The organism is Amycolatopsis keratiniphila subsp. keratiniphila (assembly GCF_001620365.2).
Lineage (GTDB): Bacteria > Actinomycetota > Actinomycetes > Mycobacteriales > Pseudonocardiaceae > Amycolatopsis > Amycolatopsis keratiniphila.
In genome coordinates, this window is sequence record NZ_LQMT02000042.1 from 279,342 (window position 1) to 363,108 (window position 83,767).

Annotated in this window: 79 protein-coding genes and 1 pseudogene (1 of these 80 running past the window's edge); 46 read left to right on the forward strand and 34 right to left on the reverse strand. The window is 69.5% G+C overall.

The features are described 5' to 3' along the window. Positions 1-3: the start of a pyridoxamine 5'-phosphate oxidase family protein gene (locus tag AVR91_RS39475; RefSeq protein WP_063823237.1), read on the reverse strand. The gene continues 369 nt to the left of window position 1, outside the view; only the first 3 of its 372 coding nucleotides appear in the window; its start codon is at positions 1-3; its stop codon lies off the left edge, out of view. Between the two features lie 455 nt (positions 4-458). Next, entirely contained in the window at positions 459-1,100 is a 642-nt protein-coding gene (trhA, locus tag AVR91_RS39480; RefSeq protein WP_037342457.1) for a PAQR family membrane homeostasis protein TrhA, read from the reverse strand. A gap of 131 nt (positions 1,101-1,231) precedes the next feature. Here trhA and AVR91_RS39485 point away from each other — a divergent pair, with 131 nt between their 5' ends. Next, positions 1,232-2,008, forward strand: a complete 777-nt coding sequence (locus AVR91_RS39485; RefSeq protein ID WP_037306485.1) for an isoprenyl transferase — start codon at positions 1,232-1,234, stop codon at positions 2,006-2,008. A 60-nt stretch (positions 2,009-2,068) separates the two neighbouring features. On the opposite strand, the gene AVR91_RS39490 is transcribed toward AVR91_RS39485, so the two are convergent. Then, the gene (locus AVR91_RS39490) at positions 2,069-2,317 is read right to left on the reverse strand and encodes a hypothetical protein (RefSeq protein WP_016337182.1); all 249 of its coding nucleotides are present in this window, start codon (positions 2,315-2,317) and stop codon (positions 2,069-2,071) included. Between the two features lie 730 nt (positions 2,318-3,047). Here AVR91_RS39490 and AVR91_RS39495 point away from each other — a divergent pair. Further along, complete coding sequence (locus AVR91_RS39495; RefSeq protein WP_016337181.1) at positions 3,048-4,334, forward strand: PhoH family protein; 1,287 nt, start codon at positions 3,048-3,050, stop codon at positions 4,332-4,334. A 61-nt stretch (positions 4,335-4,395) separates the two neighbouring features. Here the strand turns inward: AVR91_RS39495 and AVR91_RS39500 are convergent, their stop codons facing one another. Genes AVR91_RS39500 through guaB1 form a run of 3 tightly spaced genes read right to left on the reverse strand, consistent with a single transcriptional unit; the run spans position 4,396 to position 8,506 of the window. Beyond that, the gene (locus AVR91_RS39500; protein WP_063277610.1) at positions 4,396-5,994 is read right to left on the reverse strand and encodes an alkaline phosphatase family protein; all 1,599 of its coding nucleotides are present in this window, start codon (positions 5,992-5,994) and stop codon (positions 4,396-4,398) included. Beyond that, a complete protein-coding gene (locus AVR91_RS39505; RefSeq protein ID WP_063277609.1) occupies positions 5,991-7,034 on the reverse strand; it encodes a glycosyltransferase family 2 protein in 1,044 nt (347 codons plus the stop codon). Before AVR91_RS39505 ends, AVR91_RS39500 begins: the two co-directional genes overlap by 4 nt. Before the next feature lie 32 nt (positions 7,035-7,066). Then, positions 7,067-8,506, reverse strand: a complete 1,440-nt coding sequence (guaB1, locus tag AVR91_RS39510; protein WP_063277608.1) for a GMP reductase — start codon at positions 8,504-8,506, stop codon at positions 7,067-7,069. A gap of 35 nt (positions 8,507-8,541) precedes the next feature. Here guaB1 and AVR91_RS39515 point away from each other — a divergent pair, with 35 nt between their 5' ends. Then, positions 8,542-9,012, forward strand: a complete 471-nt coding sequence (locus tag AVR91_RS39515) for a DUF309 domain-containing protein (RefSeq protein WP_063277607.1) — start codon at positions 8,542-8,544, stop codon at positions 9,010-9,012. On the opposite strand, the gene AVR91_RS39520 is transcribed toward AVR91_RS39515, so the two are convergent. Then, positions 8,998-9,402 (reverse strand): winged helix-turn-helix transcriptional regulator, encoded by a 405-nt coding sequence (locus AVR91_RS39520; RefSeq protein ID WP_063277606.1) that lies wholly within the window; start codon positions 9,400-9,402, stop codon positions 8,998-9,000. The two genes, AVR91_RS39515 and AVR91_RS39520, sit on opposite strands and share 15 nt — an antisense overlap. Before the next feature lie 9 nt (positions 9,403-9,411). Here AVR91_RS39520 and AVR91_RS39525 point away from each other — a divergent pair, with 9 nt between their 5' ends. Continuing rightward, positions 9,412-9,768: a YybH family protein gene (locus tag AVR91_RS39525; RefSeq protein WP_228709459.1), complete on the forward strand. Its 357-nt coding sequence runs from the start codon at positions 9,412-9,414 to the stop codon at positions 9,766-9,768. A 73-nt stretch (positions 9,769-9,841) separates the two neighbouring features. Further along, positions 9,842-11,071 (forward strand): NADH:flavin oxidoreductase/NADH oxidase family protein, encoded by a 1,230-nt coding sequence (locus AVR91_RS39530; protein WP_063277604.1) that lies wholly within the window; start codon positions 9,842-9,844, stop codon positions 11,069-11,071. On the opposite strand, the gene AVR91_RS39535 is transcribed toward AVR91_RS39530, so the two are convergent. Further along, positions 11,015-11,716, reverse strand: coding sequence for a Pr6Pr family membrane protein (locus tag AVR91_RS39535; RefSeq protein WP_063277603.1), 702 nt, complete (start codon positions 11,714-11,716; stop codon positions 11,015-11,017). The two genes, AVR91_RS39530 and AVR91_RS39535, sit on opposite strands and share 57 nt — an antisense overlap. 117 nt (positions 11,717-11,833) lie before the next feature. On the opposite strand from AVR91_RS39535, the gene AVR91_RS39540 reads away from it, so the two are divergent. From AVR91_RS39540 to AVR91_RS39550, 3 genes are all read left to right on the forward strand, one after another. After that, complete coding sequence (locus AVR91_RS39540) at positions 11,834-12,643, forward strand: NBR1-Ig-like domain-containing protein (protein ID WP_063277602.1); 810 nt, start codon at positions 11,834-11,836, stop codon at positions 12,641-12,643. A gap of 180 nt (positions 12,644-12,823) precedes the next feature. Next, positions 12,824-13,165 (forward strand): hypothetical protein, encoded by a 342-nt coding sequence (locus AVR91_RS39545; RefSeq protein WP_063277601.1) that lies wholly within the window; start codon positions 12,824-12,826, stop codon positions 13,163-13,165. Next, positions 13,162-13,539, forward strand: coding sequence for a hypothetical protein (locus AVR91_RS39550; RefSeq protein WP_037340871.1), 378 nt, complete (start codon positions 13,162-13,164; stop codon positions 13,537-13,539). Before AVR91_RS39545 ends, AVR91_RS39550 begins: the two co-directional genes overlap by 4 nt. 71 nt (positions 13,540-13,610) lie before the next feature. Here AVR91_RS39550 and AVR91_RS39555 read toward each other — a convergent pair whose 3' ends face one another. Both AVR91_RS39555 and AVR91_RS39560 read right to left on the reverse strand, forming a co-directional pair. Further along, positions 13,611-15,122 (reverse strand): ATP-dependent DNA ligase, encoded by a 1,512-nt coding sequence (locus AVR91_RS39555; protein ID WP_063277600.1) that lies wholly within the window; start codon positions 15,120-15,122, stop codon positions 13,611-13,613. 37 nt (positions 15,123-15,159) lie between these two features. Beyond that, positions 15,160-16,002, reverse strand: coding sequence for a helix-turn-helix transcriptional regulator (locus tag AVR91_RS39560; RefSeq protein WP_063277599.1), 843 nt, complete (start codon positions 16,000-16,002; stop codon positions 15,160-15,162). Between the two features lie 556 nt (positions 16,003-16,558). Between AVR91_RS39560 and AVR91_RS39565 the strand changes: the two are divergent. Continuing rightward, positions 16,559-17,389, forward strand: a pseudogene (locus tag AVR91_RS39565) (DMT family transporter); the annotation flags it as partial. Here AVR91_RS39565 and AVR91_RS44570 read toward each other — a convergent pair. Next, a complete protein-coding gene (locus AVR91_RS44570) occupies positions 17,387-17,887 on the reverse strand; it encodes an SRPBCC family protein (RefSeq protein ID WP_394329981.1) in 501 nt (166 codons plus the stop codon). The pseudogene AVR91_RS39565 and the gene AVR91_RS44570 sit on opposite strands and share 3 nt — an antisense overlap. On the opposite strand from AVR91_RS44570, the gene AVR91_RS39570 reads away from it, so the two are divergent. Beyond that, a complete protein-coding gene (locus AVR91_RS39570) occupies positions 17,886-18,467 on the forward strand; it encodes a TetR/AcrR family transcriptional regulator (protein ID WP_063277597.1) in 582 nt (193 codons plus the stop codon). The genes AVR91_RS44570 and AVR91_RS39570 overlap by 2 nt on opposite strands. Here the strand turns inward: AVR91_RS39570 and AVR91_RS39575 are convergent. Further along, entirely contained in the window at positions 18,464-19,861 is a 1,398-nt protein-coding gene (locus tag AVR91_RS39575) for a class II fumarate hydratase (protein ID WP_034305372.1), read from the reverse strand. The genes AVR91_RS39570 and AVR91_RS39575 overlap by 4 nt on opposite strands. Positions 19,862-19,974: 113 nt before the next feature. On the opposite strand from AVR91_RS39575, the gene AVR91_RS39580 reads away from it, so the two are divergent. Further along, positions 19,975-20,964: an NAD(P)/FAD-dependent oxidoreductase gene (locus AVR91_RS39580; RefSeq protein WP_063277596.1), complete on the forward strand. Its 990-nt coding sequence runs from the start codon at positions 19,975-19,977 to the stop codon at positions 20,962-20,964. A gap of 63 nt (positions 20,965-21,027) precedes the next feature. Here the strand turns inward: AVR91_RS39580 and AVR91_RS39585 are convergent, their stop codons facing one another. The 6 genes from AVR91_RS39585 to AVR91_RS39610 form a co-directional block, all read right to left on the reverse strand. Continuing rightward, entirely contained in the window at positions 21,028-21,798 is a 771-nt protein-coding gene (locus AVR91_RS39585) for a S1 family peptidase (protein WP_063277595.1), read from the reverse strand. 9 nt (positions 21,799-21,807) lie between these two features. Beyond that, complete coding sequence (gene glpX, locus AVR91_RS39590) at positions 21,808-22,878, reverse strand: class II fructose-bisphosphatase (RefSeq protein ID WP_037340889.1); 1,071 nt, start codon at positions 22,876-22,878, stop codon at positions 21,808-21,810. An 84-nt stretch (positions 22,879-22,962) separates the two neighbouring features. After that, positions 22,963-23,184 (reverse strand): exodeoxyribonuclease VII small subunit, encoded by a 222-nt coding sequence (locus tag AVR91_RS39595; protein ID WP_037340891.1) that lies wholly within the window; start codon positions 23,182-23,184, stop codon positions 22,963-22,965. Further along, complete coding sequence (locus AVR91_RS39600) at positions 23,181-23,582, reverse strand: hypothetical protein (protein WP_063277594.1); 402 nt, start codon at positions 23,580-23,582, stop codon at positions 23,181-23,183. Before AVR91_RS39600 ends, AVR91_RS39595 begins: the two co-directional genes overlap by 4 nt. Beyond that, positions 23,579-24,841 (reverse strand): exodeoxyribonuclease VII large subunit, encoded by a 1,263-nt coding sequence (xseA, locus tag AVR91_RS39605; protein WP_063277593.1) that lies wholly within the window; start codon positions 24,839-24,841, stop codon positions 23,579-23,581. The genes AVR91_RS39600 and xseA overlap by 4 nt, the downstream gene beginning before the upstream one ends. Beyond that, positions 24,838-25,494 carry a lipid droplet-associated protein gene (locus AVR91_RS39610; RefSeq protein ID WP_063277592.1) on the reverse strand — a complete coding sequence of 219 codons (657 nt, stop codon included), beginning with the start codon at positions 25,492-25,494 and terminating at the stop codon, positions 24,838-24,840. The genes xseA and AVR91_RS39610 overlap by 4 nt, the downstream gene beginning before the upstream one ends. 151 nt (positions 25,495-25,645) lie before the next feature. On the opposite strand from AVR91_RS39610, the gene AVR91_RS39615 reads away from it, so the two are divergent. Continuing rightward, complete coding sequence (locus AVR91_RS39615) at positions 25,646-26,659, forward strand: 4-hydroxy-3-methylbut-2-enyl diphosphate reductase (RefSeq protein ID WP_063277591.1); 1,014 nt, start codon at positions 25,646-25,648, stop codon at positions 26,657-26,659. Between the two features lie 90 nt (positions 26,660-26,749). Here AVR91_RS39615 and AVR91_RS39620 read toward each other — a convergent pair whose 3' ends face one another. Together AVR91_RS39620 and rmuC are read right to left on the reverse strand one after the other, a co-directional pair. Beyond that, positions 26,750-27,637, reverse strand: a complete 888-nt coding sequence (locus AVR91_RS39620; protein ID WP_063277590.1) for a DUF6542 domain-containing protein — start codon at positions 27,635-27,637, stop codon at positions 26,750-26,752. Between the two features lie 408 nt (positions 27,638-28,045). Continuing rightward, complete coding sequence (rmuC, locus tag AVR91_RS39625; RefSeq protein ID WP_016337155.1) at positions 28,046-28,960, reverse strand: DNA recombination protein RmuC; 915 nt, start codon at positions 28,958-28,960, stop codon at positions 28,046-28,048. A gap of 179 nt (positions 28,961-29,139) precedes the next feature. Between rmuC and AVR91_RS39630 the strand changes: the two genes are divergently transcribed. Further along, positions 29,140-30,291: an exonuclease SbcCD subunit D gene (locus AVR91_RS39630; RefSeq protein WP_063277589.1), complete on the forward strand. Its 1,152-nt coding sequence runs from the start codon at positions 29,140-29,142 to the stop codon at positions 30,289-30,291. Beyond that, on the forward strand, positions 30,288-33,239 hold the full coding sequence (locus AVR91_RS39635) for an AAA family ATPase (protein WP_063277588.1): 2,952 nt from the start codon (positions 30,288-30,290) through the stop codon (positions 33,237-33,239). The genes AVR91_RS39630 and AVR91_RS39635 overlap by 4 nt, the downstream gene beginning before the upstream one ends. 73 nt (positions 33,240-33,312) lie before the next feature. Here the strand turns inward: AVR91_RS39635 and AVR91_RS39640 are convergent, their stop codons facing one another. Next, positions 33,313-33,813, reverse strand: a complete 501-nt coding sequence (locus AVR91_RS39640; RefSeq protein WP_016337152.1) for a methylated-DNA--[protein]-cysteine S-methyltransferase — start codon at positions 33,811-33,813, stop codon at positions 33,313-33,315. A 10-nt stretch (positions 33,814-33,823) separates the two neighbouring features. Next, positions 33,824-35,269 (reverse strand): DNA-3-methyladenine glycosylase 2 family protein, encoded by a 1,446-nt coding sequence (locus AVR91_RS39645; protein WP_063277587.1) that lies wholly within the window; start codon positions 35,267-35,269, stop codon positions 33,824-33,826. Positions 35,270-35,374: 105 nt separating this feature from the next. Here AVR91_RS39645 and ychF point away from each other — a divergent pair, with 105 nt between their 5' ends. The 3 genes from ychF to AVR91_RS39660 all read left to right on the forward strand — a co-directional run bounded on the left by ychF (position 35,375) and on the right by AVR91_RS39660 (position 38,411). Further along, positions 35,375-36,457, forward strand: a complete 1,083-nt coding sequence (gene ychF / locus AVR91_RS39650) for a redox-regulated ATPase YchF (protein ID WP_016337150.1) — start codon at positions 35,375-35,377, stop codon at positions 36,455-36,457. A 231-nt stretch (positions 36,458-36,688) separates the two neighbouring features. Then, positions 36,689-37,672: a hypothetical protein gene (locus tag AVR91_RS42555; RefSeq protein ID WP_063277586.1), complete on the forward strand. Its 984-nt coding sequence runs from the start codon at positions 36,689-36,691 to the stop codon at positions 37,670-37,672. 31 nt (positions 37,673-37,703) lie between these two features. Next, positions 37,704-38,411 (forward strand): hypothetical protein, encoded by a 708-nt coding sequence (locus AVR91_RS39660; protein ID WP_063277585.1) that lies wholly within the window; start codon positions 37,704-37,706, stop codon positions 38,409-38,411. 176 nt (positions 38,412-38,587) lie between these two features. Here AVR91_RS39660 and AVR91_RS39665 read toward each other — a convergent pair whose 3' ends face one another. Next, complete coding sequence (locus tag AVR91_RS39665) at positions 38,588-39,064, reverse strand: hypothetical protein (protein WP_063277584.1); 477 nt, start codon at positions 39,062-39,064, stop codon at positions 38,588-38,590. 107 nt (positions 39,065-39,171) lie between these two features. Here AVR91_RS39665 and AVR91_RS39670 point away from each other — a divergent pair, with 107 nt between their 5' ends. Beyond that, on the forward strand, positions 39,172-40,233 hold the full coding sequence (locus tag AVR91_RS39670) for an ankyrin repeat domain-containing protein (RefSeq protein WP_063277583.1): 1,062 nt from the start codon (positions 39,172-39,174) through the stop codon (positions 40,231-40,233). 39 nt (positions 40,234-40,272) lie between these two features. Here AVR91_RS39670 and AVR91_RS39675 read toward each other — a convergent pair whose 3' ends face one another. Next, entirely contained in the window at positions 40,273-41,634 is a 1,362-nt protein-coding gene (locus AVR91_RS39675; RefSeq protein WP_063277582.1) for a M20/M25/M40 family metallo-hydrolase, read from the reverse strand. 208 nt (positions 41,635-41,842) lie between these two features. On the opposite strand from AVR91_RS39675, the gene AVR91_RS39680 reads away from it, so the two are divergent. From AVR91_RS39680 to AVR91_RS39690, 3 genes are read left to right on the forward strand one after another with little or no spacing between them, the layout of a single operon-like run. Next, positions 41,843-42,046: a hypothetical protein gene (locus AVR91_RS39680; protein ID WP_016337139.1), complete on the forward strand. Its 204-nt coding sequence runs from the start codon at positions 41,843-41,845 to the stop codon at positions 42,044-42,046. Continuing rightward, on the forward strand, positions 42,043-42,423 hold the full coding sequence (locus AVR91_RS39685; protein WP_063277581.1) for a type II toxin-antitoxin system death-on-curing family toxin: 381 nt from the start codon (positions 42,043-42,045) through the stop codon (positions 42,421-42,423). Before AVR91_RS39680 ends, AVR91_RS39685 begins: the two co-directional genes overlap by 4 nt. A 17-nt stretch (positions 42,424-42,440) precedes the next feature. Then, positions 42,441-42,779, forward strand: a complete 339-nt coding sequence (locus AVR91_RS39690; RefSeq protein ID WP_063277672.1) for a winged helix-turn-helix transcriptional regulator — start codon at positions 42,441-42,443, stop codon at positions 42,777-42,779. 377 nt (positions 42,780-43,156) lie between these two features. Here AVR91_RS39690 and AVR91_RS39695 read toward each other — a convergent pair whose 3' ends face one another. Beyond that, entirely contained in the window at positions 43,157-43,447 is a 291-nt protein-coding gene (locus AVR91_RS39695) for a 4a-hydroxytetrahydrobiopterin dehydratase (RefSeq protein ID WP_063277580.1), read from the reverse strand. A 74-nt stretch (positions 43,448-43,521) separates the two neighbouring features. On the opposite strand from AVR91_RS39695, the gene AVR91_RS39700 reads away from it, so the two are divergent. The 4 genes from AVR91_RS39700 (at position 43,522) to AVR91_RS39715 (ending at position 48,400) form a co-directional block, all read left to right on the forward strand. Next, on the forward strand, positions 43,522-44,574 hold the full coding sequence (locus tag AVR91_RS39700) for a thiamine ABC transporter substrate-binding protein (protein ID WP_063277579.1): 1,053 nt from the start codon (positions 43,522-43,524) through the stop codon (positions 44,572-44,574). Between the two features lie 47 nt (positions 44,575-44,621). Next, positions 44,622-46,199: an ABC transporter permease gene (locus tag AVR91_RS39705; protein ID WP_063277671.1), complete on the forward strand. Its 1,578-nt coding sequence runs from the start codon at positions 44,622-44,624 to the stop codon at positions 46,197-46,199. After that, on the forward strand, positions 46,199-47,215 hold the full coding sequence (locus tag AVR91_RS39710) for an ABC transporter ATP-binding protein (RefSeq protein WP_063277578.1): 1,017 nt from the start codon (positions 46,199-46,201) through the stop codon (positions 47,213-47,215). Before AVR91_RS39705 ends, AVR91_RS39710 begins: the two co-directional genes overlap by 1 nt. Before the next feature lie 81 nt (positions 47,216-47,296). Beyond that, entirely contained in the window at positions 47,297-48,400 is a 1,104-nt protein-coding gene (locus tag AVR91_RS39715) for a serine hydrolase domain-containing protein (protein WP_063277577.1), read from the forward strand. Positions 48,401-48,467: 67 nt separating this feature from the next. On the opposite strand, the gene AVR91_RS39720 is transcribed toward AVR91_RS39715, so the two are convergent. The 3 genes from AVR91_RS39720 to AVR91_RS39730 are packed head-to-tail and all read right to left on the reverse strand — an operon-like array spanning position 48,468 to position 51,420. After that, a complete protein-coding gene (locus AVR91_RS39720; RefSeq protein WP_063277576.1) occupies positions 48,468-49,346 on the reverse strand; it encodes an ABC transporter permease in 879 nt (292 codons plus the stop codon). Further along, complete coding sequence (locus AVR91_RS39725; protein ID WP_063277575.1) at positions 49,343-50,338, reverse strand: ABC transporter ATP-binding protein; 996 nt, start codon at positions 50,336-50,338, stop codon at positions 49,343-49,345. Before AVR91_RS39725 ends, AVR91_RS39720 begins: the two co-directional genes overlap by 4 nt. Continuing rightward, positions 50,335-51,420, reverse strand: coding sequence for a LolA family protein (locus tag AVR91_RS39730; RefSeq protein WP_016337129.1), 1,086 nt, complete (start codon positions 51,418-51,420; stop codon positions 50,335-50,337). The genes AVR91_RS39725 and AVR91_RS39730 overlap by 4 nt, the downstream gene beginning before the upstream one ends. A gap of 144 nt (positions 51,421-51,564) precedes the next feature. On the opposite strand from AVR91_RS39730, the gene AVR91_RS39735 reads away from it, so the two are divergent. From AVR91_RS39735 to AVR91_RS39745, 3 genes are read left to right on the forward strand one after another with little or no spacing between them, the layout of a single operon-like run. Then, positions 51,565-52,293, forward strand: a complete 729-nt coding sequence (locus AVR91_RS39735) for a response regulator transcription factor (protein ID WP_063277574.1) — start codon at positions 51,565-51,567, stop codon at positions 52,291-52,293. Further along, entirely contained in the window at positions 52,290-53,618 is a 1,329-nt protein-coding gene (locus AVR91_RS39740) for an ATP-binding protein (protein WP_063277573.1), read from the forward strand. The genes AVR91_RS39735 and AVR91_RS39740 overlap by 4 nt, the downstream gene beginning before the upstream one ends. A gap of 9 nt (positions 53,619-53,627) precedes the next feature. After that, a complete protein-coding gene (locus AVR91_RS39745) occupies positions 53,628-54,017 on the forward strand; it encodes a (deoxy)nucleoside triphosphate pyrophosphohydrolase (protein ID WP_063277572.1) in 390 nt (129 codons plus the stop codon). Between the two features lie 48 nt (positions 54,018-54,065). On the opposite strand, the gene trpS is transcribed toward AVR91_RS39745, so the two are convergent. Then, positions 54,066-55,031: a tryptophan--tRNA ligase gene (gene trpS / locus AVR91_RS39750; RefSeq protein WP_063277571.1), complete on the reverse strand. Its 966-nt coding sequence runs from the start codon at positions 55,029-55,031 to the stop codon at positions 54,066-54,068. A 278-nt stretch (positions 55,032-55,309) separates the two neighbouring features. Between trpS and AVR91_RS39755 the strand changes: the two genes are divergently transcribed. Continuing rightward, positions 55,310-55,609 (forward strand): YciI family protein, encoded by a 300-nt coding sequence (locus AVR91_RS39755; protein ID WP_016337123.1) that lies wholly within the window; start codon positions 55,310-55,312, stop codon positions 55,607-55,609. Positions 55,610-55,616: 7 nt separating this feature from the next. Here the strand turns inward: AVR91_RS39755 and AVR91_RS43465 are convergent, their stop codons facing one another. Then, positions 55,617-55,775: a hypothetical protein gene (locus AVR91_RS43465; protein WP_170064585.1), complete on the reverse strand. Its 159-nt coding sequence runs from the start codon at positions 55,773-55,775 to the stop codon at positions 55,617-55,619. A 195-nt stretch (positions 55,776-55,970) separates the two neighbouring features. Between AVR91_RS43465 and typA the strand changes: the two genes are divergently transcribed. From typA to AVR91_RS39785, 5 genes are all read left to right on the forward strand, one after another. After that, a complete protein-coding gene (typA, locus tag AVR91_RS39760; RefSeq protein ID WP_016337122.1) occupies positions 55,971-57,893 on the forward strand; it encodes a translational GTPase TypA in 1,923 nt (640 codons plus the stop codon). Positions 57,894-58,702: 809 nt separating this feature from the next. Continuing rightward, positions 58,703-60,412 carry an ABC transporter family substrate-binding protein gene (locus AVR91_RS39770; RefSeq protein WP_063277570.1) on the forward strand — a complete coding sequence of 570 codons (1,710 nt, stop codon included), beginning with the start codon at positions 58,703-58,705 and terminating at the stop codon, positions 60,410-60,412. 287 nt (positions 60,413-60,699) lie between these two features. Then, entirely contained in the window at positions 60,700-62,505 is a 1,806-nt protein-coding gene (locus AVR91_RS39775; RefSeq protein WP_063277569.1) for an ABC transporter family substrate-binding protein, read from the forward strand. A 183-nt stretch (positions 62,506-62,688) separates the two neighbouring features. Then, a complete protein-coding gene (locus AVR91_RS39780) occupies positions 62,689-63,705 on the forward strand; it encodes an ABC transporter permease (RefSeq protein WP_063277670.1) in 1,017 nt (338 codons plus the stop codon). Beyond that, entirely contained in the window at positions 63,698-64,630 is a 933-nt protein-coding gene (locus AVR91_RS39785) for an ABC transporter permease (RefSeq protein ID WP_143254252.1), read from the forward strand. Before AVR91_RS39780 ends, AVR91_RS39785 begins: the two co-directional genes overlap by 8 nt. Positions 64,631-64,952: 322 nt before the next feature. Here AVR91_RS39785 and AVR91_RS39790 read toward each other — a convergent pair whose 3' ends face one another. Beyond that, positions 64,953-66,734 (reverse strand): ABC transporter ATP-binding protein, encoded by a 1,782-nt coding sequence (locus tag AVR91_RS39790; protein WP_063277768.1) that lies wholly within the window; start codon positions 66,732-66,734, stop codon positions 64,953-64,955. 197 nt (positions 66,735-66,931) lie between these two features. On the opposite strand from AVR91_RS39790, the gene mshB reads away from it, so the two are divergent. The 3 genes from mshB to AVR91_RS39805 are packed head-to-tail and all read left to right on the forward strand — an operon-like array spanning position 66,932 to position 68,977. Further along, a complete protein-coding gene (gene mshB, locus AVR91_RS39795) occupies positions 66,932-67,774 on the forward strand; it encodes an N-acetyl-1-D-myo-inositol-2-amino-2-deoxy-alpha-D-glucopyranoside deacetylase (protein WP_063277767.1) in 843 nt (280 codons plus the stop codon). Beyond that, on the forward strand, positions 67,771-68,178 hold the full coding sequence (locus tag AVR91_RS39800) for a hypothetical protein (RefSeq protein ID WP_063277766.1): 408 nt from the start codon (positions 67,771-67,773) through the stop codon (positions 68,176-68,178). Before mshB ends, AVR91_RS39800 begins: the two co-directional genes overlap by 4 nt. Further along, the gene (locus tag AVR91_RS39805; RefSeq protein WP_063277765.1) at positions 68,171-68,977 is read left to right on the forward strand and encodes a hypothetical protein; all 807 of its coding nucleotides are present in this window, start codon (positions 68,171-68,173) and stop codon (positions 68,975-68,977) included. The genes AVR91_RS39800 and AVR91_RS39805 overlap by 8 nt, the downstream gene beginning before the upstream one ends. Here the strand turns inward: AVR91_RS39805 and AVR91_RS39810 are convergent. Then, complete coding sequence (locus AVR91_RS39810; RefSeq protein ID WP_063277764.1) at positions 68,961-69,722, reverse strand: site-2 protease family protein; 762 nt, start codon at positions 69,720-69,722, stop codon at positions 68,961-68,963. The two genes, AVR91_RS39805 and AVR91_RS39810, sit on opposite strands and share 17 nt — an antisense overlap. A gap of 171 nt (positions 69,723-69,893) precedes the next feature. On the opposite strand from AVR91_RS39810, the gene AVR91_RS39815 reads away from it, so the two are divergent. Together AVR91_RS39815 and AVR91_RS39820 are read left to right on the forward strand one after the other, a co-directional pair. Next, positions 69,894-70,277: a WhiB family transcriptional regulator gene (locus tag AVR91_RS39815; protein WP_007028952.1), complete on the forward strand. Its 384-nt coding sequence runs from the start codon at positions 69,894-69,896 to the stop codon at positions 70,275-70,277. 132 nt (positions 70,278-70,409) lie between these two features. Then, complete coding sequence (locus AVR91_RS39820) at positions 70,410-73,676, forward strand: glycosyltransferase family 2 protein (RefSeq protein ID WP_063277763.1); 3,267 nt, start codon at positions 70,410-70,412, stop codon at positions 73,674-73,676. Positions 73,677-73,940: 264 nt separating this feature from the next. On the opposite strand, the gene AVR91_RS39825 is transcribed toward AVR91_RS39820, so the two are convergent. Beyond that, positions 73,941-74,372, reverse strand: a complete 432-nt coding sequence (locus AVR91_RS39825) for a metallopeptidase family protein (protein ID WP_016337110.1) — start codon at positions 74,370-74,372, stop codon at positions 73,941-73,943. 117 nt (positions 74,373-74,489) lie between these two features. Between AVR91_RS39825 and AVR91_RS39830 the strand changes: the two genes are divergently transcribed. The 6 genes from AVR91_RS39830 to AVR91_RS39855 all read left to right on the forward strand — a co-directional run bounded on the left by AVR91_RS39830 (position 74,490) and on the right by AVR91_RS39855 (position 79,609). Beyond that, positions 74,490-74,843 (forward strand): DUF3499 domain-containing protein, encoded by a 354-nt coding sequence (locus AVR91_RS39830; RefSeq protein ID WP_073848429.1) that lies wholly within the window; start codon positions 74,490-74,492, stop codon positions 74,841-74,843. Positions 74,844-74,915: 72 nt separating this feature from the next. After that, positions 74,916-76,271: a phosphomannomutase/phosphoglucomutase gene (locus AVR91_RS39835; protein WP_063277762.1), complete on the forward strand. Its 1,356-nt coding sequence runs from the start codon at positions 74,916-74,918 to the stop codon at positions 76,269-76,271. A 52-nt stretch (positions 76,272-76,323) separates the two neighbouring features. Further along, positions 76,324-76,545 carry a Trm112 family protein gene (locus AVR91_RS39840; protein WP_063277761.1) on the forward strand — a complete coding sequence of 74 codons (222 nt, stop codon included), beginning with the start codon at positions 76,324-76,326 and terminating at the stop codon, positions 76,543-76,545. Next, on the forward strand, positions 76,529-77,620 hold the full coding sequence (locus tag AVR91_RS39845; RefSeq protein ID WP_063277769.1) for a hypothetical protein: 1,092 nt from the start codon (positions 76,529-76,531) through the stop codon (positions 77,618-77,620). Before AVR91_RS39840 ends, AVR91_RS39845 begins: the two co-directional genes overlap by 17 nt. A gap of 66 nt (positions 77,621-77,686) precedes the next feature. Beyond that, positions 77,687-78,910, forward strand: coding sequence for a mannose-6-phosphate isomerase, class I (manA, locus tag AVR91_RS39850; RefSeq protein ID WP_063277760.1), 1,224 nt, complete (start codon positions 77,687-77,689; stop codon positions 78,908-78,910). 189 nt (positions 78,911-79,099) lie between these two features. After that, a complete protein-coding gene (locus tag AVR91_RS39855; protein WP_063277759.1) occupies positions 79,100-79,609 on the forward strand; it encodes a hypothetical protein in 510 nt (169 codons plus the stop codon). A 52-nt stretch (positions 79,610-79,661) separates the two neighbouring features. On the opposite strand, the gene AVR91_RS39860 is transcribed toward AVR91_RS39855, so the two are convergent. Next, the gene (locus tag AVR91_RS39860) at positions 79,662-82,661 is read right to left on the reverse strand and encodes an AfsR/SARP family transcriptional regulator (RefSeq protein ID WP_063277758.1); all 3,000 of its coding nucleotides are present in this window, start codon (positions 82,659-82,661) and stop codon (positions 79,662-79,664) included. A 143-nt stretch (positions 82,662-82,804) separates the two neighbouring features. Between AVR91_RS39860 and AVR91_RS39865 the strand changes: the two genes are divergently transcribed. Then, positions 82,805-83,719: a cation diffusion facilitator family transporter gene (locus tag AVR91_RS39865; RefSeq protein ID WP_063277757.1), complete on the forward strand. Its 915-nt coding sequence runs from the start codon at positions 82,805-82,807 to the stop codon at positions 83,717-83,719. Positions 83,720-83,767 lie beyond the last annotated feature (48 nt).

The window sequence follows — 83,767 nt, forward strand, 5'->3', positions numbered from 1 at the left end:
CATGCGGCGATCATGGCTGGGGTTCCTGGGCGCCGGAAGAAGGCACTTTCTTGTGCCAGAGGGAACACGCGTGTGTCCGTCCTGGTCACCGGGCGATCGGCTCGCTCCGGTGATCGAGTTTCCGCCGCGCAACCGATGTACTCGGCCGATCGACCTCGTGGGGAGGACGTATGCCGAGGACTGGCAACTGGTCGTGAGTGGCGATTCGGGTTCTAACCCGAATCGCCACTCACGACCGCCTGTACCGATCGGTGGCTTCGCGTGATCAGCCGGACGGCACGTGTGATCAGACGGACGACACGCTCGCGGCAAAGCTTTCGCCGTGAGTCGTCCGTCCAGACACGCGTGTCGTCCGTCGGATCACGTGTGTCGTCCGTCCAATCACGCAAGACCGCTAGTAGGTACCCAGGGCAGGTTCAGGTTCGAACCCGAATCACCACTCACGACCCCACGCGAGGCTAGGCGTACATGGCCAGCCAGATCGCGATGTAGTGCGAAACGGCGGCGAGAACCGTGCAGGCGTGGAAGTACTCGTGGTACCCGAAGGTGTCCGGGAAGTGGTTCGGCCACTTGACCGCGTAGAACACCGCGCCCAGTGTGTAGAACAGCCCGCCGACGCAGAGCAGGACGAGCGCCGCGACGCCGGCGTGCGTGGCCAGTTCGGGCAGGACGAAGACGGCGACCCAGCCCAGCGCGATGTAGATCGGCACGCCCAGCCAGCGTGGCGCGTTCGGCCACAGCATCTTCAGGGTGACCCCGCCGATCGCGCCGCCCCACACGATCGCGAGCACGATGTACCCGGTCGGCTGGGACATGGCCAGAAGGGTGAACGGCGTGTAGGTGCCGGCGATGAACAGGAAGATCATCGAATGGTCGGCGCGCTTCATCCATTCGTATGCTCGTGGGCTCCACAAGCGACGGTGGTACAGCGCGCTGACGCCGAAGACGCCGAGCACGGTCAGGCCGTAGACCGAAGTGGACAAAGCGGCGATACCCGACACAGTGGACGCCGCGAGACTGATGAGGGTCGCGGCTCCGGCGACAGCGCCGAAGAAGGACCAGAAATGGATGTGCCCACGCAATCGAGGACGCGTGTCCACCACGGGCGTGGGGCCGGACGGCTGGGGTTCGGTCGCAACGCTCACTCACTCAGGTTACGGCACCGTAGGTTTTTCGCCAGTGTCCGTGGCGCGTCCCACTGGGGCCCGCGGGGTGACTAGTCTCCACTGGCGTGAGTCTTCGGTCCTTCTTGTCAGACGTCGTGTACAGCGCCTACGGCAGGCGCCTGATCCAGCAGGCCAAGGGGCGCCATCCACGCCACATCGCCATCATGCTGGACGGCAACCGCCGCTGGGCGCGCGAAGCGGGCTTCACGGACGTCGCCGACGGGCACCGGGCCGGGGCCAAGAAGATCGCCGACTTCCTGAGCTGGTGCAACGAGGCCGACGTCGAGGTCGTCACGATGTGGCTGCTTTCGACGGACAACCTCGGCCGCGCGGCCGAGGAGCTCAGCCCGCTGCTGAAGATCATCACCGACGTCACCGACGAACTCGCCGCGCCGCACACGCCCTGGCGGCTCCGCATCGTGGGAGCCCTCGACTTACTGCCGCCGGAGGTCGCGAAGGCCCTCAGCGCGGCCGCGGAGCGCACTGAGGGGCGCTCCGGGATGGAGGTCAACGTCGCGGTCGGTTACGGAGGGCGTCAGGAGATCGCCGACGCGGTCCGCAAACTCCTGCTCCAGCACGCCGACGAAGGCACCTCGATCCGCGAACTCGCGAAGATCCTGGACGTCGACCATATTTCCGAACACATGTACACCTCGGGCCAGCCCGATCCGGATCTGATTATCCGTACCTCGGGTGAGCAGCGGCTTTCCGGATTCCTGCTCTGGCAATCGGCGCATTCTGAATTCTGGTTCACCGAAGCTTATTGGCCCGCATTCCGCCGCGTCGATTTTCTCCGCGCCATGCGCGATTACGCGTGGCGGCACCGGCGCTTCGGTTCCTGACCGGTGACATGACGAAGGCCCCGGCGTGCACTCCGGGGCCTTCGACGTCTTCACTGAGGATCAGTGGTGGTGGTGCTCCAGCGAGTGGAGGATCAGGGCCGGGGTGGTGGCGATGCCCGTGTAGGCACCCGCGACCAGCGAAGCGGCACCGTAGCCCAGCGCGCCGCCGCCCTCGATGAAGGTGTTGTAGGCGTCGCCGAACGTCGGGTCCGGGGTGCCGGAGGTGTCCCCAGTGGCGGCGAACGCGGTCCCGCCGACCATCATGATGCCCGCGGCGACGGCGGAAACGAAACCAGCCTTCTTCAGCACTTCGCACACTCCTTGGTAGAGATATTCAGGGATCGGGGGCACCGAAATCCGGTGGGGGTGTCCCGCAGTGAGAAAATTACTCGCTATTCAGGAGTTGTGACCGTTGCGTAAGCCCATTGTGTGAGGCCGAAAAGGCGCGTTTCACTCGGTCCGGTTCTCTGTCTCGGTCACAAAATGCGGCCCGCTACCAAGCGTGGTAGAACCCTCGATCCCATCAGGTGAACGCCCTGCGTCGCGTTAATCCATCCGGGTCGCATCGACGAGCGTCCCTGAATGGAGATCATCACTACATACCGTGACGGTGACCAGGTGTTGATGTCACGCGACTGACAGTGAGATGACGGTTTGGCGAATCACCGTGGTGGCTGCCTGCGCGATCGGCCGGACGCAGGTACCTTCCGGAAGTGAGGGTTCGCGTCCCATGCGGACTCTCGCGGGAGGCCCTGGTCGTGGCGGTTGTCGACAGGGCGGCACAGCCGCCCAGTGGATGCACGAGGGGGCCGGCACCCGGCCCTCGCGGCCGTGCCGACTGACGTCGGAAGACGTTGGAAGGAGCGGTTAGCCAGGGAGGTGCCCGGCCCAGCGAGTGCGGGCGTGGTGCCACGCCCACGAGGGAGATGCCGTCGTGACTGCGCAGCGTTCACCCCGCAAGGCCTCTGGCCGTTCTTCGACCGGTGCCTCTGGCCCGGAGAAAGCCTCGATCTCGCCCGAATCCCAGCGGTCCACTTACGTGCTCGACACGTCGGTCCTGCTCTCTGACCCCTGGTCGGTGACCCGTTTCGCCGAACACGCGGTCGTGCTCCCGCTGGTCGTCATCAGTGAACTGGAGGCGAAACGTCACCATCCCGAACTGGGGTGGTTCGCGCGCGAAGCGCTCCGCATGCTCGACGACCTGCGTCGTCAGCACGGCAGGCTCGACGCGCCGATCCCGATCGGTGAGCACGGCGGCACCCTGCAGGTGGAGTTGAACCACTCCGATCCCACGGTGCTCCCGGTCGGCTTCCGCACCGACTCCAACGACCACCGCATCCTCGCCTGTGCGCTCAATCTGGCGGCGGAACGCGCGTCGGTCACGCTGGTGACCAAGGACATCCCCTTGCGCGTCAAGGCGGGAGCCGTCGGCCTCGAAGCCGACGAGTACCGCGCGCAGGAGGTGACGCCCTCGGGCTGGACGGGCATGGCGGACGTGGACGTCCCGCAGACCCTCGTCGACGCGCTGTTCAGCGGGTCTTCGGTGGATCCGGCGGAATTCGGGATGCCCGAGGTCGGTGAACTGCCCTGTCACACCGGGTTGAGGTTGCTCGCGGGCAGTTCGAGCGCGCTGGGCCGGGTCACCGCCGACAAGCGGATCCGGCTCGTGCGCGGTGACAAGGAGGCGTTCGGGCTGCACGGCCGGTCGGCCGAACAGCGGGTGGCGCTGGATCTCCTGCTGGACTCCGACGTCGGCATCGTCTCGCTGGGCGGACGGGCCGGGACGGGTAAGTCGGCGCTCGCGCTCTGCGCGGGGCTGGAGTCGGTGATGGAACGCCGCCAGCACCGCAAGGTGGTCGTGTTCCGGCCGGTGTACGCGGTCGGCGGCCAGGAACTGGGCTACCTGCCCGGTTCCGAGAGCGAGAAGATGCAGCCTTGGGCGCAGGCGGTGTTCGACACCCTCGGCGGGTTGGTCAGCCAGGACGTCCTCGACGAGGTCTTCGACCGCGGCATGCTCGAGGTGCTGCCGCTGACTCACATCCGCGGCCGGTCGCTGCACGACACGTTCGTCATCGTCGACGAGGCGCAGTCCTTGGAGCGCAACGTGCTCCTGACCGTGCTTTCGCGGCTGGGCACGGCCTCGCGGGTCGTGCTCACGCATGACGTCGCGCAGCGCGACAACCTGCGGGTCGGGCGGCACGACGGCGTTTCCGCGGTGATCGAGAAGCTCAAGGGGCATCCGCTGTTCGCGCATGTCACGTTGACCCGCTCCGAGCGTTCGCCGATCGCGGCGCTCGTCACCGAAATGCTGGAGGACCACGGTTAGGCGCATGTCATGAAAGGGTCGTTCAGGACATTTTCTGTCCTGAACGACCCTTTCATGACACTCACGACACCGGTTTCGCCCAGGGGAGCGGCCGTCCGTCCACGTCATCGGTGAGTTCGACGCCGAGCATGGCCGAAAGGGACGAACCCAGATCGACGACGTCCAGATCCGGCAGCTTCGCACCCGGCTCGAAACCGGGGCCGCTCGCGAGCAGGAGTCCGTCCGGCCGGTGGTCCCCGGTGCGCCAATGCTCGTCCGGGCCGTAGACGACGCCGGTCTTGGGCGACCAGACCGTCTCGATCGGCCCCGTGCGGGCCCAGTCGATCAGCAGATCCGGCAGTGTGTCGTCGGCTTCCCGGTCGTAGTGGTCGCTCGTGCGGGAAACCTCGCGCACGACGGGCTTCCCCGACGCGACGTTCACCAGCGAAAGCAGGTCTTCGGTCAGTTGCTCGCACACGGCTTCGTATTCCGCGCCGGGCCGGACGACGCCGTGCGGTTCGCGGCCGGCCAGGTTGATCCGCACCCCGCCGAAGACGAAGTTGTTGGGAGACAGGAAGAATCGCTGCTTCGACCGCTGTTCGGCGGTCGCCCAGTTCGGCACCGCGGGCAGCGGGGACGCCGCCAGCCGCTTGCGCAGCAAGGGCATCGCGGCCGAAGCGAGCTTCGTCCTCAAAGGACCGGGGAGCGCGGAGTAGGCGCGTTTGGCCGTCGTCATCGCGCCGCCGCCCCGCAGCCCTTCGGTCTCCACCGTGTCGAGGAGCCGCAGGATTTCGTGCAGCAGATGGCTTCCCTCGTACCGCGATCCCATACCGTGACTCAGCAGCACGAAGACCGTGGTGTCCGGTCCGGCCAACGCGAGATGCTCGCCGATCGCCTCGTCGAGGCCGCGGTAGACCGCGCGGATCGGATCCAGTTCCGCGGCGAGCGCCACGTCGTGGTCGCGGTGCCCCGGGTCGTGCAGATGCCACTGCTGGTGGCCGATGCTGTGGGATTCCCCGTACACCGAAAGGAAAAGATCCCAATCGCCCTCGGCGAGCAGCTTCGTCGACACCTGGGTCTTCTGCCCGATCCCGGCGACGAGCCCGTGGGTCAGCGCGCGTTCCTCGTCGGGTGTCCGATGTGGACCTTCGCGGTGGAGGTAGTCGTCCGGTGCCCAGTCGCGGACCAGGTCGGGCTCGGCGGTGAGGATGGGGGTGAGCCCGAACTCGGCCTCGATCTCCTTCGCCAGCTCCGGTGGTGAGGTGTGGAAGCCGAAATGCCGGTCGTGGCAGGCGTATTCGCTCACCATGGCCCCGTTGATCGGTTTGTCCGCACGGGAATGCGGGACGTCGAGTACGGCGACCCGTTTCCCCGCGTCGGAAAGCGTCTCCCAGAACGGGGTCCCGCGGATCTCCAGCGGGCTGGTCAGCCGCCGTTCGTAGGTTTTGGTGTCGACCTCTTCCCAGCAGTGGAACCCGGTCCGCGCGGCGGTGCGCGCGGTGAAGAAGCTGCTCCACAGCGAGCCGACGAACAGGCCGTAGGGATTGTGCGTGGTCGCCGAAGCGCTGGTTTCGAGCAGGCGCGCCAACGTCGGCACCTCACCCGTGGCGGCGAGTTCCCTGATCGTGGTGGGATCGCACGCGTCGAGTGCGACCACGAGGATCTTGGCGGGCTCGGTCATACTCGGTGCTCCGGTCCTGAATGCTTGCGGCGGATGGCGGCGAAGTCGTCGTCGTAGGTCGGCCCGTGGGAAAGCCGGTCCCCGGAAGTCGTCGTGTAGTAGCAGGAAATCGCCGGGACGACCAGGGGCGCGCGGTCGGCGGTCAGCGCCAGCAACAGGTCCCAGTCGCCCATTTCGACCAGCGATTCGTCGAACCTGGCTTCCGGCAGGCCCGCCCGGTGCGCGACGGCGCCGATGTCGGCGAGGTTCTCCTGTACCAGGGTTTCCCGGTCGTAGCGGCGCAGGAACAACGTCGGCAGCCCGCCGATGTCGTCGATGACGAAGCCGCCGTAGGCCGCGGTGATCTCCGGATGCTCGCCGAACGCCCAGCCCAAGGCCTTGAGCCACAAGGGATGCATGGTGTTGTCGTCGTCGAGGTAGGCGACGACGTCGCCGGTGACCTCGGCCAGCCCGGCGTTGCGGGCGGCACAGACGCCGCCGTGCTCGACCCGGATCGAACGGATCCGCGGGTCCTCGAAACCGGCGATCACCTTCGGCGTGGAATCCGAACTGGCGTCGTCGACGATCACCAGTTCCCAGTTCTGGTATCGCTGCGCCAGCACCGAAGCGACGGCACGCGGCAGCAGCGCGGCCCGGTCGTGGGTGGGCAGGACGATCGAGATCTTCGGTGCGGCAAGGAGTTCGTGCTGATCGATCCAGTGCGTGAACGTGCGGACGTCACGCGCGGCCTCGAGGTTTTCGGTACGGAGGTGCAGGCCTTCGAACGCGGTGTCGTGGCCGCCGAGCCAGCCGTCGAGCGCTCCCTGCCGCGCGTCGAGGGCGGCCTGCCGGTCTTCGACGGTGGAGATGCGCGCCTCGCCGTCCCGCAGTGCCTTGCCGTGATCTTCGAGCCAGGCGGTGCGATGCTCCAGCGTCGCGCGCAATCGTTCGATCTCCGCCGCCTGCTCCGCGAGCGCGGACCGCAGCTCGGCGATTTCCCCGTTTTCCGCGTGGCGGCGGTCGTCCTTCGCCGCCGCCACGATCCGTCTCAGGCGTCTCACCCGGTGCACCCTAGTGCTTCCGGTGCGCGGAATCACCAGCCAGACGGCAGCGGACGCCCTTCCGCGAAGCCGGCGGCGGACTGGATCCCGAGCAGCGCGCGCTCGTGGAACTCCTCCAGCGTCCGGGCACCCGCGTACGTGCAGGCCGAACGGACACCGGAGCCGATCGAGTCGAGCAGGTCCTCGACGCCGGGGCGAGCCGGGTCCAAGGCCATCCGCGACGCCGAAATGCCCTCTTCGAACAGGCCCTTCTTGGCGCGCTCGAAGACGTTGTCCGTACGCGTGCGGGCGCCGACGGCGCGCTTCGACGCCATGCCGAACGACTCCTTGTACGGCTTGCCCTGCTCGTCGTAGCGCAGGTCGCCCGGGGATTCGTGGGTGCCGGCGAACCACGAGCCGACCATCGCCGCCGACGCGCCGGCGGCCAGCGCGAGCGCGACGTCGCGCGGATGCCGCACGCCGCCGTCCGCCCAGACGTGTTTGCCCAGTTCACGGGCCGCGGCCGCGCATTCGGCGACGGCGGAGAACTGCGGGCGCCCGACGCCGGTCATCATCCGGGTCGTGCACATGGCGCCGGGGCCGACGCCGACCTTGACGACGTCCGCTCCCGCGTGGATCAGGTCCCGCGTGCCCTCCGCGGTGACCACGTTCCCGGCGACCACCGGCACCTGAGGGTTCACCGACCGGACGGCCTTCAGTGCGGAGATCATCTTCTCCTGGTGGCCGTGCGCGGTGTCGACCACCAGCACGTCGACGCCCGCCGCGAGGACGGCCTCGGCCTTCGCCGCGACGTCGCCGTTCACGCCGATCGCGGCGGCGACGCGCAGGTTGCCGCCGTCGTCGACGGCCGGCGTGTAGATCTCGGCGCGCAGGGCCGCGATCTCGGTCAGGACGCCCGCGAGCCTGCCGTTCTCGTCGATGCCGAGCGCGAGGCGGCCGCCGTGGTCGTGCAGTCGCTCGAACACCTCGCGCGGCGGAGTGTCCAGCGGGACCGTGACGACCGCGGGCTCCGCGACGTCGGCCAGCCGCGCGAAGCGGTCTACGCCGGCGCAGGCCGCTTCGTCCACGACGCCGACGGGCTTGCCGTCCTCGTCCACCACGACGACGGCGCCGTGGGCACGTTTGCCGACGAGGTTCAGCGCGTCGGCCACCGCGTCGCCGCCGGTCAGCACGAGCGGGGTGTCCCACACGGTGTGACGGCTCTTGACCCAGGTGACGATGTCGGCGACCGCGGCCACGTCGACGTCCTGCGGCAGGACGACGAGCCCGCCGCGCCTGGCGACCGTTTCGGCCATCCGGCGGCCCGCGACGGCGGTCATGTTGGCGACCACGATCGGGATCGTCGCGCCGGTGCCGTCCACAGTGGACAGGTCGACGTCGAAACGGGACTCCACGTCCGACCGGTTCGGCAAAAGGAACACGTCGTCGTAGGTCAGGTCGTGAGCGGGCCCATGCCCGTCGAGAAAGCGCACGAGGCCCCAGGATACCCGCGTGGGACAATGACGGCATGACGGACCGGGACCGTGACGAAGCCGGACGAGCCCGCAACGCGCGCCCGCGGGACGGTCTCGGCAGGCCGCTCCCGTACGGCGCCGACGGTGTCGAGCGGCAGCCCGAGGGCATCGAACGCAGCCCGGAGGACACCATCTCCGAGGCGCAGCGCCTGCTCGACGCGGGCCGCCCGTTCCACGCGCACGAGGTTTTCGAGGACGCGTGGAAGTCCACCGACGGGCCGGAGCGGGAGCTGTGGCGCGGCCTCGCGCAGCTCGCCGTCGGCCTGACCCACGCGGCCAGGGGGAACGGCAACGGCGCGGCTTCGCTGCTGGAGCGTGGTGCGGACAACATCGAGCCGTTCCGCGAGGACGGGCCGCACGGGATCGACATCCCGGGGCTACAGGCCTGGGCGAGGGCGATGGCCGAAGAAGTGAAGGTGCGGGCGCGGGTGGAGCCGGTCGCGCCTCGCCTATTGGGCCAGTAGAGCCGAGCCGGAGCGGTACAGCTCGATCAGCAGCGGTCGCAGCTCCAGTCCCGCCGGGGTGAGCCGGTAGCTGGTCCGGCTCGGGAAGCCCGGCAGTTCTTCGCGGACTGCGAGGCGTCGCGCGGTCAGGTCGCCGAGGCGTTCTGTCAGCACCTTCGCCGACAGTTCGGGCAACGCCGCGCGTAGGTCGCTGAAGGACCGTGCCCCGCCCATGAGTTCTCGCAGCACCAGCGTGGTCCAGCGGCCCGAGATCGCGGCGAGCGCGACCTCGACCGGGCAGTCCGGCTCCGGCCGCCGGGTGCGGCCGCGGGCGTCCGGGACGAGCTCGCCGTCGAAGGTTTCCGTTTGGTGACCTGCTTCGCGGTCCGTTTCGCTGTCCGCATGACGCATTCCCCCAGTGTGCCTTTGACCACTGACCCGGCCGAACATCCCTTTGTCTTCCAGGCCGCCTTCAACACCGGATCCGCCGAAATCCTCGACACGGTCTACGAACCGGACGCCGTGTTCGTCCGCCGGGACGGCGTGCGGGTGACCGGCGCGGACCGCCGGGCCGCGAACGGCGGGATCATGGCGCTCGGGCAGCCGATCGAGGTGACGCCGCGCCAGGTGCACGTCGCCGGTGACCTGGCGCTGCTGATCGTCGACTGGAGCATCGAAGGACACCTCGCCGCGACGGCGACCGACGTCGCGAGGCGTGGCGAAGACGGGTTCTGGCGCTACGTGATCGACAACCCCTTCGGCATCGCCACGCCTTGAGTACTCGACATACCGCGAGTATGTTACTTCGAGTAGGGATACTCCTCAGTAGGTAACGGCGGGAGAGAGCGCGATGAGCGAGCCCAAGGAACTGCTGGCCGAACCGCTGAAACTGCGATGCGGCGCGACCCTGTCGAACCGGCTGGCCAAGGCCGCGCTCAGCGAGCAGCTCGGCGACCGCCGCAACCGGCCGACCGCCGAACTGGCCGAGCTGTACCGGACATGGTCCCGCGGCGGCGCCGGGACGCTGATCACCGGCAACGTCATGGTCGATCCCACCGCGCTCGGTGAACCGCGCAACGTCGCGGTGCCCCGTGAACCGGACGCGACCGAGTTCAAGCCGTGGGCGCGGTCGGCCGACGGGACCGAGGCGCGGTTGTGGGTCCAGCTCAACCATCCGGGCAGGCAGAGCCCGCGCTTCCTCTCCCGTCAGCCGGTCGCGCCGTCGGCCGTACCGTTCGCCGACCGCGGCATCCGCTCGGTCTTCGCGACGCCGCGCGCGCTCACCGTCGGCGAGATCGAAGCGATCATCGATCGGTTCGGGGTGGCCGCGCGGACCGTCGTCGACGCCGGGTTCGCCGGTGTCCAGATCCACGGCGCGCACGGCTACCTCGTGTCACAGTTCCTTTCGCCGCTGACCAACCAGCGCACCGACGGCTGGGGCGGCGACGCGCTCCGGCGCCGCCGCTTCCTGCTCGAAGTCGTCGCGCGCGTGCGCGCCGAGGTCGGCGACGCCGTACCGATCGCGGTCAAGCTCAACAGCGCGGACTTCCAGCGCGGCGGTTTCAGCGAGGAGGACTCGCTCGAAGTCGTCCGCGAGCTGGGCGAGGCGGGCATCGACCTGCTGGAAGTCTCCGGTGGGACCTACGAGAAGGCCGCCATGATGGGCTCGGCCAAGGCGAGCACCCTCAGCCGCGAGGCCTACTTCCTCGACTACGCCGCGAAGGCGCGGCAGGTCACCGACGTCGCGCTGATGGTCACCGGCGGTTTCACCAGCCCGGCGGGCATGGCGGAGGCGCTGCGTTCCGGGGCGCTGGACGTCATCGGCCTCGGCAGGCCGCTGATCGTCGATCCGGCGCTGCCCGGGCGGCTGCTGGGTGGCGAGGAGGTCCGTGCCCAGCGCACGGCGCCGAAGACCGGCATCCGGCTGGCCGACAGCCTGCTCGAGATCCAGTGGCACACCCAGCAGATGCACCGGGTGGCCGCCGGGAAACCGGTGGACCGGCGGCTCGGGGCGGTGCGGACGCTAGTACGTGCCGGCGTCGCGGATCCGCTCAACGCTTTCCGCCGGGTCCGGGGCTAAGTAGTCGTCGGGTTCATCCCGGCGGCTGAAGGTGCGGTCGAAACCGACCGCGGCCGCCGCGAGACCGATGAACAGCACACCGATCAGCACGCAGTTGAACGCGACACCGCCGTAGCCGTTGATGCCCGGGTCGACGAACGGGTACGGGTAGAACCCGATGATCGCGCCGCGCACCAGCGTGACGGCGAGCCAGGCCAGCGGGTACAGCAGCGACCACCACAGGACCCGCCACGACAGCTGGCCACGCGGGCCGAACAGCAGCCAGCCCGCGACGCACATCAAGGGCGACACCTTGTGCAGCATCGTGTCGGCGAACACCGCCCAGCCGTGCAGTTCGTAGAGATCGGCGAGCGCGACCTGGAAGACGACACCGGTCACGGTGATGCCGACGAGCCCGGTGAGCCGCAGTACGCCGAACAACGTCGACCGGCCCGCGACACCGAGCGCGAGCAGCAGGCTGCCGATGCCGACCAGGATGTTCGAGTCGATGGTGAAGAACGCGAGCAGGTTGGCCACCCGGCCGGCCGGGGTGTGGAAGGTGCCGCCGGTGGTGCCCGCGGAGACCGGGATCTGCGCGGCGAGACCGGCGATCACCACCAGCGCCGTCAGGCCGAACCAGGCACGCGCGATCTTGGAAGCCTGCATTCGCCCACTTTATGGGTGATCGGGTGGCGACGTCCCGTCACCACCGCACGCCGCCACTCGATCGGGGGCGGGACGCCGCCGGGTCTTCCCGCCCACCGGGTCATATCGTGGGAACCGATGGACGTCGAGCGGAGGCCCGGACGCCGCGGCCGGGTCGCGCGGGGTCCGGCGGAGGACAGCGGACCCGTCGCGGAGTTCGCGCGACGGCTGTGGGAACTGAAACGGGCCGCCGGTGACCCTTCCTACGACCGGATGCGTGACGAGTACGGCGCGCTCGCGTCGAAATCGGCGCTTTCGGCCGCGGCTCGCGGAGAGCGGCTGCCCAGCTGGGAAACGTCCTGGGAGTTCGTTCGCGTGCTGGCCGTCGGGGTGCTCGGCGGCGACGAGGACGAGGTCCGCCACGAATGGCGCGGCGAATGGGAACGCGCGCGGGACGGGCTGACCGCCGGACCCGAAGCTGTTGCCGTGAAGTCGCGCCGGACGGCGTTCGTCCTCGCCGGTGCCGTGGCGCTCGTGCTCGTCGCGGCGCTGGTGTTCGTCTTCGCCGTCCCGTTCGGTTCCGAGCCCGCCGCGCCGGCCGGTGACGCGTCGGAATTCGTCGCCGACGTGACCGTGCCCGACGGCAGCGAGGTCGCGGCCGGGTCGGTCTTCGTGAAGACCTGGGAGTTCCGCAACGCGGGAACGGTCGGATGGGTGGGCCGCTATCTGGTCCGCGCCGGGTCGTTCGGGAATCCGGGTGAATGCGCCACGCCCGAACGCGTCCCCGTCCCGCAGACCGCGCCCGGCGAGCGGGTGCGCGTCTCCGTCGAGGTGCGGGCGCCCGACCGTCCCGGGCATTGCCAGGTGTACTGGAAGATGGCCGACGAACAGGGGCACATCCTGCTGCCGAACGCCCGCGCCGTGTTCTTCTCGGTCCGCGTCATTTGACCTTCCGGGCCGATGGTCAAAGCGCTGACCTGCGAGGACATTGTTTCTTCGGCCATGGCCATTTCGCGGCCGTGAATCGCTTCCGCGGCCGCTTCCGGCGCCCATAACGTCATCGGCGTCCGGGAATTCCGGATGGGGATTTTCCGAAACACTCTCATATTATTTGCGGAAAGGGAATCCATGCGTCCGTACGTCAAGGTCGCCGCACTGGCCGGGGCCGCGCTCACCGTGGCGCTCCTGCCGGTCACCGCCGCACAGGCGGCTCCGGCGCCCGCTTCGGGCAGTGATCCGATCATCACCTGCGAATCCGGCTATCACGGCTGGATGCGCCGGGCCGGGAAGGACGCGATCTGCCTCAAGCCGGGCACGCGCACTTGGGACGTCAAGGTGTTCGAATGCGCCGGGGATCTGACGGTGCATTTCAAGAACGGCCAGAAGGCTTATTGCGGGGGAAACATGAAGATCGGCCTCGACTTGGCCGTCCAGTCCAATGTCGTCAAGACCGTTGTGGGGAACCGATGAAGAAGAAGCTGTTCGCCGTCGTCCCGGTCGCGCTGGCCGGCACCCTGCTGATGGCACCGTCCGCTTCGGCGGCGTCGAAGGTCTGTGAGGGCGGGCCGTTGATGGGCGGGAAGACGAAGGTCGTCGAGGTGAGTGCCGGGCAGAGCATCGACATCACCGTGCACAACCACGACTACCGGGGAATGCTCGTCCAGATCATCGACGACGTCTTCGACAAGGGGCTCTGGAGCGGGGCCATCGCGCCGGGCAAGGAGCGCACCGTCAAGCACGGCGTGCTCGGGGAGCCGCCGGTGTATCACAAGATCCGCTTCGAGGTGACCTCCAACCTCTCGAACAACTACACCTACAAGATCTCTTCGGACCGCTGCTACTGACGCGTTCAGTCCTCTGGATGCGGTCCTTGCACGCGCAAGGACCGCATTCAGAGGACGAAATGCGGGAGGGGTCAGGGCTTGAGGAGGCCGCGCACGGTGTCGATGGTGTCCGCGTCCGCGGCCTCCTTGTCCGGCCGGTAGCGCACGACCCGCGCGAAGCGCAGCGCCAGCCCGCCCGGATATCGCGTGCTCACCTGGGCCCCGTCGAGTTCGATTTCGACGACGAGCTCCGGCCGCACGTGGACCGCCCAGTCCGTACGGTGGGTCTCGATCTCCTGGAACGTCTTCGTCTGCCAGGCCAGCAGCTCGTCGGTCATGCCCTTGAACGTCTTGCCGACCATGATCGGCGGGCCGCCGTCGGGGTCGCGGGCGCCGAGATGCAGATTCGACAGCGTGCCGGTGCGCCTGCCGTGCCCCCATTCCGCGGCGAGCACGATCAGATCGATCGTGTGCACCGGTTTCACCTTGAGCCACGCGCGGCCACGGCGTCCGGCCGCGTACGGCGAAGCGAGGTCCTTGACCATCACGCCTTCGTGCCCGGCGGCCATCGCCGCTTCCAGCACCCCCTCGGCCGAGGCGGGCCTGAGCTCACCCGGGATGACGTGCTCGCCTGCGACCCGGTGCAGGGCCGCGTTCCGTTCGGAGAGCGGCGCGTCCAGCAGGTCGACGCCGTCGAGGTGCAGGCAGTCGAAGAAGTACGGCCGCAGCAACAGCGCCTTGACCTGCTCCTCGCGGCTGCTGCCGAACCGGCTCATCGTCTCCTGGAACGGCCGCGGCCTGCCGTCGTCGGTCAGGGCCAGGGTCTCGCCGTCGAGCACCACCGACGTGCACGGCAGGGAACGCACCAGATCCACCAGCTCGCCGACGCTGCCGGTGATCTCCCGCAGGGTCCGCGTGTAGATGTGCACCTCGTCGCCTTCGCGGTGGACCTGGATCCGCGCGCCGTCCATCTTGTACTCGACCAGCATCTCGGCGTGTTCGGCGATCGCCTCGGCGAGCGACTCCGCCGGGGAGGCCAGCATCGGCCGGATCGGCGTGCCCAGCGCCAGTTTGAACTCCGCCAGCCGCTCGCGGCCGCCCGTCATCGCGGCCAGGCCCGTCACCGGGAGCTGCCCGGACAGCATGAACGCCCGCCGCACGTCCTCGGCCGGGATCTCGGACGCCGCCGCGATGGCGTCCACCATGATCCCTTCGAGCGCGCCCTGCCGGAGCTCGCCGGTGAGCAGCCGGAACAGGAACTCCTGCTCCTCCTTCGTCATCTTGGTGAGCAAGGCCCGCAACGTCTCCGCGCGCAGTTTCACCGACCCCGAACCCGACGCCGCCCCCACCGTGTCGAAGGCCGTGTCGACCTCGGCGACGGTCAACGACGGCTCGGCCGCCGGGGCCGCGTCCAGCGCGGCCAGCGTCCGCCAGCCGGTGCCGATGCGGCCCTGCGTCGGCTGCCCGGTGAGGAACGCGATGACCGCGGGCAGCTCCAGCTCGCCCGCGGCACGCAGCACCGCGGCCAGGGTGGCGATCTTCGCCTTCCTGGACCTCGTGGCGGCCAGCTCGGCCGACGCGGTCACCACCGCGGAGAGCAACATGGATCCATGATGGACCCGGGCACCGACAGTTTCGCGTTCAAACGTGCGCGGGATCGGCGACCCAGCTGGCGAGCAGGCGGAGCGCGCGTTCGCTGTCGGAGCCGGGCTCGGCCGTGTAGATCACCAGAGCCTGGTCGGGATCGTCGGGCAGCCGCAGCGACTCGTAGCGCAGCCGGAGCTCACCCACGATCGGGTTGATCATCACCTTCCACGCGTGCGCCTTCTCGCGCACGGTCTGCTTCGCCCACAGCTTCCGGAAGACTTCGCTGCCGAGGGAGAGCTCGCCGACGAGCTGGGCGAGGTACGGGTCGTCCGGATACCTCCCGCTTTCCGAGCGCAGGTTCGCGACGATCTCCTTCGCCACGGTTTCCCATTCGGGATGCAGCTCGCGGGCGTGGTCGTCGAGGAAGAACATCTTCGGGATGTTGCGTTCCCCCGCCGGCCGCGAGGCCAGATCGAAGGAGAGCGAGCCACCGAGGGAATTCCAGGTGAGCACGTCTCCGTAACGGCCGAGGACGAGCGCCGGGGAGTGGAGGGCGTCCAGCATCATCTGGAATTCCGGCCGGATCCGCTGGGGCTTCGGCCGTGCGACGCGTTTGCGTTTCGGGGAGGCCAGATTGCGCAGGTAGGCGGCCTCGTCGCGATGCAGCCGCAGCGCCCGGCTCAGCGAATCGAGGACCGAGTCGGACACGTTGCGCGCCCGGCCCTGTTCCAGCCGCGTGTAGTAGTCGACGCTGATCCCGGCCAGCTGCGCCAGCTCCTCGCGCCGCAGCCCGGCGACCCGCCGCTGGTTGAACCCCGTCGGCAGGCCGAGGTCCGCCGGATCCAGCGCGGCCCTGCGTGCTTTGAGGAATTCGCCAAGTCCGGCCGTCTCGGTCATGTCGACAAGTATCCTGGATCTCCTGGGGCCGGTGCCTGGTCCTGACAGACCCAGGCTTGGGCCGGCCGCTCACCGCCCCTTCATTGCGTCTAGCGCCAGTGTCCCGGCAAAGTCGCATAAGCGCTGGTCAAGTGGCGGCCAAGGGGGCTCGTCACGCTGATCCCCACATTGCTCGACCGTCCACAGGGGACACCGCCAAGGCGGTCATGCCCGGTTTGGGCGTTTTCCGGGGTGGCCGTGAGTGTTTTTGGTCGTTCTAACGACAATCGCCACTCACGACCCCGCTCGGAAACCGTACAAATAAGAATCAAGCGGACATTTACTCGTCTGTCGGCGTCCTTTGTGGACGGAAACGGGTGAACCTCCTGGCATCCGCCGTTCGCCGAGAGTGGTACCAGCCAGCACTTATGCGACTTTGCCGGGCCCCTGGCGCTAGACGCAAGGGAGGGCCTTCCTCGGCTGAGCCGAGGGATGAGGCCTTCAGGGCCTATGGCCCTGCGCGACAACCTCGATTTGGCCCTTCGGTTCGGGCCAAAGAGCCGCCATCGTGAAGGGCATGGACAACGAAAGAAGAGGCGTGACGATCGGCGTACTGGGGGTGCTGATCGTCGGCGCGTCCGTGCCGGTGACGGGAATGCTCGACGGCTACCCCGTGATCACCGGGCAGGCCCTGCGGTACGCGCTGGCGGGAGTGCTCCTGCTGGCGTGGGCCCGGCTGAGCGGGCGCCCGTTGCCGTTGCCGGGTGCGCGTGACCTGCCTTCGCTGATCGCGCTCGCGGCGACCGGGATGATCGGATTCCAAGCGTGCTTGCTGTTCGCGCAGCGCTACGCCGAGCCCGGCCTCGTCGCCGCCTTCCTCGGCGGCACGCCGCTCGTACTCGCGCTCGCCGGCCCGCTGGCGAAGGGGAAACGACCGTCGTGGGCGCCGGTGACCGGGGCGGTGCTCGCCGGGCTCGGGATCGCCGTGCTCTCCGGCGGCGGTGCGGCGCGCTGGCAAGGGCTGGTGCTCGCCGCGCTGGCCATGGTGTGCGAAGCGCTCTTCACGCTGCTCGCCGTCGGCGTGCTCGAAAGGCTCGGTCCGTTGGCGACCGCCACCTGGGGGTGTTTCGCCGCGGGCGCCGGTGGCGCGGTCGTCGGGACGATCGCCGACCCGTCCGGCGCCTGGGCCTGGCCGGACGGGCGTGAACTGATCGCGCTCGGCTACCTGACGGTCGTCGTCACCGCGATCGCGTTTCTTCTTTGGTATTCGGCGGTTTCCGCGCTGGGCGCGGACCGGGCCGGGGTGCTGGTCGGCCTGATGCCGGTCTCCGGGCTCGCCGTCTCGCTCCTGCTGGGAATGCAGGAATTCCGCTTCTCGCAGGTGATCGGGGTGGCGCTGGTGTCCTCAGGCGTCGTGATCGGCCTGCGCCGCCGCGAGCTCCACGAGCCTGGCGCATTTGACGTCGAAGTGCTTCACGACGTCACCGGCGATGACCGCGACCATGACCGCGTGCATCGGCCCGCCGAGAGTGATCTCCTGGACGAATTCCGTCCCGTCGCCGACCGAGGTCAGCCGGAACACGAGATCCATGGCACCGAGGGGAATCGGCTGGCGAAGGGCGATCTCGCGCTCCTGGACCAGGGACGTGATCGTGAACGCCTCGGCGACTCGTGAATGCACGCGGCCGCGAAAACCGGTCGGTACGAGGAAACCGGTCGTCCCGGTCTCGGCGGGGCCGTGCAGTTCGGCTGAGCTGAGGTCGGGATCCCAGTCGGGCCAACGGCCGAAGTCGGCAAGCAAGGGCCAGAGCGCCGACGGCGGGCAGGGAAGGATTTCGCGGGAGGTTCTCGTCCAGGTCATACCCGGACGATATACGGAACTATCAGTCTCGTAAACTGGGGTCATGGCGAGAGGCAGGCCGAGGGAAGAAGGAATCGACGACGCGGTCCGCGTGGCCGTGCGGGCGCTGCTCACCGAAACCGGTTACCAGCGCTGCACGATCGACGCGGTCGCGGCGCGCGCGGGCGTCGGCAAGGCCGCGGTGTACCGGCGGTGGCGGTCGAAGGCGGAGCTCGTGTTCGCCGCGGTGATCCATCCGGTCGATCTCGAACCGCCGTCGGACACGGGCTCGCTGCGGGGCGACGTGGTGGCGGTCCTCGAAGTGATCCAGTCCTCTTTGGACGGTGCGGAACTGCGGCAGGCATTGCCTTCGCTGCTCGCCGACGTGCGCGCGGATCCGGCGCTGGAGGCCAGGTTCGGTGAGGTCTTCCTCGGTCGCGAACGCGGCTACCTGGTCCAGATGCTGGATCGGGCCGTCGCGAGAGGGGAACTCTCACGACGGCCCGATCCGGCTCTCGTGCACGCGATCCTGCTCGGTCCGGTGCTGACCTGGCTGCACCTGTTCACCGAGACACCGCCTTCGGGTGGGCTGGCGGCTTCGCTCGCCTCACCGCTTCACGCGGCTGTGGTCGCTTTCGGCGCTTAGCGGCCTCCGCGCGCCATGCGGAGGACGTCGAGAGCCTCGTCCAGCTGCGCTTCGGTCAGCTTGCCGTTCGCGACGTGACCGCGTTCGATCACGACCTCGCGGATCGTCTTCAGCTCCTTGAGAGCCTGCTTCGCGATGGCGGCGGCCTCTTCGTAGCCGATGTATTTGTTCAGCGGCGTCACGATCGACGGCGAACCCTCGGCGTACTCGCGCGCGCGGTCGGCGTTCACCGTCACGCCCGCGAACACCTTGTCCGCCAGCAGCCGCGAGACCGCGGCGAGCAGCCGTGCCGATTCGAGCACGTTGCGCGCGATCACCGGCAGGTTCACGTTGAGCTGGAAGTTGCCCGCCGCGCCCGCGAAGGCGACCGCCGCGTCGTTCCCGATCACCTGGGCGACCACCTGCAGCGTCGCCTCGGGGATCACCGGGTTCACCTTGCCCGGCATGATCGACGAGCCCGGCTGGAGATCCGGCAGCGCCAGTTCGGCGAGCCCGGTGCGCGGGCCGGATCCGAGCCAGCGCAGGTCGTTCGCGATCTTGTTCAGCGACACCGCGACCGTGCGCAGATGCCCGGACGTCTCGACGACGCTGTCCTGCGTCGCCTGCGCCTCGAAGTGGTCCCGCGCCTCGGTCAGCGGAAGACCGGTCACCGAAGCCAGCTCCTGCGAGACCGCCGCGCCGAAGCCTTCGGGCGCGTTCAGCCCGGAGCCGACCGCGGTCCCGCCGATCGGCAGTTCGCCGAGCCGCGGCAGTCCCGACTTCAGCCGCTCGACCCCGAACCGGACCTGCGACGCCCACGCGCCGGCCTCCTGGCCGAAGGTGATCGGCACGGCGTCCATCAGGTGCGTGCGGCCGGACTTCACGATGTCCGCCCATTCGCCCGCGCGCGTCTCGATGGCGGCGGCCAGGTACTCCAGAGCGGGGATCACATCCGAGAGCACTGCTTCCGTCGCGGCGACGTGGATCGTCGTCGGGAAGGTGTCGTTGGAGGACTGCGAGGCGTTGACGTGGTCGTTCGGGTGCACGTCGCGACCGAGCGCCTTCGACGCGAGTGTCGCGATGACCTCGTTGGCGTTCATGTTCGACGAGGTCCCGGAACCGGTCTGGAACACGTCGATCGGGAAATGCGCGTCGTGCTTGCCCTCGGCGACCTCGTCCGCGGCCTTCGCGATGGCCTCGGCGACCTCGGCGTCCAGCACGCCGAGCCGCGCGTTGACCCGCGCGGCGGCGGCCTTCAGCAGGCCGAGCGCGCGGATCTGGGCGCGCTCCAGGCCCCGGCCGGAGATCGGGAAGTTCTCGACGGCGCGCTGCGTCTGCGCACGGTAGAGGGCGTCGACGGGGACGCGCACCTCGCCCATGGTGTCGTGTTCGATCCGGTATTCCTGTTCAGCCATATCCCAAGTCTCGCGCAGCACCTCCCGGCGCGCTCCGTGTCTTTCGGCACGCGAGGGCTAGGATCGAATGTGTTCTCGATCACGCCGCCCACCACCGGCCGGGAGAGTGCCGAATGAGCGAGTCCGCTGGGGAAACGTCGTACGACCTCGTCATCATCGGGGCCGGTCCGACAGGTCTTTTCGCCGCCTACTACGCGGGATTCCGCGGCCTTTCGATGGCCGTTGTGGATTCACTGCCGGAAGCGGGCGGCCAGGTCACCGCGATGTACCCGGAAAAGATGATCTACGACGTCGGCGGGTTCGCCGAAGTCCGCGGCCGAGACCTGGTGCGGGGCCTCCTCGATCAGGCGGCGCCGTTCAAGCCCGTGTACCTGCTCGGACGCAAGGCCGAGAAACTCGAAAGCGTCGAAGGCGGCGTCACCATCACCCTCGACGGCGGGCAGGTCCTGCGGGCAGGCGCGGTGCTGATCACCGCCGGGATCGGCGAGTTCACCCCGCGGCCGCTGCCCGCGGGCGACGGCTGGCTGGGCCGGGGCATGGTCCATTTCGTGCCCTCGTTGAAGGCGCACGAGGGACAGCACGTGGTCGTCGTCGGCGGCGGGGATTCGGCGTTCGACTGGGTGCTCGCGCTGCATCCGGTCGCCGCGAGCGTCACCCTCGTGCACCGGCGCGCGAAGTTCCGCGCGGCCGAGTCGATCGTGCGGCAGGCGCGCGAACTCGGCGTGCGGATCGTCACCGACGCCGAGGTCACCCGGTTCCTCGATCGCGACGGCGCGCTGGCCGAGGTCGAGATCCAGGTGAAGGGTGCCGAGCCCGAGGTGCTGCGCGCCGACACGGTGGTCGCCGCGCTCGGCTTCACCGCGGACCTCGGGCCGATCGAAAGCTGGGGACTCCAGATCGACCACCGTGCGATCGCCGTCGACTCGACGATGGCGACCCCGCGGGAACGGGTCTACGCGGCGGGCGACGTCGCGGCGTATCCGGGGAAGGTGAAGCTGATCGCGACCGGGTTCGGGGAAGCGGCGACGGCGGTGAACAACATCGCGGTCATGCTGGACCCGGAGGCGCATCTGTTCCCCGGTCACTCGAGCAACGCCGAGTAGCGCGTGCAATGAACGGGACGTTCCTTGCGAAATTTGCAAGGAACGTCCCGTTCATTGCATCTCTCAGGCGGGCGGAGCGGGCGTGATCTTCTCCGCGATCCACTGCGCGTAAGCGACCACCGAAGTCGCGATCGACGGCGAAGTCGCGCACACCGGATCCGCGTTGCCCGGACGACTGATCGTGCCCAGCAGCACCCATTTCCCGTCGACCTTGGCGATTTCCGGCCCACCGGAATCGCCGTAGCACGAACCGGTGTTCCCGCCGGGGTTGTCGGTGCACAACTCGACCGCCCCGTCGAACTTCGCGGTGCACCGCGTGCCTTCGACGATCGTGGTGTCCAGTTGCTGCAGCTTCGCGGGACCCTTGCCACAGCCCGAAGTCGGGCACGTCTGGCCCCAGCCGAGCAGTCGCGTCGCCGTCCCGGGTGCCACGACGGCGCCGATCGCGATCGGCGCAGCCTTCACCGGGGCGGCCAGCCGCACCAGCGCGAGATCACCGCCCGCTCGCTCCGGTTCGGGGTTGTAGGAGGGATTCACGATGATCTCGGCGAGCTTCGCGATTTCGCCGCCTTGGGTGTTGTCGGCGCTGCCGATCCGCGCGCTCAGATTCGCCGGGTTCTTGCCCTCGACACAGTGCCCGGCCGTCACGAGCCAGTCCGCCGCGATCAGTGTCCCGGCGCAGAAAGCCTTACCGGAGGCCGAATGCAGCGAAACGATGAACGGATACGGCTCGTCGGCCTCTCTGCCGCCGACGAGGTCGCCCGCGCCCGAGGCCTGCCCGGCCGGCGTGAGGACCATCGCCGCGAGCAGGACCACGAGCACGCGCTTGAGCACGGTTTCTCCTTACGGGAGCGGGGGAACGACGTCGTCTTCCAGTGTGTCGTCGAGGTGGCCGTCGAAGTTGACGGACGAGTACGAGCGGAGCTTGGTCAGCCGGTGGTAGCCGTCGATCATCCGGACCGTGCCGGACTTCGACCGCATCACGATCGATTGGGTCGTGGCGCCGCCCGCGCGGTAGTGCACGCCGCGCAGCAGGTCGCCGTCGGTGACGCCGGTGGCGCAGAAGAACACGTTGTCGCCGCGGACGAGGTCGTCGTTGCCGAGCACGCGGTCGAGGTCGTGGCCCGCGGCCAGCGCCTTCTCGCGCTCCGCGTCGTCCTTCGGCCACAGGCGGCCCTGCAGTTCGCCGCCGAGGCATTTCATCGCGCAGGCCGCGATGATGCCTTCGGGGGTGCCGCCGATGCCGAGCAGCATGTCGACGCCGGTGCTCGGCCGGGCCGCGGCGATCGCGCCCGCGACGTCGCCGTCGGAGATGAACCGGATCCGGGCGCCCGCCTCGCGGACCTCCTTGATCAGCTGCTCGTGGCGCGGCCGGTCGAGGATGCACACGGTGACGTCGGAGACGCTGGAGTTCTTGGCCTTCGCGACCCGGCGGATGTTCTCCGCGATCGGGGCGGCCAGGTCGACCTTGCCCGCGGCGTCCGGGCCGACGGCGAGCTTCTCCATGTAGAACACCGCGGACGGGTCGAACATCGCACCGCGTTCGGCGACCGCGAGCACGGCCAGCGCGTTCGGCATGCCCTTGGCCATCAGGGTCGTCCCGTCGACCGGGTCGACCGCGACGTCGCAGTCCGGCCCGTCGCCGTTGCCGACCTCTTCCCCGTTGAACAGCATCGGGGCTTCGTCCTTCTCGCCCTCGCCGATGACGACGACACCGCGCATCGACACGGTCGAGACCAGCTGGCGCATCGCGTCCACCGCGGCACCGTCCCCGCCGATCTTGTCCCCGCGCCCGACCCAGCGGCCCGCGGCCATCGCGGCGGCTTCGGTCACGCGGACCAGTTCCATCGCGAGGTTGCGGTCGGGGGCTTCGGGGCGTCGAGAAGAGCTGGCGGACGAGGTGGGGGTGGGCATGCGGCCTCCCGGGTCAGGAACTCGGCGGGGTCCCAGTCTCTCAGATACCCACGGTGGTTCGGTGGCGCAGGAGCATGGTGAACGTCACTGACCGTCGCCGGCTTCGTCTTCGACGGACGACAGCGCGGCCTCGATCCGCTCGCGCGCGCCCTCGAGGTGGTGTTCGCAGACCTTCGCCAGCTGCTCGCCCTTCTCCCACAGGGCCAGCGACTGCTCCAGGGACAGCCCGCCCGCTTCGAGCTCGCGGACGACCTCGACCAGCTTGTCGCGGGCCTGTTCGTAGCCGAGTTCGGCGGTCTCGCTCACGCTGTGCTTCCTTCTACCGGACGTCGGTGCTTGCCGATACCCGCGCACACTACCGCGCCGGCCATGGCGTTGTCGTAACCCACGAAGGCGAGAGCGAACTCCTGGCCGTCACCCTCCGCGATCGCGGCGACGAGGTTCTCCTGGGCCCGCGCCACCCGTTTGCGGTGCACGGAACCGTCCGCGAACCACCATCGGGTGCCGACGTGTTCGGCCGTCGCTTCGGAGAGTTTGCGCAGCTGGGCGTCGAGACCGCGTTTCGTGGAGAACTCGCAGCCAGCGAGCAGCACCGTCCAGCACTCCGCGGCCGCGCGGTCGGTCAGCAGCGCGTTGCGCAGTACCTCGGGGGCGTCGGCCCGTCTCGCGGCGTCGATGGTCAAAGGCAGGAAAATCGCCGTCAACGCCCCTCCTCCGGCTCTCCTGAGACGACGGCGCCGAGCGCGCCGTCGACCACGCGGACGCGCAGTTTCGCGCCGTCCACGACCTCGGAGACGGACCGGAGTACCTGGAGGTTGCCTTCGGAATCGGTGTACTGCACCACGGCGTAGCCGCGTTCGAGGGTCGCCGCCGGGCCGAGCGCGGTGAGCCGCGCGCGGGCGCTGGCGATCTCGGCCTGGTCCTTCGCGAGCAGCGTGAGCATCGCGCGGCGCCCGCGTTCGCGGTGGATCTCGACGTCGTCCGAGCGCCGCTGGATCGGCCCGAGCGGGTCGGCCAGGACGGGGCGGCTGCGCATCTGGTTCAGCAGCCTGACCTGCGTGTCCACCCAGCCGTGCAGGGCACGGCGGCCGCGATCGCGCATCTGGCGGACGCGCTGGGTCTCCTCGCGCACGTCGGGCACGATCCGCTTGCTGGCGTCGGTCGGCGTCGAGCAGCGGAGGTCGGCGACGTGGTCGAGCAGCGGGGTGTCGGGTTCGTGCCCGATGGCGCTGACCACCGGGGTCCCGGCGGCGGACACGGCGCGGCACAGCGCTTCGTCGGAGAACGGCAGCAGGTCTTCCACGCTGCCGCCGCCGCGGGCGATCACGATGACGTCGACGTCCGGATCACGGTCCAATTTGGACAGTGCCTGGAGGATCTGCGGGACGGCCAGCGAACCCTGCACGGCGGTGTTGATCACCTTGAACGCGACATGCGGCCAGCGGGCCTGCGCGTTCACCAGGACGTCGCGTTCGGCGGCGGACGCGCGACCGGTGATCAGCCCGATTCCCTTGGGCAGGAACGGGATCTTGCGTTTGCGCTCCGGCGCGAACAGCCCCTCGGCGGCCAGCAGCCGTCGCAGCCGCTCGATCCGAGCGAGCAGCTCGCCGATGCCGACCGCGCGGATCTCGTTGGCGCGCAGGCTCAGCGAACCGCGGTTCATGAAGAACGTCGGCTTCGCGTGCACCACGACGCTGGCGCCCTCGCGCAGCGGCGGTTCGATCGTGCGCAGCAGGCCCATCGGGCAGGTCACCGACATCGAGACGTCCGCGGACGGGTCGCGCAGGGTCAGGAACGCGGTGTTGGTGCCCTGGCGGGCCGAGATCTGCGTGACCTGGCCCTCGACCCAGACCGCGCCGAGGCGGTTGATCCATTCGCCGACCTTGCGGGCGACCGTGCGGACCGGCCACGGGTTTTCGGCGGTGGTGGACGGGCCCGCCGCGGCAGTGGGTTCGGCGCTCACTGGCCTTCCGCGCCGTCGCCGTCGGCCTTCTTCACGTTCCCGATCCGCCGCGCGAGCATGCCGACGAACGACGCCCTGTCGGCGTTCGCCTTCTCGTAGGTCAGCAGCTCTTCCAGCTGCGCGAGGTCGAACCGGCGCAGCCGGGCGCGCAGCTGCGGCAACGTGAGCGTGTCGTAGTCGTCGAGCCCGGCCGGACCGGAGGTCACGGGCGCGCTAGCGCTGTCGAACTCGCCGTCGGGGTGCTCCTCGGCGAGCGCGCGCTCCTCCTCGGCCCACGGGTCTTCGGTGAGCGCTTCGAGGTCGTGGAGCTGGCCGTTGGTCTCGGCGCGCGGCTCGGGAACCTCGGCGTCCTCCCGCAGCGGGATGACGCACGAGTCGCGTTCGTACCGGCGTTCGCCCAGGTCCGGCGGGAGATCTTCGTCGAAGGTCGCCCAGCTGGGCGTGTCCTCGACCGGGCGGAGGCCCGACAGCGCGTCGTCGCCCTTGATCGCGAGCTCGGTGACGTGCTGCTGGACGCGCATGGAGAACTGGAGCACCTGGCTGACCACCGTGACGGGGAGCCCGGTGAGCTGCTTGGGAAGTTCGCGAACCCGCTCGGCGGTGGTGACGGCGAGGCCCGCGGCGACCCGGAGGGGGAGCGGGAGAGGCTTCATGCGTCTAGCCTGCCGTATCCGGCCCATCCTGCCCAACCGAACGGGTGTGTCGGCTCACAGGACGTGACTCCCCGCACATACTTTGGAGGGGTTCCCTGGTCACCTGAACGTGAGTGCGAGGTGCCCCCGGGGCAGCCCGTACCCTGGGGGCATGAGTTCTGCGAGTCCCGGAATCACGCCCGCCGGCAGTCCGACGATCACCGAGTCCGGTGTGCCGGCAGGTGGCAAACGTGTCCTGCTCGCCAAGCCTCGCGGCTACTGCGCGGGTGTCGACCGCGCGGTCATCGCCGTCGAAAAGGCACTCGAGCTCTACGGCGCACCCGTGTACGTGCGCAAGGAGATCGTGCACAACCGGCACGTCGTGGAGACCCTGCGCGAACGCGGGGTGATCTTCGTCGACGAGACCTCCGAGGTGCCCGAAGGCGAACTGGTGGTGTTCTCCGCGCACGGCGTCTCGCCCGCGGTGCACGCCGAGGCGGCCGAGCGCAACCTGCGGACCATCGACGCGACCTGCCCGCTCGTGACGAAGGTGCACAAGGAAGTCAACCGGTTCGCGAAGGACGACTACGACATCCTGCTGATCGGCCACGAAGGCCACGAAGAGGTCGAAGGCACCGCAGGCGAGGCTCCCGACAAGGTGCAGCTCGTCGACACCGCCGAGGACGTCGACAAGGTCGAGGTCCGCGACCCGTCGAAGGTCATCTGGCTTTCGCAGACCACCCTTTCGGTGGACGAGACCATGGAGCGCGTGGATCAGCTGCGGGACAGGTTCCCCGGCTTGGCCGACCCGCCCAGCGACGACATCTGCTACGCCACCACGAACCGCCAGGTCGCGGTCAAGGCCATGGCCGCCGAGTGCGACCTGGTGCTGGTGGTCGGTTCGACGAACTCGTCCAACTCGAAGCGACTGGTCGAGGTCGCGCTGAAGGCGGGGGCGCGCGCGTCGCACCTGGTCGACTTCGCGCACGAGGTCGACGAAGCCTGGCTCGAAGGCGTCGAGACCGTCGGTGTCACCAGTGGTGCTTCGGTGCCGGACGTGCTGGTGATGGACCTGCTGTCGTGGCTGGCCGAGCGCGGCTGGGACAGCGTCGACGAGGTCACCACGGCGAACGAGAAGATCGCGTTCGCGCTTCCGCACGAGCTGCGCAAGGCCGCGAAGGCCTGAGTCTTCTTACGAGAAAGGGCCGTCCGAGGAAGTCCTCGGGCGGCCCTTTTCGCTGGTCAGCGCGCTAGGTGGTAGCAAAGGTCCCTTGCTTCACCGCTCGTCGTCCCACGGCCGGCGGCGGGGCGGCTGCCCTCCGCGGCGCGGGTCGTCGGCACGCGGCGGGCGGCGGCGCGGGGCACCGGGGGCGCTTTCGCCACGGGGGTCGCGGCGGCGCGGTTCGCCGTCTTCCGGACGCGGCCGCCGGGGCTGACGTCCCGGGGGCGGCGGTTTGCGGGCACCGGGTTCGGCGTCGCGGCGGGGCCGGCGCTCGTCGTCGACCGGACGGCGACGGGGCGGGGCACCGTCTCGCGGCGCGGCGTCCCGGGGAGCACCGCGGCGGGAAGGCGGGGGCGGGGTCTGGCCGGTCCGGGAAGCCGGACGGCCACGGCCCGGCGCGGCGGCCGCGGCCGGCCGGACGGCGGGCTTGGCCTCGTCGCGACGTTCCGGTTTGGTGCCCGGCTTGACCTTCACCGGGGCATCGGGATCGCGCTCGCGGTAGATCCGGAAGATGCCGATCGCCAAGGTGACGCCGGTGGTGATGGCCATCGTCGGGAAGCCGTTGATCAGCGGCGTGCCGACGTCGAAGGCTCTCGAAAGAAGGTCCGTGCCCTTGCTGCCGTCCGAGGTCAGGAGGATGACTCCCGGGACGGTCACGGCGAGGACCAGGGGCGGCTGCACCATCGGGCCGAACAGCCCGCGACGCTGGACGGCCACCACCGCGGCCACCGCGCCGAGCGCGTAGCAGGCCTTGAACAGCAGGCCCAGGTCCTTCTGCATCATCATGTCGACGAAGGCGCCAAGGATGGCGAGCCCGAAGCCCACCAGGACGGCCGCCCACCAGGGCAGCCCGCGCCTGGCGCCGACGAGCGGACGCTCGTCCCAGGCAACGGGGACGTCGTCGGCATCAGGATCGCTCTGGCGATCGCGAATCGCGGTCACAGGCTCCACCGTATATCCAAGCTGCGGGCATACCGCCAACAGGCGGTGTGTCTATCGCCTGGTAGTGGTCATTCCGGACCACCCGGACGGAGCGTCCGGATGCTTACCGGAGGTACTACGAGTAAGCGGGCGACAAGGTTGTCGGGCCCGGCGAAATGGAGCCTCCGATTCCGGAAGTCGCAGGTAGAGCGGTGCGGTTCGCATCCGGCTCGTGAGTGGCCGGGCTGCTGCGGGCCCGCGCGTTTGCCCTCGCAGGTCGCGTCACGGCGGGACTGTGTGGATTTCTGGTCATCCAACGTCCCGAAATCCACACAGTGGGGCGTCGCATGGCCGCTGACCTGCCCTAGCGGCTCCCCGCGACACGTCTCGGCCATGGGCACCCGGCGGCGCCGAACCGTTCTGGGCCACTCACGAGGCCGGGAGTTCGTCCGCCTTCCTGATCAGGGGCACCGGCGCCGGGCTGCCCGCGGCGTCCGTCAGCGGCGAGACCGTGCTCCGGAAGCTCTCGAGCGCCTCCAGCTCCCGCCGCCGCGCCGAGATGAAACGTTGCAGATGGGTGCTCGACAGGTTCAGCGCGTCGACCGCGTTGCCCGCGGCCCGGTGCGCGGCCGCGGCGCCCGCCCGCACCTGCTCGACGTCCTCGACCAGTGCCCGTTCGGTCGCGGCGAACAGCGCGGCGGAGGCCAGTACGGCGAACCCCGTCGGCCCGCAGAGGAAGACCCGCCGGTCCAGCATCCAGCGCAGCAGTTCCGGGTCGGTGTCCAGCGCGGCCACCACGGCCGCGTCGGACGGGACGAACATGATCGTCCCGTAGATCGCGTCGGCCCAGCGCTGGTAACCCTTGCCCGCCAGCTCGGCCGCCCGCGAGCGGAGCTGCCGGACGTGGACGCGCAGCGCGTCCAGCCGTTCTTCGGGGTCGTCGGTCTCGACGGCCTCGGCCCAGCAGGCCATGCTCGCCTTCGCGTCGACGGGCACCGTCCGGCCGCCGCCGACCCGCAGCACCATGTCCGGTTTCGCGGCGCCGCCGCCAGCCAGATCCGTCTGCAGCGTGAAGTGCAGCTCCTCGCGGAGGCCGAGCGCGCGTGCGGTCTCCAGGAGTACCTGCTCGCCCAGCTCGCCCCGGCCGCTGATCGAGGCGAAGGCGACTTCGTACCGGCGCAGCGCGAGCTGCTGCTGATCCGCCTTCGCCCGCTCGGCCGCGACCTGTTTCGCCGCCGCGTCCGCCCGCCGCATGCCGTCGTTGTACAGCCGCCACAGCAGCGCGACGGCCGCGAGCAGCAGCAACGCGAGCACGACGGCCGCGGTGGTGATCACCGTCGCCACCGGTACCTCCCCTCCGGATCCGGGTCGGAGGACATCATGGCGGAACCCACCGACAAAACCGGAGCGGCGCGGTCGCGCTCCGTATCTGACCTGCGCCGTCCCCGGCGTGTCGGAAAGCGCAGTGCCGCGAAGGGCGCGCCTCCGCTGTCCGGCCGGTGCGCGGCCCTACCTTGGGCTGCGTGAAGCTCCTGCACACCTCCGACTGGCATATCGGCCGCACCTTCCACGGCGCCGATCTGCTCGCCGAACAGGAAGCCGTGCTGAGTCATCTCGCCGAGCTCGTGGCCGCCGAGTCGGTCGACGTCGTGCTCGTGTCCGGCGACATCTACGACCGTGCGGTGCCCTCGGCGGAGGCCGTGCGCGTGGCCACCACGGCGCTGGGCCGGATCCGCCAGGCCGGGGCGAAACTGGTGATGACACCGGGCAATCACGATTCCGCGCCGCGGCTGGGCGCGTTCGCCGAATTCGCCGCGGCGGGCGGGCTGCACCTGCGCGCCACGATCGACGGGCTCGCCGAACCGGTGCTGCTGCCGGACGAACACGGCGAGGTCGCCCTCTACGGGATCCCGTATCTGGAACCGGAGCCCGCGCGGCACGCCCTCGGTGTGCCCGAGGCCCGCGGCCACACCGGAGTCCTCACCGAAGCGATGCGGCGGATCCGGGAGGATCTCGCCGGGCGGCCGTCCGGGACGCGGTCGGTGGTGCTCGCGCACGCCTTCGTCACCGGCGGCGAGCCGACCGAATCCGAGCGGACCATCGCGGTCGGCGGCGTCGAGCAGGTACCGGGTTCGGTGTTCGACGGCGTCGATTACGTCGCGCTCGGCCACCTGCACGGCCCGCAGACCCTCGCCGAGCACCTTCGCTATTCGGGCAGCCCGCTGGCGTACTCGTTTTCCGAGACACGCCAACGGAAATCGGTCTGGCTGGTGGAACTCGGCGCCGATGGGCTGGCCGAGGTCCGCCGCCACGAACTGCCGGTGCCGCGGCATCTCGCGATGCTGCGCGGCGAGCTGGCGGAGCTGCTTTCGGACCCGGAGCACGACGGCCTCACCGAACACTTCCTCTCTTTCACGGTCACCGACCGGGTCCGCCCGATCGACGCGATGCGCAAACTGCGCGAGCGGTTCCCGTACGCGGTGCACATGGACTGGCAGCCGGAAGGCGGGCACGACGGGGCCGCGCTGAAGTACGCCGAAGCCGTCCGCGGGCGGTCCGACGTCGAGATCACCCGCAGTTTCCTGGAGGACTGCCGTGGTTCCGCGCCGTCGGAGAGCGAGGAGCGGCTGGTGCTGGCGGCGCTGGGCGCGGCGGGCAGGGAGCGCGAAGTATGAGACTGCACCGGTTGGAGGTCGCCGCTTTCGGGCCGTACGCGGGCCGCGAGGTGGTGGACTTCGACGCGCTCGGCGCGGACGGGCTGTTCCTGCTGCACGGTGACACCGGAGCGGGGAAGACGACGCTGCTCGACGCGATCGCGTTCGCCTTGTTCGGCACCGTTCCCGGCGCTCGCGGCGAGGTCAAACGGCTGCGCTGCGACCTCGCCGAGCCGGATCAGGTCACCGAGGTCGTCCTCGAACTGACCGTGCAGGGCCAGCGGATGCGGATCGCGCGCAACCCCGAGTACCAGCGGCCCAAGCGCCGGGGCGAGGGGATGACCGTCCAGCAGGCGAAGGCGGTGCTGAGCTGGGTCGGTACGGTGCCCGCCGGCCACGTGGCCGAGGGCATCACGCGGATCGACGAGGTCGCGCGCACGGTCGAACGGCTCATCGGCATGACGCACGAGCAGTTCTTCCAGGTGGTCCTGTTGCCGCAAGGCGAATTCGCGCGATTCCTGCGCGCGAACACGGCCGAGCGTGAAGAGCTTCTGGAGCGCCTGTTCGGCACCGAGCGCTTCTCCGACGTCGAGGACTGGTTCGCGAATCTGCGCGCCGAACGCGGTCGCGAGTTGCAGGCCCGGCAGCAGTCGCTGAGGGAATGGGTCGCGCGGTTCGCCCAGGTCGCGGGGCAGGAAGCACCCGAAGAGGGGCAGGCCGAGTGGGTCGGCGAGGTGCTCGCCGAGTCGGCGCGCCGTGTCGGCGAGGCGCAGGAACGTGACACGAAGGCTCGTGCGGCGGCCAAGAAGGCCGAGGCGATTTGGCAGGAGAACCGGTCCACCGCCGAGCGGATCCGCCGCGTGCGCACCGCGTACACGCGGCTTTCGGTGATCGCCGAGCAGGCGGACCAGCGGGCGGAGTGGGCGGAAGAGGTCGAGGCGGCCCATCGCGCGGCGGGGGTGGTCGCGGAGGCCGATCTCCTCGAACGCAGGCTGGACCAGCTCGCGGAGGCCGAAGCCGCCGAAGCTCGCCGTGCCCAGGAGGTGCCGGACGCCGCGGACAGTTCCGCCGCGGAGCTGCGTGCTCGGGCGGGCGGTCTGCGTGAAGAGGCGGGGGCGCTCGCCGAACTCGTGGCGGAAAGCGAGCAACAACACCAGGATCTGGCTCGGCGCGAGCAGCTGACCGCGGTCGCCGCCAAGGCGGAGAAGCAGGCCGAGGAGTTCGCCGTCGAACTGGGGGCCGCGCCGGAGAAGGTCGCGGCCTTGCGTGCGGAAGCGGCCGCTGCCGCCGAGGCCGAAGCAAAGCTCGAGGGCGCTCGCGCTCGCGTCGACGAGTTGACCGCGCTGGCCCGCGACGCCGACGAGATGCCTCGGGTGAAGCAGGCCGTCGAGCGGGCGCGTGTGGCGGTCAGCGAGGCCGTGGATGGTCATCAGCAGGCGCGGCAGCATCGTCTCGATCTGCGTGAGCGGCGACTCGAAGGGATGGCGGCCGAACTCGCGGCCGGTCTCCACGCGGGCGAGGACTGCCCGGTCTGCGGGTCGACTGACCATCCGTCGCCGGCGACGCACACTGGTGGCCTGGTCGATCCCGAGGACGAACGCTGCGCCGAAGTCGCGGAGCAGCAGGCGCATACGCGGCGCGAGAAGGCGAAAGCCGCGTTGCAGGAGGCCGAAAACCGCCTGACCGTGCTGATCGAGCGGTTGGGCGAGCACACCGCCGAGACCCTGCGGGCCGGGCTCGGCGAGGCGCGGGCTCTGGTCGCCACGCTGTCGGAAGCCGCTCGCCGAAGGCCTGATCTCGACACTCGGATCGGTGCCCTGGAACGGAAGATCGAGCAGCTGACCGAACTGCGCGGCGCGGCCGAGCGTCGTGCCGTCGAGATCGCGACCGAGGTGCGCGGCCTGACGGAACGGCTGACCGAACGCGAGCGACGGTTGGAGAGCGCACGCGGGGAGTTCGCCGACGTCGCCGCCCGGCGACGGCATCTGCTCGGCTTCGCGACCCGCCTCGACGCGCTCGCCGAAGCACGGCTGAGCGTCGCGGGCGCCCGAGAACGGCGTGACGAGCAGGCGAAACTGGTCAAGGAAGCGTTGCGGGCCAAGGGATTCTCCGATCTCGACGAGATGCGCGCCGCGGCGCGTCCGGACGAGCAGATCACGAAACTGGAGGCCAGCCTCGCCGACGCGAAGGTGATGGAGCGGGCCGCCCGTGAAGAACTGGCGCAGCCCGACCTGTTCGGCATCTCGCCGGAGGACGAGATCGACGTCGGTGCTTCGGCGGACGCGGCGCAGGACACGCGAGGCGAGGCCGAGCAGGCTTTCGCGGCCCTGCGGACGGCGAAGACGCGGCACACGGACCTGGCAGGCCTCGCCGAGCGGGTGACGTCGCTGATGGCGGATCTGGCGCCGGTCGAAGAGCGGTACCTCGAACTGAAGGCGCTCGCCGAAGTGGTCAACGGGCGCGGCCAGAACGCGCGGAAGATGTCGCTGCGTTCTTATGTGCTGGCCGCGCGGCTGGAGGAGGTCGCGGTCGCGGCGACCGCGCGCCTGCGGACGATGAGCCAGGGGCGTTACTCCTTCGTGCACTCCGACGCGGCCGGTGCGCGGGGCACCCGCGGTGGCCTCGGGCTCGACGTGCTCGACGACTACTCCGGCACCATCAGGCCCGCGAAGACGCTGTCCGGCGGCGAATCCTTCCTCGCGTCGCTCTCGCTGGCCTTGGGCCTCGCCGACGTCGTCGCCGCCGAAACCGGCGGAGCGCTGCTGGACACGCTGTTCATCGACGAGGGCTTCGGCACGCTGGACGCTGAGACGCTCGACATCGTCATGAACATCCTCGACGAGCTTCGCGCGGGTGGGCGAGTGGTCGGGCTGGTGTCGCATGTGGAGGAGCTGCGGCAGCGGATCCCGACGCGGCTACGCGTGCGGAAGGCGCGTACGGGCTCTTCGGTGGAGATCCATGCCGCCTGATCCCGCTAGGAACGGTCCGTTCCTTGCAAAATTTGCAAGTAACGGACCGTTCATTGCATGGCCGGGCGCGAGATCAGGCCGCTTCGTGGGTCAGCAGCCACTGCTTCGCCGGAACGCCCCACCGGAAGTTCCCCACGCCGCCACCGGTCCGCACCACCCGGTGGCACGGCACGAACAGCGCCGCCGCGTTCTTCGCGCACGCCGACGCGGCCGCCCGCACCGCCGCCGGATTCCCCGCCAGCGCCGCGTACTCCGCGTAGCTCACCGGCTCACCCGCGGGCACCTTCCGCAGGATTTCCCAAGCGTGCTCACGGAAAGCGCCGGACCGCTGCCGCACCTCGATGTCGGCGACGGCGTCCAGGTCGCCGTCGTGGTAGCGGCGGATCGCGGTGCTCACCGGCCCCAAGTCCCGTCGCTCCTTCACCTCGCCGGGGGCGAGCGACGGCGAGATCAGCGGCGTCAGTTCGGCGACGTCGCCGGTCCAGCCCGAGGCGAGCACGGCCCCGTCACCCGCCACCACGGCGGTGAACGGGCCGATCTTCGTGTCCATTGTGGACCAATACGCGATGCTCATCGATTTCCTTTCAAGCGCGCAGTAGGTACATGCCGGCGTACGAGGACCAGGGCTGCCAGGCCCGTCCGCGTTCGGCCAGCGTCTTTTCGTCGTCGGTGATGCCCAGCGCGGCCGCTCCACGGCGCAGCGCCGGGTCACCGGTCAGCAGGACGTCCGGTGCGCCGAGTACGCGCATCAGGACGTAGTCCGCGATCCCCGGCCCGATTCCCGGGAGCTCCAGCAGTTCCGCCCGCAACTCCAGGGGATCGCGGCCGACGTGGACCGAAACCTCGTCCGCCAGCGCGCGGGCCACCGCGGCCACCCGTTCAGGGCCGTGTTCGGCGATCTGAGCGGCCGTCGGGAACAGCGTGGTCAGCCCTTCGAGTGACTCGTCGCAGCTGGGCACGCGTTCGCCGAGGCTCTCGGCGAGCGCGGCCGTCTCGGCGGGGGAGAGCATCGCGCGCAGCACGAGCTCATCGCCGTCGACAGCGCCGGGCACCCGGATACCGGGGATCGCTTCGACCAGGGGCGCGAGGGCCGGGTCGGCGCCGAGCACCCGCGCGACCGCCTCGGGGTCGGCGTCGAGATCGAGCAGGCGCCGCACCCTGGCCACCGCGCTGCTCAGGTCGCGCAGGTCGGTGAGCCGCAGGTCGCAGCGGACGTGGTCGTCCTTCGCCGTCAGCCACACCACGCCGGAGCCGTGCGCGAGCCGCAGCGTGCGGCCGTAGCCGGTCACCCCGGAATCGTCGCGCGTCACGTGCTCGACGCCGGGGACGGCCCGGTCGGCCAGGAAATCGAGCACCCCGGCCGCGTCGAACGGCTTCCGGAACGGCAGCCGCAGGCTCAGCCGGGTCCCGGTCGGCAGCTCCTCGGCCTTACGACGGCGCAGGCTCGCCGCCCGAAGCTGCGAAGGCGTCGTCGCGAAGACCTCCCGGATCGTCTCGTTGAACTGGCGGACGCTGGAGAACCCGGCCGCGAACGCGACGTCGGTCAGCGGGAGCCCGGACATCTCGATCAGCAGCCGCGCCGAATGCGCCCGGTGCGCCCTGGCCAGCGCCAGCGGACCGGCGCCGAGTTCCGCGGTGAGGACGCGCCCGAGCTGGCGTTCGGAATAGCCGAGCCGCCGCGCGAGCCCCGGGACGCCGTCGCGTTCGACGGTGCCGTCCGAGATGAGCCGCATCGCCCGGGCAGCGAGGTCGGCCCGGATGTCCCAGTCGGGCGAGCCGGGGACCGCGTCGGGCAGGCAGCGTCGGCAGGCGCGGAAGCCGTGGGACTGGGCGGCCGCCGACGTCGGGTAGAAGCGGACGTTCTGCTGCTTCGGCGTCGACGCGGGGCAGGACGGACGGCAGTAGATCCCGGTGGTGGAGACGGCCATGATGAACTGGCCGTCGAACCGGGAATCACGGGCGGCGACGGCGCGGTAACACCGTTCGGCGTCCCGCCACACGGCCCGTTCGGCCAGGGTCTGCTCGGTCATGACATCGATCGTGCCACCAGGTCGGAGGCGCGGCTGGCGGAAATCCGACACGGCGATCAAGGCCTCGGCGGATGGGGCGGCGGGCGGCACGTAGACTTCTGGCCCGTGAGTCTCACCCTCGGCATCGTCGGCCTGCCCAACGTCGGCAAGTCCACCCTGTTCAACGCGCTGACCCGCAACGACGTGCTCGCGGCGAACTACCCGTTCGCGACGATCGAGCCCAACGTCGGCGTCGTCCCGCTGCCGGACCCGCGGCTGGACAAGCTCGCCGAGGTCTTCGGGTCCGAGCGGACCGTGCCCGCCGTCGTGTCCTTTGTGGACATCGCGGGCATCGTGAAGGGCGCTTCCGAGGGGGCCGGCCTCGGCAACAAGTTCCTCGCGAACATCCGCGAGGCCAACGCGATCTGCCAGGTCATCCGCGTGTTCGACGACCCGGACGTGATCCACGTCGACGGCCGGATCGACCCGGGCAGTGACATCGAGACGATCAACACCGAGCTGATCCTCGCCGACCTGCAGACCCTGGAGAAGGCGCTGCCGCGGCTGGAGAAGGAAGCGCGGACGAAGAAGGAGAACAAGCCCGCGCTCGACAACGCGGTCAAGGCCAAGGAGATCCTCGACGCCGGGCGCACGCTCTTCCAGGCGCAGAAGGAGGTCGACTTCGAGGCGCTGCGCGAGCTGAGCCTGCTCACCACGAAGCCGTTCCTCTACGTCTTCAACGCCGACGAAGGCATCCTCACCGACGAGTCGCGCCGTGAGGAGCTGGCCAAGCTGGTCGCCCCGGCCGACGCGGTGTTCCTCGACGCCAAGGTCGAAGCCGAGCTGCTCGAACTGGACGACGAAGAGTCCGTGCGCGAGCTGCTGGAGTCCGTCGGCCAGCACGAGCCGGGCCTCTACTCCCTCGCGCGCGCCGGTTTCCACACCCTCGGCCTGCAGACGTACCTGACCGCCGGCCCCAAGGAGTCGCGCGCCTGGACGATCCCGCAGGGCGCGACCGCCCCGCAGGCCGCGGGCGTCATCCACACCGACTTCGAGCGCGGCTTCATCAAGGCCGAGGTCGTCTCGTTCGACGACCTGATCGAGAACGGCTCGATGGCCGCCGCCCGCTCGGCGGGCAAGGTGCGCATGGAGGGCAAGGACTACGTGATGGCGGACGGCGACGTGGTGGAGTTCCGCTTCAACGTCTGACGTGCGGTCGCTTGAATCGAAGCCTCCCGTGACGAGTGTCGCGGGAGGCTTCATCGATTACCGCCCGCTAGCGGGCTGCAGGGATTGCCCCAGCGCAAAGCTTCACCTTGTTCGGTGTTCGGTATTGACCGAACACCGAACGCGGTGCATCCTTCAGCGGTGAGGTCCCGTTCGGAGCGAAGCGACGCCGCAGAGGCGCTCGTTGCCGCTACGCGGTCACTGGGACTTGATGTGCGGCTCGACCACCGCGCCGAAAGCGACTCGAGCCCAGACCTCCTCATCGAGTTGCCGGACGGAAGGTCCGTCGTTGTCGAAGCCAAGACAGCGTCATTGGTCACGGCCGACAGCGCTCCGGGGCAACTACGGCGGTGGTCGGACAGTGTCGTCTCCGGCACGGCGCCCGTCGTCGTCGCAGGCAGGATCACGGCAGGTGGACGGGACAAGCTCAACCAGGCCGGCTGGAGCTGGTTAGACCTGCGCGGTCATTTGAGGTTGGTGGGCCCGGGTCTTTTCGTCGACGTGGACATTCCTGCATTGTCGAAGCCGGGTCCTGTTCGTGAAGGAGTCGTCGGACAGGTCGGCATCGAGCTCGCGACTCTCCTGCTGCTCGATCCGGCGACAGGACTCGGCGTCCGCGAGGCGGCGGCCGAGCTGGGACGCGCGGCGAGTTCCGTCTCGGAAGCCTTTGCCGCGTTGCGCACGGCTGGCCTGGTCGCCGCGAATCGCGCGCCCGCCGTACCGGAGCTGTTCTGGGAACTCGCTGAGCACTGGAAGCCGGTAAGTGTGGATGTCGCGAGCGTGCCAAAGCCGGGTGGCGGGCGAGAAAATTCGGTGCTGAGCTTGGGCTTCGACGATGTGGAGTCGACTGTGGGCTGGGCACTGACCGACACCGTGGCGGTGGCTCGCTACGGTGCCCCTGTCTCGGTTCGTGCCGATCACCCGCCGGACTTCTACGTCCCTGATCAGGGAGTGCTGCGCCGCGCCACCCGGCTACTGGGAACCGTCGAAGCGCCGTCGGCCAGGGCTGCCAGCCTTCGCGTCGCGCCGACACCGCTCGCATGTGCTCGGCGCGTCGATGGCGCGGCATGGGCCGGCGAGTCGTGGCCGTTGGCCAACCCGCTGTTCGTGGCACTCGATCTCGCGCGAGATCCGGGACGTGGCCGGGAGATCCTGGACATGTGGACGCCGGCGGAGCCGTGGCATCGTGTCTGGTGAGGTTCCTGGCGTCGTTCTCGCCGGTAGTTCGATGACGCGGCTTGTGAGTGCGATACCCGTCGTAACCGAACAGACGGGGCGTCCGATTGTTCTCGTGGGTGGACTCGCGGTCATGTGCAGGCTATCCACCCCTTACCGGGCAACGACCGATCTCGACACTGTCGACCATCGGGCGCCGAACGAGCGCTCGCAACTCGAACTGCTCGTGGCGACCGGAGGTACCCCTAGCGGCCCCTCCGGCGTCCTGGTCCGGACTCCGCACGGTGAGGTCCAAGTCGACGTCCTCGAAGTCACGGACACCGAAATCGAAAATCTTCCGGAAGACCCGACCGATCGCCTGCACGTCCTGTCTCATGCGTGGGCCGCATCGACCGCCTCCGGGCTGGAGCTGAAAGCGGAGGGACTCGCGCCGTTGGTCGTCCGGGTATCCGAGCCCGGCCCGATCATCGCGATGAAACTGCAGTCGATCATGAATCGTGGAGCGGTGAAGGAGGGCACAGATCTTCTCGACATCGTTCGGGTCACCTTGGACCGCGACTGTGGACCTGTATCCCGGGACCAGCTCGAGGCGGCTGGTCCTCAGCTGCGTGCTGACGCGCTGCTCCACGCCGTACGATGGTTCGATCGGTCGGCGGATCGCTCGCTGCGAAAAATCCAGGCGGTTCCCGAAAGCGGCGACATCGAGATCGACGACGTCCGGCTGGTCGGCGAGCTGCTCGTCGCCGCGCTCGGAGAATGACCGGCGGGAGTTCCGCTTCGATCACACGCCGTAGCGTTCCTGGAACATCGTCGCGGGTGCCTCGCCGTATAGGCCGCCACGATCTCCTCCGCCACGTCCTCGCCGGCCTGCAACCGGACAAGATAGGCAACCGCCCAGTGCAGCTCGGCGGCGTCGAAATCCTTCTCCGAACGCCGTCAGGGAAGGCCCCGGACCTGCCGCCCGGCGGTTCGGATGAACACGGACAGGCTTTCCTGACTGTGTTCTTCATGCTGTTTCACGGCGGCGAGATCCGGAGCTTGATGCAGGGCCGCGATCGGTTCGAAGGTGGCGTCGACGAGTTGGAGGAGTTCGGGATCGTCGGTGAGCATCTGGATCCTGAGCCGCGCGTGATCGGCCGTCGCCCCGAGCTTGTCCGATTCGGTGTGCGCGGCTCTCAGCTCGTCGTCCGGTGCCGAGCGCTGCTTGAGGAACCACTTCGCGATCACGCCTTGCCGCAGTTCGGTCATGGCTTCGGCGAAGGCCACGTAAGCGGCGATCCGTTCCTGTCGAAGCCGTTCGTCGCGAGCGGTCCGCTCCGTTCGTCGTGTGTTCAGCAATCCGAGGAGGTAGGTGAGGGTGGACCCGGCCAAGGTCCCGGAGATCGCGACCACACTGGTCAGCACACCGTTCATGGTCGGGGATCGTAGGATCTCCGCGGTCGCGCGGGAACCGGTTCCGAGGAGAACAGTGCCGACGCGCGAACAGCTGCGCCCGAACTTCGGCTGAAGGAGCGAGCACGATGGCACGGAAGCGGAAGACCCTTCCCAAGGACTTCCAGGAGATGCTGACTTCGGCGTCGGTGGACGAACTCAAAGCCGTCTTCGGCAAATGCGAGATAGACGCGCGGGGCGGCTACGCCAAAGGGACCGCCATCGGCTTCCCGGAGTGCCCGGACGAGCTCGTCGTCTGGCTGACCGGGCAGGGGCTCGCCGTCGACACCCCGGACAGCTACGGCAGGACGGCGCTCCATGCGCGGGCTTCCCGCGGTGTTCCGGAGCAGATCCCCTTGCTGCTCTCGCTCGGTGCGGACATCGATGCGGCCGACACCTCCGGGCAAACGCCGCTTCAGTCCGCTGTGGACGGTTTGCGGGCCGAGGCGGCACGAGTGCTGATCGAGCACGGGGCCTCGACAGAGGTGCTCGACAGGCGCGGCAAACCGTTGCTGACACGAGCCCTGATCAGGACGGAGAACGCCTACATCCCCGAGTGTGCCGAGATCGCGAAGCTGCTCCTCGAACACGGAGCGAGCATCACGGCCGAGATGCGCGAAAAGGTCGAGCGGATCGGCAGTGGTTTCGAGTTCCACCGGGAGAGCTTCAACCGGGATCTCCTCGAAGAGACCGACGCCGCGCTCAGCGAGCTGTACCGGATCTTCGAGGTCGAGCCGGTCGCCCGGCGGTCGAAGCACGACGGGGTTTCGGCAATCGTCGTGCCCGGCGGCTCTTGGCAGGAGCGGCACAAAGCGCTTTGGGAGCTTCTCGTGCCGTCGAGCGGCGCGGGCGCGACAGTGCAGTGCGAAGCCATCCGCGTCACCGGCCGGATCTCCGACGAGATGTTCCGGAACGGAGGGGCGAACTGGGACCGTAGCTATCGTGCGATGGCTGACGCGTTCCCGGGTTTCCTCGCGCAGGGCGAACCTCTCGGCGAGGAAGAACTCCGAGAGGCCAAGGAGATCGCCAAGCATGTCAGGTCGGGCCGCGGCTGGGAAGACCACCTCGATCGCTTGAGCGAGCTAGCCGTCGCCTGGGTCGCGAAGAACCCGGCCCCGATCGCCTTGGGAGCGGTGGACTACACACGTTGAGGGGTGCCGGGTGTCCCCGACGAGGACACCCGGCGTGGCTCACTTCCGCAGCAGGCTGTACGCGGCGGAACCGATCAGCTCCAGCGAAACCTGAAGCCGCTCAAGGGAAACGTTGTCCTTGATGGTGTCTTCCGGCGTGTGGTACGTCGGCTCCAGCAACGCCGGGCCGGTTTCGCCGCGCCAGCTGAAGTTGCCCGAAGCGATCCCGCGCTCGAAGAACGGCACGTGGTCGCTCGAACCGCGCGCCACCGGACCCTTCACCCGCGGGTCGTAGCCGAGCCGTTTGGCGGCGGCGTTGACGGCCGCGGTCGTGGCGTTGTCGGCACCGTCGACCGAAAGCAGCCAGTAGGTGACCGCCGGGTCCCAGCTGGTGGCGACCATGTCGTTCTGGAAGCAGCCCGCGATCCGCTTCGCCTCCGGGTCGGACAGGTTCTTGACGTAGTGCCGCGAGCCGATCAGCCCGTACTCCTCCGAGCCCCACAGCGCGAACCGCAGCGTCTTGTTCGTCGGCAGGTACCGCAGGACACGCGCCAGCTCCAGGCACAGCACGGTGCCGCTGCCGTCGTCGTTGGCACCGGGGGAGCCGGGGACGCTGTCGTAGTGCGCGGTCACCATGACCACGCCTTCGTCCTTGCCGGGGAACGTGGCGGGCCGCTCGGCGATGACGTTGTACGACGTCAGGTTCTTGTGGTGGGTGGCCGTCGCCTTGACCGTGACCGAGCCCTTGGCCAGCCGTTCGCGCAGGCGCTCCACCTGCACCTGGGCCAGGCCCAGCACCGGGATGGTGACCGGGGTGGCGAGCGTCGGGGAGAACGCCGACAGCTTGCGGGCCGGGTCGGCGCCGATCCGGCCGAGCAGCACGGCGTCCGCTCCGCGCTGCGCGGCCGTCAGGTACGCATCGGCCTTGTTCGCCACGGCGGCGATCAGGACGATCTTGCCGGTCAGGTCGTCGGGCAGGGTGCTGCCGTCACCGGCGTCGACGACGACGGCCTCGCGGGTGATGTCCTGCGCGCCCTGCGGCGACGAGCCGGTCTGCCAGCTGTCGCGTCCGATCGTCAGGGTGCCGAGGAACTTGTCGGCGATCGGGAACGGCTGCAGCGTGACCTGGTAGCGCAGCTCGCGAAGCACCTTCGCGATGTAGTCCCTGGCCCGCAGTTCGCCCTCGGTACCGGCGATCCGGGGGCCGATCCTGTCGCTGAGCACCCGAAGGTGCTCCAGCGCCCGCCGCGACCGCACGCGCGCGATCACGGGGTAGTCCCCGAACTCCAGCGACGGCGGGAACTGCGCGCCCGGACGTTGTTGCGTGGCCGCGGCGGCGGTGCCGGGGTTCAGCCCGATCGTCGCCGCGCCCGCCAGTGCCACCGCGCCCGCGAGCACCTCACGTCTGCGCAGACCTGCCATGGAACACCCCTCACTTCTCGGAGAAACTCGTCCGAGTAGCCAATAGTGCGCCGGTCACCGGAGCAACCTCCGATCGTCCCCTTTTTCCGGTTCAGCGCACGGCGACCCGGCGGTAGGCCGCCGAGGAAGAAGGCGTTGGCGACGGCGGCGGTGGCGAACTCCTCACTCGGTTTCAAGACCACTGCTACCAAAGTGGTAGCATCGATTCATGGCCATGACCCTGAGGTTGAACGACGAGCAGGAGCGCGCGCTCGCCCTGCTGGCGGAGGCCGACGGTGTGAGCAAGCACGAGGCCACGGTCCGCGCCATCACCGAGGCCGCCGCGCGCCGCGTCCGCGACGATCGGGTCCGGGCGCTGTCGAAGGACGGCCGGGAGCGCTACGCCGCCTTGCTCGACCGTCTCGCCCAGTGATCGAGTACCTCACCGTCGAAGACCTCCTGGCGCTCGCGGAGGACCTCCGCGTGCCCAAGGTCCGCGATCTCGGGCTGCTCGACTCCGCCGCGCACCGGCCGCGGTCCTCACTGATGGGTCAGGACGCCTATCCGACGCTGCACGAGAAGGCGGCGGTACTGCTGGAGTCGGTCGTGCGCAACCATCCGCTCATCGACGGCAACAAACGCCTGTCCTGGATGGCGACGTTCGTCTTCTACGGCCTCAACGGGTACGACCTCGACGCACCGGAAGACGACGCGTACGACCTGGTGATCGCGATGTCCACCGGTTCGCGCACCTACCGGGAAGCGGCGGACGAACTGGCCGCGTGGGCGAGGGTAACTTCGGACGGGTGAAGCCCTTGAGTCCCGACATGTTCGCGCCCGGCTGCCCGTCGAACCTGACCCCGTTCCGGATCGGCGACAAATGGGCGGGCCTGGTCGTGCTGTGCCTGGAAGAAGGACCGCGCCGGTTCTCGGAGCTGCGGGTGCCCTTGCGGGGAGTCACGCCGAAGGTGCTCACGGAGACCCTCAGGGCTCTGGAGCGCGACGGCATGATCACGCGGACGGCGTACGACGAGACACCGCCGCGGGTGGAGTACGAGCTCACCTCGCTCGGCCGGACGTTGTTCGAGCCGATGGAGGCATGCCGTGAATGGGCGGCGAAGCACCTTCCGGAGCTCGTCGCCGCCCGCGAGGCGTACTCGGGTTAACCGAGAAGGCCGAGCACGACGATCGTCAGCAGCGTGATGGCCGCGGCGAAGGTGGTCACCCAGGCGCGCTGGGCGGCGGTGATGGAGGCGTTGTTCACGGCGGTTCCCCGGGGGAGAGAAGCGACAGGTCCGCCGGGAACAGCGCGTTGATCAGGCTCCGCGTTACCTTCGCGACGCCGGTGTGATCAAGATCACTGATCGTGCTGGTGATGCCGCTCGCGCGCGGTGTACCAGAGCACTCCGGCGGCGGCCGCCACCATCGCGCCGAACGCCGAGAACCCCACCACGATCGCCTGCGTCATCACTCGTCCCTTCTCGTTGTGTCCCTACCGGGGTGACGTCCGAGAAGCGGAGTTGTGGCGCGGTCGTAGCGGACGTCACATGTCCGCGAGTACCCCGTCGATCTGCGACGCAAGCGAGAAGTCCTTCTCCGTCAGCCCTCCGGCCGAGTGCGTGCTGAGCCGGAACGTCACCGTCCGCCAGCGGATGTCGATGTCGGGATGGTGGTCGGCCGCCTCCGCCAGTTCGGCCACCTTGTCCACCGCTTCGATCGCCTTGGGGAAGCTCGGCAGCTTCGCCGTCCGCTCGATCGTCACGCCGTCACGGGACCAGCCGGAGAGCTTGGCCACGGCTGCGTCGGCCTGCTGGTCGTTCAAGATTTCCGCCATGACTCCATGGTGGTACGCCGTCGGCTACGCTGCACGTTTGCCACGGGTCCCCCTTGAAGAACGCAGGAGGCTAGATGAAACGCGCCCTCCGCACGGTCGTTGCGGCTGGCACGGTGGCCGCCCTCGTCGCGGGCTGCTCGCTCTCCGGGAACACGGGGAACGACCCGCAGGCGACGGCGACGGTCACACTCGTGACACACGACTCGTGGCTCGCGCCTCAGGAGGTCCTCGACGCGTTCGAGCGGCAGTCCGGGATCAAGATCTCCGTGCTCAAGCAGGGTGACGCCGGCGCGCTGACCAACAAACTGGTGCTCACCAAGGCGAATCCGATCGGCGACGTCGCGTACGGCATCGACTCGACGTTCGCCTCGCGCGCGCTCGCCGAGGGCGTTTTCGAGCAGTACACCAGCCCGGAAGCCGATCGCGGCCCGCAGCGCTACTCCATCGACCCCGAACACCGGCTCTCCGCGGTCGACCTCGGCGACGTCTGCGTCAACATCGACGCCCGGTATTTCGCGGACAAGGGGATCCCGGAGCCGAAGTCGTTCGCGGATCTGACCGACGCCAAGTACAAGGACCTGATGGTCGCCGAGAGCCCCGCGACGTCGTCGCCGGGGCTGGCGTTCCTGCTCGGCACCGTCGCCCAGTTCGGCGAGCAGGGCTGGCAGGGGTACTGGACGCAGCTGAAGGCCAACGGGCTCAAGACGGTCAGCGGCTGGGAAGAGGCGTACACCAAGGAGTTCTCCGGCTCCTCGGGCAAGGGCCCGCGTCCGATCGTCGTCTCCTACGCCTCCTCGCCCGCCGCCGAGATCGGCGACGACGGCAAGCCGCGGACGAAGGCGCTGCTCGACACCTGTTATCGCCAGGTCGAGTACGCCGGTGTGCTGAAGGGCGGCAAGCAGGTCGAGAAGGCCCGCAAGGTGGTGGACTTCCTGCTGTCGCAGCAGTTCCAGGTCACCGTGGCGAGCAACATGTACGTGTACCCGGCCCGGCAGGGCGTCGAGCTCCCGCAGGGCTGGGCGCAGGCCGCGCCGCTGCCGCAGCAGCCGAAGACGCTCGAACCGGCCAAGATCCAGGCCGGGCGCGAGCAGTGGATCGCGCAGTGGCGCACGCTGATCGAAGGCTGAACACCACCGGGCTGACCTTCCGAGGAGCCGGGCTGGCCGCCCTCGCCGTGCCGCCGCTCGGTTTCCTCGTGGTGTTCTTCGCCTGGCCGGTCGCGGCGATCGTCGGCCGGGGCTTCGGCTCCGGCGGCGTCGGCACGGCCATCGGCGACCCGCTGACCTGGAAACTCGCCGGGTTCACCGTCGCCAGCGCCGGGGTTTCGACGATCGTCGCGGTGCTGGCGGGGCTGCCGGTGGCGTTCCTGCTCGCGCGGGTGCGGCTGCCGGGGGTCTCGCTGGTCCGGACACTCGTGCTGGTGCCGTTCGTGCTGCCGACCGTCGTGGTCGGCCTGGCCTTCCGCGCACTCTGGCCCGACGGCGGCCTGCTGCCGCTGGTGCTGGCCAACGCCTTCTTCAACGTCGCGGTCGTCGCGCGCACGGTTTCCGGCCTGTGGAGCCATCTCGATCCGCGCACCGTGGACGCGGCCCGCGCGCTCGGCGCGTCGCCGTGGCGTGCCTTCCGTTCGGTGACGCTGCCCGCGCTCGCGCCTGCCATCGCGTCCTCGGCCGCGGTGGTCTTCCTGTTCTGTGCCACCAGCTTCGGCGTCGTGCTCATCCTCGGCGGAGCGAAGTACCGCACCCTGGAGACCGAGATCTACCTGCGCACGGTCGAACTGCTCGACCTCTCCGGCGCGGCCGCGTTGTCGCTGGTGCAGTTCGCCGCCGTCGTCGCCGCGCTCGTCGTCGGGGCGCTGGCGAGACGGCGCCGGGAGAACGCCGTGCGGCTGCGTTCGCGGAGCGAGACCGCGCGGAGGCCGAGGGGCGGCGAGTGGTGGGCCGTGGCCGCCGGGCTCGCGGTGATCGCGCTCCTGATGACGCCGATCGTGGCGCTGCTGGTCGAGTCCGTGTCCACTTCGGATGGTTGGAGCCTCGCGGGCTACGAGGCGCTCGCCGGGCACGGTTCGCGTAACGCGCTCCAGGTCTCGGGCTGGGACGCGGCGTCGATGTCGCTGCGGACGGCGTTCGACGCGACGATGCTCGCGATGATCGTCGGCGTGCTGGCCTCGGTCGTGCTGGTGGCGCTGCGCCGTACGCCCGGCAGGCTGGCGCGGGGCATGGGTGAGACGATGGACGCCGCGCTGATGCTGCCGCTGGGGGTGTCCGCGGTGACCGTGGGTTTCGGCTATCTCGTCACGCTCGACGCGCTGCCGGGCGACCTGCGGACGTCGCCGCTGCTGGTGCCGCTCGCGCAGGCGCTGGTGATCATCCCGCTGATCGTGCGGATGGTGCTGCCGGTCCTGCGGTCGGTCGACGTCCGGCTGCGACAGGCCGCGTCGACGCTCGGCGCGAGCCCCGGCCGGGTATGGCGCGAGATCGATCTCCCGCTGACGGCGCGTTCGCTGGTCGCGGCGGCCGGGTTCGGGTACGTGGTCGCGCTCGGCGAGTTCGGCGCGACGAGCTTCCTGGCCAGGCCGGACGCGCCGACGCTGCCGGTCGCCGTCGCGACGCTGATCTCGCGGCCGGGGGAGCTGAACAACCAGATGGCCTACGCGGCCTGTGCGCTGCTCATGATCGTGACCGTGGTGGCGGTGGTGCTGATCGACCGGTTCGGCGCGGTCCGCGGGCAGAATTCGGTAGGGGAGTTCTAGTGTCGCTGTCGGTACGGGATCTGACCGTCCACTATGGATCCTTCGCGGCGGTGAAGGACGCCCGGCTGGACATCGCCGACGGCGAGGTGCTGGCGCTGCTCGGACCGTCGGGTTCGGGGAAGTCGACGCTGCTGCGGGCGATCACCGGGCTGGAGCCGCTGACGTCGGGCACCGTGCGGTGGGACGGCGAAGACCTCGCCGGTGTCCCGGTGCACCGGCGGGAGTTCGGGCTGGTCTTCCAGGACGGGCAGCTGTTCCCGCACAAGGACGTCGCCTCGAACATCGCGTTCGGCCTGCGGATGCACGACGTCCCGCGCGCCGAGCACGCCGACCGCGTCCGTGCGCTGCTGGAACTGGTCGGGCTCGTCGGCTACGAGCGGCGGAGGGTGACCGAGCTGTCCGGCGGGCAGGCGCAGCGCGTGGCACTGGCCCGCGCGCTGGCGCCGGAGCCGCGGTTGCTGCTGCTGGACGAACCACTGTCCGGTTTGGACGCCGGGTTGCGGGAACAGCTGGCGATCGACCTCGCGGCCCTGTTGCGGCGCAGCAAGATCACCGCGCTGCTGGTCACGCACGATCAGGAGGAGGCGTTCACCCTCGCCGACCGCGTCGCCGTGCTCGAAGACGGCGAGATCCGGCAGGAGGGCGCGGTGCGCCGCGTCTGGCGGCAGCCGGTGGACGAGGGTGTGGCGCGGTTCCTCGGCGTGACCACGTTCGTCGACGGGGAGGCTTCCGGCGGTGTGGTGCGGACGCCGCTCGGCGAGGTCGCGCTGCCCGACGTCGAGGACGGCGCGGTGCGGCTGGGACTGCGGCCGCACGGGCTCCGCGTGGCTCTCGACGGCGTCGAAGGCGAGGTCGTCGCCGTCGTACATCGACGGGAGCACGTCCGGCTCGTGGTCGCTCCCGGCGGCGATCTGTCCACTGTGGACGCCGTCGCGCCGGTCACCGCCGATCTGCGTCCCGGTGACACCGTGCGGCTCGCTCTGGATCCCGACGGTGTCGCCCAGCTACGCGTTTAGTCCTCTGAATGCGGTAGTCCGTGCCCAAACCTGCGGTTTTCCGCAGGGTCCGCCGGGCTCGCCCGCCATACCGTCGTTCCCATGCTCCTGAAGACGATCTTGTCCTTCGTTCTCGCGGTCGGACCGGCGGCCGCACCGGCCACGCCGGACATCCCGGTCGCCGAGTTGCACGGCAGGCTCACCGCTCTCGCCGACGGCCGCGACATCACCGCCGGGCTGGTCCACGTCCGCAACGGCACCCGCCAGTGGTCGGACGCGGTGGGCGTGCGTGACCTGGCCTCCGGCGCGCCTGCCGTCGCCGGCGGTCACTTCCGGATCGGGAGTGTCACCAAGACCTTCGCGGCCACCGTCGTCATGCAGCTGGCCGACGAGGGGCGGCTGGCACTCGACGATCCGATCGAGCGCCACCTGCCCGGTGTCGTGCCCGACGGCGGCCGCGTCACCGTCCGGTACGTCCTGCAGCACACCAGCGGCCTGCACGACTACATGAGTGAACCCGGATACTCGACCAATCGCTGGCGCGCCGACGCCCGCTTCGACGACTACACGCCATCGCAACTGCTGAAGGTGGCTTTCGCGGAAGGCCCGGACTTCGAGAACCCGGGCGAGTCCTGGCATTACTCGAACACCAACTACGTCGTCGCCGGTCTGCTGATCGAGAAGCTGACCGGACGCCCGTACGGCGAGGAGGTGACGCGGCGGATCCTGCGTCCGCTCCACCTCACGCACACCAGCGTGCCAGGCCACCGCTCCTCGTTGCCCGTTCCGCACGCCCGCGGCTATGAACCGGTGCCCACGACCCCTCCGTCGATCGTGGACGCCACCGAAATGGATCCCTCACTGGACTGGGCGGCCGGTGAGATGGTCTCCACCACGCGCGACCTGACCACCTTCGTGACCGCGCTCCTCGACGGCAGGCTGACGAGCCGGGCGAGCCTCACGGAGATGCGGCGGATGCGGGAAGCGGTTCCACTGTTCCGCTACGGCCTGGGCTTGCAGGAGTTCGCGATCCCTTGCGGGACCGGCCCGAAGCCGGTGTGGGGGCACACGGGACAGCTGATCGGCTACCTCACCGTCGCCTTCACCGACGGGAAGGGCAAGTCGCTGACCCTGTCCCTCAACCCGCACGAGCGGGACCCGTCCACCGAAGCGGTGGTCTCGATGGCGACGGCGGTCTTCTGCTAGCGATTAGTCCTCTGAATGCGGTAGTCGCGCGTGCAAGTACCGCATTCAGAGGACGAAACGCGAGGGGTCAGCCGTCCCGGGTGGTCAGGCGCGAGTAGGCGATCGAGAGCCCGATGACGATGTAGCAGGCGGCCCGCAGCGCACCCTCGCCGAGCATCGACATGTCCAGCGGGTCCATCAGCACCGCGGCCGGCGCCTGCGCCCAATCCTTGTTGAGCAGGAACGGATGCAGCCACGAGACCGCGTCCAGGAAACCGAGGATGGTGAACACGATGGTCCCCGCCAGCACCGAGGCGACCACCAGCATCGGATGCTCGGTGAACGACGAGATCGCGAGCGCGACCGCGCCGACCGCCCACAACTGCAGGGTGATCCACAGCGCCACCACCAGCAGCCTGCCGAGTGCGTCCCACACGCTCAGCGTCGAACCGGTGAGGGTGAACATCGAGTCGGTGCCGCTGATGATCAGCCCGGTCACGAAACCGGTGAACGTCATCGCCAGCACCGCGACCACCGACACCGTCGCGACGCCGAAGGCCTTGATCGCGAGCAGCTTGCCCCGCCCGACCGGCGCGATCAGCCAGCCCCGCAGCGTGCCGTGCGCAGCCTCGCCGGCGATCGCGTCCGCCCCGGCCATCGCCGAAGCGAGCGGCAGGAGCAGCGCCAGCGTCATGGTCAGCGCCGCGACCGGCAGGATGAACCCGTTGTTCATCGCGGAGGCGAGCAGCGCGCCGTCCCCGCCGCCGTTGCCGCCGTTCGCTTCCGCCGGGTCGACCAGTGTCAGCGCGACCCCGATCACGACCGGGATCAGCGCGAGCAGGCCCAGTACGGCCAGCGTGCGGGGCCGCCGGAAGATCCAGCGCAGTTCGGCGCGATACAGCCTGAGCAGGCCGATGCTGTCCCGGCCGGTCCTCGCCGCGGGTGCCGCGGCCAGAGCGTGGGTCACGACTCCCCCTCACCGTCTACAGTGGACTCCGGCTGGGTCAGCCGGGCGAACAGGTCCTCCAGGCCGGTCCGCGCGCGCGCCGCCTCGTGCACGGCCACCCCGGCCGTCACCAGATGACGCAGCACGTCGGGGGCCTCGGCGGCGGTCAGGTCCACGCGGACGCCGTCCGGGGTGAGCCTGCTGCCGATCCTGTTCTCCCGCAACGTCTCCACCGCGAGTTCGGCGTCCGGCGTCCGCACCAGCAACGCCGCGTTCCCCGACTCCAGCAGTTCCGAGAGCTCGCCCTGGGCGATCACGTTCCCGGACTGGAGCACCGCGACGTGCGTGCAGGTGGCCTCGACCTCGGCCAGCAGATGCGACGACACCAGCACGGTGACGCCGTCGGCGTGCAGTTCGGCGATGATCCGGCGGATCTCCCTGGTGCCCGCCGGGTCGAGCCCGTTGGTCGGCTCGTCGAGCACGACCATCCGCCGCGGCACGAGCAGCGCGCTCGCCAGCCCCATCCGCTGCTTCATCCCCAGCGAGTACCCCTTGTAGCGCCGGGTGGCGGCGTCGGTCAGGCCGACGCGCTCAAGCGCCGCGTCGACCGCCGCGGGGATCCCGGCCGAGGCCAGCCTCGGCTCGGCCGCGGCCACGCGCAGCAGGTTCTCGCGCCCCGAGAGAAAAGGGTGGAAACCCGGTCCTTCGACGAGCGCGCCGACGTCGGGCAGTGCGTGCGCCGCCTCGTCGGGCATCTTCTTGCCGAAGAGTTCGACCTCGCCCTCGGTGGGCCGCACGAGACCGAGCAGCATCCGGATGGTCGTCGTCTTGCCCGAACCGTTGGGGCCGAGCATCCCCAGCACGGCGCCTTCGGGAACGTCGAGATCGACGTGGTCCACGGCCACCGTGCGGCCGTAGACCTTGCGCAGGCCCCTGGTGCGGGCCGCCATGGGTACCGCCGGAGCGGACGCCTCCTGGGAGGCGTCCGTCCCGGCTTCGAAAGTGGTGGTCACTTCGCGGCCAAAGCCTCGAAGAGGACCTGCTCCGGCACCGCGCCGACGGCGTAGCGGCCGTCGTCGGTCAGCACGCCGCTGCCGACCTTGGTGGTCACCAGCCAGCCGCTGCCCCAGGCACCGCTGACCGGCTTGGCGAACCGCGAAAGCAGCGCCTTCGGGTCGACCTGGCGGCCTTCCTCGTCCTTGGCCTGGCCTGCCTTGGCCAGCGCGTCGGCCGGGATCTTGCCCGTGATCGCGGTGTCCCAGCCGTCGCCGACGACCTTGAGGTCGGACTTCGCCTGCTCGGCCAGCTCACGGTTCTTCGGGTCGACCTCGGCGGTCTTCTCGGTCACCTTCGCGCCCTTCGGCGGGGTGAACTCGAAGTTCGACGCGGGCTGGGCCGCGAAGTTGATCTCGCTGAACGAGACCTCGAGTGCCGGGGACGAGGTGCCATTGGCCAGCACCGTGACCCGCAGCGGAAGCCGGGTCTGGTCGTCGATCGCGACGCGGATCTCGCGCAGGAGCGTCCGCTCGGTCGGCTTCGGGGTCAGCACCAGTTCGTACGCGGACCGGTTCGCCACCGAGGCCGTCCCGCTGACGGCGATCGTGCTGCTCTCGCGCACCTTGCCGAGCAGTTCCGACGCCACCGTGGCCGGGTCGACGTCCTTGCTCTTCTCCTGGTGCTCCTTGGCCAGCCCGTCCGGGATGGTCACTTTGGTGGCCGAGTTGTCCTTGGAGCTGTACTCCCAGACGGTCTGGCCGTTCCGGACGATGGTCTGCTGGCTGGAGCCCTCGGTGAGCGAAACCTTGCTCTTGCCCGCGCCGTCGGTGGAGATCTGCGCCGAGTCGACGTCGAGCGCCGAGACCCCGGGCAGGGTGCTGCCGACCTGCGGCAGGCCGAGGTCGTTGCTGACCTTGACCTTCCCGTCGAACGCCGACGGCTTCGCGTTGAGCGTCGACTGCACCAGCTCTTCGGCGCTGATCTGCGGCAGGACGGGCGCGTCGCCCGCGGTGGCCGGCATCGCGACGACGGCGAGGCCGCCGACCCCGAGCGCCGTACCCACCACCGCCGCGGTGATGGCCTTCCTCTTCGGATCCATGCTGTCTCTCCCTGTTTCCCCGAACCCCAGTGTGCTCGGGTCTTGGCGACAACGCTTCCCCGGAAACGCTGAGATACCACTCAGACTCCGCCTCCCCGGCTGAGATGGCGCTGAGAGGTCGCGCGTGAGCTGGTGAAAGCGTGAATGATGAAGGGCGTGAAACCTCGAGTACTGGTGGTCGACGACGAACCCGGCGTGCGCAAGGCGTTGCAGCGGGGGCTGCGCGCCGAGGACATGGACGTGGTCACGGCGGCCGACGGGCCCAGCGGCCTGCGGCTCGCGCAGACGGGCTCCTTCGACGTCGTCCTGCTCGACATCATGCTTCCGGGGCTTTCCGGCTACCGCGTGCTCGAACGGCTGCGCGCACTCGGCGTCACCACGCCGGTGCTGATGATCTCGGCGAAGGACGGCGAGGTCGACCAGGCCGACGGCCTCGATCTCGGCGCCGACGGCTACCTCGTGAAGCCGTTCTCGTTCGTCGTACTGGTCGCGCAGGTGCGCGCGGTGCTGCGGCGGGCGTCGCCGGACGGGACCCGCGGGCCGCTGCGCATCGGCGCGCTCGAAGTCGACCGGAGCCTGCGGCAGGTCCGCTACGACGGCGTCGACGTGGCGTTCAGCCCGCGCGAGTTCGCGCTGCTGGAGGTGCTGGCGGGCCGGGCCGGAACGGTCGTCACCAAGGACGAACTGCTGCGCGCCGTCTGGGGCGACGAACAGGCCGCGACCCGCAACGTCGTCGAGGTCTACGTCGGCTACGTGCGCCGCAAACTCGACGCGGTCGGCGCGGGCGCACTGGTCAGGACCGTGCGCGGGCACGGATACCTGGCCTCGGATCCGCAGCTCGACGAAGTGATCGCCCCGGCGGGACAGGGGTGATCGGCTCGCCGTCTTGGTGGCGCCGCCGATCGCTCCAGGTCCGGATCACCCTGCTCGCGGCCACGGTCACGCTGGGCTTCCTGCTCGGGCTGGCGGCGGTCGCCGGGGACAACCTGCAACCGCTGCTCATCGGCTCGGTCGACGACGAACTGAGCGCTCAGCTGGAGACCGCGAAGGCCGACGTCTCGGCAGGGCGGACACCCTCGGGGTCGGCGGTCACCGTCCGCGTCCTCGACACCGCGGGCGGCCCGGTGGACGGCCTGCCGCCGTCGAACCTCGGGCCCACGGACGTCCGCGCGCTGAAGGCGGGCGAATCGGTCACGACCGGCGGCGAGCACAGCTGGCGCTGGGCGGGCACCGTCGTCACCGCGCCCGACGGGCAGCAACGCCTGGTCGTCGCGGGTGCGGGCCTGGTCGGCTTCGCGACCGCCGTGCACTCCGGCGGGTTGTGGCTGTTCGTGGTCGCGTCCGTCGGCGCGGTGGGCGCGGGGATCGCGACGTGGCTGCTGGTGCGGTTCGCCCTGCGACCGGTGGCGCGGATGCGCGGATCGGTGCGGGCGCTCCCGCCGGGCGCGCGGCTGCCGCTCCCGGATTCGCACGACGAACTCCGCGCGCTGGCCGAGGAGTTCAACGCGTTGCTGGCGCGGCAGGAGGAGGGCGCCGACCGGCTCCGCCGGTTCACCGGGGACGCCGCGCACGAACTCCGCTCACCGGTCGCGTCGATCCGCGTGCAGGCCGAGGTCGCCGTCGCCAATCCCGATCCCGACCTTTCGCAGGAGACGCTTTCCGACATCCTGGAGGAGGCGGAACGGCTTTCCGCGCTGCTCGACGGGCTGCTGGCGCTGGCGAGGTCGGACGCGGGGGAGGTCCCGCCCGCGGAACCGGTCGAGCTGGTGAGCGAGGTGCGGGCCGCGGTCGCGCGGATGCCCGCCGGCGCTCCCGATATCCGGGTGAGTGGCACGGTCGGCACGGCGTGGGCGCTGGCCACGCACGCCGAGGTCGAGCTGGTGCTGAGCAATCTGCTGCGCAACGCCTGCCGGTACGCGCGGACCGAGATCGTGGTGTCGGTGCTCGCTGCGCGGTCCACCGTGCGGGTGGTGGTCGACGACGACGGGCCGGGCATCGCGCCGGAGCACCGGGAACGGGTCTTCGACCGCTTCTACCGCGCGTCCGACTCGCGGGCGCGGTCCTCCGGCGGCACCGGGCTGGGCCTGGCGATGGTCGCGGAAGCCGTCCGGCGCAGGGGAGGCCGGGTGCGCGTCGGCGAATCCCCCGACGGCGGGGCTCGTTTCCAGGTCGTCTGGCAGGCGGCGCGCGGTCAGTAGGGTGTGCGCGTGGTGATCGTGGGCGCCGCCATCGTGCGGGACGGACAGTTGCTGGCGCAGCAGCGGGCTTGGCCCGCCGACCACGCCGGGCAATGGGAACTGCCGGGCGGGCGGGTCGAGGACGGTGAAAGCGACGAGGCCGCGTTGGCGAGGGAATGCCTGGAAGAACTGGACGTCGCCGTGACGGTCGCGGCCCGCGTCGGCGAAGACGTGCCGCTGCCGAAGGGGAAGGTGCTGCGGATCTACGCCGCTTCGCTGGTCAGCGCGGGGGACGAGCCGCGGGCGGTCGAGCACAAGGACGTCCGGTGGATCTCCGCACGCGAACTCGACGACCTCGACTGGCTGCCCGCCGACCGGATCCTCCTGCCCGCCCTGCACGCCCTGCTCACAAGTCCGTGAAGGCCTCCTTCCCTACCCTCAAAGTAGGGAAGGAGGCCTTCACGGACTTCAGCCGGCGCCGATGAGCCGCAGCGCCGACTGGAGCCGGTGCTCACCCCGTTCCGCCGCCCGGACGGCACCCGCCTTGCGGACCCGGTCCAGCTCACCGGGGTCGGCCAGCAGCGACAGGGCGCGCTCCCGGACCGGCCTCAGCTCCTCGATGAGCGCCTCGGCGACGGCCTCCTTCACCTGGCCGTAGGAGTCGAACCGGTCCGCGAGGACCTCGGGCTTCTCGCGGGTACAAGCCGCGAGGATGTCCAGCAGGTTCGCCATCCCCGGCCGGGTTTCCGGCGCGTAGGCGGGCTTCGACCCGCCGTCGGTCTTCGCGCGCTTGACCTTCCGGCGGACCTGGTCGGGTTCGTCGAGGACGAAGATCACCCCGGCCTCTTCCTTCGTCGACTTCGACATCTTCCGCGTCGGCTCGGCGAGGTCCATGACCCGCGCGCCGGCGGGCGGCAGCACCGCCTTCGGCATGGTGAACACGTCGCCGTAGGTGGTGTTGAACCGCTTCGCCAGCGTTCTCGCCAGCTCGACGTGCTGCCGCTGGTCCTCGCCGACCGGGACCTCGTCCGCGCCCTGCAGCAGGATGTCGGCCGCCATCAGCACCGGATAGGTCAGCAGGGATAGCCGGACACCGGCGCGGCCCTTCGACTTCTCCTTGAACTGGATCATCCTGGCGGCCTCGCCGTAGTTGCAGGTGCACTCCAGGACCCAGTTGAGGGCGCCCAGCTCGCGGGCGATGTCGGATTGCACGAACACGCGGTCCGGCTCGATCCCGGCCGCGATCAGCACGGCCAGCTGCTCCGACGCCATCGAGCGCAGTTTCGCCGGATTGTGCGAGTTCGTCATGGCGTGCAGGTCGGAGACGAAGTACAGGTCGTCCGGCCCGCCCTCGTCGGCCCAGCGCCGGATGGCCCCCAGGTGGTTCCCGACGTGGACGTGGCCGGACGGGGTGATCCCGGACAACCTGATCATCTGCCTTCTTCCTTCCGGATTCGGGCCGCCCCATGGTCCGGGCACGAAAAAGGCCGCCCGGTGGGGCGGCCTGGTGGTGCGCTCGTCTGGTTCAGCGCAGGACTTCGGGGCCGCCGGAGGGCGGCCACCACTGGGCGTTCTGCGCGCGCATGCCGATGATCGTACCGCAGCCCGGAAAGCCGGGGCGGATCACTCATTCCGGGCACGCGGCGTCAACACTTCATATCAGCCGGGGCAGTACGTCCGTCATATTGGCGATCCGGGTCTACCTTCAACTCATGTTTGTCGTCCTGCTGACCTACACCGCGCCCATCGAAGAAATCGACTACGTGCTCCCTGATCACGCCGACTGGCTGACCAAGCAGTACGAACACGGCAATTTCCTCGCCTCCGGCAGGCGCAACCCGCGCATCGGCGGCGTCATCATCACCAAGCCCATGGCCAGGGGAAAGCTGGACGCGATCCTCGCGACCGACCCCTTCTCGGTCAAGCACATGGCGAGCTACGAGGTGATCGAGTTCTCGCCGACCCGGACCGCGCCGGAACTGCGGGCGATCAACGAGGCGGTGGTGCACTGACGATCTTCTAAGCGGCCTTCGCGATCTTCGTTTTCGCCTTTTTCAGTGCGAGAACGGGGCATTTGCCGCACCGCGACTTCGACCGGCAGCATTTCTTCTTGACCTTGCCGGACTTCATCCATTTGCGCACGAGCTTGTGCGGGTCGTCGGACTGTTTCTTGCCCACGCGCGCTCCTTCTCCGACCGGTGTCGGCGACCTCTACACGTTAGGTGAGCCTAACCGATCTGGGGGCGTGGGGCTGCTCACAGTCGGGCTACAGGTATCCTGGTTTGGTCCGCGTAAGGCCAAAGTCGGCCGGGCGTGTCTCGAACGCGCGAGCGCGGGCACCACACCCGAACTTGAAACCTTTGGAGCCTTCGCGTGCCCGCAGCCAGCGCCACCGCAGTCGATGCCGGCCGCTCGTCCGGCAAGACCCGGCCCGACCTGCGCAACGTCGCCATCGTCGCACACGTCGACCACGGCAAGACGACCCTCGTCGACGCGATGCTCCGGCAGTCCGGCGCCTTCGAGGAGCGCGCCGAACTCGTCGACCGCGTGATGGACTCCGGGGAGCTCGAGCGGGAAAAGGGCATCACGATCCTCGCGAAGAACACCTCCATCCGGCGCCAGACCGACGAGGGCATGGTGACGATCAACGTCATCGACACCCCCGGTCACGCCGACTTCGGTGGCGAGGTCGAACGCGGCCTGTCCATGGTGGACGGTGTCGTGCTGCTGGTCGACGCCAGCGAGGGCCCGCTCCCGCAGACCCGGTTCGTGCTCCGCAAGACCCTCGAGGCCGGCCTGCCGGTGATCCTGGTCGTCAACAAGACCGACCGGCCCGACGCGCGGATCTCCGAGGTCGTCGAGGAGACCCACGACCTCCTGCTCGACCTTGCCGGTGACATCGAGGACGCCGACCTCGACGCGATCCTCGACCTCCCGGTCGTCTTCGCCTCCGCCCGGTCCGGCAAGGCGAGCCTCGAGCAGCCCGCCGACGGCGAGGTGCCCGAGAGCGAGAACCTCGACCCGCTGTTCGAGACCCTCCTGCGGCACGTGCCGCCGCCCTTCGCCGACCGCGAGGGCCCGCTGCGCGCGCTGGTCACCAACCTCGACGCGTCGAACTTCCTCGGCCGGATCGCGCTGATCCGCATCCACTCCGGCAGCCTGCGCAAGGGCCAGACGGTCGCGTGGATGCGCGAGGACGGCGAAGTCAGCTCCGTCCGCATCTCCGAACTGCTCGTCACGGAGGCGCTCACCCGCGTCCCGGCGACCGAGGCCAGCGCGGGCGAGCTGGTCGCCATCGCCGGTATCCCGGAGATCACCATCGGCGACACCCTCGCCGACGTCGACAACCCGGAGGCCCTGCCCCGGATCGCCGTCGACGAGCCCGCCATCTCGATGACCATCGGTGTCAACACCTCGCCGCTGGCCGGCCGCAACGGCGGCGACAAGGTCACCGCGCGCCTGGTGAAGGCGCGCCTCGACCAGGAGCTGATCGGTAACGTCTCGATCCGCGTCCTGCCGACCGAGCGCCCCGACACCTGGGAGGTCCAGGGCCGTGGCGAGCTGGCGCTGGCCATCCTCGTCGAGCAGATGCGCCGTGAGGGCTTCGAGCTGACCGTCGGCAAGCCGCAGGTGGTCACCCGGATGATCGACGGCAAACTGCACGAGCCGTTCGAGCGTCTGTCGATCGACTCGCCCGAAGAGCACCTCGGCGCGATCACCCAGCTGCTCGCCGCCCGCAAGGGCCGCATGGAGCACATGGGCGGGCACGGCTCGGGCCGCATCAAGCTCGACTACGTCCTCCCGGCGCGTGGCCTGATCGGCTTCCGCACCGACTTCCTCACCGAGACCCGCGGCACCGGTATCGCGAACCACGTGTTCGAGGGCTACCAGCCGTGGGCGGGCGAGATCCGCACCCGGCACTCCGGTTCCCTGGTCGCCGACCGCTCCGGCCCGATCACCGCGTACGCGATGATCCAGCTGGCCGACCGCGGCACCTTCTTCGTCGAGCCGGGCGCCGAGGTGTACGAGGGCATGGTCGTGGGCGAGAACCCGCGCGCCGAGGACCTCGACATCAACATCACCAAGGAGAAGAAGCTCACCAACATGCGCTCCTCCACCGGTGACGTGATGGAGACGCTGGCCCGGCCGCGCAAGATGGGCCTGGAAGAGGCGCTGGAGTTCTGCGCCGTGGACGAGTGCGTCGAGGTCGCCCCCGACGTCGTCCGCGTCCGCAAGGTCACGCTGGACATCAACCAGCGCGCCAAGGAGCGCAACCGCAACAAGAACCGCGGCTGAGTCCGCCGGAGGTCGAGGTGGGTCGTGAGTGGCGATTCGGGTTCTAGCCCGAATCGCCACTCACGACCACCTGTACCGATCGGTCGCGTGACTGGCTGGACGACACGTGTGATTGGACGGACGACACGTTGACGCGACCGGCCTGCCGCGAGCCGTCCGGCTGGACACGTGTGTCGTCCATCCAGTCACGTGTGTCGTCCGTCGGATCACGCCACGCCTGCGCCGAAGGGCGTCTGCTCACTCACCGTGAGTAGGCGCCCTTCGGCGTTTCCGGCGCGGAATGCGGTCACGCACCGTATTCGATCGAGCGTTCTTCGTTAAAGAAAGATCCTTTCCCTGCAATTCCGATGGAAAGTGATCGCCCTTTTCGGACGGTGTTCACAACACCGGAACGCCAGGCGCCGGAACGACGGCGGAGCGGCCGCGCGCGCCGGTTGGCGGAATGCGGACACGGCCGCCGTGAAACGAAAGAGCCTAAATGCGTCCGGATAGGACTCGCGATCGCGATCGTTTCGGTCGTGAATCGTGCGGTGGCGAACATTCCGGCGGGCGTTCCGGAATGTTCCGGGTTTGCGGAACCGATTGCCGAAGCGTCGCGATCGGGTGTGGCCGAAAAGGCTCGGCGCGGCAGGAACCCCGGGCGGCTCCCGGACGTCCTCCTGGGGAGGACGGCATCCGGTCGGGCGGCGGCCGGGCCGATATGGGAATCTCGCTGCCGAGGCCATGTCCGGCGTGATAGCTCTATGGCGACGGGGCGAGGGACAAACCAGGAGGATCCAGGCGTGCGGTCACGGACCACAGCGGCACCCATGCTGGCGTGCGCGGCGGTGCTCCTCGCCGCCTGCAGCAACACCCCGCCCCCGCCCGTGGTCAGCTCTTCGGCCTCCCCGGTGAGCACGTCGACCACGAAGACGCCTTCGCAGGTCGTCGTGGGGGTCGACGACGTCCTCGGCGGCTACAACCCGCACAACCTCGCCGACGCGTCCCAGGTGACGTCGGCGCTCTCGCAGCTGCTGCTCCCGTCGGTGTTCCGCCCCAAGGACGACGGCAGCTTCGAGCTGGACAAGAACCTGATGAAGTCCGCCGAGGTCGTCTCGCAGCAGCCGTTCACGGTCGCGTACACGATCCGCCCGGACGCCTCCTGGTCCGACAGCGCGCCGATCGCGGCCGAGGACTTCGCGTACCTCCGCGAGGCGATGCGCGACCAGCCGGGCGTCATCGGCGCCGCCGGCTACCGGCTGATCTCGGACATCCAGTCGCGCGAAGGCGGCAAGCGGGTCGAGGTCACCTTCTCCAAGCCGTACCCGGGCTGGCAGACGCTCTTCGGCAACCTCCTGCCCGCCCATCTGCTCAAGGACGCCCCGAACGGGTGGCAGGGCGCGCTGGCGACGGCGTTCCCGGCCGTCGGCGGCCCGTACTCGATCAAGGGCCTCGACACCGCGCGCGGAGAGATCACCCTGGAGCGCAACGAGCGCTATTGGGAGAAACCCTCCGCCCTCGACCGGATCGTGCTCCGTGCGGCCGATCAGGAGGGCACACTGGCCGCGCTGCGCAGCGGCAACGACCAGTTCGCGATGACCAGGACCGACGGCACCGGCCTCAAACGGCTCGGCGAACTCGGCTCCGCCGTCCAGCTGCACACGGTCGCGCGTCCCACGGTCGCGCAGATCCTCCTGCGGCCGGTGAGTTCGACGCTGTCGGATCCCAAGGTGCGCGAAGGTGTCACCGCGCTGATCGACCGCGGCAAGCTGATCGCCGAGGCGACCGACGGCGGCCCGTCGGACAAGCTCCGCGCCGACGCCCAGGTCCGCGTCCCGTCGGCCCCCGGTTTCCAGCCGACGATCCCGGCCCCTGGCCCGCCGTCGGCGGCCGACCCGGCCAAGGGCGAGGAACTGCTCAAATCCGCCGGATACACCAAGGAAGCCGGAACCTGGCGGAAGAACGGGAAGAACCTTTCGCTGGTCGTCGCGTCGCCCGCCAAGCAGGAGCCGTACGCGACGATCGCCAAGGAACTGACGGCGCAACTGGTGGCCGCGGGGATCGAGGTCAACGCGATCGCGCCGCAGCCGAGGGAGCTGTTCTCGACCCTGCTCGCCATGCCGGTGCTGAACGGAATCCAGCAGACGACGCCGGAGGGCGCGGGCAACGTCGGCATCGACATCGCGGTGATCGGCCAGGTCATCGGCGGTGCGGACGTCGCGTCGGCGCTGGCGTCCAGCTTCGGCTGCCGCCCCGATCAGCTCACCGACAAGACCAAGGCCGTCGTCCCGGCGAACCCGCTGGGCTTCTGCGATCCGGCCCTGCAGCCGTCGATCGACGCCGCGCTGACCGGCGCCACCCCGGCCGCGGACGCGCTTTCGGCCCTCGAACCGGAATTGTGGCGTCGGAATGTTGCCATTCCGTTGTTCCAGCTGGCCGATACCCTCGCCATCGGCTCTGGTATTTCCGGAGTAACCGCTGGTCCTCCTATGGTGGGCCCTTTCGGGTCGGCGGTGAACTGGACGAGGGGTCCGAAGTAGCCGTTTCGAGTCCGAGCCGGACCCTGGCGGGTGACCTTTCCCGGCACGTTCGAGTGGCGGACTGATTCCTCAAGGTAACCGGTGTATTTCTTGTTGTCAGCCGCAAGTTACCCTTTGGTCACGATCGCCCCGGAACTGGTGACTGTTCGTGCATTTCCTTTCTAGCGTGCACCCGCAGTGCGCCAAATGAGTGTCGCTTGGCGTGTCATAGGCTCCGGGCCATCTCACCGGAGCGGTGTGGGGTCCTGTTCCGATCTCAGGAGCCCAGTGCTAGGAGGGCACACTTCATGAGGAAGTCCAAGGCAGTCTCCGCCTGGTCGCTGGTCGCGGCCTCCGCGCTTGTGCTGAGCGCATGCAGCGGTGGCGACAGCGGTAGTACCGACCAGAACGGGTCGTCGACCGATATCAAGAGCATGGCGACCGGCAAGGCGCAGAACGGCGAAAACTTCAAGCTCGCGGACACCCCGGGGTACGAAGGCACCGTCACGGTGGGCATCGACGACGGGTACTCGGGCTACAACAACGACACGCCCGACACCAACACGTCGTACAACACCTACATCCTGACCGCCGTGCTCGCCGGCGCCGATGTGCTCGACGGCAACAACAAGGTGCTGCTGAACAACGACGTGTTCGACTCCTGGGAGGTCACCTCCAAGTCGCCGCAGACCGTCGTCTACAAGATCAAGCCGAACGTCAAGTGGTCGGACAACGAAGCGTTCGACTGCGACGACATGTACCTGTCGTGGCTGGCGCACTCCGGCAAGGCGAAGACCGCCGACGGCAAGCAGGCCTTCCTCGCCGCTTCGACGACCGGCTACCAGCTGATCAACGAGGCGACCTGCAAGGACGACCTGACCTTCGAGACCAAGTACACCGAGCCGTACCTGGACTACAAGGGTCTGTTCAACTCGACCGCGATCATGCCCGCGCACATCGTCGAGAAGAACTCGGGCGTCGCCGACATCACGAAGCTGACCCCGACCAGCGACGCCGCGCAGCTCACCAAGGCCGGTGACTTCTGGACCAACGGCTTCAAGGGCTTCAAGGCCGACGTCATGCCGGCTTCGGGCCCGTACAAGATCACCGCGTTCGACGCCAACCAGAAGGCCGTCACGCTCGAGAAGAACCCGAACTGGATCGGTGGCAAGGGTGGCCCCTCCAAGATCGTCGTGAAGGCGATGGAGGACACCAAGGCCATGGCGACCGCGCTGCAGAACGGTGAGATCGACGTCGCCGCTTCGACCCAGCCCGACGCCACCGCGGCCAACACCATGAAGGGCCTTTCCGCCCAGGGTGTCACCTACGGTTCGGCCTCGCAGCTGACCTTCGAGCACATCGACCTCAACTACAAGCGCATGTTCAAGGACAAGGACCTGCGCAAGGCGTTCTTCGAGGTCGTCAACCGCCAGGAGATCACCGACAAGCTGCTGAAGGAGGTCCAGGCCGACGCGACCCCGCTGAACAGCATCGTGTTCATGCCGGGCGAGCAGGGCTTCAAGGACCTGTACAGCAGCAAGGCCGGTCTGGGCGCCGAGGCCGCGGCCAAGACGCTGACCGACGCCGGCTGGGTCAAGGGTGGCGACGGCATCTTCGCCAAGAACGGCCAGCGCGCGTCGTTCAAGATCTCGCACAACCAGAACACCCGCCGTCAGCAGACCGTCGAGATCATCATCTCGCAGGCCAAGGCCGCCGGTATCGAGATCACGGACGACCAGGACGCCAACTTCCTGAAGGGTGGCCGTCTCGCGGCCAGCGACTACGACGCCGCGCTCTTCGGCTGGTCCGCCGCTCCGTTCAAGGCCGAGCAGAAGTCGATCTACATCACCCGTGTCGACGACAGCAGCCAGAACTACCAGGGCCTGTCGAACCCGACGATCGACTCGTCCTTCGAGGCGGCCGTGAAGGCCACCGACGAGGCCGTGCAGCTGGAGAACTACCAGAAGGCCGACCAGGCGATCGCGGACGAGTACGCGACGCTGCCGCTGTTCCAGACCCCGTCCATGTGGGCGTTCAAGGGCATCGACCGCACTTACATGCAGTCGTACAACGGTGTCCTGTGGAACGTCGGTGAGTGGGAGCAGAAGAAGTAGGGCCTTCCGCCCCGCTTTTTCACCACTCGCTTACGCGATCCTGGTGGTACGGGGGCCCGGCCACAAGCCGGGCCCCCGTACCCGCCGGAAGTAGCTGTTGACCGTAGGGTTACCGCCACTACGGTGGACAACCGGGCAGCGGTCCAGCACTTCGGCGACCAGGCCCGGATGAGGAGCAGTTCGTTGAACCTGGTGATCTACATTCTTCGCCGTCTGGCGATATCGATTCCCGTCCTGTTGGTCGGGACTTTCCTGTGTTTCGTCATGGTCGCCGGCACCGGTGACCCGCTCGCTGAGATGAAGAGCAACCCGGCCATGAGCAAGGAAGCCATCGCGCAGATGGCCTCGCAGCTCGGGCTGGACCAGAGCATCGTGCCCCGGTACTTCACTTGGCTCGGCAACTTCGTCACCGGCGACTGGGGCGTGTCCATCGCACAGGGCAACGCGCAGGCCCCGGTGTTCCCGAAGGTCATGGCCGCGTTCGAGGTCACCTTGAAGCTCGTGGTCGGTGCCGAGATCCTCGCGCTCGTCCTCGGCGTCCTCGTCGGTGTGGTCGCGGCGGTCAAGCAGTACTCGATCATCGACTACATCGCCACCACGCTGGCCTTCCTGCTGTTCTCGATGCCGATCTTCTGTGTCGCCATCGTGCTCAAGCGGTACGCGATCGAGTTCAACGGCTGGGTGCGCGACCTGGGACTGTCCGATGTGCTCGGTAATCCCTGGATCCGCACCACGAGTCCGGAATCGCTGAATTTCGACGGTCCAGGCGGATTCCTGGCCAGTTACATCGGCGCTTATCTGCTGCCGACACTGTCCATCATGGCCATCAGCTTCGCCGCCTACAGCCGGTTCCAGCGCGCTTCGATGCTGGAGACGCTGAACGCGGACTACGTGCGGACCGCGCGTGCGAAGGGACTCGCCAACGGCCGGGTCATCTTCCGCCACGCCTTCCGTAACGCGCTCATCCCGGTGACCACGCTGTTCTCCGTCAACTTCGGTGCCGTGCTCTCGGGCGCGATCATCACCGAGACGGTGTTCAACTGGAATGGCATGGGCAAGCTGCTCGTCGAAGCCGTGACCAAGAGCGATACGCAGGTGATGATGGGGTGGCTGGTGCTCATCGCCAGCAGCATCATCGTCGCCAACCTGATCGCCGACCTGATGTACGGCATCCTGGACCCGAGGATTCGCGTTGGCTGACTTGAACTCCCTTATCGCGGCGGAAGGCTCCAAGTCCGCCGACGGCACGCTCCCGGACGAGGCGCTGCCCGAGCCCCAGAGTCAGGGCAAGCTGGTCCTGCGCAAGTTCCTGCGGCACAAGCTGGCCATGGTCTGCACCGGCGTCCTGCTGCTGCTCGTGCTGACCGTCATCATCATGCCGATCTTCTGGCCGCACAGCTACGAGGACAGCTCCTTCCCGTCCTTCGCCAAGCCCAGCGCGGACTATCCGCTCGGGACGACGCAGGTCGGCAAGGAAATGGTGTCGCAGATCCTGCGCGGCACCCAGTACTCGCTGCTGATCGCGCTCATCGTGTCGCTCGTCGCCACCACCATCGGCACCGTTTTCGGTGCCATGGCGGGGTATCTGCGTGGCTTCACCGACTCGGCGATCTCCCGCGTGACGGACCTGTTCCTGATCGTCCCGCAGATCGCCGCCGCCGCCATCCTGGCGAAGGTGTTCGGTGGCGGTACCTGGTACATCGTCGCGATGGTGCTGGCGGCCTTCGGCTGGATGCCGATCGCCCGTATCGCCAGGGCCGAGTCGATGTCGCTGTCCCAGCGCGAGTTCGTGGACGCCGCCCGCGCGTCCGGTGCCGGGACGTTCCACATCGTGTTCAAGCACCTGGTGCCGAACATGGTCGGCCTCATCACGGTCAACGCGACCCTCGCGATCGCGCAGGCCGTGCTGATCGAGGCGGCACTGTCGTTCATCGGGCTCGGGGTGCAGCTGCCGGACACTTCGCTCGGCCGCGTCATCCTCGAGAACTACGCGCAGCTGCAGGCACGGCCGGCGTTGTTCTTCGGCCCGTTCATCGTGCTGGTGCTGATCTCGCTGACGATCAACTTCATCGGTGACGGCCTGCGGGACGCTTTCGACCCGCGGCAGCGCCGTCAGAAGGCCTGAGGCCCTCTTTAGCGCGTGAAGGCCCCTTCCCTCGNNCGAGGGAAGGGGCCTTCACGCGCTTGGGGCACGGGAGGCGGTACTCGCGTGTCTGGAAGCGGCATTCGCGTGATTGAAGCCGTAACTCGCGTGATCAGAGGCGTAACTCGCGTGATTGAAGGCGGAACTCGCGTATGCGGCCCGAGGCACGCGAGTTCCGCCTTCAGACACGCGAGTTACGGCTTCAATCACGCGTGATGCGGCTCCGGACACGCGAGTGACGTCCAGATACACAAAGGCCCCCTTCACCGCGTCCAGCGCGGCGAAGGGGGCCTTCACGTAAGCGTCAGTCGGCCACCGGGGCCAGCTTGCCCGCCTCCCAGGCCGCACGCCGCTCGGCCTGCAGCACCGGGTCCGCGACCGGGGCGGCCGACAGCAGACGACGGGTGTAGTCCTCGCGCGGCGAGTGCAGCACCTGGTCACGCGTGCCGACCTCGACCAGCTTGCCGTGCTGCATCACCGCGACCCGGTCGGCCAGCAGGTCGACGACGGCCAGGTCGTGGCTGATGAACAGGCAGGCGAACTGCAGCGAGCGCTGCAGGTCCAGGAACAGGTCCAGCACGCGGGCCTGCACCGACACGTCGAGCGCCGAGGTCGGCTCGTCCGCGATCAGCAGCGCCGGGTCGAGCGAGAGCGCCCGCGCGATGGCGACGCGCTGGCGCTGGCCGCCGGACAGCTCGTGCGGGTACCGGTTGCGGTAGTGGCCGCCGAGCTCGACCTTGTCCAAAAGGGACGTCACGCGCTCGTTCAGGGCCTTGCCCTGCAGGAACTTGTGCAGCACCATCGGCTCGGCGATCGATTCGCCGATGGTCATCTTCGGGTCCAGTGTGGACGCCGGGTCCTGGAACACGATCGAGAAGTAGCGGCGCAGCGGGCGCAGCTCCTTGTTCGACATGTTCGTGATGTCCTTGCCCGCGATCGACACGGTGCCCGCGGTCGGGGTCAGCAGGCGGATCGCGCAGCGGCCGACGGTCGACTTGCCGGAGCCGGATTCACCGACCAGGCCGACGATCTCGCCCTTGGCGATGCTCAGCGAGACGTCGTCCACCGCGCGGTTCTTCGCCTGGCCGCGGCGGCCGGGGTACTCCAGCACGAGGTTCTTGATCTCGAGCGCGGGCGCGTTCTCCTCGATCACCGCGGCGAGCTCGGAGTCTTCGAGCCGGATCTCCTCGGCGATCTTCGTGGCCTCGTCGCTGTCGGCGGAGATACCCTCGTCGTCGAGCAGGCGGCGGCCCTCGGGGCGCTGGCCCAGCACGGGCACCGCGGCGAGCAGCTTGCGGGTGTACTCCTGCGACGGCGACGCGAACAGCTCGCGCACCGGCGCCTCTTCGACGATGTTGCCCTGGTACATCACGACCACGCGGTCGGCGAGGTCGGCGACGACGCCCATGTCGTGCGTGATCAGCACGATCGCGGTGTTGAGGGTGTCACGCAGCTTGCGCAGCAGGCCGAGGATCTCCGCCTGCACGGTGACGTCGAGCGCGGTGGTCGGCTCGTCGGCGATGATGACCTTCGGGTCGCACGAGATCGCCATCGCGATGACGACGCGCTGGCGCAGACCGCCCGAGAGCTGGTGCGGGTACTGCTTGAAGCGCAGCGACGGGTTCGGGATGCCGACCATCTCCAGCAGCTCGACGGCGCGCTTGTCGGCGGCTTCCTTCGAGATGTCCTGGTGCGAGCGGAGGGCTTCGCGCAGCTGCCAGCCGACGGTGTAGACCGGGTTCAGCGCGGTCATCGGCTCCTGGAAGATCATCGCGACCTGGTTGCCGCGGATCTTCTGGAGGTCCTTCTCCTTGAGGTCGGCCAGGTTGCGGTCGCCGAGGCGGAGCTCGCCCGCGATCCGGCTCGTCTTCGGGAGCAGCCCGAGCACCGACATCGAGGTCACCGACTTGCCGGAACCGGACTCGCCGACGACGGCGACGATCTCACCCGGCTTGACGTCGAAACCGATGCCCTTGACGGCGTCGACCACGCCCTCGTCGGTCGGGAACGAGACGCTCAGGTCGGAGATGGACAGAACCGAACCCGACACGCCGCCGAGGTCCGACGATGCTGCTTCAGTGCTCACCAAGATGCCCTTCGTGGGGGTACTTATAAGTCACGGCGCAATGCCCGTGACGGTGTCAACGCGTCCTCGGCGGTAAAGAGTGCCTCGGACGTGCGCGAGGATAACCGAGAGTCGCCCGACTAAGGTCGGTGCTCGGAGCTTCCGTTCCCGACACCCTATAAAGGAAAGCGCGCCGTGTTCGAATTAGTCTTCAAGCCGTGATCTCCGACCGGCCCAAATTGCTCCTGGTGCACGCCCATCCGGACGACGAAAGCATCACCACCGGTGGCACCATCGCGCGTTACGCGGCCGAAGGCGCCGAAGTGACCGTCGTCACGTGCACTCTCGGTGAGGAAGGCGAGATCATCCCGCCGTCCCTCGACGGTCTCGGTTCGTGGGCTTCCGATCAGCTCGGCGGCTACCGCGCGGGCGAGCTCGCGTCGGCCTGCGCGGCGCTGGGCGTCACCCGGCACCGGTATCTCGGCGGCATCGGCCGCTGGCGTGACTCCGGGATGGCCGGGACGCCGTCCGCGGCCCATCCGCGCGCGTTCTCCGGCGGCGACCTCGACGAGCAGACGGCTCAGCTCGCCGAGATCCTCGACGAGGTCCGGCCCCAGGTCGTCGTCACCTATGACGCCTTCGGGGGTTACGGGCACCCCGACCACATCCGCGCGCACGAGGTCACCATGGCCGCGGCGCCGAAGGCCGCGTCGGTCGAGCGGGTGTTCCACACCGTTTCCTCCCGTGACGCCGTCGCGGCCGGGCTCGCCGCGCTGCGCGGACGCTCGACGTTCCGGGTCCCCGAAGACGGCGAACTGCCGGTGACGCCGGACGAGACCATCACGACCGTCCTGGACGTCGGCGCGTACATCCCGGCGAAGGCGGCCGCGCTGCGGGCGCACGAGACCCAGGTCAGCGTGCCGGCCCCGCCGCATCTCGCCGACCACTTCGCGCTGAGCAACGACGTCGCGCAGCCGATCACCCCGAACGAGTACTTCGTGCTCGCCCACGGACCGGCCGAAGGTGCCGCGGCCGATCTGTTCGGGGGACTCGCGAAGTGAGTGAGCCGCTCACGTCGCGGCAGCGCCTGCTGCTCGTCCTGCTGACCTTCGACGCGTTCCTGCTCGGCCTGCTCGAACTCTTCTTCCTGCCGCTCCGCCTCGACGGGATCGTGCTGCCGAAGCTCGGGGACGCGCCGCTGCCGGTGACCGTCGTGCTCGCGGTGCTCACGACCCCGCTCCTGGTGCGGACGACCGCGAAAGTGGTGCGGCCCTCCTTTTCGGTGATTCCGCTGCTCGTCTGGGTACTAGTCGTACTCGGGATGGGCTCGACCGGGCCCGGAGGTGATCTGGTGCTGATACAGGACTGGCGGGCCTTGCTGCTGATCGGTGGCGGGGCGTTGCCGGGAGCACTGGCGCTGGGTGGCGGTCTTGGCAGGCCGGCGAAGGGAGTCAGCGGTGGGTGAAGCGATTTCGGACCGTCAGGTGGTGGCCGTCCTGCGGCCGTTCGTCCGCGCCTGCGGGCCGATGGTCGACGCGCTGCGGGACGCGGACCCGTTCGGATTGCAGGCGAGGGGCCGCCGCCACGAGGATCTGGACGGCGTCGAGCCCGGGCTGAAGGACAAGCTGCTCAACGGGATCACCTCGGTCAAGGTGCCCGGCACCGCGGCGTGGGCCGAGATGTCGAACTACCAGCGGACCGACTGGTGGGTGAACCGGGTCGGCCGGTTCACCGCGCTGATCACCGCGATCCCCGGCCTCGGCGGCGCGCTCGCCGACCGCCTGCCCGTGCAGGACGCGCTCGGCTCGGCGGCGCAGGGGGTGCTGCTGTGCGCGATCGCGGGGGAGTACGGCGTGACCGACGTCGGCGCCCGTGTCCGGCTGATCGCGTGGGTCCTTTTCGAACGCGACATCGACCCGGTGATCGCGGCGGGCAAACACGCCGAACACGACAAGGCCGCCGAAGACGACGAAGCGGCGAAGCTCACCGAAGAACTCGACGACGCGAAGAAGAAGCACGGCAAGATCACCTTGAAGGCCGCCGCGGGCACGCTGTGGCGGCTCGGCCGGGGACTGCTGGGTATCGTCGAAGAACTGGAGAAGCGACCGCGCGGCCGTCTTTTCCACCGTGCGCTCGGGAAGCTGCCGGTGGTCGGGATGGCGGGCGACTACCTCGGCGAGCGGTCCGGTCTCAAACGCGTCTGGAAGCGGGCGCACGAATGGTTCACCGAACACCCCGACGGCGAGCTCACTTCCAGAACATGAACGCGTCCTGGCCGTACATGGCCGCGAGCTTGAACCCGCCGACGGTGTCGAAGACCGCGAAGGATCCCTCCCACAGCAACGAGCTGGCCCCGGGTACGAGGAACAGCACGGCGAACAGCACGATCGGCGCCCACGGCCGGGCTTTCGCGCCGAACTCGCGCGCGCCGGGCGAAAGGTAGGGCTCGATCGCGCCCCAGCCGTCGAGGCCGGGGATCGGCAGGATGTTCAGGATGAACGTGACGATCTGAAGCAGCGCCAGGAACGAAAGCCCGATCACGAGACCGGACGACATCGGCACGAGCGCGACGATGAGGGTCAGCAGGACACCGACACCGAGGTTGCTCAGCGGGCCGGCGAGCGACACCCACGACTGGACTCCGCGTGAGCGCAGGCGCCCGTGTTCGATCCACACCGCGCCACCCGGCAGCGGGATGCCGCCGATGAAGAGGAATACCAACGGCAGGATGATGGACAGTGCCGGATCCGTGTATTTCCGGACGTCCATGGACAGGTAACCCTTGTGGGCGACGCTGTGGTCGCCGCCGCGGAACGCCACCATCGCGTGACCGAACTCGTGCAGCGTCAGTGACGCGACCCAGCCGCCTGCGACGAGCAGGACGACGCCGATGATGATGAGCGGGTCGTACTTCTGGCTGGAAATCGTCGTCGTGTCACCGAAAGCCGCCAGTACACCGCCCAGGACGGTGACCGCGAGGATGCCGAGGAAGATCGGGCTTGGCCGCACTGCTGATCTCTGCACCCCTCCAGTCTTCCGTATGCCCGATGTGAAGTTGTCGGCGTGTCCCCTTGCGCGATGAGGCGTGAGTATCCCCCGAACTCGCTACTCCGCTTGACCTGACCGCACTACACGGGTGTAATCACAGTGATGTCATTCGTCGCTGGAAGGGGGCGGCGGATGGTGTTTCAACACCGCCAGCCTGGGGAGTGCGTGGACAGCGAGGAGGCGGACGTGCGGTTGGAAGCAGATGGAAGGGAATGGGGGCAAGTCGTGGGTTGGGGTGAGGTCCCGGAGCAGCAACTGGGCGATCTCACCGAGCTTTTCGACGATGCCTCCGCGGAAGAGCAGGACTGGCAGGAACGGGCCCTCTGCGCGCAGACGGACCCGGAGGCGTTCTTCCCCGAGAAGGGCGGCTCCACCCGTGAAGCCAAGCGGATCTGCCTCGGTTGCGAGGTCAAGGACGAGTGCCTCGAGTACGCCCTCGCGCATGACGAGCGGTTCGGTATTTGGGGCGGGCTCTCCGAACGTGAGCGTAGGAAACTGAAAAAGCGAGCTGTGTGACGGCGATCTCCGGCGGCCTCGTGCGCCGGAGATCGCTTCCGTTCGCATCCACCTAGTGGGGCCACCAACGGGTGACAGGGTCGCGTCGTAGGGTGGCGGCACTCGACTTCGCCGCCACATCTGGAGTGCCCGTTGTCTCGCACTGCCGCGTCATCTGTGCCGCGCACGGCCCCCGTTCTGGCCATTGTGGTCTGTCACAACGGCGAGAACTGGTTGCCACTGGCGCTTTCCGCGCTGCGGCGCAGCGGTGTCCGGCCGCGGCACGTACTCGCCGTCGACACCGGATCCACCGACGGCACGGCGAAGATCCTCGCCGACGCGGCGGCCGACCGCGAAGCGCCGGTCCTGGATGGGATTCTCACACTTTCCGGTGACGTCGGCTTCGGTGCCGCGGTGGGCGAGGCCGTCGAGCACGCCGTCGAACGCTGGGGCGACCCCGGCGGTTGGCTCTGGCTGCTGCACGATGATTGCGCGCCGGAACCCGGTTGTCTCGAAAACCTGTTGGCAGCGGCCGAAAACGAGCCCGCCGCGACGGTGCTCGGCCCGCTCGCGGTCGACTGGAGCGACCCGCGCCTGATCGTCGAAGCCGGCTTGTCGACCGACGCGATCGGCCATCGGCAGCAGATCTCACCGGATGAGAACGACACCGCCGTACTCGCCGTGCCGAGCGCGGGATCGCTGGTGCGCCGGGAAGTCTGGCACGACCTCGGTGGCTACGACCCCGGCTTTCCGTTGCTGCGCGAGGATCTCGACTTCGGCTGGCGGGCCAACGCCGCGGGCGGCCGCGTGCTTTCGGTGCCGTCGGCCCGGCTGCGGCACGCCCGCGCGCTCAGCACCGGGCAGCGCGAACCGGACGCCCTCGGCCTTCCCCTCGCCACCGCGAACCGCGCGCACGGGCTCCGGGTGTTCCTCGTCAATTGCCCGCCACTGTCCTTTTGGTTCGGACTTTTTCGAATCCCGGTCTTCGCGGTGCTGCGGGCGCTTGCGTTCCTGCTGCTGCGGCGCACCGGCGAGGCGGGCGCGGAACTCGCGGCGACCTGGCACCTGATGCGCGGTCGCGGCGGACTGCGCGCGGCCCGTGCGGAACGCCGGAAGACCGGTCGGCCCGGCAAGGTCGGCGGCCTCTTCACCGGACGGATGACGCGGGTGCGCAACGCCGTGCGCGCCGGTGTCGTCGGCCTCGTACGGCGTGGCGTGGAACGGGATTTCGCCCTCGGGACGGTGCCGGAGGGCGTGGATCAGGAGGGGGCCTGGATCCCGCCGGAGGCGTTGAAGGCCGGGCAAGATCGTCCGGTCGGTCCCGGTGCGCTGCCCGCGGGGGCGATGCGCGGTGTCGGCTCGCGCGGGACGGGGCTTCGGCGGCCCAGTGCGGTCGTCGCGGTCGCGGTTCCCGAAAAGCCTGTGGCGGAGGGGCCGAAACCGTCGCCGGTACCGAGGGACGGCGGACGGCGGCCGGAACCGGAACTCGTGTTCGTCGAGGTCGACCGGAAGCGGGTGCTCGGCGCGACCGTGTTCGCCCCGCCGGTGCTCATGCTCGTCGTGCTGACGGCGCTCGCGTTCGTGGTCAACGGTTCCCGGCTCGGGCTCGACCTCTTCGGCGGGAAACTGCTGCCGGTCGGCGGGCTCGGCGAGATCTGGTCGTCGTATCTCGCGCCGTGGCACGCGATCGCCGGCGGGACGGCGAGTCCCGCGCCCGCGACGCTGCCGGTGCTGGGCACGATCGGCGCGATCTTCACCCCGATCGGTGGTCCCGCGGCGCTGGTCGCGATCCTGCTGATCGGTGACATCCCTCTCGCCGCCCTGAGCGCGTACGTGGCCACTCGGCACCTTCGCGTGCGTCGCTGGGTGCGTGCCGTCGCGGCGGCGGCGTACGGCGTGCTTCCCGCGGCCACGGCTTCGGTCGCGCAGGGACGGCTCGACGTCGTCGTCGTGCATCTGCTGCTGCCGCTGGTGATCGCGGGCATCGTGGGGCTGCTGGTCCGCGCGGACTCGCGCTGGCTGCACGTTTCGGCGCTGAGCGCGATCGGGCTGGCGCTGATCGGCGCCTTCTCTCCGCTGGCGCACGCGCTGGCGCTGGTCGGGCTGGTGATCGGGTTCGTGGTGCTGCCTTCGCCGACCGGGCTCGCTCGGCGGATCGCGTCGGTCGGCATCGTGGTGTTCCTGCCGCTGGCGTTGCTGCTGCCGTGGCCGAGTGTGCTTTTGAGGCATCCGGAACTGCTGCTGCACGGGCTCGGCGGTGGTGCCACGGCCGCGTCCGGCGCCGATCTCGCCGGGCTGGACCCGGGCGGCCCCGGCGCCTGGCCGATCGGGGTGGCACTGGTGGCGGCCGCGATCGTCGCGCTGGTGGTGCGGCCGACGAAGGGCGCGGGCGGCGGTGTCGCGGTCGTCGTGCTGGGCGCGCTCGGGCTCGTCGCGGTGCGGTTCGTGGCGGTGACGCCGATGTCGGGCGGCGCGCACGCGACCGGGTACGCCGGGGTGCCGCTGCTGGTGATCGGCGCGGGACTGCTGTGGACGGTGCTGGCGACCTGGCAGCGGGGCGGCTCCGGGATCGATCCCGCGCCGTGGCTGGCGAAGGTCACGGCCGTGGCGGGGGTGCTCGTGCTGCTGGCGCTGGCGACCGGCGCGGTCGTCGCCGGACGGGAAGGGCCCCTGCGGGCTGGCGAGCGCCCCTCGCTGGCTCCGGAGATCTCGGCGGAACTGGCTTCGAGCGGCCGTTCGGTGCTGGTGATCGGTGACGTTGCCCGGCAGATCGGTGGGCGGTTGCCGACGTTCGGCGACGACGAGTTCGCGCCGACGCCGGGCAGTGCCGATCGGCTCGCCTCGTGGCGCCGGGACCTGCTGCAAGGCTCTCCGGACGCGGTCAAACAGGCCTTCGCGGCCGCTTTGGCCTCGGGGGTGTCGTATGTCGTGCTGCCGAGCGGCGCGGATGGTGGCGCCTTCGTCGGACTCGCGCGAGACCTGGTGGTTTTGGCGGCGCCGACCTCCGACGGGCGTCCGGTGCTGCGGTTGCTGCCCGCCGGCGGGCAGGTGGCGCTGATCTCGCCGGAACTGGCGCAGGCCGCCGTGACCGGGAAGGGCGCGCCGGGCGCGTCGCCCGGGGTGGCGCCGGTGCAGGCCGGGCTGCCGGACGTGCGGGTGCGCGTCTCGGAAGGCCCGACCGGGCGGCTGCTCGTGCTGGCCGCGGAGTTCGAGGCGGGCTGGCAGGCGAGCGTGGACGGCAAGGCCGTGCCGATCGTGCGGGCTTGGGGGCACCAGGTGGCGGTCTCGGTGCCGGCCACGCCTTCGGAGGTCGTGGTGGAGCATCAGGGGACGACGCGGAACCTGCTGCTGCTGGCGCAGGTGGCGGCTGTGCTGTTCACGCTGCTGACTGCTGTTCCTACGCGGCGGCGTGCTTCTTGAGCGTTGGGCTGTCCTGAAGGTCCCCTTTGAGACGTTGAGCGTCCCAAAGGAGGCCTTGGCGGCGCCCAATGTGGCATTGGGGACGTTGAGTGTCCCCAATGCCACATTGGGGGCCCGCAGAGACCTGCCCACTGAGTTATCCACAGCCCCTTCCCCTTGTGGACAACTTCGCCCTCCAGGGCCGTTTCCGCAGGTCCCGTCGGTGTGCGGCGATACACTGGGCTGGGGACGCCCCCCGGGGAAGGGCGGGGGCTGGGCAGGGGGTTATTCGCCTTCGATGACGTCGGGTTCGACGCCCAGGTAGCCCGCGACCTGTTCCACGAGGACGTCGTGGACGAGTTCCGCGAGTTCGCCGGGGTCCTTCGCGCGCGCTTCGAGGGGGCGGCGGTAGAGGACGATCCGGGCCCGCGTCGGGAGGCCGGCGCGGTCGACGCCGGCGGGCACGAGCCGCGAGAGCGGGACGGCGCCGTCGTGCAGCACCCCGTCCACTCCGGCCGGTGCGCCATCCGAGCGAACTTCGGGAACGTCGTCGACGGCGACGTCGAGCTTCGTCAGCTCGTGCCGCCACCGCGCTTCGATCGGTTCGAGCGCGTCCAAAACCAGCGCGTCGAACCTTTCCGCCCTGCTAGCGGCGGCGGGAAGGGTCGACGGATACAGCGCTCCGCGCAGGCCCCGGCCGTGCCGGTCCCGTCGCATCCGCCGTCGCTGTCGGGAATCACGAGCCGTCGCCACGCACCGAAGGGTACGCGCTCGGCGATTCAAAGCGCGTGTCGCCGCCTACGCCGGGCTCGCGACGCGCTATCGTTCTCGATCGTGCGGAGCGTACGAAAGTGTTCGCGAACGGGTTGTCTCGAACCCGCTGTCGCCACGCTCACGTATGCCTACAGCGATTCGACAGCCGTAGTGGGCCCACTGGCCACCGCGAGCGAGCCGCACTCCTATGACCTCTGCGAGGCTCACGCCCTCCGGCTGACCGTGCCCAAGGGCTGGGAAGTCGTCCGGCACGAAGGCGCCTTCGCCGCCCCGGATCCCTCCGCCGACGAGCTGACCGCGCTGGCCGAGGCCGTGCGCGAAGCAGGCCGCTCCGACAAGCCCGCGCCCGAGCCCGAACCCGAGGGCCCCTCGGGCAGGCGCGGCCACCTGCGCGTCCTGCCCGGCCGCGCCTGACGCGAGGGCTCGCCGGTAGGCTTTCGAGCGCGCCAGAGGGCGTTGTAACGAGACTATTGGCGGGGAGCAGGCGTGCCAGACCTTTCGGGCATCGTGAAGGCCTACGACATTCGCGGCGTGGTCGGTGAGCAGCTGGACGCGGCACTCGTCCGCGACCTCGGATCGGCGTTCGCCCTGTTGATCAAGCCGGAGTCCGACTCCGTGGTGATCGGCCACGACATGCGCGACTCCTCGCCCGAGCTGTCCGCCGCCTTCGCCGACGGCGTGACCTCGCAGGGCCTCGACGTGGTGTCGATCGGCCTCGCCAGCACCGACCAGCTGTACTTCGCGTCCGGCTCGCTCAACCTGCCCGGCGCCATGTTCACCGCCAGCCACAACCCGGCGAAGTACAACGGCATCAAGCTGTGCCGCTCCGGCGCCGCCCCCGTCGGCCAGGACTCCGGTCTCGCGGAGATCCGCGACACCGTCGAGCAGGGCGTGCCCGCCTTCGAGGGGCAGCGCGGTTCGGTGACCGAGAGGGACGTCCTCGCGGACTACGCGGCGTACCTGCGCAAGCTCGTCGACCTCTCGGGCAGCCGCCCGCTGAAGGTCGTCGTCGACGCCGGCAACGGCATGGGCGGCTACACCGTCCCCACGGTCTTCGCGGGCCTGCCCATCGAGGTCGTCCCGATGTACTTCGAACTCGACGGCAACTTCCCGAACCACGAGGCCAACCCGCTCGACCCGAAGAACATCGTCGACCTCCAGGCGAAGGTGCGCGAGGAAGGCGCCGACGCGGGTCTCGCCTTCGACGGCGACGCGGACCGCTGCTTCGTCGTCGACGAGCGCGGCGAGCCCGTCTCGCCGAGCGCCATCACCGCCCTGGTCGCCATCCGCGAGCTGGAGAAGGAGCCGGGCGGCACCATCATCCACAACCTGATCACGTCGAAGGGTGTCCCGGAGATCGTCGCCGAGCACGGCGGCAAGCCGGTGCGCACCCGGGTCGGGCATTCGTTCATCAAGGCCGAGATGGCCAAGACCGGCGCGATCTTCGGCGGCGAGCACTCCGCGCACTACTACTTCCGCGACTTCTGGCGCGCCGACACCGGCATGCTGGCCGCGCTGCACGTCCTCGCCGCCCTCGGCGAGCAGGCGGGCCCGCTGTCCGAGCTGACGGCGGAGTACTCGCGCTACGCGGCCTCCGGTGAGATCAACTCGACCGTCGACGACCAGGTCGCGCGCATGATGGCGGTCAAGGACGCGTTCGGCGCGCGTGACGGCGTCGAGATCGACGAACTCGACGGGCTCACCGTGCAGCTCCCCGGCGGTGGCTGGTTCAACCTGCGCCCGTCCAACACCGAACCGCTGCTCCGCCTGAACGTCGAGGCCGCCGACGCCGAGGCCGTCCGGGCGCTGACCGAAGACGTATTGGCGATCGTCCGTGGGTAACGAATGTGTCGTGAAAACACACATAGAGATGTCCCACAGGTAGGGAGTAAGCATGGCCGTCACGTTCGACGCACAGTTGCTGGAGATCCTGGCCTGCCCGTCCCCCGATCACGCGCCGCTGCGGCCGGGGACGGCGGCCGATCCCGAGGCCGACGCATTGACCTGCACGGAATGCGGTCGTGTGTATCCGGTCCGTGATGGAATCCCGGTACTGTTGCTGGACGAAGCCACCGAGCCGACGACCCCGGATGGCGATCATGCCGACGGTCCCTGACGATTCCCTGCTCGACGATCCCGCGAGGCTGGCCGAGGCCGACACCGCGGGGCTTCTCCGTGCCGCCGCGATGGCGGGCGCCCAGGTGCGGGCGACCGCCGAGGCCGCGGCCGAACTCGAGCTGAGCGATCGCCTGGACGTCGGGCGCCCGCGCTCGCTCGTGCTGATCGACCGGCCGGGCGTCAGCCGGACGCTGACCCGGCTGGTCGCCGCGCTCCTGACCCCGTCGTGCCCGGTGCCGGTGGTCGTCGCCGAGGTGGTGCCGAGCTGGATCGGCGCGCTCGACGTGGTCTTCGCGCACACCGACGACGCGGGTGACCGCGAGCTGGCCGCCTCGTTGGAACGTGCCGCCCGGTTCGGGGCGAGGGTCGTGTTGTCCGCCCCCGACGAGGGGCCGGTCGCGGCTTCGATCGCGGGCAAGGGGCTGCTGCTCGCGCCGAGGCTCCCGGTCCCGCCGGAGATGGCGTTCCCGCGCGGGCTCGCCGCCGCGCTGCTCACCGCGAACGCGCTCGGTCTGCTGGTGGCCGACCTCGAGCAGCTCGCGGACCACCTCGACGCGGAAGCCGAGAAGGATTACCTGGCCAGGGAGTCGTTCGCGAACCCGGCCAAGGCGATGGCGCTGAAGCTGGCCGAGCGCCAGCCGCTGCTGTGGGGGCTGGACCCGGTCGCGGTCGCCGTCGGCGAGCACGCGGCCCACGCGTTCGCCGCGCACGCCGCCGTCGTCTGTGACGTGGAGGACTACCGTCAGGCACTGGCCAGGCCCGCTTTGCGGCGGGCGGCGTTGTCCGGCGGCGTGGATCGCGATATCTTCGCGGACCCTGAGGAGGGGGCAGGCGCGACGCCGAGGGTGCTGCTCCTCTCGGTCCGGACCGGGCCCGCCGCGGAGGCGGCCCGCTATCAGGCGGAAGACCTGCTGCCCGGCGGCGACGTGATCGCCCCGGCCGAAGAGATCGAAACGGACGAGATCGTGCGTGCGGCCGTTCTCGCCCTGCGTTTCGAGCTGGCCGCGGTCTATCTGGGGCTGGCCGTCGGCAGCATCGGCGGCGCCGGGAGGTACACGCCCGCAACGGCGTGAGTCCCGAGCGCGACGTAAGCAATGAGGGCCGGCACCACCCGTGCCCGGCGAGGAGTTGAGGTGACAGTGGAGCTGCTGCGCAATGCCGTGCGGCCCTACGCGTGGGGGTCCAGAACGACGATCCCCGAGCTGCTGGGGCGTCCGGTGCCGGCGCCGCATCCGGAGGCGGAACTGTGGATGGGCGCCCACCCCGGCGACCCGTCCCACGTCATCGGCCCGGACGGCACCGAGCGGAGCCTGCTGGAGCTCGTCGAAGCCGATCCGGTCGGCCAGCTCGGCACGACCTGTGCCGGCCGCTGGGGCGGCAGGCTGCCGTTCCTGCTGAAGATCCTCGCCGCCGAAGAGCCGCTTTCGATGCAGGCGCACCCGTCGGCCGCACAGGCGGCGGAAGGGTACGCGCGTGAGGAGTCGGCGGGGATCCCGCGCGACGCCTCGAACCGCAACTACCCGGACCCGACAGCCAAACCGGAACTGGTCTGCGCGCTGACGGAGTTCCACGCGCTGGCGGGCTTCCGCGACCCGGAACGCACGATCGCGCTGCTGAAGGCGATCGAGACGCCCGGGCTGGCGAAGTACGCGGTGCTGCTGGAGGCCCAGCCGGATCCGGCCGGGCTGCGCGCGCTGTTCACCACCTGGATCACGCTGCCGCAGGCCGCACTCGACGAGCTGCTTCCCGAGGTCCTCGATTCGTGTGTGAAGCACGTCCGGGAACGCGGCGAGTTCGACGTCGAATGCCGGACCATCCTGGAGCTCGGCGAATCGCATCCGCGCGACGCGGGGGTGCTCGCGGCGCTGCTGCTCAACCGGCTCACCCTCAGCGCGGGCGAGGCGATCTACCTCCCCGCCGGAAACCTGCACCTGTACCTGCACGGCACCGCCGTCGAGATCCTGGCGAACTCGGACAACATCCTGCGCTGCGGGCTGACCCCGAAGCACGTCGACGTGCCGGAGCTGCTGCGCGTCGTCGACTTCGCGTGCGGGGAAATGCCGGTCCAGAGCGGAGAGCGCGAGGACCGCATGTCGGTGTACCGCACCGACGCGCCGGAGTTCGAGCTGTCGCGGATCGAATGGGCGGCCGGGGACGACGGCGAGGTCGCCGTCCACGACGTCGGCCCGCAGATCCTGCTGTGCACCGCCGGTGGCCTGCTGGTGACGGCCGACGACGGTGAGCAGGTCGAACTCCGCCGCGGCCAGTCCGTGTGGCTTCCCGCCGCCGATCCGGAGGTCCGCGTGCGACCGCTGTCCGGTGAGCGCACCCAGGTGTTCCGCGCCACCGCCGGCACCTGCTGATCCTCCTCCCGCGTTTCGTCCTCTGAATGCGGTCCTTGCACGCGCAAGGACCGCAGTCAGAGGACGAAACGCGGGCTTGGCCGAAGTGTGTGCGTTCCGTGTGGCGGGTTCCGCGACTATCGACCGAAGGGGTGACCCGGCGCTTGGCGTCGGCTCGTCCCGGACATCGACAGCCAAGGAGCGACAGCAGTGACTTCCCATCCCGGCGCGGCGAGCGGACGTGCTTTCCGGGCGCCGGTTCCCGTGCGCCCCACCGCCCTGCTCGCCGCGCTCGGGTTCGCCGTCGTGACCGCGCTCGTCCCGGTCGTCGACCTGGTCCTCCCGGTGCCGAGCGGCCAGGACCTGGTCGGCTCGGCGCAGGCGATGGCGGGGCTCGCCGGTGACGCGATCGAGTCGGTCAAGGCCGCGGGGAGCGGCCTGCACGAGCTCGCCGCGGGCGCGGAGAGCAGGCTGAACCTCCCGCTGGTCGTGCTCGTCTCGCTCGGCGCGCAGGTGCTGCTCACCGCCGCGCTGGTGGTGACGGGCACCCAGCCCGTCCGCGTGATGCTGACCGTCGCCGGGCTGATCAACATGTTCGCGGTCTCGCGACTCGGGGCCGCCGCGCCGCCGATGTGGGACGCCATGGCCAACGGCGTACTGGCGATCGCGCTGGCCTGGTTCCCCGCCGGACGGCGGGGATCGCGGCTCGCCGCCTGGTGAAGTGCAGGTGACTTCCGGGTGGTGCCCGTCTGAGGGGTCGGGCACCACTCGGTCAGGCCGGGGCGGGTTCGGTGAGCGACAACAGCAACCGGACGAGGGTCGAAGCGTTGGCGTCGTGGGGGACTTCCAATCGCTTCGCCTCTTCACCCGCCGCCTCGGCCGCTTCTGTTTCCCCGACGGCCTCGTACGCCCTGCGCAGCACGTGCAGGGTGAGGCCCGTCGCCGGTTTCCCGCCCATGGCACGGAATTCGTCGAGACAACGGCGCAGCACGGGGATCGCGCGGTCGGCCCGGCCGTCGCCGATCCAGCTCGCCGCGATCGCGCGGGTGCAGGAAAGCTCTCGCGGCCGTTCTTCGAGCGCTCCGGCCAGGCGCCGCGCGTTTTCGTAGGCCTTCACAGCGCCGTCGCGCCGCCCGGCGCCGGCGAGGATCGCGCCCTGGGTGCGCAAAGACTTCGCCAGCGCCGATTTCGCCGTCGTCCGGCGAAGGACGCGGACCGATTCCTCGATCGTCGACAGGGCATCCTCCTGGCGGCCGTCGAGCATCAGCGACCACGAAAGTCCTTGCAGGGCAACGCCAAGCTGGCGGTCGTCGGCCGATTCCCGAGCCTGGGCGAGAATCCTGCGATCGATTTCCAGCGCTTCGGAGATCTTGCCCAACCGGTGCAGGGCGGCGGATTCCGCTCGTCTCGCGTGGGTCCCGGAATCCTCCACAGTGGACATTTCGCGGGCCTGGGTGGCGGCGTGCAACGATTCCCCGGCCCGGCCGAGCCCGACCAGGCAATGCGCCAGATTGGTCTCCACCCACGCCCGGGTGGCGAGGTCGCCCAGGTCCGCCAATTCCTTCGAGCAGGCGCGATAACCCTCGGCCGCGCGTTCGTACTCGCCGCGGACATGCAGCAGCACCGCCAGATTCGCCTCCGCGATGACGGCGATGTGCCGGTCGCCCGCCTCGCGGGCGGCGTCGCGCAAGGTCTCGTACGCCGTCCGCATGTCGGTGTAATGACTGTGCAGATACAGGTACGCGCTCAGCCTTTCCAGTATCCGCAAGGCTTTCCGGCGCCAGCCCACGGCGCACAGCGACGAGACGGCGGAGACCAGGTTGGCCCGTTCCACGGAGAACCACGTGCCGGGATCACGCAGCAGCCGCTCGACCAGCTCGGCCTCCAGCGGCTGGGTGGGGACATCGTGATCCGACAACGGCATCGGCACCGTCCTCGGCAGGCGGCGGGCCGCCGTGTCGGCGAGGCACAGCGCCGCGTCCGACACCTTCGCGACGGTGGCCACCCGCTCGTCGCGGGTCTCCAGCTCCCGGCCGAGCTCCGTGGCGAACACGCGGACGAGGTCGTGCACGCGGAACCGCTGCTCGCCCGTCGGGTCGAGACCGGTGGCTTCGAGCAGGCTGGCCTCGACGAGTTCGTCGATGGCCTCGTCGGCGCCTTCGTCATCGATCAGCGTCGTCACCGCCCACGCGGGCAGGTCGAGGGTGCGGCAGCGGCCGATCAGCCGGAACGCGCGCCGCGCCGCCGGGCTCAGCGCCCGATAGCTCAACGCGATGCTGCCGCGGACCTGGAGATCGCTGACCTGGAGCTCGTCGAGGCGTGAGACCTCGTCCTCCAGCCGCCCGGCGAGCTTCCCGAGCGGCATCCCCGGCCGCATCGCGAGCCTGCTGCCCGCGATCCGCAAGGCCAGGGGGAGATTGCCGCAGGCCTTGGCGATCCGCTCCGCGTCCGCGCGTTCGGCGCCCACGCGGTCCGGCCCGGCGAGGCGGGCGAGCAGGGTCATCGCCTCGGCGCCGGACAGCGGCGCGAGGGGGAGCCGATTCGCCCCGGCGAGCCCGGAAAGCCGTCGCCTGCTGGTGATCAGGACGGCGGTGCCCGGTGTGCCCGGCAGCAGCGCGCGGACCTGCTCGGGGTTCGCGGCGTCGTCGAGCACCACGAGGACCCGGCGATCGGCGAGACGGCCTCGATAGACCGCCGCCCTCGCCTCGACGTCGTCCGGGATGGCGGGCCCGGTGACGCCCAGCGCGCGCAACAGGTCGCCGAGGACGTCGGAGAGGTCGCGCGGGTCGGAGGCGCCGGCCAGCGGGACGAACAGCTGTCCGTCCGGAAAGGACCGGCGGAGCCTGTGCGCGGTGGCGACCGCGAGGGTGGATTTGCCCGCCCCCGGCTCGCCGGTGATCACCGTGACCGGGACGCCCGTGCCGTCGCCGAGCAGCCCGGAGAGCTTCGCGATCTCGCTCTCGCGGCCCGCGAGATCGGCGATGTCCGGCGGCAGCTGGCAGATCGGGAAGATCGGCGCGGCCTTGGCCGAGGGCACCGGATCCTCGCCGCGCAGCACCGCGGCGTGCACCCGGCGGACCTCGGCCCCCGGCTCCACGCCGAGCTCCTCGACGAGGGTGTCGCGCAGATCGCGGTGGACGGCCAGTGAATCGGCCTGCCGTCCGGCGCGGTGCAACGCGATCATCAGTTGCGCGGCCAGCCGCTCGCGCAACGGATGTTCGGTGATCATCGCCTGGAGCTCGCCGGTGAGTTCACCGTGCCTACCGTCGGACAGCTCGGCGTCGACACAGTCTTCGAAGGCGGCCAGGCGCTCCGACTCGAGCCGGGCGACGTCGGCGTCGAGCCGGGGGATGTGCAGTCCGGAAAGGACCGGCCCGCGCCATTCCGCCAGTGCCCGGCGGTAGTGCCCGGCTGCCGCCGCCGGGTCACCCGCCCGCGCCGCCGCCTTCCCGGCCGCGGCGGCTTCGCGGAAGGACAGCAGATCCAGGTCGGCGGGCTCGACGACCAGCCGGTAGCCATGTGGATCCCGCTGGATCTCCAGCCCCTCGAACCGGGCCCGCAGGCGGGAGACGTACGTGTGCAGATTCGACGAGTACGACTTCGGCGGCGTGTCCGGCCAAAGCGTCTCGACCAGGGCGTCGACCGGGACGGAGGAGTTCGCGTTCAGCAGCAGGACGGCCAGCAGGGCACGCTGATGATCGCCGCGCGGCGTCGTGCGCCGCCCGGGCGGATCCTCGATCGTCAACGGTCCGAGCACGCCGAATCGCGGCACGGGCACCTCCCCAGGTCATGAGAGGGGCGAGACTAGCGAGGGGCTCCGACAATTCTGTGACCTGTCCCGCCCGCCGTGTACCGGCTCATCTGCACTGCTAGCCTTCGAACCCGGCATATCGGGACACCATTGGGGAGTTGCACGTGTCTGCAGGTGGCGGAACCAAGGCGATCATCGCCGCGCTCGTGGCGAACGCCGGAATCGCGGCCGCGAAATTCACCGGCTTCCTCATCACGGGGTCGTCCTCGATGCTGGCCGAGTCCGTGCACTCGCTCGCGGACACCTCGAACCAGGGCCTGCTGCTGCTCGGCCAGAAGACCTCGCAGCGCAAGGCGACCCGCACCCACCCGTTCGGCTTCGGGCGGGACCGGTACTTCTACTCGTTCATCGTCGCGCTGATGCTGTTCAGCCTCGGCTCGGTGTTCGCGCTGTACGAGGGCATCCACAAGATCTCGCATCCCGAGGAGCTGACCTCGCCGCTGGTGGCGGTCGGCATCCTCGTGGTCGCGATCGGGCTGGAGTGCTACAGCTTTTACACCGCGATCCAGGAATCGAAGAAGATCAAGGGCGACGCGGGCTGGTGGGCCTTCATCCGCCAGGCCAAGACGCCGGAACTGCCGGTGGTCCTGCTGGAGGACGCGGGCGCGCTGTTCGGCCTGGTGTTCGCGCTCGGCGGGGTCGGGCTGTCGGTCGTCACCGGGAACCCGGTGTGGGACGGCATCGGCACCGTGACGATCGGTGTGCTGCTCGGCATCATCGCGATCATCCTGATCATCGAGATGAAGAGCCTGCTGATCGGCGAGGGTGCCTCCGAGACCGACCTCGACGTGATCGTCGACGAACTCGCCGCCGGCAAGGTCGAGCGGGTCATCCACATCCGGACGCTGTACATCGGGCCGGACGAGATGCTGGTGGCCGCGAAGCTCGCGCTGGTGCCGGGGCTGGAGACCGCCGAGATCGCGCAAGCCATCGACGACGCCGAAGCGCGGGTGCGGGCGAAGGTGCCGACGGCGAAGCTGATCTACCTGGAGCCGGATCTGGACCGCGCGCTGGCCTGACCCGGTCTCGGCTCGCTTCACGTGCCATGAACGGTCCGTTCCTTGCAA

Coding starts and splice junctions, on each gene's coding strand:
- AVR91_RS39755 (WP_016337123.1), top strand. CDS start 55,310: ATGTTTGTCGTCCTGCTGACCTACACCGCGCCCATCGAAGAAATCGAC.
- AVR91_RS39500 (WP_063277610.1), bottom strand. CDS start 5,994: ATGACCGAGCCCGCCAAGATCCTCGTGGTCGCACTCGACGCGTGCGAT.
- AVR91_RS39515 (WP_063277607.1), top strand. CDS start 8,542: ATGACGGACCGGGACCGTGACGAAGCCGGACGAGCCCGCAACGCGCGC.
- AVR91_RS39570 (WP_063277597.1), top strand. CDS start 17,886: ATGGCGAGAGGCAGGCCGAGGGAAGAAGGAATCGACGACGCGGTCCGC.
- AVR91_RS39665 (WP_063277584.1), bottom strand. CDS start 39,064: ATGAACGGTGTGCTGACCAGTGTGGTCGCGATCTCCGGGACCTTGGCC.
- AVR91_RS39670 (WP_063277583.1), top strand. CDS start 39,172: ATGGCACGGAAGCGGAAGACCCTTCCCAAGGACTTCCAGGAGATGCTG.
- AVR91_RS39545 (WP_063277601.1), top strand. CDS start 12,824: ATGCGTCCGTACGTCAAGGTCGCCGCACTGGCCGGGGCCGCGCTCACC.
- AVR91_RS39840 (WP_063277761.1), top strand. CDS start 76,324: ATGGCCGTCACGTTCGACGCACAGTTGCTGGAGATCCTGGCCTGCCCG.
- AVR91_RS39640 (WP_016337152.1), bottom strand. CDS start 33,813: ATGAGCATCGCGTATTGGTCCACAATGGACACGAAGATCGGCCCGTTC.
- AVR91_RS39715 (WP_063277577.1), top strand. CDS start 47,297: ATGCTCCTGAAGACGATCTTGTCCTTCGTTCTCGCGGTCGGACCGGCG.
- AVR91_RS39540 (WP_063277602.1), top strand. CDS start 11,834: ATGGACGTCGAGCGGAGGCCCGGACGCCGCGGCCGGGTCGCGCGGGGT.
- AVR91_RS39675 (WP_063277582.1), bottom strand. CDS start 41,634: ATGGCAGGTCTGCGCAGACGTGAGGTGCTCGCGGGCGCGGTGGCACTG.
- AVR91_RS39530 (WP_063277604.1), top strand. CDS start 9,842: ATGAGCGAGCCCAAGGAACTGCTGGCCGAACCGCTGAAACTGCGATGC.
- AVR91_RS39555 (WP_063277600.1), bottom strand. CDS start 15,122: ATGTTGCTCTCCGCGGTGGTGACCGCGTCGGCCGAGCTGGCCGCCACG.
- AVR91_RS39825 (WP_016337110.1), bottom strand. CDS start 74,372: ATGCGACGGGACCGGCACGGCCGGGGCCTGCGCGGAGCGCTGTATCCG.
- AVR91_RS39775 (WP_063277569.1), top strand. CDS start 60,700: ATGAGGAAGTCCAAGGCAGTCTCCGCCTGGTCGCTGGTCGCGGCCTCC.
- AVR91_RS39580 (WP_063277596.1), top strand. CDS start 19,975: ATGAGCGAGTCCGCTGGGGAAACGTCGTACGACCTCGTCATCATCGGG.
- AVR91_RS39735 (WP_063277574.1), top strand. CDS start 51,565: ATGATGAAGGGCGTGAAACCTCGAGTACTGGTGGTCGACGACGAACCC.
- AVR91_RS39550 (WP_037340871.1), top strand. CDS start 13,162: ATGAAGAAGAAGCTGTTCGCCGTCGTCCCGGTCGCGCTGGCCGGCACC.
- AVR91_RS39575 (WP_034305372.1), bottom strand. CDS start 19,861: ATGGCTGAACAGGAATACCGGATCGAACACGACACCATGGGCGAGGTG.
- AVR91_RS39730 (WP_016337129.1), bottom strand. CDS start 51,420: ATGGATCCGAAGAGGAAGGCCATCACCGCGGCGGTGGTGGGTACGGCG.
- AVR91_RS39690 (WP_063277672.1), top strand. CDS start 42,441: ATGTTCGCGCCCGGCTGCCCGTCGAACCTGACCCCGTTCCGGATCGGC.
- AVR91_RS39695 (WP_063277580.1), bottom strand. CDS start 43,447: ATGGCGGAAATCTTGAACGACCAGCAGGCCGACGCAGCCGTGGCCAAG.
- trpS (WP_063277571.1), bottom strand. CDS start 55,031: ATGATCAGGTTGTCCGGGATCACCCCGTCCGGCCACGTCCACGTCGGG.
- AVR91_RS39610 (WP_063277592.1), bottom strand. CDS start 25,494: ATGAAGCCTCTCCCGCTCCCCCTCCGGGTCGCCGCGGGCCTCGCCGTC.
- AVR91_RS39535 (WP_063277603.1), bottom strand. CDS start 11,716: ATGCAGGCTTCCAAGATCGCGCGTGCCTGGTTCGGCCTGACGGCGCTG.
- AVR91_RS39615 (WP_063277591.1), top strand. CDS start 25,646: ATGAGTTCTGCGAGTCCCGGAATCACGCCCGCCGGCAGTCCGACGATC.
- AVR91_RS39560 (WP_063277599.1), bottom strand. CDS start 16,002: ATGACCGAGACGGCCGGACTTGGCGAATTCCTCAAAGCACGCAGGGCC.
- AVR91_RS39660 (WP_063277585.1), top strand. CDS start 37,704: ATGACGCGGCTTGTGAGTGCGATACCCGTCGTAACCGAACAGACGGGG.
- AVR91_RS39645 (WP_063277587.1), bottom strand. CDS start 35,269: ATGACCGAGCAGACCCTGGCCGAACGGGCCGTGTGGCGGGACGCCGAA.
- AVR91_RS39815 (WP_007028952.1), top strand. CDS start 69,894: ATGGTGTTTCAACACCGCCAGCCTGGGGAGTGCGTGGACAGCGAGGAG.
- glpX (WP_037340889.1), bottom strand. CDS start 22,878: ATGCCCACCCCCACCTCGTCCGCCAGCTCTTCTCGACGCCCCGAAGCC.
- AVR91_RS39680 (WP_016337139.1), top strand. CDS start 41,843: ATGGCCATGACCCTGAGGTTGAACGACGAGCAGGAGCGCGCGCTCGCC.
- AVR91_RS39700 (WP_063277579.1), top strand. CDS start 43,522: ATGAAACGCGCCCTCCGCACGGTCGTTGCGGCTGGCACGGTGGCCGCC.
- AVR91_RS44570 (WP_394329981.1), bottom strand. CDS start 17,887: ATGACCCCAGTTTACGAGACTGATAGTTCCGTATATCGTCCGGGTATG.
- AVR91_RS39845 (WP_063277769.1), top strand. CDS start 76,529: ATGCCGACGGTCCCTGACGATTCCCTGCTCGACGATCCCGCGAGGCTG.
- AVR91_RS39635 (WP_063277588.1), top strand. CDS start 30,288: ATGAGACTGCACCGGTTGGAGGTCGCCGCTTTCGGGCCGTACGCGGGC.
- AVR91_RS39520 (WP_063277606.1), bottom strand. CDS start 9,402: ATGCGTCATGCGGACAGCGAAACGGACCGCGAAGCAGGTCACCAAACG.
- AVR91_RS39770 (WP_063277570.1), top strand. CDS start 58,703: ATGCTGGCGTGCGCGGCGGTGCTCCTCGCCGCCTGCAGCAACACCCCG.